94 protein-coding genes, 1 tRNA gene, 1 pseudogene, 2 CRISPR repeat arrays and 3 riboswitches (1 of these 101 only partly in view) are annotated in these 115343 nt (G+C 57.5%); of the genes and pseudogenes, 52 read left to right on the forward strand and 44 right to left on the reverse strand.

All coding sequences use genetic code 11. From position 1 onward, the window contains the following. Positions 1-107 precede the first annotated feature (107 nt). Both buk and CLOEV_RS13030 read right to left on the reverse strand, forming a co-directional pair. Positions 108-1181, reverse strand: a complete 1074-nt coding sequence (buk, locus tag CLOEV_RS13025; protein WP_034444238.1) for a butyrate kinase — start codon at positions 1179-1181, stop codon at positions 108-110. A gap of 10 nt (positions 1182-1191) precedes the next feature. After that, positions 1192-2103, reverse strand: a complete 912-nt coding sequence (locus CLOEV_RS13030; RefSeq protein WP_008710115.1) for a phosphate acyltransferase — start codon at positions 2101-2103, stop codon at positions 1192-1194. Positions 2104-2258: 155 nt separating this feature from the next. Between CLOEV_RS13030 and CLOEV_RS13035 the strand changes: the two genes are divergently transcribed. After that, positions 2259-3617, forward strand: coding sequence for an MATE family efflux transporter (locus CLOEV_RS13035; protein WP_084482408.1), 1359 nt, complete (start codon positions 2259-2261; stop codon positions 3615-3617). A 55-nt stretch (positions 3618-3672) separates the two neighbouring features. Further along, on the forward strand, positions 3673-5091 hold the full coding sequence (locus CLOEV_RS13040) for an MATE family efflux transporter (protein WP_034444241.1): 1419 nt from the start codon (positions 3673-3675) through the stop codon (positions 5089-5091). A gap of 51 nt (positions 5092-5142) precedes the next feature. Here the strand turns inward: CLOEV_RS13040 and CLOEV_RS17410 are convergent, their stop codons facing one another. Beyond that, a complete protein-coding gene (locus tag CLOEV_RS17410) occupies positions 5143-5310 on the reverse strand; it encodes a Txe/YoeB family addiction module toxin (RefSeq protein WP_008710110.1) in 168 nt (55 codons plus the stop codon). An 84-nt stretch (positions 5311-5394) separates the two neighbouring features. Further along, positions 5395-5655, reverse strand: coding sequence for a type II toxin-antitoxin system RelB/DinJ family antitoxin (locus tag CLOEV_RS13050; RefSeq protein WP_034444245.1), 261 nt, complete (start codon positions 5653-5655; stop codon positions 5395-5397). 462 nt (positions 5656-6117) lie between these two features. Between CLOEV_RS13050 and iorA the strand changes: the two genes are divergently transcribed. The 13 genes from iorA to CLOEV_RS16180 all read left to right on the forward strand — a co-directional run bounded on the left by iorA (position 6118) and on the right by CLOEV_RS16180 (position 21217). Continuing rightward, on the forward strand, positions 6118-7914 hold the full coding sequence (gene iorA, locus CLOEV_RS13055; RefSeq protein WP_034444247.1) for an indolepyruvate ferredoxin oxidoreductase subunit alpha: 1797 nt from the start codon (positions 6118-6120) through the stop codon (positions 7912-7914). Beyond that, positions 7907-8500 carry an indolepyruvate oxidoreductase subunit beta gene (locus CLOEV_RS13060; RefSeq protein ID WP_034444250.1) on the forward strand — a complete coding sequence of 198 codons (594 nt, stop codon included), beginning with the start codon at positions 7907-7909 and terminating at the stop codon, positions 8498-8500. Before iorA ends, CLOEV_RS13060 begins: the two co-directional genes overlap by 8 nt. Positions 8501-8603: 103 nt before the next feature. Continuing rightward, entirely contained in the window at positions 8604-9833 is a 1230-nt protein-coding gene (locus CLOEV_RS13065; RefSeq protein ID WP_034444253.1) for a phenylacetate--CoA ligase family protein, read from the forward strand. Positions 9834-10075: 242 nt separating this feature from the next. Beyond that, positions 10076-13156, forward strand: a complete 3081-nt coding sequence (locus CLOEV_RS13070; protein WP_034444255.1) for an efflux RND transporter permease subunit — start codon at positions 10076-10078, stop codon at positions 13154-13156. After that, entirely contained in the window at positions 13153-14448 is a 1296-nt protein-coding gene (locus CLOEV_RS13075; protein WP_084482410.1) for a TolC family protein, read from the forward strand. The genes CLOEV_RS13070 and CLOEV_RS13075 overlap by 4 nt, the downstream gene beginning before the upstream one ends. Before the next feature lies 1 nt (position 14449). Then, positions 14450-15619 carry an efflux RND transporter periplasmic adaptor subunit gene (locus CLOEV_RS13080; RefSeq protein ID WP_034444259.1) on the forward strand — a complete coding sequence of 390 codons (1170 nt, stop codon included), beginning with the start codon at positions 14450-14452 and terminating at the stop codon, positions 15617-15619. A 188-nt stretch (positions 15620-15807) separates the two neighbouring features. After that, positions 15808-15917, forward strand: a riboswitch (cobalamin riboswitch). Between the two features lie 90 nt (positions 15918-16007). Further along, positions 16008-16916 carry an ABC transporter substrate-binding protein gene (locus tag CLOEV_RS13085; RefSeq protein ID WP_051485093.1) on the forward strand — a complete coding sequence of 303 codons (909 nt, stop codon included), beginning with the start codon at positions 16008-16010 and terminating at the stop codon, positions 16914-16916. Then, entirely contained in the window at positions 16910-17698 is a 789-nt protein-coding gene (locus CLOEV_RS13090; protein ID WP_051485094.1) for an ABC transporter ATP-binding protein, read from the forward strand. The genes CLOEV_RS13085 and CLOEV_RS13090 overlap by 7 nt, the downstream gene beginning before the upstream one ends. Then, positions 17698-18675: a FecCD family ABC transporter permease gene (locus tag CLOEV_RS13095; RefSeq protein ID WP_034444261.1), complete on the forward strand. Its 978-nt coding sequence runs from the start codon at positions 17698-17700 to the stop codon at positions 18673-18675. The genes CLOEV_RS13090 and CLOEV_RS13095 overlap by 1 nt, the downstream gene beginning before the upstream one ends. Before the next feature lies 1 nt (position 18676). Further along, entirely contained in the window at positions 18677-19462 is a 786-nt protein-coding gene (cbiR, locus tag CLOEV_RS13100; protein WP_034444262.1) for a cobamide remodeling phosphodiesterase CbiR, read from the forward strand. Positions 19463-19468: 6 nt separating this feature from the next. After that, positions 19469-20101, forward strand: coding sequence for a MotA/TolQ/ExbB proton channel family protein (locus CLOEV_RS13105; protein WP_008710086.1), 633 nt, complete (start codon positions 19469-19471; stop codon positions 20099-20101). Further along, positions 20082-20471 carry an ExbD/TolR family protein gene (locus CLOEV_RS13110; protein WP_034444264.1) on the forward strand — a complete coding sequence of 130 codons (390 nt, stop codon included), beginning with the start codon at positions 20082-20084 and terminating at the stop codon, positions 20469-20471. Before CLOEV_RS13105 ends, CLOEV_RS13110 begins: the two co-directional genes overlap by 20 nt. After that, positions 20468-21217: an energy transducer TonB gene (locus CLOEV_RS16180; protein WP_051485095.1), complete on the forward strand. Its 750-nt coding sequence runs from the start codon at positions 20468-20470 to the stop codon at positions 21215-21217. The genes CLOEV_RS13110 and CLOEV_RS16180 overlap by 4 nt, the downstream gene beginning before the upstream one ends. Before the next feature lie 132 nt (positions 21218-21349). On the opposite strand, the gene CLOEV_RS16585 is transcribed toward CLOEV_RS16180, so the two are convergent. The 3 genes from CLOEV_RS16585 to CLOEV_RS13130 form a co-directional block, all read right to left on the reverse strand. Beyond that, positions 21350-22378 carry an energy-coupling factor ABC transporter ATP-binding protein gene (locus CLOEV_RS16585; RefSeq protein WP_034444266.1) on the reverse strand — a complete coding sequence of 343 codons (1029 nt, stop codon included), beginning with the start codon at positions 22376-22378 and terminating at the stop codon, positions 21350-21352. Between the two features lie 49 nt (positions 22379-22427). After that, the gene (locus CLOEV_RS13125; protein WP_034444268.1) at positions 22428-23123 is read right to left on the reverse strand and encodes an ABC transporter permease; all 696 of its coding nucleotides are present in this window, start codon (positions 23121-23123) and stop codon (positions 22428-22430) included. Positions 23124-23217: 94 nt separating this feature from the next. Further along, positions 23218-24069, reverse strand: a complete 852-nt coding sequence (locus CLOEV_RS13130; RefSeq protein ID WP_008710078.1) for an ABC transporter substrate-binding protein — start codon at positions 24067-24069, stop codon at positions 23218-23220. An 83-nt stretch (positions 24070-24152) separates the two neighbouring features. Continuing rightward, a riboswitch (molybdenum cofactor riboswitch) is annotated at positions 24153-24273 on the reverse strand. Positions 24274-24477: 204 nt separating this feature from the next. Next, a riboswitch (molybdenum cofactor riboswitch) is annotated at positions 24478-24595 on the reverse strand. Between the two features lie 95 nt (positions 24596-24690). Between CLOEV_RS13130 and CLOEV_RS13135 the strand changes: the two genes are divergently transcribed. The 7 genes from CLOEV_RS13135 (at position 24691) to CLOEV_RS13165 (ending at position 35265) form a co-directional block, all read left to right on the forward strand. After that, the gene (locus CLOEV_RS13135; protein ID WP_156938432.1) at positions 24691-25374 is read left to right on the forward strand and encodes a metallophosphoesterase; all 684 of its coding nucleotides are present in this window, start codon (positions 24691-24693) and stop codon (positions 25372-25374) included. A gap of 25 nt (positions 25375-25399) precedes the next feature. Then, on the forward strand, positions 25400-26434 hold the full coding sequence (locus tag CLOEV_RS13140) for a hypothetical protein (RefSeq protein WP_008710074.1): 1035 nt from the start codon (positions 25400-25402) through the stop codon (positions 26432-26434). Positions 26435-26874: 440 nt separating this feature from the next. Next, complete coding sequence (locus tag CLOEV_RS13145; protein WP_034444272.1) at positions 26875-28368, forward strand: sodium-dependent transporter; 1494 nt, start codon at positions 26875-26877, stop codon at positions 28366-28368. A gap of 304 nt (positions 28369-28672) precedes the next feature. Then, positions 28673-30037, forward strand: a complete 1365-nt coding sequence (gene trkA / locus CLOEV_RS13150; protein WP_232196865.1) for a Trk system potassium transporter TrkA — start codon at positions 28673-28675, stop codon at positions 30035-30037. Then, positions 30034-31485: a TrkH family potassium uptake protein gene (locus CLOEV_RS13155; protein ID WP_008710067.1), complete on the forward strand. Its 1452-nt coding sequence runs from the start codon at positions 30034-30036 to the stop codon at positions 31483-31485. Before trkA ends, CLOEV_RS13155 begins: the two co-directional genes overlap by 4 nt. 222 nt (positions 31486-31707) lie before the next feature. Further along, positions 31708-33411: an adenosylcobalamin-dependent ribonucleoside-diphosphate reductase gene (locus CLOEV_RS13160; RefSeq protein WP_051485096.1), complete on the forward strand. Its 1704-nt coding sequence runs from the start codon at positions 31708-31710 to the stop codon at positions 33409-33411. 177 nt (positions 33412-33588) lie between these two features. Continuing rightward, complete coding sequence (locus tag CLOEV_RS13165) at positions 33589-35265, forward strand: DNA polymerase (protein WP_051485097.1); 1677 nt, start codon at positions 33589-33591, stop codon at positions 35263-35265. Positions 35266-35301: 36 nt separating this feature from the next. On the opposite strand, the gene CLOEV_RS13170 is transcribed toward CLOEV_RS13165, so the two are convergent. Together CLOEV_RS13170 and CLOEV_RS16190 are read right to left on the reverse strand one after the other, a co-directional pair. Continuing rightward, on the reverse strand, positions 35302-35913 hold the full coding sequence (locus CLOEV_RS13170; protein WP_008710062.1) for a class I SAM-dependent methyltransferase: 612 nt from the start codon (positions 35911-35913) through the stop codon (positions 35302-35304). Between the two features lie 90 nt (positions 35914-36003). Further along, a complete protein-coding gene (locus CLOEV_RS16190; RefSeq protein ID WP_050805870.1) occupies positions 36004-36465 on the reverse strand; it encodes a helix-turn-helix domain-containing protein in 462 nt (153 codons plus the stop codon). Between the two features lie 170 nt (positions 36466-36635). Between CLOEV_RS16190 and CLOEV_RS16195 the strand changes: the two genes are divergently transcribed. Next, positions 36636-37700, forward strand: a complete 1065-nt coding sequence (locus tag CLOEV_RS16195) for a GGDEF domain-containing protein (protein WP_051485098.1) — start codon at positions 36636-36638, stop codon at positions 37698-37700. Between the two features lie 100 nt (positions 37701-37800). Here the strand turns inward: CLOEV_RS16195 and CLOEV_RS13185 are convergent, their stop codons facing one another. Continuing rightward, entirely contained in the window at positions 37801-38049 is a 249-nt protein-coding gene (locus CLOEV_RS13185) for a hypothetical protein (protein WP_008710054.1), read from the reverse strand. A 237-nt stretch (positions 38050-38286) separates the two neighbouring features. On the opposite strand from CLOEV_RS13185, the gene CLOEV_RS16200 reads away from it, so the two are divergent. Continuing rightward, positions 38287-38682, forward strand: a complete 396-nt coding sequence (locus CLOEV_RS16200) for a helix-turn-helix domain-containing protein (protein WP_008710053.1) — start codon at positions 38287-38289, stop codon at positions 38680-38682. 63 nt (positions 38683-38745) lie between these two features. Here the strand turns inward: CLOEV_RS16200 and CLOEV_RS13195 are convergent, their stop codons facing one another. The 3 genes from CLOEV_RS13195 to CLOEV_RS13205 form a co-directional block, all read right to left on the reverse strand. Further along, positions 38746-39117, reverse strand: coding sequence for a hypothetical protein (locus tag CLOEV_RS13195; RefSeq protein WP_034444277.1), 372 nt, complete (start codon positions 39115-39117; stop codon positions 38746-38748). Positions 39118-39133: 16 nt separating this feature from the next. Next, positions 39134-40759 carry a dual-specificity RNA methyltransferase RlmN gene (gene rlmN / locus CLOEV_RS16590; protein WP_084482420.1) on the reverse strand — a complete coding sequence of 542 codons (1626 nt, stop codon included), beginning with the start codon at positions 40757-40759 and terminating at the stop codon, positions 39134-39136. Positions 40760-40846: 87 nt separating this feature from the next. Further along, positions 40847-42076 (reverse strand): phosphodiester glycosidase family protein, encoded by a 1230-nt coding sequence (locus tag CLOEV_RS13205; RefSeq protein ID WP_034444286.1) that lies wholly within the window; start codon positions 42074-42076, stop codon positions 40847-40849. Between the two features lie 294 nt (positions 42077-42370). Here CLOEV_RS13205 and CLOEV_RS13210 point away from each other — a divergent pair, with 294 nt between their 5' ends. The 7 genes from CLOEV_RS13210 (at position 42371) to CLOEV_RS13240 (ending at position 46204) form a co-directional block, all read left to right on the forward strand. Continuing rightward, complete coding sequence (locus tag CLOEV_RS13210) at positions 42371-42793, forward strand: Fur family transcriptional regulator (RefSeq protein WP_008710049.1); 423 nt, start codon at positions 42371-42373, stop codon at positions 42791-42793. Continuing rightward, entirely contained in the window at positions 42790-43089 is a 300-nt protein-coding gene (locus CLOEV_RS13215; RefSeq protein WP_008710048.1) for a hypothetical protein, read from the forward strand. Before CLOEV_RS13210 ends, CLOEV_RS13215 begins: the two co-directional genes overlap by 4 nt. Positions 43090-43143: 54 nt before the next feature. Beyond that, positions 43144-44136: a metal ABC transporter substrate-binding protein gene (locus CLOEV_RS13220; RefSeq protein WP_034444295.1), complete on the forward strand. Its 993-nt coding sequence runs from the start codon at positions 43144-43146 to the stop codon at positions 44134-44136. A 1-nt stretch (position 44137) separates the two neighbouring features. After that, on the forward strand, positions 44138-44824 hold the full coding sequence (locus CLOEV_RS13225) for a metal ABC transporter ATP-binding protein (RefSeq protein WP_034444297.1): 687 nt from the start codon (positions 44138-44140) through the stop codon (positions 44822-44824). After that, positions 44821-45636 (forward strand): metal ABC transporter permease, encoded by an 816-nt coding sequence (locus tag CLOEV_RS13230; protein ID WP_218915525.1) that lies wholly within the window; start codon positions 44821-44823, stop codon positions 45634-45636. Before CLOEV_RS13225 ends, CLOEV_RS13230 begins: the two co-directional genes overlap by 4 nt. Further along, positions 45633-46052 (forward strand): TIGR03943 family putative permease subunit, encoded by a 420-nt coding sequence (locus tag CLOEV_RS13235; protein WP_051485099.1) that lies wholly within the window; start codon positions 45633-45635, stop codon positions 46050-46052. Before CLOEV_RS13230 ends, CLOEV_RS13235 begins: the two co-directional genes overlap by 4 nt. Before the next feature lie 76 nt (positions 46053-46128). Continuing rightward, a tRNA-Ala gene (locus CLOEV_RS13240) sits at positions 46129-46204 on the forward strand. Between the two features lie 335 nt (positions 46205-46539). Here the strand turns inward: CLOEV_RS13240 and CLOEV_RS17075 are convergent. The 6 genes from CLOEV_RS17075 to CLOEV_RS13270 all read right to left on the reverse strand — a co-directional run bounded on the left by CLOEV_RS17075 (position 46540) and on the right by CLOEV_RS13270 (position 54500). Next, positions 46540-46695, reverse strand: coding sequence for a hypothetical protein (locus CLOEV_RS17075; protein ID WP_169732170.1), 156 nt, complete (start codon positions 46693-46695; stop codon positions 46540-46542). A gap of 7 nt (positions 46696-46702) precedes the next feature. Further along, positions 46703-49471 (reverse strand): magnesium-translocating P-type ATPase, encoded by a 2769-nt coding sequence (mgtA, locus tag CLOEV_RS13250; protein WP_008709601.1) that lies wholly within the window; start codon positions 49469-49471, stop codon positions 46703-46705. Between the two features lie 192 nt (positions 49472-49663). After that, positions 49664-49909 (reverse strand): hypothetical protein, encoded by a 246-nt coding sequence (locus CLOEV_RS13255; RefSeq protein WP_034444299.1) that lies wholly within the window; start codon positions 49907-49909, stop codon positions 49664-49666. 295 nt (positions 49910-50204) lie between these two features. After that, the gene (locus CLOEV_RS13260) at positions 50205-50708 is read right to left on the reverse strand and encodes a winged helix-turn-helix domain-containing protein (protein ID WP_008709599.1); all 504 of its coding nucleotides are present in this window, start codon (positions 50706-50708) and stop codon (positions 50205-50207) included. An 18-nt stretch (positions 50709-50726) separates the two neighbouring features. Continuing rightward, the gene (gene mgtA, locus CLOEV_RS13265; RefSeq protein ID WP_034444300.1) at positions 50727-53390 is read right to left on the reverse strand and encodes a magnesium-translocating P-type ATPase; all 2664 of its coding nucleotides are present in this window, start codon (positions 53388-53390) and stop codon (positions 50727-50729) included. A gap of 459 nt (positions 53391-53849) precedes the next feature. Then, a complete protein-coding gene (locus tag CLOEV_RS13270; RefSeq protein WP_008709595.1) occupies positions 53850-54500 on the reverse strand; it encodes a YczE/YyaS/YitT family protein in 651 nt (216 codons plus the stop codon). 177 nt (positions 54501-54677) lie between these two features. On the opposite strand from CLOEV_RS13270, the gene CLOEV_RS13275 reads away from it, so the two are divergent. After that, entirely contained in the window at positions 54678-55826 is a 1149-nt protein-coding gene (locus CLOEV_RS13275) for an aldo/keto reductase (protein ID WP_034444303.1), read from the forward strand. Between the two features lie 93 nt (positions 55827-55919). On the opposite strand, the gene CLOEV_RS13280 is transcribed toward CLOEV_RS13275, so the two are convergent. After that, positions 55920-56387 carry a macro domain-containing protein gene (locus tag CLOEV_RS13280; protein ID WP_034444306.1) on the reverse strand — a complete coding sequence of 156 codons (468 nt, stop codon included), beginning with the start codon at positions 56385-56387 and terminating at the stop codon, positions 55920-55922. A 145-nt stretch (positions 56388-56532) separates the two neighbouring features. Between CLOEV_RS13280 and CLOEV_RS13285 the strand changes: the two genes are divergently transcribed. Further along, complete coding sequence (locus tag CLOEV_RS13285; RefSeq protein WP_245591133.1) at positions 56533-57207, forward strand: DNA-3-methyladenine glycosylase family protein; 675 nt, start codon at positions 56533-56535, stop codon at positions 57205-57207. A 53-nt stretch (positions 57208-57260) separates the two neighbouring features. On the opposite strand, the gene CLOEV_RS13290 is transcribed toward CLOEV_RS13285, so the two are convergent. The 3 genes from CLOEV_RS13290 to CLOEV_RS13300 are packed head-to-tail and all read right to left on the reverse strand — an operon-like array spanning position 57261 to position 60024. Next, positions 57261-58025: an ABC transporter ATP-binding protein gene (locus CLOEV_RS13290; RefSeq protein WP_034444309.1), complete on the reverse strand. Its 765-nt coding sequence runs from the start codon at positions 58023-58025 to the stop codon at positions 57261-57263. Continuing rightward, positions 58022-58861: an ABC transporter permease gene (locus CLOEV_RS13295; protein WP_232196848.1), complete on the reverse strand. Its 840-nt coding sequence runs from the start codon at positions 58859-58861 to the stop codon at positions 58022-58024. Before CLOEV_RS13295 ends, CLOEV_RS13290 begins: the two co-directional genes overlap by 4 nt. Before the next feature lie 59 nt (positions 58862-58920). Beyond that, entirely contained in the window at positions 58921-60024 is a 1104-nt protein-coding gene (locus tag CLOEV_RS13300) for an ABC transporter substrate-binding protein (RefSeq protein WP_034444311.1), read from the reverse strand. A gap of 457 nt (positions 60025-60481) precedes the next feature. Here CLOEV_RS13300 and CLOEV_RS13305 point away from each other — a divergent pair, with 457 nt between their 5' ends. The 7 genes from CLOEV_RS13305 (at position 60482) to CLOEV_RS13335 (ending at position 70512) form a co-directional block, all read left to right on the forward strand. Beyond that, the gene (locus CLOEV_RS13305) at positions 60482-64210 is read left to right on the forward strand and encodes a translocation/assembly module TamB domain-containing protein (RefSeq protein WP_156938434.1); all 3729 of its coding nucleotides are present in this window, start codon (positions 60482-60484) and stop codon (positions 64208-64210) included. Then, complete coding sequence (gene cobU / locus CLOEV_RS13310; protein WP_034444324.1) at positions 64207-64776, forward strand: bifunctional adenosylcobinamide kinase/adenosylcobinamide-phosphate guanylyltransferase; 570 nt, start codon at positions 64207-64209, stop codon at positions 64774-64776. The genes CLOEV_RS13305 and cobU overlap by 4 nt, the downstream gene beginning before the upstream one ends. A gap of 116 nt (positions 64777-64892) precedes the next feature. After that, complete coding sequence (locus tag CLOEV_RS13315; protein WP_034444326.1) at positions 64893-65711, forward strand: adenosylcobinamide-GDP ribazoletransferase; 819 nt, start codon at positions 64893-64895, stop codon at positions 65709-65711. Then, positions 65708-66529 (forward strand): Cof-type HAD-IIB family hydrolase, encoded by an 822-nt coding sequence (locus CLOEV_RS13320; RefSeq protein WP_034444328.1) that lies wholly within the window; start codon positions 65708-65710, stop codon positions 66527-66529. The genes CLOEV_RS13315 and CLOEV_RS13320 overlap by 4 nt, the downstream gene beginning before the upstream one ends. A 78-nt stretch (positions 66530-66607) precedes the next feature. Next, positions 66608-67477: a methylenetetrahydrofolate reductase [NAD(P)H] gene (metF, locus tag CLOEV_RS13325; RefSeq protein WP_034444330.1), complete on the forward strand. Its 870-nt coding sequence runs from the start codon at positions 66608-66610 to the stop codon at positions 67475-67477. Beyond that, positions 67470-68171 (forward strand): vitamin B12 dependent-methionine synthase activation domain-containing protein, encoded by a 702-nt coding sequence (locus CLOEV_RS13330; protein ID WP_051485100.1) that lies wholly within the window; start codon positions 67470-67472, stop codon positions 68169-68171. Before metF ends, CLOEV_RS13330 begins: the two co-directional genes overlap by 8 nt. After that, positions 68158-70512 carry a homocysteine S-methyltransferase family protein gene (locus CLOEV_RS13335; protein ID WP_034444332.1) on the forward strand — a complete coding sequence of 785 codons (2355 nt, stop codon included), beginning with the start codon at positions 68158-68160 and terminating at the stop codon, positions 70510-70512. Before CLOEV_RS13330 ends, CLOEV_RS13335 begins: the two co-directional genes overlap by 14 nt. 83 nt (positions 70513-70595) lie before the next feature. Here the strand turns inward: CLOEV_RS13335 and CLOEV_RS13340 are convergent, their stop codons facing one another. Then, positions 70596-70883, reverse strand: a complete 288-nt coding sequence (locus tag CLOEV_RS13340; RefSeq protein WP_084482422.1) for a DUF6485 family protein — start codon at positions 70881-70883, stop codon at positions 70596-70598. Positions 70884-71035: 152 nt separating this feature from the next. Here CLOEV_RS13340 and CLOEV_RS13345 point away from each other — a divergent pair, with 152 nt between their 5' ends. Further along, positions 71036-71509, forward strand: coding sequence for an Lrp/AsnC family transcriptional regulator (locus tag CLOEV_RS13345; protein WP_034444333.1), 474 nt, complete (start codon positions 71036-71038; stop codon positions 71507-71509). A 117-nt stretch (positions 71510-71626) separates the two neighbouring features. Here the strand turns inward: CLOEV_RS13345 and citF are convergent, their stop codons facing one another. The 10 genes and pseudogenes from citF to CLOEV_RS13395 form a co-directional block, all read right to left on the reverse strand. Then, entirely contained in the window at positions 71627-73174 is a 1548-nt protein-coding gene (gene citF / locus CLOEV_RS13350) for a citrate lyase subunit alpha (protein WP_034444335.1), read from the reverse strand. Between the two features lie 25 nt (positions 73175-73199). Beyond that, a pseudogene (locus CLOEV_RS17610) lies at positions 73200-73951 on the reverse strand (HpcH/HpaI aldolase/citrate lyase family protein). A gap of 110 nt (positions 73952-74061) precedes the next feature. Further along, positions 74062-74340: a citrate lyase acyl carrier protein gene (gene citD / locus CLOEV_RS13360; RefSeq protein ID WP_008709252.1), complete on the reverse strand. Its 279-nt coding sequence runs from the start codon at positions 74338-74340 to the stop codon at positions 74062-74064. A 107-nt stretch (positions 74341-74447) separates the two neighbouring features. Then, positions 74448-75719, reverse strand: coding sequence for an isocitrate/isopropylmalate dehydrogenase family protein (locus CLOEV_RS13365; RefSeq protein WP_008709565.1), 1272 nt, complete (start codon positions 75717-75719; stop codon positions 74448-74450). A gap of 181 nt (positions 75720-75900) precedes the next feature. Next, positions 75901-76392 carry a 3-isopropylmalate dehydratase small subunit gene (locus tag CLOEV_RS13370; protein ID WP_008709564.1) on the reverse strand — a complete coding sequence of 164 codons (492 nt, stop codon included), beginning with the start codon at positions 76390-76392 and terminating at the stop codon, positions 75901-75903. A 2-nt stretch (positions 76393-76394) separates the two neighbouring features. Next, entirely contained in the window at positions 76395-77651 is a 1257-nt protein-coding gene (locus tag CLOEV_RS13375; protein ID WP_008709563.1) for a 3-isopropylmalate dehydratase large subunit, read from the reverse strand. Positions 77652-77677: 26 nt separating this feature from the next. Further along, positions 77678-78202 (reverse strand): LeuD/DmdB family oxidoreductase small subunit, encoded by a 525-nt coding sequence (locus tag CLOEV_RS13380; protein WP_008709561.1) that lies wholly within the window; start codon positions 78200-78202, stop codon positions 77678-77680. 19 nt (positions 78203-78221) lie between these two features. Then, positions 78222-79502 (reverse strand): 3-isopropylmalate dehydratase large subunit, encoded by a 1281-nt coding sequence (locus CLOEV_RS13385; RefSeq protein ID WP_008709558.1) that lies wholly within the window; start codon positions 79500-79502, stop codon positions 78222-78224. 36 nt (positions 79503-79538) lie between these two features. Further along, entirely contained in the window at positions 79539-80099 is a 561-nt protein-coding gene (locus tag CLOEV_RS13390; protein ID WP_008709556.1) for an HD domain-containing protein, read from the reverse strand. Between the two features lie 59 nt (positions 80100-80158). After that, a complete protein-coding gene (locus CLOEV_RS13395; protein ID WP_008709554.1) occupies positions 80159-80857 on the reverse strand; it encodes a FadR/GntR family transcriptional regulator in 699 nt (232 codons plus the stop codon). 493 nt (positions 80858-81350) lie between these two features. On the opposite strand from CLOEV_RS13395, the gene amaB reads away from it, so the two are divergent. Further along, complete coding sequence (gene amaB / locus CLOEV_RS13400) at positions 81351-82883, forward strand: L-piperidine-6-carboxylate dehydrogenase (protein ID WP_034444338.1); 1533 nt, start codon at positions 81351-81353, stop codon at positions 82881-82883. Positions 82884-83057: 174 nt separating this feature from the next. Beyond that, positions 83058-84389, forward strand: a complete 1332-nt coding sequence (locus tag CLOEV_RS13405) for a B12-binding domain-containing radical SAM protein (RefSeq protein WP_084482424.1) — start codon at positions 83058-83060, stop codon at positions 84387-84389. 111 nt (positions 84390-84500) lie between these two features. On the opposite strand, the gene CLOEV_RS13410 is transcribed toward CLOEV_RS13405, so the two are convergent. Then, positions 84501-84854 carry a winged helix-turn-helix transcriptional regulator gene (locus tag CLOEV_RS13410; protein WP_008709551.1) on the reverse strand — a complete coding sequence of 118 codons (354 nt, stop codon included), beginning with the start codon at positions 84852-84854 and terminating at the stop codon, positions 84501-84503. A gap of 139 nt (positions 84855-84993) precedes the next feature. Beyond that, the gene (locus tag CLOEV_RS13415; RefSeq protein WP_051485187.1) at positions 84994-86010 is read right to left on the reverse strand and encodes a proline racemase family protein; all 1017 of its coding nucleotides are present in this window, start codon (positions 86008-86010) and stop codon (positions 84994-84996) included. 226 nt (positions 86011-86236) lie between these two features. On the opposite strand from CLOEV_RS13415, the gene CLOEV_RS13420 reads away from it, so the two are divergent. The 4 genes from CLOEV_RS13420 to CLOEV_RS13435 all read left to right on the forward strand — a co-directional run bounded on the left by CLOEV_RS13420 (position 86237) and on the right by CLOEV_RS13435 (position 91629). Continuing rightward, positions 86237-87034, forward strand: a complete 798-nt coding sequence (locus tag CLOEV_RS13420) for a 4-hydroxy-tetrahydrodipicolinate reductase (protein WP_034444341.1) — start codon at positions 86237-86239, stop codon at positions 87032-87034. Between the two features lie 109 nt (positions 87035-87143). Beyond that, positions 87144-89549, forward strand: coding sequence for a glycyl radical protein (locus tag CLOEV_RS13425; RefSeq protein ID WP_051485101.1), 2406 nt, complete (start codon positions 87144-87146; stop codon positions 89547-89549). Positions 89550-89572: 23 nt separating this feature from the next. Then, positions 89573-90727 (forward strand): YkvI family membrane protein, encoded by a 1155-nt coding sequence (locus CLOEV_RS13430; RefSeq protein WP_034444343.1) that lies wholly within the window; start codon positions 89573-89575, stop codon positions 90725-90727. Further along, a complete protein-coding gene (locus CLOEV_RS13435) occupies positions 90724-91629 on the forward strand; it encodes a glycyl-radical enzyme activating protein (protein ID WP_034444346.1) in 906 nt (301 codons plus the stop codon). Before CLOEV_RS13430 ends, CLOEV_RS13435 begins: the two co-directional genes overlap by 4 nt. Positions 91630-91689: 60 nt before the next feature. Here the strand turns inward: CLOEV_RS13435 and CLOEV_RS16205 are convergent, their stop codons facing one another. Continuing rightward, positions 91690-98193: an EAL domain-containing protein gene (locus tag CLOEV_RS16205; RefSeq protein ID WP_051485102.1), complete on the reverse strand. Its 6504-nt coding sequence runs from the start codon at positions 98191-98193 to the stop codon at positions 91690-91692. A 221-nt stretch (positions 98194-98414) separates the two neighbouring features. Further along, a complete protein-coding gene (locus CLOEV_RS13445) occupies positions 98415-99593 on the reverse strand; it encodes an MFS transporter (RefSeq protein WP_034444348.1) in 1179 nt (392 codons plus the stop codon). A gap of 593 nt (positions 99594-100186) precedes the next feature. Here CLOEV_RS13445 and cas9 point away from each other — a divergent pair. From cas9 to cas2, 3 genes are read left to right on the forward strand one after another with little or no spacing between them, the layout of a single operon-like run. Continuing rightward, a complete protein-coding gene (cas9, locus tag CLOEV_RS13450; protein WP_034444351.1) occupies positions 100187-103369 on the forward strand; it encodes a type II CRISPR RNA-guided endonuclease Cas9 in 3183 nt (1060 codons plus the stop codon). Further along, a complete protein-coding gene (gene cas1 / locus CLOEV_RS13455; RefSeq protein WP_034444354.1) occupies positions 103356-104234 on the forward strand; it encodes a type II CRISPR-associated endonuclease Cas1 in 879 nt (292 codons plus the stop codon). Before cas9 ends, cas1 begins: the two co-directional genes overlap by 14 nt. Before the next feature lie 31 nt (positions 104235-104265). Beyond that, positions 104266-104574, forward strand: a complete 309-nt coding sequence (gene cas2, locus CLOEV_RS13460) for a CRISPR-associated endonuclease Cas2 (RefSeq protein ID WP_034444356.1) — start codon at positions 104266-104268, stop codon at positions 104572-104574. Between the two features lie 62 nt (positions 104575-104636). Then, positions 104637-104936: direct repeats of the CRISPR family, unit length 36 nt; unit sequence ATTATAGCATTTCGGAGTGTGGCAGAGAGCTATAAC. Between the two features lie 112 nt (positions 104937-105048). Here cas2 and CLOEV_RS13465 read toward each other — a convergent pair. The 6 genes from CLOEV_RS13465 to CLOEV_RS13490 all read right to left on the reverse strand — a co-directional run bounded on the left by CLOEV_RS13465 (position 105049) and on the right by CLOEV_RS13490 (position 112548). Beyond that, positions 105049-106839 (reverse strand): IS1634 family transposase, encoded by a 1791-nt coding sequence (locus CLOEV_RS13465; RefSeq protein WP_034442065.1) that lies wholly within the window; start codon positions 106837-106839, stop codon positions 105049-105051. A 178-nt stretch (positions 106840-107017) separates the two neighbouring features. Further along, a CRISPR array of direct repeats spans positions 107018-107449; the repeat unit is 36 nt; unit sequence ATTATAGCATTTCGGAGTGTGGCAGAGAGCTATAAC. 159 nt (positions 107450-107608) lie between these two features. Then, positions 107609-108505 (reverse strand): shikimate dehydrogenase, encoded by an 897-nt coding sequence (gene aroE / locus CLOEV_RS13470; RefSeq protein ID WP_008709538.1) that lies wholly within the window; start codon positions 108503-108505, stop codon positions 107609-107611. Between the two features lie 80 nt (positions 108506-108585). Continuing rightward, the gene (locus CLOEV_RS13475; protein WP_008709537.1) at positions 108586-109872 is read right to left on the reverse strand and encodes a TRAP transporter large permease; all 1287 of its coding nucleotides are present in this window, start codon (positions 109870-109872) and stop codon (positions 108586-108588) included. Position 109873: 1 nt separating this feature from the next. Further along, entirely contained in the window at positions 109874-110362 is a 489-nt protein-coding gene (locus CLOEV_RS13480) for a TRAP transporter small permease (RefSeq protein WP_051485103.1), read from the reverse strand. Between the two features lie 128 nt (positions 110363-110490). Then, positions 110491-111483 carry a TRAP transporter substrate-binding protein gene (locus tag CLOEV_RS13485; RefSeq protein WP_008709535.1) on the reverse strand — a complete coding sequence of 331 codons (993 nt, stop codon included), beginning with the start codon at positions 111481-111483 and terminating at the stop codon, positions 110491-110493. 354 nt (positions 111484-111837) lie between these two features. Continuing rightward, entirely contained in the window at positions 111838-112548 is a 711-nt protein-coding gene (locus tag CLOEV_RS13490) for a GntR family transcriptional regulator (protein ID WP_008709534.1), read from the reverse strand. 146 nt (positions 112549-112694) lie between these two features. Between CLOEV_RS13490 and CLOEV_RS13495 the strand changes: the two genes are divergently transcribed. Together CLOEV_RS13495 and CLOEV_RS13500 are read left to right on the forward strand one after the other, a co-directional pair. Next, positions 112695-114275: an HAL/PAL/TAL family ammonia-lyase gene (locus CLOEV_RS13495; protein ID WP_051485104.1), complete on the forward strand. Its 1581-nt coding sequence runs from the start codon at positions 112695-112697 to the stop codon at positions 114273-114275. 27 nt (positions 114276-114302) lie between these two features. Continuing rightward, positions 114303-115343, forward strand: the 5' portion of a protein-coding gene (locus CLOEV_RS13500; RefSeq protein ID WP_034444358.1) for a sodium-dependent transporter. 258 nt of this gene lie beyond the right edge of the window; only the first 1041 of its 1299 coding nucleotides appear in the window; its start codon is at positions 114303-114305; the stop codon falls past the right edge of the window.

Raw genomic sequence — 115343 nt, forward strand, 5'->3', positions numbered from 1 at the left:
CGAATAAAAATAATTTCGCGGAGGCGTTTTATCAATATTAACGGTAATCTTTTAAGAGAGCGCGGGCCCGATCCGAGGCGTGGGATTTGCCGATAGGCCGGCGGCGCTCAGGCGTATTCTCCCGTGGGATATATCTTCGCGCGCTCCTCCCCGCGCAGGACGCGCAAAGCGCCCGCGGCGAGCGATTCAAGCTCGTTTTCGCCGGGAAGGACGACGGTCTTGCCGAGGAATTTTATCTTCCTGCCGACCAGTTCCACCAGCTCGCGCGAGTGAGCCATGCCGCCGGTGAGGATCACCGCGTCGAGTTCGCCGTCAAGCACGGCCGCGAGCTCGCCTATCCCCTTCGCTATCTGGTAGACATAGGCGTCGAGCACCAATTTCGCGCGGGCGTCGCCCTCCGCCGCCTTCAATACTTCGCGCAGGTCGCGCGTGCCGAGATAGGAGACGATGCCCCAGCCCGAGAGCAGCTTACGGCGAAGTTCCGCCAGCGTATACTTCCCGCTGTAACAGAGTTCGACCACCGCGTCGACCGGCAGGCCGCCGGCGCGCTCCGCGGAAAATGGGCCGTCCGCCTTCGCTCCGATGACGTCGACGATCCTGCCGCGGTCGTGCGCGCCGATCGTCACTCCCGTGCCGAGGTGGGCGACGACGAAGCGGCAGTCTTCATAGCGTTTCCCGAACGCCGCCGCCGCTTTTCGTCCCATCGCCTTTTGGTTGAGCGCATGTACGAGGCTGCCGCGCTCGATCTCGGGCGCGCCGGATATGCGGGCCACGTCGGAGAGCTCGTCGACTGAAACCGGGTCGACGATATAGGCCCGGCAGCCCGAACATCCGGCGAAGCGCTCCGCGATGAAGGCTCCGAGGTTGGAGGCGTGTTCGCCGCGCGGGGCCTCCGTTAAATAATCTTTCATCGCGTCGTTGACGAGATATGTGCCGGAGGGCATCGGCGCAAGCAGGCCGCCGCGCCCCACCACGGCGTCAAAAACATCTTCCGCAAAACCCGCTTCGGAGAGCGCCCGCGATATCAGCGCGCATCTCATCTCAAGCTGGTCGAGCACGGCGGCAAAGGCGGATCTCCGGACGTCCGTAAGTTCTACGCCCGCCTCGAAGAGCGGCCGCAGGTCCTCAAAGACCGCGATCTTCGTCGAAGTGGAGCCGGGATTTACCGCCAGTATTTTCATAATATAACGATCATCTTCCGCCCGCGACCAGGCAGGAGAGCGCGATCCCGTAGAATTTCGTCTCCGGGTCGTCGGTGCGCGAGACGAGCACGATGGGCACCATCGCGCCGAGCACGACGCCGGCGAACTTCGCCTTACAGTAATGCACGAGGGTCTTGCAGTGGACGTTGCCGCATTCAAGGTTCGGGGCCAGCGTGAGGTCCACCTTGCCGGCGATGACGCTGTTTATCCCCTTATGCTCCGCGGCCTCCCTTGAAGCCACGACGTCTATCGCCATCGGCCCCTCGACGGTGCAGGTGCAGGGCAGTTCGTCAAACTCCCCGTCGCGCCAGGCGGCGACGAGGGCGGCGGCATCCACCGTCGACGGGATGTGCGGGTCCACGCGCTCGTTGGCCGCGATGCAGGCGACGTTGACATGTTCGTAGCCGAGGGCGTGGATCGCCTTCAGGGCGTTTCTCAGGATGTGTTTTTTCTGGTCGAGCGTCGGCGTCACGATGAAGGCGGTGTCGGTACAGAACGAGAGATGGTGCTCTCCCGGGATCTCCATCACCGCGAGGTGGCTCAAAAGGTGCCCGGAGCGCAGCCCCTGCTCCCGGTCAAGCACGGCGCGCATAAAATCGGAGGTGTTGACGAGCCCCTTCATCAGGGCGTCGCCGCTGCCCTCGCGAACGAGCGCAACGGCCCTTTTCGCCGCCTCCTCCGGACTGCCGGCGTGGACGATCTCAGCCTTGCCCGCGATGCCCAGCTCATCAACCACGGGAGCGATTATCTTCTCGTCGCCGGTGAAGACCGCGTGTCCGAGCCCCTTGTCAAAGGCCATCTTCACCGCCTCTATGGTCTCCCTGTCCGCCGCCGCCGCGACGAGGCTGCTGCCGCTGAGACAGCCGCAGTTGTTTATCATTTCGTCAAAGGTCTTATACATCGACATTCCTCCCCGTTCATTTAAAGGATTCCCTCTTAAATATGAGACATTATAAAAATACGGGAACGACAAATCCGCCGAATATTTGGCACACTCAACTAAGTAAATTATACTATAATGAGAGCGTAAGATTTGCATATGGGAGAAATTTTTAAGTGAAAACAAATAATACCGCGGCCCTCGGCACAGCTCCGGTGGGGCCGCTGCTGCTGAAGTTATCTGTTCCGGCGATGGCGGGAATGTTTATGATGTCTCTTTATAATGTCGTTGACGCTTTCTTCGTCGGGCGCGGCGTGGGCGCGCTGGGCATCGCCTCCGTATTCGTTTCGTTTCCCGCGACGCTCGTCATCATGGCCGTATCGCAGACCTTCGGCGTGGGCGGAGCCTCCGTCATCGCCCGCGCGCTGGGGGCGGAAAGACATGACGAGGCCTCCGCGGCGCTCGGCACGATAATGACCTCCGGTCTCTTCTGCGCGCTCGCCATGACCGCCGCGCTGATGATATTCACGCGGCCATTGCTGACGATGCTCGGGGCAACCCATGAGATCATCGAATCGTCGCTCGTCTACGCCGGCATCATCTTTCTCGGCACGCCGGCCTTCTTCATGATGATGGTCTTCAACAACCTCGTGCGCGGCGAGGGCAACACCCGCCTCTCCATGCTGAGCATGGCGATCTCCTCGGGCGTCAACATCGCGCTGGACCCGCTCTTCATCTTCGTCTTCAAATGGGGGCTGGCGGGCGCGGCCTGGGCCACCGTCATCGCTCAGGTGTGCGCACTTGCCTGGCTGCTGCACTATTATTTCGGCGGCAAAAGCGCCGTCGCGGTAAAGCCGCAATGCCTGCGCCGGATATCCCCGCCGCTGCTCGCGCGGGTCCTCTCCGTCGGGGCCTCCGCCTTCGTGCGGCAGGTGGGCATCGCCGTATCGTGGACCGTGCTCAACCGGATATTCGCCGACACCGGCGGCGCGATCGGCGTCGCCGCCTCCGGACTCGTACAGCGCCTGCTCTCGCTCATTATTATGCCGGTGCTCGGCATGGGACACGGTCTGCTGCCGCTCGTCGGTTACAACTACGGCGCCAAAAACTACCGCCGCGTACTGCGCGGCATGTCGCTCGCGAACATCGCCTCGACCGCCGTCTGCTTCGCCTGCGCCGTCCTCCTGCTCATCTTCCCGCGCGAGATGCTGGGAATCTTCTCGGACGACCGGGCGCTGCTCGCGAGCGGCGTGACCGGCATGGTCTGTGTCGCGGCGGGGATATCCTTCGCCGGCACCCAGACGATGATCTCGACATACTACCAGGGCATCGGCAGCGCGCGGCTCGCCTTTTTCCTCTCGATGCTCCGGCCGCTGCTGCTCCACCCGCCGCTCGCGCTGACACTCTCGGCGTTTTTCGGCATGAACGGCGCCTGGGCCTCTTTCACCGCCGCGGACATCCTCGCCTTCGCCATCTCCTGGGCCATCTATACCAGAGGCAAACGGGAACTTGCCCAAAGAGAGCTCGCGGCATGACGGCGGCGCTTACGGCCTTATCCGCCGCCCGACACGAAAGGAATCATGACGGACAATGAAATTGCTCAAAAAGGCAAAGCGCATCCTGATACGGCGCGGAGCCGTGGACCTCGGCAGCGGCCCCGTGCTCAGCTCGCTTGTGCGCCTCTCTGTGCCATCCATCGCGATGGTGCTCTTCCACACGCTCTTCAACCTTGTGGATACTATCTTTATCTCATGGCTCGGCGAGAGCCACATGGTCGCGATATCCTACACCTTTCCGGTCCAGATCGGCGTTTTCGCGGTGCTTGAGGGCGTCGGCAACGGCGTCACGGCGCTTGTGGGGCGCAGGCTAGGCGAGGGAGACCGTGAACTGGCGCAGAAAACGGCGACCTCGGGGCTGGCCTTCTCCTACATCCTCTGTCTTCTCTGGGTTCCCTTCCTGTTTCCCGGCCCCTCGAACGCCTTCTTCCGTATGCTCGGGGCCACCGACCCAGTCACGCTGCGTCAGGCGTGGCTCTACAATATGTGGATACCTCCGATGCTGGTGCTCATCAGCTTTTCATATGTGGTGAATTCCATATTCAGATGCCAGGGCAATACGATGGTCCCGCTATACTTCTTTCTTATCGCCAACGGGCTGAACTTTATCCTGGACCCGATCTTCATCTTCGCGTTCGGCTGGGGCATGACGGGCGCGGCGGCGGCCACCTTCGCCGGGCGCTTCGCCGGCACCTTCTACCTGATAAAGAAACTGCGCGAGTCGAGCGAAATAAAACTCCCCTTCTTCACACGGCCGCGCCGCGGCATGATGAGGATATGGGGCGGGATAACGGCGATCGGACTTCCCGTCACCCTCACCACCGGCAGCGTCGCCTTCGGCATGGGCACCGTCAACAAGATTTTGTCGACGACCTACGGCAACATCGCCGTCGCCGGCTGGATGGTGGGGCTGCGCGTCGAGGACCTCGCCTTCAACACCCTGATGGGGATCAACGACGCGCTCGTCCCCTTCCTCTCCTTCAACTACGGACGGCGCAGCCTCGATCGCATGAGACGCGGCATCCGCTCGGCGTTCATCATCAGCGGCGTGATAACGGTGGCGATCGGCCTCGCGCTCGCCTTCGCCCCGCACCCGATCATAAATCTCTTCCGCCCGACGGAGGAGGTCGCCGCCGTCGCCATCCAGTCGATACGCATCACGATCGCCGGCTACCCGATGGTGATATACAGCGTGCTCTACAACGCGCTCTTCATCGCCACTGGATATTCCGGTTACGGCTTTGTGATCCAAGTCTGCCGCAGCATGGTGCTGCGCGTGCCCGCCGTCTGGCTGCTCGCGGGCATGGTCTCGATACATTGGATCTGGCTCTTCCAGCCGATCTCATTCGCGGGCGCGGCGGCGCTGACCTGGCTCTTCTCGTGGATACTGCTGAAAAAGCTGCGTAAAGATATGGCGGGAAACAGCACGGAGATGGGGCCTTACATCCGATGACCAAGAGCTCCGGCGACCCGGGCTCTCGGTTTATTCATTATGGATCATGCTCTATTCATAATGGCTGCGGCACTGGACGATGATAATCTCCGTATCCGTCAGTCTGTAGACGAGCCGGTGCTCTTCGTTGATGCGGCGGCTCCAGTAACCTGATAAATCGTGCTTCAGCGGCTCAGGTTTGCCGAGGCCCTCATTGCCGTTACGGTCAATATCTTCCACAAGCTGGTTTATCCGCCTGAAAATATTTTTTTATCCGTGGCGTTCCAATCAAGATAATCGCTCCAGGCGCCGTCTGTCCACGATTTAATCATTAGAGGCGATCAATTCGTGGCGCGTGCGGCGCCCATCCTCTGCCTGGGCGATATTTTCTCTCAGGTTTTTCATGTTGGACGCCGAATAGAAGGGGTCGCGCGATATCTCAAATGGCAGCCTGTTTTCTCTCAGCACCGCCCTGAAGAAAAGGTTCACCGCCGTCGAAGGGTTCATCCCCACATCGGCGCAGAAAGCTTCTATCTCGCGTTTTGTCTCCTCTTCCACCCTTATCGACATCGTTGCAAGGGGCATGACAGTCACTCCTTTCATTACCTGTTTTAAAGAGGTTATAACATATTTCTGCCAAATACGAATACACAGCAATACTATAGATGACAATGTAATAATTTTATCAAACTTTGTTCTATATTTAATCGCCGGCAACGGAAGCTGCGCGATACCCTTCATGGGGGCGTTATGCGGTAAAAGTACGCGGCGCTGCCCCGCGTGACAGCCGTCCGTGCATTTTCCCCTGGGCAGGCAAGCAAAACCTTGACATATCACGGCACAGGGGCTATAAATATTCGCGGAAGAAGAGGGGCAGCCCCCTTCGGGATCAGTTTGAGCGAAGAACGGCACAGCTAAAGAGAAGCGAAGACAAGTTGATTGACTGTATGATTACATTCAAGGCTTTGTCGTTTGCGCGGCGGAGTCTTTTTTTATAGTTTTATATTGGCCGGTATCTTTTGAATAAAATGTGTGGGGGAAATATCAATGGCTGTAAAGGTCTGCATGGGAAACGAAGCTATCGCGCTCGGAGCGCTGGCCGCCGGGATAAAGGTGGCAGCCGGATATCCGGGGACGCCGTCGACGGAGATAATCGAGACTCTCGTCGCCGTCCGTCATCCCGGCGTGAAGGTGCAGTGGTCGACTAATGAGAAGGTGGCCCTCGAGGTCGCGGCGGGCGCGGCCTACTCCGGCGCGCGCACCCTCTGCACGATGAAGCAGGTGGGGCTCAACGTCGCCTCCGACCCGCTGATGAGCCTCGCCTATATCGGGATCAGGGGCGGCATGGTGATCGCCGTCGCCGACGACCCCGGCCCCTGGTCCTCGCAGACGGAGCAGGACACCCGCAGCTTCGCGAAGCACGCCAACCTTCCCGTATTCGATCCGTCGTCGCCCGAAGAGGCCTACGAGATGGTGCAGGCGGCCTATGAGCTCTCCGAAACCTACGCGCTGCCCGTATTCCTGCGCCCGACGACACGCGTCTGCCATGCGAGCGCCGACGTCGAGCTTCGCGATCCCGCGCCGGCGCGCGAAGCGCCTGGCTTTGAGAAGCGTCCCGAGTGGTGCATCTTCCCCGCGCTCTCCTACCGGCGTCACGGCGAGCTCGAGGTGAAACAGAACGAACTCGCGCGCACCTTCGACGAACTTCCCTTCAACCGCATCGAAGGCGGCAAGGCGGGAGCTGCGGTCGCCGTCTCCGGGGTCTCCTATCTCTACGCGAAAGAGGTCATCAGGGAGCTCGGCCTTGACGTTAAGTTATATAAAATAGGCACCCCCTATCCCTTGCCCGAAAAACTGACCCGCGAGTTCCTCGACTCTGTCGATTCCGTTCTCGTGATCGAAGAGCTGGACCCCGTCGTCGAGGAGCAGCTTCTCATCGCGGCGGCGGGAAAAACGCCCATCCTCGGCAAACGCAGCGGGGATATGCCGTGGAACGGCGAATATTCCTACGAACTTATAAAGAAGGCGCTGCTGAAGTATCTCGGCATGGCGGCGGAGAAAGCGGATGCCGCAGAGCTGCCGCCGCTACCAGTCCGCCCGCCGGTACTCTGCGCCGGATGCCCTCACCGCGCCTCGTTCTATGAGGCGAAGGTGGCGACGAAGGACTGCGAAAAAGCCGTCTACTGCGGCGATATAGGCTGTTACACCCTTGGCAACGCCGCCCCGCTCAATATGGTAGACACCTGCCTCTGCATGGGGGCCGGCATCACCATCGCGCAGGGGCTCGCGCTCGCTGAGCCCGGCACGAAATGCCTCGCCTTCATCGGCGACTCGACATTTTTCCACACCGGTATCCCGGGGGTGATCAACGCCGTCTATCAGGGAACGGATATCACGATGATCATCCTCGACAACCGCACCACGGCGATGACGGGACACCAGCCGCACCCCGGCACCGGCAAGCGCGCGCTCGGCGACGACGCGCCGGCCCTCGATATCGAGACGATCCTGCGCGGCTGCGGCGTCCGGCATATATCGAAGGTCGATCCCTTCGACTACGAGAACGCCGTCGCGGCGATGCGCGAGGCCGTAAGCTTTCCGGGCCCCTCGGCGGTGATCGCCGAAGCTCCCTGCATTGCGCATATAAAAAAGCCGGCGACTGTGCATTTTGTAGATGACAAGTGCATCAAATGCGGCAGATGCATCCGTGAGATCGGATGCCCCGCGATCACCCCGGACGAGGCCGGACGCGCCGTCATCAACGGTTCGCTCTGTACGGACTGCGCCCTCTGCGCCAATCTCTGCCCCGTCCGCGCGATAAAAAGAGGTGAGATAGATGGTTAAGAGCATCGTAATCGCCGGCGTCGGCGGACAGGGAACGCTGCTGACTTCAAAGATACTCGCCACAGCCGCGGGAGCCAGAGGGCTCTTCGTCCGCACCTCCGAGACGATCGGCATGGCGCAGCGCGGAGGCTCGGTCTCCAGCCACCTTCGCATAGACGCGCGGGAAGTTTCGCCGATCATTCCCTGCGCTCACGGAGACATCCTGCTCGGCTTCGAGCTCGCCGAGGCGGTCCGCATGATCCCGAAGCTGAAGGCGGAAGCCAAGTGCGTCGTCAACACTGACCGCATCATCCCGACGAACGTCGCGCTGGGCAGGGGCCTTTACCTCGGAGACGAATACCTCGCCCTGCTCAAGAAAAAGTTTCCCGAAGCTGTTTTTATTGAAGGCGCGCCGCTAGCTCTCGCGGCGGGAGACATCCGCACGCTGAATATCGTGATCCTCGGCGCCGCGGTGGGAGCCTCGATGCTGCCCTTCCCGGAAGATGAGATACGCGCGGCGATAAAAGCCTGCGTCAAGCCGAAGCTGCTCGCGATGAACGAGAAGGCCTTCGCCCTAGGGTTTGAGGCCGCCGGGGTTCGATGGTGAGCCCGCGCGGCAGCCAAAACTTTTTTAGATACTATTTCCGAGAAAAGTAAATCAGCCAAGAAAGTTTTTCAGAACAGAGAAGACAGTTAGGAGAGAATAAATTATGAACGAACTTACGATAATGAGCCAGTGTTTCGCCCAGGTACGCCGCGCCGCTAAGGCCAGCCCGATGTACAGAGAAAAGTTCGCGGGGCTGCCCGTGGATACGATGATGACCCGCGAGCAGTTCGAAACGCTGCCCTTCACGACGAAACAGGACCTCCGCGACGCCTACCCGATGGGCATGCAGTGCGTGCCGAACGAAGAGATCGTCCGCGTACATTCCTCGTCGGGGACGACCGGCACACCGGTCATCATGCCATACAGCGCGCAGGACCTCGAAGACTGGGCGGTGATGATGGAACGCTGCTATCAGTTCGCGGGAGTGACGACCGCCGACCGCATCCAGATAACCCCCGGCTTCGGCCTCTGGACGGCGGGGCTCGGTTTTCAGGCCGGCGCCGAGCGCCTCGGCGCGATGGTCATCCCGACCGGCGCGGGCAACACCGACCGCCAGCTCCAGCTGATGCGCGACCTTGAGGCGAGCGTCCTCATCGGCACCTCGTCCTACGGCCTCGTCATCGCCGAGGAGGTCGACAAGCGCGGCATGCGCGACGACATCCACCTCAAGCGCGGCATCTTCGGCTCCGAACGCTGGGGCGACAAGATCCGCGAGAGGATCTACGAGACGCTCGGCATCGAGTTTTTCGACATCTACGGACTGACGGAAATATACGGCCCCGGCATCGCGATCGACTGCTGCGAACACACGGGCATGCACTACTTCAACGATTATATCTACTGCGAGATCATCGACCCGGCGACCGGCAAAGTGCTGCCAGACGGCGAGCAGGGCGAGATCGTGATCACCACCTTCCGCAAGGAGGCGGCGCCGCTGATCCGCTACCGCACGCGCGACATCTCGCGCATCATCCCCGGCGAATGCCCATGCGGCTCGCCCTTCCCGCGCCTCGACCGCATCGTCGGCCGCAGCGACGACATGATCAAGGTCAAAGGGACGAACATCTATCCGGCGCAGGTGGAGGAGATACTGAAGCGGATCGACGGCTTCTCCAGCGAATACCGCATCGTCCTCGAGAACGAAGACCTGCGCGACCGCATGATCGTTCAGGCAGAGATGAAGGATGGCTGCAACCCGGAAGCCCTCGCGGAGTCGCTCGTCCGCGAATGCAAATCCGGCATCGGCATCCGCATAGTCCCGCAGGTGATGAAGCTCGGCGAACTGCCGCGAAGCGAAAAGAAGACGCAGCGCGTCATCGACAACAGGTATTAAGCAGCGGGAAACTCCGCACAACAGCGGCTCCGAAAGCCTGACGGCTTTCGGAGCGTTTTGTTTACGCGCCTCTCTCCCGCGCGCTTGACTTAGAGTCCTCTCTAATCGTTATAATCGTGGCAGTTGCCTCCGCAAGATAATATTTTTACACGCGGAGACACAAAAACTCCACATTTGGGATGTATAATGTGATACCGTAGCAGTTATCTATTTATATTGACCGTTAAGGATGATACGACTTTATGAAAATCACCGAAATTTCCCTGCGCCGCCCGGTAACAGTCCTTATACTCACGATCGCCACGGTGATATTCGGCACCTATTCCTACCTTAACATGGGAGTGGAACGGATGCCGAACGTCGAATTCCCCATCGTCGTCGTGCGTACGACGATGGACGGCGCCAGCCCCGCGATCATCGACAACGACGTCACGGACGTACTCGAAGCGCGCATCAACACTATCGAAGGCATCAAGAATATGAGCTCAAGCAGCTATGAGGGGCGTTCGGTGATCGTCGTCGAGTTTGAACTCGACCGCAACATCGACTTCGCGGCGGCCGACGTGCGCGGCAAGGTCAGCATGGCGACGGGGCAGCTCCCCGACGACTGCGACGACCCGCAGGTCGACAAGTACGACCCTTCGGACCGCCCGATAATGAACATCGCCGTCAAAAACGACGGACGCACCGACATGAAGACGCTCTCCCGCTATGTGGACAAGATAGTGACCGAGCGTCTTCAAACCGTAAAGGGGGTCGGCGGCATCCAGCTCGCGGGCTTCCGCGACAGGGAGATGCGCGTCTGGCTGCGTCCGGAGGCGCTTGAAAGCTACCGTCTAACGACGAAGGATATCAAAAACGCGATCTACAACAAGCATGTCGAGCTTCCCGCGGGGCGCGTCGAGACCGGCTCCAAAGAGTACGGCATCCGCATCGAGGGAGAATACGCCTCCGCCGCCGAGCTTGAATATCTGCCGGTGGCGGTGAGAAACGGCGCCGTCATCCGCCTGCGCGACGTCGCGCGCGTCGAGGACGGTTTTGAAGACCAGCGCAGCAGCTCCCTCTACGAGGGCAAACCCACGATCATGGTGATGGTGCGCAAGCAGAAGGGAGCCAACGAGGTGCTCCTCTCACGCCTGGTCAAGACGCGCATCGAGGAGCTCAACAAGACGGCCCCCGCCGGTACCAGCCTCGTCGTCGTCTCCGACAACGCCAAGTTTATCCTCAGCTCGATGAACGGCGTCTTCTGGGACATCATCGCCTCTATCTGCCTCACCTCGATCATCATGTTCGTCTTCCTGCGGACGCTGCGCGCCACCTTCATCGCCGTCATTACGATACCGGTCTGCCTTCTCGGCAGCATGTCCGTCCTCTACTGGATGGGGATCACGATCAACAATATGTCGATGATGGGGCTTTCGCTCGCCGTCGGCATGGTCGTCGACGCGACGACCGTCGTTATGGAAAACATCACGCGCCACAAAGAATCGGGCAAAAGCGCCTTCCGCGCCGCCGAGGACGGAACCAATGAGGTCGCCTTCGCGGTGCTCGCGGGGGCGGCGACGACGCTCGCCGTATTCGTCCCCGTCGCCTTCATGGGCGGCATGATGGGACGTTTCTTCAACTCCTTCGGCGTCACGGTGGCGATGACGATCTCGATATCGCTCATCATCTCCATCACGCTGACGCCCTTTCTCTGCTCGCGCCTCATGGGGCGCAATCAGAAGATGACTCCCATGCAGCGCAAGATGGAAGCGCCATTCCTCTGGCTCGAGGATGAATACCGCGCCTCGCTCGCCTTCGCCGTCGGCCACCGCAAGGTGATATTGCTGTCGGCGCTCGTGCTCTTCGCGCTCGGCATCTTCTTCGCGGCCTCGCTCGGCACCGAGTTTTTCCCCAGCGAGGACCAGGGCCGCCTGCGCGTGCAGGTGGAGCTGCCCGCCGACACCGCGCTTGAGGTCACCGACAGCGTGACCAAGGCGATGGTCGACATGATCCAGCAGGACAAGGCCGTCGCCTATACCTACGGGGTAGTCGGCAGCGGCTCTGGGCAGGAGGTCTACAAATCTACGATCAACATCGAACTTATCGACAGGAAGCTCCGGCCCAAGGCGTCGGCGATAATGAGGCGTCTCCGCGAAAAGCTCGCCCGTTTCCGTGACGCGGACATAAAGATGGGCACCTGGGGCGGCTCGGACATCACCCTCGTCATTCAGGGACCGACCAGCGAATCGCTCGCCGACATCGGCGACCTGATCAAGAAGGATCTCGCGGAGCACGCGCGCGGCCTCGTCGACATCACGACGGACCTCCAGATGAACAAGCCGCGCATCAATCTCGCGCTGAACCGCGCGCTGGCCGACGACCTCAACGTCAGTATCCGCGACCTGTCGGACGAGATGCTCACCTGGTTCGCCGGAGACAAGGGCGGCTCGTTCAACGAGGGCGGCTACCGCTACGACATCACCATCAGGTCGGAGAGGGAGGGGCGCGACGATCCGGGGAAAGTCCTGAAGACGCTCATCACCACGAAAACCGGCGAGACGATCCCCGCCGAGGGACTGGTAAAAAGCTCGATCGGCATGGCGCCGAACGTCATCAAAAGATATAACCGCCAGCGCTCTCTGCAGATAGGCGCCAACGTCGAGGGCATCTCCCCCGGCGAGGGCATCCTCATAATGGAAGAGGTCTTCAGGAAATACGCGCCGCAGGACGGTACCTACAGCATGGTGCCGACCGGCGATTCCGAGAATATGAAGGAGAGCTTCGGCTACATGGCGGTGGCGCTCGTCTTCGCGATCATCCTCGTCTACATGGTGATGGCGATCCAGTTTGAATCGTTCATTCACCCCTTCACCGTCATGTTTTCGCTGCCGCTGATGACGGCGGGCTCCTTCGGCCTGCTGGCGCTGGCGGGGCTGCGCCTCTCCGTCATGAGCTTCATGGGAATAATCCTCTTGGTCGGCGTCGTCGTCAACAACGCGATACTGCTCGTCGACTTCATCAACCAGCTGCGCGCCGCCGGCGACGACAAGCTGACGGCTGTACTCAAAGCCGGACCGCTGCGGCTGCGCGCGATCCTGATGACGACCGTCTCCACGATGATCGGCTCGCTGCCGGTGGCGCTCGCCCTCTCCGAGGGCGGCGAAGTCCGCCAGCCGATGTCCGTCGCCGTCATTGGCGGGCTCTTCACCTCGACGCTGCTGACACTGCTCGTCATTCCGGTCGTCTATCTTATGCTCGACGACCTTATGGATAAAGCGCGCGCGAAGATACGGCGCTACAACGCATACAGAAGACTCAGGCAGGGAGGACGCGCATGATGATAAGACCAGCCGCAAAATTACTAGCCGCCGCGCTCTGCGCGCTGGCCGCTGCCGCGGCCGGCGCCGCGGAACCGGTCGATATAAACGAGGCCGTAAAGCTGACGCTGAAGGACAACTCCGCCTTGCGTTCGCTGCGTCAGGAGCTCATAAAGGCCCAAGCCTTCAAACTGCGGGCGGACGGCACGCTGCTGCCCTCGGTTTCCGCCGGCGGCGTTATGGACGCCCAGCGCGAACCGCAGACCACCGACGGTTCCGACCGCGGAGGCAGCCGCTCGGCAAACGCGACGCTCGAACAGGTCATCTATTCGGGCGGTAAAAACAGCGCGCAGCGCGCCCAAGCGCCGCAGGTGCGGACCATCGCAGAGATGGCAGTCGCGGACGGAGAAAACAGCGCCGTGGGAGAGCTTTACGCGCGCTTCTACAACGTGCTGCTCAAGAAAAAACAGATAGAGGCGGAGCTTGACGCCGTCGCGACCTCGGAGCTGCACCTGAAGCAGGTGACGCAGATGGCGGAGCTGGGCCTTGCGAACAAGCTCGAGGTGATACGCGCCGGACAGCAGCTCGCCACCAACACTGCGAACCTCGCGACGGCGCGCGGCCTCCACGAGACCGCGGTGATATCGCTGATGAACTACATGGCGATCGAGCCGAGCGATCGCCGGGAGGTGCTCGGGGAGCTCTATGAGCCTACGGTCTCCGGCGACAGGGGGCAGTCTCTCGCACTCGCGGAAAAATTCCGCGCCGACCGGCGTCAACTGGCGGAACAGCTACGCTACCAGGAAAACCAGATCAAGATCGAACGCAGCGGCATGCTGCCTAAGGTGACGGCCGGACTTTCGAGCGGCTGGTCCAACCCATACCGCCAGCAGGACAAGAGCGGCGATTCATGGCGCGCGGAGCTATCCCTTTCCGTACCCATCTTCGACCGCGGCGTGACACGCAGCTCCGTAATGAGCGCGAGCGCGGTGCGCGAACAGGACAGGATCGCGCTCGAACAGAAAGAGCTTGACATAAAGTCGGAGGTGGAGACCGCCTGGTCCGATATAGATACCAGCCGCCGCAGCCTGCGCGCCTCCGAAAAGGCGCTCGAGCTCGCGAAAGAGACTTTGCGCCTCGCCGAAGTTGGTTACCGCGAAGGGGTCACGCCCCAGCTGGACCTGCTTGACGCGCAATCCTCACTGACGCTGGCGCAGCTTGAATACAACCGGGCACAGTATAACCACCTGATAGCGGTCGTCGCTCTCAAAGTGACCGAGGGTACGATCATACAATGGACAGGAGCAAGATAAAATGAGCAGGGTAAAACTTCCGCAGAGAAGCACGGTAATCGTATTGGCGGCAGCCGTAGCCGTCGTCGTCGGGATCGGAATCTACAGCCGGCGTGAAGCTCTATTCGCCTCAAAAAAGATAGATACGGGACCGACGAGCGTCATCGTGAAAACCGAGACCATGCGCCCCGACAAGACGATCGCCGACAAGATCATCCAGAACATGTCGATAGACGCTGAAAAACGCGTCGAGCTGCTGCCGCGTGTCACCGGACGGCTGCTCTCGCTCTCCGTAAAGCAGGGAGACTTCGTGCGGAAGGGCGAACAGGTCGCGACGCTCGAACACGACCAGCAGAACGCGCTGATACTCTCCACCGAGGCTCAGGCCGCCTCCGCGCGCGCCGATACCGAAAAGGCGAGAGCGCAGATGCTGAACGCGAAGACAAACCTTGAACGTTACCGCCGCCTGGAAAAAGAGGGCTTCAGCACCAAGCAGCAGCTTGAGACGATGGAGACGGAATACACGAGCGCCGCCGCCTCTCTCCGCGCCGCGCAGGCAAAGGAGCGGCAGTACGAGGCCGAAGCGTCGCGGGTCCGCTCGGCCAAGGACGACTATATCATCCGCGCGCCGATGGACGGCGTCGTGCTCAACGACTACAGCCTCACGCCGGGGGCGATGATCTCCCCAAGCTCGCCGATACTCGATATAGCCGATCTGCGCAAGCTGAAAGCGACGCTCAAAGTCCCCGAATCGAAAATATTTATCGTCACGCAGGGAATGCCGGTGCGGCTGCAGTTCGACGCGCTGCCGGGCGAGACCTTTGAGGGCGGCGTGACGCGCATCGACCAGTATGTGGACCCCGCGACGCGCACCAGCAACGTCGAGATCGCGCTTGACAACGAAAAACAGGCAGGCGGCAGACTGCGCCCCGGAATGTTCGGACAGGCCTCGATCGTCGAGAAAGAATACCGCAACGTGATAACGGTGCCGGAGGGCGCGCTGCACAGCAGCGAAAAGGGCTACTATGTTTTCGTCGTCAGGGACGGCAGGGCGGAGATGCGCGAGGTCGAGACTGGCGTCAGGGAAAATTCCCGCGTGCAGGTCACAAAAGGGCTGATCTCCGGCGACGAGGTGATAACCTTCGGCGGCAACAACCTCAACAGCGGCGAAGAGGTCACGGCACAGAACTGATCCGCCTCCCGGCAGCTCCGCATGATGCTCCTACGCGACGCGGTGCGCTCCTTTTTGATGAAATTTGAGAGAATGGGGCTGCTCCGCGCGCGCAAATACGTCAACCGCACAAAGTACCGACTGCCCGAATAGACAACCGCCGCGCGTGTGTGCCGCATTGGCGGATATGTGTTATTATTATCAACAGTTTTTAATATCAAGCCTCCGGCGCGGGGGAATGCGGTGCGATCCCGCAGCGGCCCCGCCACTGTGACCGGCAACGGAAGTCAGGATACCTGCGCGGGGGGAAGCGGATGTTATGCGCGGGCGTTTTTCATCCTGATAACTGAAAAGTTTAAGGGAGCCTCGGGCTCCCTTTTATTTTTTCCCAAAAAGGGGTTTTGTTCTCTTGAAGGCAGCAGCTTTTTTTCGTCTCTCTCTGATTATTTCTCTCATCCTGACGATCGCCCCCGGCGCGGAGGCGTTTCCCAAAAGGATAGTCTCGCTGACACCGGTCGGCACCGAGATACTCTTCGCGCTCGGACAGGGGGACAACGTCATCGGCGTGACAAACTTCTGCGACTACCCGCCGGAGGCGCTCAAGAAACCCAAGATCGGCGGCTACGCCGAGGTAAACTTTGAAACGCTGCTCTCAAAAAAAGCCGACCTTCTCGTGCTTCAGGATATGCACCTGCAGTTCCGCGACGATTTGAAAAAACTGAAGATACCATACGTGGTCGTGCGGCAGGAGAGCATCGCCGACATCTACGGCTCGATCGCCGAGCTCGGAAGGATCTGCGGCGCGCAGAAAAAAGCCTCCGAGCTGACGGCGAAGATGAAAACAGAAATAGAGGCGATCGTCTCAAGGGTAAAGGGACTGCAGGCCCCCTCCGTGCTGCTCTGCGTCTCGCGCGAGCTTTCGGAGAAGCGGATCTCCGTTTTCTACGCGGCTGGAACAAAGACATTTTACAACGAGCTTATTACGCTTGCGGGAGGGAAAAACGTCCTGTCCGGCGAAAAAAGCGGTTCACCCTATCCTAAAATATCACAGGAGGGACTTGCCGCCATCAACCCAGAGGTACTCATCGACCTCGTCGGCGAGCGGACCTTCTACCACTCAATGGAACACATCGACCTCGACAAGGTCTTTGACGAAAAAAATCTGCGGGGACAATGGCTCGCGGGCGCCAAGGTCAAAGCCGTGCGCGGCGGTCGCGTGACGGTCCTTGACGGCACCGTCTACCTGCGCCCCGGGCCGCGCCTGCCGGTTATCCTCAAGGCTTTTGCGAAGGCCGTCCACCCGGAGGTGAAATGGTGACCCCGCTCCTGGAGGCACGCGGCCTTTCATACACCGTCGGCGGGCGCGCCGTGCTCTCCGACATCTCTTTCTCCGTCGGCCGCGGCTGTTTTCTCGCCGTCATCGGCCCCAACGGCGCGGGAAAGAGCACGATGCTCAAATGTCTCGGCGGCCTGAACCGCGGCGCGTCGGGCGAGGCGGCGATCGAGGGGCGCGCCATAAGCCGGATGACGGAGCGCGAGAGGGCGCGCCGCATCGCCTGGCTCCATCAGAGCGGCGGCGACTCCCTGCCCTTCACCGTCCGCCAGTTCGCAATGATGTCGCGTTATCCGTGGCGGCCAGTGCTCAGCGGCGAATCGGCGGAAGACCGCCGGATCGTGGACGATGCGCTGGCCCGCGCGGGAGTCAGGGAGCTGGCAGAACGCAGCCTCTCCACGCTCTCGGGCGGCGAGCGTCAGCGCGCGCTGCTTGCCGCGGCGCTCGCGCAGGGTACCGACATACTCTTCCTCGACGAACCGACGAGCTTTCTCGACTATCGTCAGCAGGTGGAGATGATGGCGCTCGTCGAGAGCATCAACAGGGACGGCATGACGGTGCTGATGGTGACGCATGACATAAACCTCGCGCTGCATGGAAGCGGCGAGGTGCTCGCGATAAAGGATGGACGCGCCTGCTGGCACGGCGCAACGGACGAACTGCTGGGCGGCTCTGTGCTCGCGGATATTTTTGACACCGGCTTTGAGTTTTTATGCCGCGAGGGACAGCGGCGTCCCTACGCGGTACCCAGGGGGTTCGTCTTCTGATGAATAAAAAAACATTCCTGCTGCTGATATTATCCGCCGCCGTCCTCTGCGGCGCGCCCTTCGTCGGCGCGCACTCGCTCTCGTTCTCCGACATCTTCGGCGGCGCGGACAACCCCTCGGCGCAGATATTGTGGGAGCTTCGCATCCCGCGCGTGCTGCTCGGCTGGCTGATCGGCGCGACGCTCGCCGTCTGCGGCCTCATCTTCCAGGCGCTCTTCCGCAACCCGCTCGCCTCACCAGACATGCTCGGCGTTTCGATGGGGGCGGCCTTCGGCGCGGTGCTCTACATAAGGCTCGGCCTCGCCCTCTCCATCTTCGGGCTGATACAGGGGATCTCTGTCGCCGCCTTTCTGGGGGCGTTCCTCGCGATATTGGCGCTTTACATCGCGGGCAGCCTGCGGCGCGGCGGCATGTCGCTCGCCTCTCTGCTGCTGGCGGGCGTCGCCTTGAACTTCCTCTTCGGGAGCCTCAATATGATAATTCAATACAGCGGCGGCTACACCGACACCTTCCGCATGATGCGCTGGACGATGGGCGGCCTCCAGACCGTCGGCTTCGCAGCCTCATGGGCCTCGCTGCCGGGGCTCGCCATGATCCTGCTCATCGGCTGGCTCACGGGACCGCAGCTCGACCTCTTCGTCTGCGGCGAGGAGATGGCCGCAAGCCGCGGCGTCTCTGTCAACGGACTGCGCAAGCTGCTCTTCCTCTCCGTATCGCTCGTCGTCGGCATCAGCGTCGCCCTAAGCGGCCCCATCGGCTTCGTCGGCCTCATGTGCCCGCACATCTGCCGCCGGATCGCCGGCAGCGGCCACCGTGAGCTGTCGGTCACCTGCGCCCTCTTCGGGGGCGCCTTCCTCGTGATCTGCGACACCGCCGCCCGGCTCCTCTGGTCTCCGGCGGAGATACCGGTGGGGATAATCACCTCCTGCCTCGGTTCGATATTCTTTCTCTGGCTGCTCATAAAAGGAGGACGTTAGGATGAAAAAGCTAAACTTTCCCGGCGTAAGGCTCGGCGGCACCTCGTGGGTCGTAGAGGGTAGCTTCGCCGACAACCTGCGCGAATTATCGCGCGAGGCGCGGGACATGCAGTTCGTGCTCTTCGATAATAAATACGGCGTCAACATTCCCTCAAAGGAGGAAGTGAGCTGGCTCGCGGCGCTGAAGAACGAACTGGGGATGAGCTGCACCGTCCATTTCCCGCATGACATCTGCCTCTCGACAGAACCGGCGGAGCGCGTCCGCTGTGAAGACTCCTGTCTGCGTATAATGGAGCTCTTCGCGCCGCTCGATCCCTTCGCCTGGATACTCCACCTCGACGGGGAGCAGTACGGCGCATACCCCAGCGCCGACATGGAGGGGTGGCTCGAAAAGACGCGGCGTTCCGTCGCGCGGCTTGCCGCGGCCGCGGCGGACAAAGAGAAAATCTGCGCGGAGACGCTGGATTACAACTTCCGCCTCGTATACCCAGCGGTCGCCGAAAACGGCATCTCTGTCTGCCTCGACGTCGGACACCTAGTGCGCTACGGACACCCCGTGCTCGAACAGATGGAGGCATATCTGCCCGTGACGCGCGTCATCCACATCCACGGAGTGAAGCCGGACGGCACAGACCACGTGGACATGAGCTGGTTCGACGCGGAGCTCTTCCGCGAAATTCTGAAAAAACTTGGCGGGGACAGCAGAGAGCGTGTAATGACGCTCGAAGTCTTTGAAGACGGCTATAAAAAATCTCTAAAAGCGATAAAAAAGATGATGGGGGAGTAATAACTCATGTTGGAGTACATGAATCAGGGCGGAAGCATCATGTGGATAATCGGCGCGCTGTCGCTTATCGCGGCCGCCATCGCGGTAGAGCGGGTGATCTTTTTCCATAAGGCCTCCGTCAACCCGGAGAAACTCGAGACCGCTTTCGGCAAGGCGATGTCGGAGGGGGACTTGAAAGAGGCATGGCGTGTGGCGGAATCCTCCGACAGCTCCATGAACCGCCTCTTCAAAGTGACGCTGGCCCATTGGGACATCAGCACAGAGGACATGAAACTCCTCACGGAACAGCAGGTGCGCCGCGAAATATATCGCTGGGAAAAACACATCTACGTGCTTGAGATGATCGGCAAGATCGCGCCGCTGCTCGGCCTGCTCGGGACGGTCCTCGGCATGGTCGAGATGTTCCAGTCGCTTCATGTGGGCGGCCAGATAAACGCGGCCACAGTTACGGGCGGCATCTGGAAGGCGCTCTTCACGACCGTCGCGGGCCTGACGGTGGCCATCCCCACGATATTCGTCTACGGACTGCTCAACTCGCGCATCGACAACGAGGACGAGACCCTCAGAAGGGGCGCCGACTTTCTCCTGCGCGAACATATAGCCGCCGGCGGCGATAAAAATGTCGGGACGCAGAAATAGACGCCACGCGGAGATAGACATCACTCCGCTCATCGACGTCCTCTTCATGCTGATAATATTCTTCGTCCTCACGGCCTCCTTCGTGCAGGGCAAACTTGACGTTCAGCTCCCCTCAGGCGAGGGAAGCTCCGCCGACACACAGGGGGCGGTGATCGTCACCGTCGCCGCCGACAGAAAAATATTCTGGGACGGGCGCGAGGTGACGCGGGTAGAGCTTAAAAAACTTGCCGCCGAATCGAAAGGCCGTGAAATGCTGGTCGCGGGAGACGAAAAGGTCCCCTACGGCGACATCGCGGGGCTGCTCTCGCTGCTGCGTAAAGAGGGAGTCACCTCCGCCGGCCTCATGCTTTCGGGAGAGGGAGCGCGATGACCCTTCTCTCCGGCGAACGGGGTCGATGGACGGCGGCGCTGCTCATCTCGCTGCTCATACATTGTGCTCTGTTCTTCGTCTTTGGCGGCGCAAAGACAGAAAAAGAGCCGGAACCGATAATGAACGTGAAACTCGTATTCGCCCCCGCCTCCCACGGAAACAGCGGCGGTGGCGACGGCGGGAACCAGGGAAAGGAAAAGGTCAGGCCGCAGCCTCAAAAAGAAAAGCCGGCGGCACCCGTATCACAAAAAGTCCCGGTGAAAAAAAAGAAAGAGACACCGATAAAAGAGATCTCCGCGACCCCGGCAAAGAACAAAGAGATCGCCGCACCGGCGGAGTCTCTTACAGGCGTCCCGGATGAAACGGCGGCGGAGGCAGGCGGCGGAAGCGGAGGAGGGAGTGGCGCCGGAACGGGAACTGGCTCAGGCAGCGGAACCGGTTCTGGCTCAGGCTCAGGTCCGGGCATGGGCCCCGGCAGCGGCGGCGGGATCGCCGACGTCAACACGCTCGAAGTGACGCACAAGGTACTGCCCGACTACCCCGCCTTCTCGCGCAAGCGCAGAGAAGAGGGGACCTCCGTGATCGTCGCCGCGGTGGAAAATGGCCGCGTGCAGAGCGCCGAAATAGAAAAGAGCAGCGGCTACGACCGCCTCGACAACGCCGCGCTGCGCGCGGTGAAGGAGTGGCGTTTCCGCCACGACGGATATATTCGAGTAAGGGTTCCTTTTATCTTCAAAATAAGGTAAATCGGCGTTTATAAGCGCGATTTGCGTCATAACTTAGGGCTCTGGCGTCCTCGCCGTATTAATATACGGCTCCGGTTCCAGAGCCCAAAGTTATTTAGCAACTCGCACTTCTAAACGCCGATTTACGCCGATTTACAAGATCCAGCGTACAGCGGAATAAGGAAACGTCAGATAGACCTCCTGCGAGGGGAATAGCCCCAGGCGGTCCAGCTCCGCCGCTTCCACGCGCGTTTTTATCACGTTCCCGCCGACCTCCGTCGAAACCAGCACCGAGCCTGTGGCGCGCTCCAGCGTCATCTGCACGATACGGCCGCCGATGACGTTCACTTCATGCGCTGTCCGCGGCCTGCCGGCGGCGATGCGCACGTCGGCTGGGTTGATCATCGCCGCGTTCGCTCTTACCGTCTGCGGCGGATAGGCAAACACCGCCTGCCCGTCGGTAAATTCCCGCACCATGCAGCCTCCTGAATTGTTCCACTTGCCCTGCAGGAGGTTTTCCGCGCCGCTGCCTACGACTTGGCCGCGATAGAGGCTCACGATGTCGGTGGACATCTCGTAGAGCCACGCGAGGTCATGTGTCGCCACGATAACGGCGGCGCCGTATTCTTTCGCCGCGCTGACGGCCGCCTCCATCACCAGCTGGGCGCTCGCCTCGTCGACATTGGCGGTCGGCTCGTCGAGCAGCAGGACGCGCGGGCGGAGGGCCAGCCGGGCGGCGAGGGCCACGCGCTGCGCCTCTCCGCCGGAGAGCTGATACCAGGCCCGCTTGGCGAATTTTTCCGGATCGAGCCCCACCTGTATCAGGCTTTCGTTTACCCGGACCTTTATATCGGGAATATTCCCGCGCAGTTTCAGCCCATAGGCGATGTTTTCATAGACGGAACGGTTCAGCAGATAGGAATCCTGGAGCATATATGTCACTTCGCGGCGGATCGCCTCTTCACGCCCCTCCGCCGGACGGCCGTCAAATATGATGCGGCCGCTTTTGTATGGGATAAGGAAAGAGAGCACTTTGAGCAGCGTTGATTTGCCGCTGCCGTTGGGGCCGACGAGGCCGGTTATGCCCGAGCTCCTTATTGAAAGTTCCGCGATGTCGAGGGCCGGCTGCCCCTTCCCATAGCTTTGTTTCAGATCATGTATTTCGTAAAGCGGCGAGCTCATCCCGGACGCTCCTCCTTCGCACCGTCTATCTCCGGTATTTTTGTCTGTTTCAGTTTTGCGTCCTGCGGCGCAGGAAAGTCAGCGAAATGTTGAGAATGAGCGATATCAGTATGAGGATCACGCCGAGGGCGATGCCGAGGGCAAAGTCTCCCTTGCCGGTCTCAAGCGTGATCGCCGTGGTTATCGTTCGCGTATGCCATTTGATGTTGCCCCCGAGCATCATCGCGGAGCCGACCTCGCCGACGATGCGGCCAAAGGCCGTCAGCGCGGCGACAAGGACAAGAAAGCGCGCCTCCCACAGGCTCGTCATCGCGAGCCTGGTCCCCGAGGCCCCGAGCGTCATCAGCGTCTGGCGAAGCCGGTCGTCAAGCCCCTCGATCGCCGTCGCCGTGTAGGCCGCCACTATCGGCGTCCCCAGGATGATCTGTCCGATCGCCATGCCTTTGACCGTAAAGAGCAGATCCCAGCCGCCGAAGGGGCCCCGCCGCGATATGAAGGCGTAAACGAGCAGGCCGATGACCACCGTCGGCAGGGCGAGCAGGGTGTCGACTGCAGTGCGGACGCAGCGCTTGCCCGGAAAATCGAAGTACCCGAGAATGAAACCCAGCGGCAGCCCCATGAGCAGTATTCCGCCCATCGAGAGCGCCGTCAGCCGCAGCGTGGTGAAAAGGATGTTCATAGTCTCCTCGTCCATTGAAAAGAGGAGCCTGAAAGCCTGTATAAATCCTTCAACTATGAAATCCATCAGATCAGTCCTTATCTCGTGTTTTACATAATTCGGGCGGACGCTTCAACGTTTTCGTCCGGCGTCCGCCCGTTATGCCGATTATATCGATTTATTAATGTCCGGAACGGATCTCGGCCTCGGGGAAGAAGAGCTGCTTGCCCTCGACCTTGAAGTTCGCGATATCTTTCTGCACCTTTGAGGAGGTGATCCAGTCGATGTACTTGAGCGCGAGATCGTACTTGGCGTTCGGATGCTTCAGGGGGCTGACCGCCATGACGCTGTACTTATTGAGCAGCTCGGGGTCGCCCTCGCAGACTATCACGAGTCCCGGCTTGCCTTTGAGTCCGGCCTCGTATTTAATGAAGGTTCCGCGGTCCGTAAGCGCGTAGCCGTTCTGCTCGTCGGCGATGTTGATCGTCTTCAGCATTCCCTGGCCGGTCTGAACATACCATTTCGCCTTGTCGAAATCCTTCACTCCCGCCGCCTTGAGGAGGCTCAGCTCCGCCGTGTGCGTGCCTGATTTGTCGGCGCGGCTGACAAGCGGCTGTCCCTTCTTCGCGATCGTGGCCAGAGCTTCCGTGACGGGCTTGCCCTTTACGCCCGCGGGATCATTCGCGGGGCCGATGAGGACGAAGTCGTTGAACATGACCTTGCGGCGGTTGGCTCCGGCGCCTTCGGCCATGAACTTGTCCTCCTGGGACGGCGCGTGGGTCAGCACGACGTCGACGTCGCCGTTGCGGCCATACTCAAGAGCTTTGCCGGTTCCGACCGAGACCCACTGGATCTCGATGCCGGTATCCTTAAGAAGAATGGGAGCGAGATAATCAAGCAATCCGGTGTTGTCCGTGCTGGTGGTGGTCGCCATCCTAAGCACGGGGGCCTTTGCCGTCGCGAGCGAGCCGAAGGCAAGCAGGCAGACGACGAGAAGCAGCGCGATAATGGAGCCTTTCCTGTTGATACGCATGGGTAAAAACCCTCCTCGTGAGATTTGTGTTGCATTACAACCTATGCTCAAAACCCGCGGGACGGAGAATAAAAGACGAAAGCGGCAAACTTCCGCGATCCCCTTTCCGCAACGGGAGACGGCCCCGTTTCCAGGACCGCCCTAACGACCGCCCTCCATAGCCGCCAGGCCGCAGGAGAGGCAGTTTCAGGGACGTATGCAGGCAACATACGCAGAACATTCGCGCGATAAAATCCGCGCCGCGGTTATTGTACACTATTTCATGCGTTTATTTCAACAAATAAAAACAAGGGAAGACAAGGGGCGTTGGGGTCGCCCCTTGCTTAAGTGGAGATTTTGTGTGTCTTTAAGCCTCTTTACGATAAAAATAAAAGGGCCGTCCCCTTTGTATAGAGTACGGCCCATAACAGATTCATCAGCCGTTCTCCTTTCCAAAGGGAGGCTGCCTCGTTTCCCAGGCAACCCTGTCGGCCTGAAAGCCATAGATCTTTTCCGTAGGCGTACAGGCTCGGAGAACCATAATTTATTTTATCATCGGGCTTATGGTACAATAAAGGAGATAAAAAGGCAAGGTCTTCCGTTCGGAATTACTAAAAATTCTTTTGAAACAAAAAAGAGGCGATGAAGATGGCGACACTGCGCATACCACCGAATATCCCCAAGCCGACGCTCCAGGAGATGCGGGAGTGCCCGATCATCAAGCAGTTTGACGACCTCGGCATCTGGTTCGGCATCAATCCGCCCTGTATCGACGCCAAGGAGATGGTGCTGCATCTATCCGACACCCCCTACACCATATATCCTTACCTGCGGCGGGCGCTGCACCGGCTGAGGCCGGCCTGGATCGTCCACACGGGTGATTTTGTGGACAACGTAAAGCTCGAGCAGCGTCCCGGGATGCTCGACCTGTATCAGAAAAGGGTGAAGGATTTTCTCTCCATCTTTGAAGAGGAGGATTACGGGGCGATCCTCGTCACAGGCAACCATGACCACGTCCCTACCCTGCTCGAGGAGCCGCACAGCGCCTCGGTTCAGGTCTGGACCGGCCCGGGACGCTTCTCGCTCGGACAGTTCAGCTTCAGCGCGGGGCACACCTACGAGGATGTGAGCGGCGAACCGGCACAGTACAATTTATACGGGCATAATCTCGAACATACCTCCGGCTGTACCGGGGAGGGGCGGATGTATCTCAACGGCCTGCAGTCGATGTACCTGATCCACATACACACCGGAGAGGTGACCTCCATCCCCTATCCGCCGGGAACGGACAGCGCGCGGCTCCAGCGCAAGCGCGTCTCATTATAAATTCATTACGGAGGAGGCAGTATAAATGATATCGCTGGCAAGGACAGGACCCGAAAGTATCGCGATGAAACTTTCCTCGGAGGTCTCCGAGATACGCCACAAGCTCGGAGCGTGGGGAACGCCGATCTCGCTCGACGCCGAAGGCGCGCTTCGGAGATACGGGCCGACGCGGAGGCTCGTGTTTCTCACCGCCCCCGCCGAAGACGGCGGGGAACTCCGCGAGACCTATGTCTCCGAAAATCCGCTGGAGCTGTTCCTCGCGACGCTGATAAACAGCCGGATGACCGGCGGCGTGGAAAGCGTTACGATGATGCCGGGCTATATCATGACGCGTCTGATGGGAGACATCGAGCGCGGCATCCGCGCGATACAGCGTGACATCGGCGGCGAGATAATAGACCGCGACCCCATATTCCGCCCGGATATACCGGGAACCTCCTCTATCATATACTTTACGCCGAGGTCGCTTGCGAAGACCATACCCATCGACGACATCTACGAAAAGGCGCTGGTAATCAATACGCGTTCAAAGGGGGCGATCGTTCAGTTCCTTTCCGTACACGGCATAGAATATCTGGGAGACGCGCTCGGCACCCCCGACTGGAACGACGTTGAAATAAAGATATGCGACTCCGACGGCCTGTTCGATCTTCATCGCCAGAGGCTCCTCACCGTGACCCAGGGGATGCAGATAGGGATCGTGCTCGAGGAGAAGTGGGAGCGCGAACAGGCTCTGACGCGGCGGACTATCCCCGTCTACATGATGAAGCTCTATACGCCGCTGGAGATCCAGGCGATCAAAAAGCTCGCGATGGGGCTGGAATATAACGACAGGGGCCAGCGCTTCGTAGACTTTGACGTCTATCACGGCGACCGTAAGATCTCGGCCTTCACGGAGCTCGAAAAAAATCCCGGCAAGACACGCAACGATATAGGCGTCATGAACCGTAATGAGATACTGAAAAGCATCGACATCGATTCGATAAACGAATTGATACGGCTGGAGGCCGAGATCGACAGACAACGCAAGCGCCCTGTGGGAGCGACAGCGGACGCGTAATTATCGATAAATTAGATATTTAATAGCTATATTTTAATGATTTCCGCCATGTATTGAAAAAACTCCGCTGGCGGAATTTTTTGTTCTCTATATCTTTATTAAAATCTTTAAATTATTTGCTACCAAAAGACAAAAATACGAATTTTTATTGAAAATTCAAGATAATAACAGCCCTTAATTTCATTTATGCTCCATTATTATCAATAATAATTCTAATTTGATTAAAAATTTGACGGCTGATATTTTAATTTTTTTATTATTGTAATGTATTTTAAAGTATGGTAAACTAAAACAGCATTATAAATGCAGCTTCTAATTATTCAATATTTAATTATAAAAAGAAAGGAGAGGGCGTCTTCATATCAAGACCATCGTAGGTATGGGCGCGGAGGGAAATATCATAATTTTTATTATCACATTATAGAAAGCGAGGTATATGTATGGCTGAAATCAAAAAAGGCGGAGAGCAATTCTCAAGCCGCTGGGGACTTTTGTGTACTATACTCGGTATGGCGGTGGGCACCGGAAATATCTGGCGATTCCCGCGCGAAGTTGCCTCCAACAACGGCGGAGCTTTTATCCTTATCTGCTTCCTGGCACTCTTTATCTGGGCCGTCCCGCTCATCTGCGCCGAGTCCGTCTTCGGAAAGAAGACCCGCATGGCGAACGCCGGGGCTTTTAAAGCGCTTTTGGGAGAGAAATATGCCTGGGTCGGCGCGTTTTGCGCGATGGTATGCATCATGCTCGGATGCTACTACGTCGTCGTCCTCGGCTGGGTATCAAAGTATTTGGTCCTGATTTTCACGGGATTTCTTGACGCGGTACGGGCGGGCGGAACAGATTTCGCCACGGAGTTCTTCAAGGGCTTCGCGACGACGGCTCCCGCCTATGAGGCCTGGGCCTGGTTCGCCTTCGCCATCGCGCTTTCCGCGGTAATCATCTTCCGCGGCATTCAGGGCGGTATCGAGACGGCGAACAAGATCATGATCCCCGCCGTATTCATCCTTCTCGCCGCGCTCCTCGTACGCGTCGTGATGCTCCCCGGAGCCTGGAAGGGCTTCGAGTATATGTTCCATGTGGACCCCAAGGACTTCCTCAATCCAAGGATCTGGCTGGCGGCCTTTACCCAGGCGGCCTGGTCGTCCGGCGCGGGCTGGGGCATGTTCCACGTCTACTACGTCTATGCCGCGAAGGATGAGGACATCGAGCTCAACTCCTTCACGGTGACATTCGGAGACATGGTCGCGGCCATGCTCGCCGGTATGGTCGTCCTGCCCGCCGTCTTCGCCCTCTCGCCTGACCCTCAGGCGGTCATGAAGGCCGGAGCGAACGGGCTTACCTTCGTCCACCTGACGAACCTTTTCGCCCACACTTCGGGCGGATTCATCATGGCGGTGCTCTTCTTCCTCGCCCTCTTCTCGGCGGCCCTCTCGTCGGTCATCGCGATGCTTGAGACCGGCACGCGCAACCTCATCGACATGGGCTTCTCCCGCGTCAAAGCGACGATGTGCGTCGCGATCTTCTTCCTGTTTGTCGGCTCCTTCTCGGCGCTCGACAACAGGGTATTTGAAAATCAGGACATGGTCTGGGGCGTAGGACTGCTCGTCGTCGGGCTCATTTACTCGCTGGCTTCGCTCAAGTACGGCGTGGACAAGCTCTGGGAAGAGGACATCAAACCCTGCTCGGATATCAACGTCAAGTGGATGTGGAGCTGCATCAAGTTCTTCCCGTTTGAATTCGCCTTCGTCTGGGGATGGTGGATGTGGGACGCCGCGTCGTGGTATCCGGGAGAGTGGTTCAAGTTTTGGCCGATCACGAAGTATCAGTACACCCCCGGCTCGATGGTCGTCGAATGGGGCATCATCGCGCTGATCTGCCTGATGCTGAACGGTTTCATCTCCAAACGTCTCGTCCATTCCAATAAGATCGATTAACGGCACCGCGGCAAAGGAGGATTTTTAAATGTGGCAGGCTAATATGATTCTTTGTATCGCCATCGGTTTTGGCTGTTTCATCTGGGCCATAAAAAAGACAATGAGCGCTGAGAGCAAGAAAAAATAGGTAAAAGGCATCCCACTCAAGGGAGGGCGGAGGAGCTGCATCTCCGCCCTCCCTGTTTCAGCGCCCTCAAACGGCGAAAATTGCCGGCAAAGACTTGTAAAATCTCCAAACTATCGTAATATACTTATCAGTTTTAAGAATCAGCTCCTGAAAGGACGGAGATCCATTTTGCGCATCGTGCTTGTCGGGGCGGGCGAGGTCGGATACAGCGTAGCGAAAAACCTTTCGTCCGACGGACATAACATAATCATCATCGAGGACAGCGAAGAGAGGGCCGATAGAGCCGAAAGCTCGCTTGACGTAATGGTGATTCGGGGAAACGGCGCCCGCCCGAGCGTACTCGCAAAGGCGGGGATAAAAGAGGGAAACTCCGACGTCTCTATGCTCATTGCCTGTACAAATAAAGATGAAGTGAATCTCATGGCCTGCTGGATCGCGAAAAGGATGGGCGTGCCGCATGTCATCGCGCGCGCCGTCGGCCTGGAATTCACCGACAACGAGGGCTGGGCGAAAGACCTCGGCATCGATATGCTGATCTCCCCCGAGCGATCCGTCGCGAAGGAGATAGAGGAGCTGCTGGAGGTACGCGCCGCCATACACGCGAATGAGATCGCCGGCGGGCGCGCGGGCATATATGTCTTCCGTATCGCGCAGGATTCCCCCATCAAGGGGCTCCCTCTTTATGATATACGCAAAAACAATCCCAAAATGATCATGCTCGTCGTCTGTATCAGGCGGGGAGAGCATTCGTTCGTCCCCAAAGCCTCGGATGAGCTTCAGGCGGGAGACCTTTGCTACACCATGTGTTACCGTTCGATGGTCTTCGATATCGAAGGGCTTTTTCAGCCTTCCAAGTCAAAGAAACTCAAGCGCGTCTTCATCGTCGGAGCCGGCAAGGTCGGTTATCAGACCGCGGCCAGGCTCATTTCACATATCCGCGGCATAGACGTGCGCCTTGTCGACGAGGACCGCGCCAAATGCGAAAAGCTGGCCCGCGAGCTGCCGGGGGCGATGGTGCTGTGCGCAAACGGCTCGGACACGGAGTTCCTGCTCTCCGAGGGCATCGCCGAGGCCGACGGATATGTCGCGGCGACCGAACACGACGAGACGAACCTCATGCTCTCGGTGCTCGCGAAGACTCTCGGCGTCTCCAAGAGCATCGCGGTCGTACGCCGGCCAAACTATCTCGGCATGACAAATCATATACCGGTCGACGCCATCGTCAACCGCAACCAGACGCTCGCGGACGTCATTACGCGCAGCGTCCGCTATCCGGGCTCGTCAAGGGTGCTGACGGTGCTTGAGGAGATCAGCGCGGAGGCTGTCGAGATAATGATCTCTCCCGACTCCCCCGCCGCCGGCAAAAGCCTCATCGATCTCAAGATGCCGCCGGGCTCCCTGATCGGGCTGCTTGAGCGTGGAAACGAGATGCTGATACCCACCGGCGGCACGATACTCAAAGCCGGCGACAAGGTCGTCCTGTTCGGAACGGCGGCCGTCATGGATACGGCGATGCTCCCGTTCGGAGAGGATAAATCTTGAATTACAGGATCGTAGCGCGTTTTCTCTCGATACTTGTATTGACGATAACCGCCTCGATGGCCTTTCCGCTCGCCTGGGCGCTGAAGGACGGCACGGACGACGTCCGGGCCTTTCTGCTCTCGGCGCTGACCGGGCTGGCAATGGCGGCGGCGCTGCACGTCGTGGGACGCAGCGCCTCAAAAGACGAACTGGGGACGCGTGAGGCGATCGCGGGCGTCGCTTTCGCCTGGGTGGCGGCCTCATTGCAGGGGTGTATGCCCTATATGCTGGGCGGCTATATCCCCGCCTTCACCGACGCCTACTTTGAGGCGATGTCCGGTTTTACGACCACCGGGGCCACGATCCTGCGGGACGTCGAGGCGGTCCCGCGCGGCATACTTATGTGGCGCGCGCAGACGCAGTGGCTTGGCGGCATGGGTATCGTCGTCCTCGTCATCGCGATGCTGCCGCTCTTCGGAGTCAACATGACGCAGCTCTTCAAGGCGGAGAGCCCCGGCCCCAACCTTGAAAAAACAAGCCCGAGGATCACCGACATGGCGATGATGCTCTGGAAGGTCTACATGGGGCTGACCGTTATCGGCATCGTCCTGCTCTCCCTGGGAGGGATGTCGGTCTATAACGCCATCGCCCATATTTTCGCCGCCGTATCGACGGGGGGGTTTTCCACCCATAACGCCAGCGTGGCCTTTTATGATTCCGCGTATATAGATTACGTGCTCACATTTATAATGTTTTTTTCAGGCGCAAATTTCAACCTCCACCTCGCCGCCATCCGCGGAAGGACGCTTCGGCCCTACCGTGACGCCGAGTTCGGCTTCTACGCCGTGATCGTGGTCTCTTCCGTCCTGATGATCTGCGCCGTCCTGATCTGGCACGGGGCATACGACGACTTTATCGCGGCGCTGCGTTACGCCTCTTTTCAGGTCGTCAGCATAATAACCACGACCGGCTTCGTCACCGCGAATTACGCGCTGTGGCCGATGTTCACCCAGCTCCTTCTGCTTGCCCTCATGCTTGTCGGCGGCTGCGCGGGTTCTACCGCGGGAGCGATCAAGTGCGTGCGTTTCCAGGTCGTCATCAAGGAATCGATCGCGGAGCTGAAAAGAATGATCCATCCGAACGCCGTCGTCGCGATATTCCAGGGCAGGAATACGGCAAGCCCCTCAATGGTGACTTCAGCGGCCAGTTTCATCGCCATATACTTCATAATATGGGGAGCCTCGGCGCTCGCCGTGAGCCTGAGCGGACACGACATCGTTACGTCCATCAGCGCGGTGGCGGCCACGCTGAGCAACGTCGGCCCCGGACTGGCGGACGTCGGCCCCGTCAGCAACTTCGCAGATCAGAGCACGTTCGCGAAATGGGTATACACCTTCGACATGCTCTGCGGACGCCTTGAGCTTTACACGGTACTGGTCCTCTTCACCAGAGACCTCTGGAAGAAATAGGACAAGGCGCCGCTTCTCATAAGCGGCAAGCCGTGCCTGAATTGGGTAAAAATTTATCCACAAAGTTAATCACACTATCGCTAGTGTTTTGTGGATAAGATGTCAATATATATAGTGTATTTTACCTTCCCAATCGGCGGATTTATGTTATTATAGACAAAGGTTGCGGGAAAACCGCACCGCCAACTTTTAACTATGCCTTTATCTTGGAGGTTTGTCATAATGATCATAAAACCGGCTTTCAGCCCATCAGCTAAGGATATTTTGCGTGACCGCTACCTGTGGCGCGACGAAGAGAGAAACCCCGTGGAAAAACCGGAGGAGATGCTCGAAAGAGTGGCTAAACACGTCGCCGGGGCGGAATCCAGCCTTGCCATGCAGTACAAATGGGCGGATGAGTTCTATGATGTGATGGCGAGGCTTCTTTTTCTGCCAAACAGCCCCACGCTCATGAACGCCGGACGTCCCGAGCCCCACGGCCAGCTTGCAGCCTGCTTCGTCATCGGAGTGGAAGACTCGATGGAGAGCATCTGCGAGGCGCTGCGCAAGCAGATGCTGATACACAAAAGCGGCGGCGGCACCGGCTTCAACTTCTCAAAGCTCCGCAGCGAGGGCGCTAAGGTCAACAGCACCAACGGCCGCGCCTCCGGCCCGGTCTCGTTCATGGGACTCTTCGACAAGGCGACGGAGACGGTACAGCAGGGCGGCATGCGCCGCGGCGCCAATATGGGCATTCTCAACATCGACCACCCGGACATCAGGAAGTTCATCCATTGTAAGGACAAGGACGGCACGATAACGAACTTCAATATCTCCGTTGGCGTCTTTGACGGCTTCATGGAGAAGGTCCAGAGCGACCCGCACGGCGAAGAGGCGGCCCTGCTCGCGGAGATCGCCGACTCGGCCTGGCGCACCGGCGACCCCGGGATAGTGTTCCTTGACGCGATAAACCGCGGCAACACCACGCCCAACCTCGGGGAGCTGTCAAGCACCAACCCCTGCGGCGAATCCCCGCTTTACCCCAACGAAGCCTGCAACCTCGGCTCGATAAACATCGCTAAGATGGTAAAGGACGGAGCTTTCGACTATGAGCTGCTGGGAGAGATCTCGGCGGTAGCGACGCGCTTCCTCGACGACGTCATCGACGTCAACCACTATCCGCTGCCGGAGATCGCCGAAGCTGTGAAGCTGACGCGTAAGATAGGACTCGGAGTCATGGGATGGGCGGATCTGCTCTTCCAGCTCCGCATTCCGTATGACAGCGGGGAGGCCCTCGAACTGGCGGGAAACATCATGCGGACGATCCAGCAGCGGGCGCACGAAACATCGGTGGCTCTCGGCGAAGAGAAGGGCGTTCCTGAGACGCTCGCGCATCTTGGACGCCGAAACGCGACGCTCACATGCATCGCGCCTACAGGCACGATAGCGCTGCTCGCCAACTGCTCTTCCGGCATCGAACCGCTTTTCGCTCTCGAACATACGCGCGTGCGCACGCAGATAGACGGCACAAAGGTGATCATGAAGCAGGTGAACCGCTACTATGAACAGGCCCGGAAAGAGGGGCTCCCTGACGAGGTCATGAAGAGAGTCTTCGTAACCTCTCACGACGTGCCGCCCTCGGCGCACGTCCGCATGCAGGGCGTCTTCCAGAGATATACGGACCTCGCCGTCTCAAAGACGGTCAACCTGTGCCACGAATGCGGCGTCCGGGACGTGCTCGACGCCTACACGCTGGCCTGGAAAGAGGGCTGCAAAGGCATTACGGTATACCGCGACGGATCGAAGTCAAGCCAGGTGCTCTACAGAAAAGAGGACGAGGAGAAGGCGCGGAATGAGGGCACGAACAGTGACGCGCCAAAAGGCGCGCCGGTGCCGGTCATGACGGCGGCGGCAAGACGGCGTTTCGTGCTTAAAAGACCTCAATAGGCGGCGTTTTAGCGCGCAGCCGATCGATAACGTTTGATCCCCGCGCCGCGGCCGCTGCGCGGGGATTTTTTGCGGCGGGCCCCATGTGAGGACCGCCGCCGCGTTCCTCTTTTTTCAAATGTTGTATTCTCTGAGGCCTTACGTTATAACTATGTTATGAAAACCGGGGGGATGGCAATGCGCGGAACGGACGAAATGATCTCCGCTCAAGAGGAATTTCTCTCACGTATGGACGAAGCATGCCGCCAGAAGGTGATCGGCGTCAGGCTTGAGCCGACCGGTCCCGACCCGCGCCGGGACATGATCGGCACCATACGTCTGGCGTGGGGGGATATCACGCTGTCCCTCGACTGCCTCTCCATGCTCCCCGCCGGGCTGACGCCGCTGCGTAAGGCTCTGGAATCGCCGGCGGTCAAAGTCTTCCACAATGCCGGGACCGAGCTGCAGTTTCTCATGGCGGCCGGCATCAACCCCACGAAAATATTCGACACGGCGCTCGCCGGACAACTGCTGTCGGAAAGCGGCCATCTATACTCCGAGCTTGACGAACTGGCAGGGCGTTATCTGCCCGGAGAATCCGTGACCGGCAAAGCGGATATTTTGCTGCGCCTGCGCGAGGCGATGATCAGCCTTTTAAAACGGTACCGCCTGGTGGAGGTGGCTAAAATAGAATTTGACTGCGCGATAAGCGTAGCCCAGATGGAGTTTCACGGCATCATGCTGGATGTCGCGGCATGGCGGGACCTGACCGCGGCGGCAGAAATAGAAAAGCGGCAAGCTCTGGAGGCGCTTCGAAATTTTACCGGACAGCGGCCGACGCAGACGACACTGTGGGGAGAGGCCGGCTTCATGGAAGAGAACTTCGACAGCAACGCCCATATACTGTCGCTGCTGCGCGGCCACGGCATAAAGGTCGAAAACACCGCGAAACCGGCGCTGGCCGCCCACCGTTCGCATCCGCTGGTCGCCGCGCTCTCCCGCTACCGCGCCGTCGCCAAACAGCTATCGACCTACCTGCGCCCCCTCCCCAAGATGCTCCATCCAAAGACCGGCAGGCTGCACCCTCAATATAGCCAGATCGCCGCCTGGACCGGCCGTATGAGCTGTTACGCGCCGAATATCCAACAGATACCGCGAGGCGGGGATTTCAGAGAATGCTTCGTCGCGCCCGAAGGACGCCGCCTGCTCATCGCCGATTATCCCCAGATCGAACTGCGTGTCGTCGCGCAGATCACGCATGAGCGGCGGATGATAGATGCCTATGCGCGGGGACTGGACCTGCACGGCCTGACGGCGTCGCTCATACTGGGCAAAACGATGGAATCTATAAGCGGGCAGGAGCGGCAGTACGCGAAGGCCGTCAACTTCGGCCTGATATACGCGATGGGGGCCGAAGGGCTGCGCCTCTCCGCGCAGCAGTCTTACGGCGTGGCGATGACGCATGAACAGGCGGCGGATTTTCGCAGGCTGTTTTTTGAGGCGTACCCGGCCATCAGGGATTGGCATACCGCACTCGCCCGGCGGCGGTCGCCGGAGGGAAGGACTCTGACCGGCAGGAGATATTCTTTTCCTAAATGGTACGGCCTCCCGGCCCACAGCAACGCGCCGGTACAGGGGACCGCCGCCGACATCCTCAAAAGAGCGCTGGGCGGACTGGCGGTCAAATTGGCGGGGACCGACGCTTTCATCGCGGCCGCGATCCATGACGAAATCATTATGGAATGCCCGCAGGAAGAGGCCGAATATTACGGCGCGGTCCTAAAAAGGGAGATGGAAGAGGCCGCGGACTCCATCCTGCCGGACGTGCCCACCAAAGTTGAGGTACGCATCGCCGGGAACTGGTCGGAAAAGTAACGAAAAGAACGCCGCAGGAAAACGAGCTCCCGAAACCTATTTCGACCTTCCAATGACGCAAAGACGCCCGTCATCTTCCGAAATCACTTCCGTCCCGATAAAGCCGGCCTCCTCGAACAGGGCCCGCAGTTCGTCGCCGCCGCGAACTGTCATTCCTTCGACAATGCCGGTCCAGCAATTATTTTGCGCGTCGCTCTGATCGTTTACCACCATAAAGAGCCCGTCTTCCCTTAACACCCGCCGGACCTCACGCAGTGCCGCCGCCATATCCTTCCAGAAATATACAGTCTCAAATGCCGTGGCCACGTCGAAAAAACCGTCTGAAAAAGGTATCTCCTCGGCGCTGCCATACTTTACCTGGCACCGCCCCTCGGCGATATATTCACGAACTTTTTTGCGGCTGCATTCGAGGCTGCATTCTGAGATATCTATTCCGCAGACGGTACCGCGAGCGGCCAGCTTCGCCAGCCTCAACAGGTTGGCTCCGCCGCCGCAGCCTATATCAAGCACATTGGCTCCGGCCGGTATCCTTATCTGCGACAGCCCCCACTCGGAAAGCGTGCCGTGGCCGGCATTCATGCCGTGAAGCATCAATTTCCCCAGGACGCCCTGCGGTTTGCCGCAATTTTTGAACAAAGCTTTGAGCATAGGCCCCATCTCCTTCACAAATACTAGTTAGCAAACGCTAACCAATATTATAGCACAAAAAACATATTGCGCGCCCGGCACGGGACAATATCAGGAGAGCGCCCGGCGGCACTGTTTTTCGAGCATATTACGGCAGGAGTCCAACAGAAGCAGCAGCATCTTTCTCTCCTGCGGCGGGATGTCACAACCTGGGAGCGATAGATAATGTTGCAAAGTGACAAGCAGCATGACGGGGGAAGGCATGGCGTCCGCGCAGTCCGGCTCTTTTTCATCTCCGCCCGCAGGCCGCGCGGAAGGCGCAACTTCGGAGCGATGCCGCTCGTCATTCTCTCCGAGCATAAAGGCAACGCTCGTATCAAATATCTTCGCAAAATAAAGGAGCATCTCTAAGGAGGGACTTTTACGCCCCTGCTCTATCTCCGAAAGGTACGACTGGGCAACGCCTACTCTGCGGGCAATTTCTCCCTGCGAAATATCGCCTCTCAGCAAACGCACGCGTTCTCCGATTATTTTCTTTATATTGTTGTTGACGTCGCTTTTTGATCTTCCCATAGCTCTTGTATAGACCATTAAAGCGTTTTTAACAAATCGCAAATAACGATTTTTCTCTTATAGCGATTGACATTTAATCGCAATTATATAAAATCATATTATCGGAGTCATTACCGGAAAGCAAACTCCATATAATATCGTCGCAAAAAACTACGGCAGGTGGCGCATCCATGAAGAAAAAGTTACAAAAGGCCGTTAAAGCAGACGAATTCACCGTCTTTGCAGAAGATATAAATGAGAAAAACCGCCAAACGCTGGTAAACATCAGCACAGCCGGCGCGCTGCTGGGGCCGCCGGCTCTCTTCGCGGGATTGCTTTTTCACGGATCGTGGGGCCCGGCGGAGACCGCCTGCGCCGCGTGGCTGCTGGCGTCGTTTTTCACCATGTTTGCCTTGAAGCGCCGCAAGGACCTGGCCGCGCGCGGCGTGCTCCCCGCACTCTATTTCTTTATTTCAGTGACTTTTTTCATTTTCGCGGCCGCCGAAGTCCGCTTTCGGGCAGGCGGTTCAGGCAGGATGGCCGGAGCCGCCGCGGTGTTGCCGTTTCTTCTTCTAGACAGGCCGCTGCGCGTATGCCTCTTTACAACGGCGGCCTGTGCGCTCTCCTGCCTTCCGCACGCGGCCTTAATGGGCCCGGCGGCGGCAAGCGACGCCGCCGGCGTTCTGATGGCCGTGGCCTTTTCCTGCCTCGTAAGAACAAGGAATATTCGGGAAAAACTGGCTGACATCAGGTCGAAATACGACATCATCGCACAGCGCGACACCGATCCATTGACAGGTCTCATGACCCGTTCGGCGGCGGAGAATCTGATAGAGTCCCACCGGCGGCACGGCAGCGGGAAAGGCGTGCTCTTCATCGTCGACATAGACCGTTTCAAAGAGGTGAACGATACCTTTGGACATATAAAGGGAGACAGGATATTGTCCGAGACCGCGGCTTCGATCAAAAGATGCTTCCGTGAAACTGACTTGGCCGCCAGATTCGGCGGAGACGAATTTATCGTCTTTGCGAAGGAAACCACCGATATCGCATGGATACACCGTCAGGCAAGGAGGCTCAACGAGGCGGTCTCGCGCGAGATCGATATTGACGGGAGGTCGTTTCGCGTTTCGGCAAGCATAGGGATAGCAAGTCTTGACGGCGGGCAAAGTTTGGAGACGCTGTACGCGCGGGCTGACAAGATGCTCTATCAGGCAAAAAAAGGAGGAAGAGGCGGATATCGGATGTATGAATAAAATACGGGAACAGAAAGGCTTCATCAGCACAGTAAAGAGCGGAAATAACGGCGGCGCTCCGCGCCGTTTTCTGATCGGCCCTTTTATTGCCGGCCGGCTCTTATTTTAGGCAGTTGCCCCATTTTTTCATGATGATATCGCGGAAATCGCCCTCGCCCAACATTAAATCACGTTCCAGCACTTTGGCGTGATGACAGATATAGTCGTCAAGCTCGCGGGCGGTAAAGCCGTAACCGAGACCCCTGATCGCTTCGCAGCGCGTCTCTTCAGGCATCCGTGAAATTTTGACCAGCCTCTCGGGGCCTTTTTTCAGTTCGTTGATAAAATCCTCAACATCCAGTGAGCTCATGCCAATTCCTCTTCTTGTGAATCTCCGATCGATACCATTATGGTATGAGACAAAATATATACCGCGATCCCGGCTTTCCGTATTTTGCAGCAATGCCGCTGTGTTATATTTTATAGGATACTATCGATTTAATCACGGAAATTCAATGAGCTTTGAGGCTCAATATTCCATTTGGGAACAAATTATAATTCCGAACAGTTCTTTGCCTTATAAGTACCGTTCTGGAATAATCAAACCATGGAAATATTTAACGAGCGGCTGAAAACCGCACGAAAACGTAAAAATATGTCCCGTGCCAAGCTGGCTGATATGCTCTGCGTCACGCCCGCTACGGTGACCCGCTGGGAAAACGGCGACCGCGAGCCTGATTTTGCCACGACCAAAAGGATCGCCGGCACATTGGAGACTACGATCTCTTTCCTGCTCGGCGAGATAGATAAACCGGAACCATTTATCATCGTCCCCACTTATATTCTTCCCGAAGACCAGTTCCATACGAAGTTGGCGGTCCCCTCGCAGGACGAGGCGCTGCTCGACCACTTTCACACTCTGGGGCAGCAGGAGCGCGAAGAGGTCATGCAATTCATCAGATTTAAAAAATATATCGCCGCGAAAAAAGAAGGAAGACAATGAACGGCGCCCGCAGAGATGATATCGGCTCCGCGGGCGCTTCGTTATTCCATATTTTGAGCGAAACTAATCGGTTTCCTTGTTCGGGCTGTCGTCCCTTCTGAGAGCGGTCGCTGGAAGCTCCACGATCTCGCTGGCCTCCTCGATCTCCTCCTCGTCCGCAGCTACGTTGACGGCGTCGGGATCGCGCGGCCTGCCGTGGCTTACGACCTCGGGGTCGTCCTCGGTGTAGACCATTCTCCGACCGGACGGTTCCCCGCGCTCCGGAGGCGAGAAGTCGCGCGAAGTGTAGACACGGAACGAGGATGCGCCCGTGAGGAATTTATACAGGATAAGGGCGCAGAGCAACAGGCCGATAAACCCGATGAAGAAGATCATCGCCGGGAAGGCAAAGCCGAAGATCAGCGTTCCGATCAGCAGAAATAAGAGAAATCTCATCTAAATCCTCCGTAGTCTATGATTTTTTGCTCCGTTTAGTCTTGCGAGAGACGCCGTAAAATTTGCTGAAGGCTCCCTGCGGCGTGTCTGCCGCTTTCCTGGCTGACCTCTTTTTGCCGGTTCCGCCTTTGCCGGAGGGGCTTTGAAGCCCCTTTTTATCATCACGGCGTTTCCCGTCGGAGGTTTTCTTCGGGAAAGCGTCCTTTTTCTGGAAAGACTCCCTCTCCTGAGGCGTATCGCGCCGTTCAAAGCGCGGCGTTTCGCCGCCCTCGCCCTGACCTCTGTAGCTAGGGCGGGCTTCCTTCATTTTGCCGCTGCGGTAACGCTCCGCGGAGGGCCGTTCACCGCGCTCCGCCGCGCCGCGTCCCGCGCCGGCGTTCGGGAGTTCTTTGGTGGAGGGCAGGCCGTCGTCCGCCGCCCGTCTGCGTCTGCCGCGCTCCGCGACGAAGCCGCCGGATGGTTTGGACGGGCTCTTTTTCATAGCATCTCTTCGCGGAGCCGTCTCTCTCCTGCGTGACGGAGCGGGGCCGCCCGCCTTTTCCTGCCTCTTTTCGGAGGTCATTTCCTTCTTTGTGAGCGAATAGGCGGGCGCCTCGAGCGGCACGGAACCGCCGTCAAGCGTCTTGCGGCGCAGCTGTCCGCAGGCCGCGTCTATATCGGCTCCCTGTTCGGAACGGATCTCCGTCTCGAAACCGGCCGTCTGCAGGATGCTGCGGAAGCGCAGCACATCTTCGGCCTTCGGCTTTTCGTAACGCTCTCCGACGGCGTTGAAGGGAATGAGGTTTACAAAGACATGTATCCCTTTGAGAAAACGCACCAGTTCGCGCGCCCTCTCCACGCTGTCGTTGACACCCCCGAAGAGGGCGTATTCTATCGTGATCCGGTCGCCGGTCGCGGCCTGATATTCCTGCATCGCGCGGCGCAGTTCGGCTATGGGATAGGTCTCGTTGACCGGCATCAGGAAGCTGCGCAACTCATCCTCGGCGGCGTGGAGCGATACCGCGAGGCGCACCCCGAGGCCGGAATCTGCCAACTCCTTGATCCCCTGGATGATGCCCGAAGTCGATATTGTTATGTGGCGGATGCCGAGGCCGCGCAGTTTCGGATCGTTAAGCATGCCGGCAGATTTAATGACGGACTCCGTATTGAGGAACGGCTCTCCCATGCCCATATAGACGACATTGTTCACCTCGCGCCCGATATGTTTTTCTATCGCCGTCACCTGTCCGGCGATCTCTCCCGCACTCAGGTTGCGCACAAAACCGGAGAGTCCCGTGGCGCAGAAGGTGCATTGCAGCGGACAGCCGACCTGCGTCGAGATGCATGCCGTCAGGCGGTCGCCGTATTTCATCAGCACCGATTCGACAGACTCGCCGTCCCGCAGCTGCCAAAGAAATTTCCGCGTCCCATCCTGTGAACGCTGCTCGCGCGCAAGCGTCGGATAGGCGAAGTCCATCTTTTCCGCGAGCTTGTCGCGCAGCGGCTTCGACAGGTTCGTCATCTCTTCCACGTTGTCCGTATGTTTCTGCCAAAGCCACTGGCATATCTGGTCGGCGCGGAACTTAGGCTCATCCAGCCCCTTCTCGATATATTCCTTCCATTCGCTGTTATCCAGATCTAACGCATATCTCTTCTCTGCCATCTCTTTACCCTCGTTTTTTATCGATTTACACTTCTTATTCTACCACTAACGTTCATTCCGCTGATTCAGATGTGTCGGGTGCTGCCGCTATTGACGAACGCCGGAACCGGGTTCGAACATAAGTATAGCATAGGGAATGGGGCGCTCCCTGTCGCTCGCGTTGCTCGGCAGGGAAAAGGTCATTCCGCGCCACCAGAGGGAGCTCGACCCGCCGCCGTCAAGGTTGAGCGCCGTCTTCAGCGAGAGCCAGCCGCATAGGCGGCGCAGCTCCTCTATCGTCATCCCGACGCTGTGCATATTGTCGCGTCCGTCAACGACTCCCCAGAGGACGCGCTTGCCGTCTGTGCCCACAAAGGTGCGCGGGTGGCGGAAATCCAGCACATTCGGATGGACCTTTTCCGTATTCGCAGACGGCGTCCCATTCTTCACCAGCAGCGGTCCCGCCTGCAGCACCTCCGTGAATTTGTCAAAGTTATGGTCGGAGGAGATACTCGCCGTCTCCTTGCCGTCGATAAAGACATACTCACCACTTTCGTTCCAGCCGAAGGCCGAACGGTTCGGCCAGAACTTCGCGTTGTCGGTATAGCCCTGGCGGCGCAGCACTCCGATCGGCTTCGCGCCCGCAAAGTATCCTCCGTTGATGCCGCCGATGACGCCGTAGTTCTCGCCCGCGATCGTCGCGAGCGGCGCTTTGTTGGCGCCGACCATCACCGCGGTGGCGATCTGGCAGGGGATGCTCTTCATATCGACGGCGAGCACCGCGGCGAAGAGCGGCTCGTTGACGCCGTTTTTCATATCGCCGGCCGCAGGCCCCGAGGGGTCGCCCACGCCGTGTTTTATCATGATCAGCTCCGTGCCCTCCCAGGCGAAGGAGGCTTTCCAGCGCGCCTCTTTCTTACATTCTTTGAGCCAAGCCGCGATCTGCGCGACGTCGTCGGAGGTCGCCGGCGCGGCAAGGTCGGCGCGCACCGGAGCTGGCGGCAGCGGACTCATAGTCGAGGCGAGATACGAAACTCCCTCCACCTCGGGCCACTCCGGAAGGATGCCTATCTGATCCAGCGCCTTGATGACGAAGCCCCAGCCCATCGCCTCCAGCGAGAGGCGCAGCGCGTCGGCGCGCGTAAGCTCTCCTGTGAAGGCTGAAAGCTGTTTCTGCGGGACCTCGCGCCCCAGCGCTTTGAATATCGCCGGCTTCACCTCGGCCGCCGTCAGCGCGGACGCCGGCGCCGGCGCGAACAGAATGAGCTGGAACGTAAAAAATACCGCCAGGCCGCAAGCGGCCGTCCTTTTTATTTTCTCAAATGTCTCTTTAAGCATAGTTTTATATATTGCCTCTCCGTCTCCAGGTTTATCATGCCGCGGCGCGATCTCCCGCGGGCATCTGAATATTTTATACCACTTGTCCGCGGATGTCTCCGCAGTATTTTACGACGCCTCGCGCTATATCTTTGTAACAGAAACATGTGGTGATTTTATGTCGGCGATAATATTTCGCGCGACCGGCTCTCCGCATATCGGCCGCGGACTGCCCCGCCTCAGGAAACGCCTCCTTGCGCGATCGCCTCCATTGTGATATAAAATGAAAACAGATTGCAGTTTAAGGAGCGAGGTATGATGTCCGGGCGCGGAAGATACAAGACAAAGCATCACGATTCGGTGTTGGCGATTCTCTTGGAGAACCCTCTGCGCTGCTTTACGGTCGACGGCCTCTGCGAATCCCTTGATGAAGAGGGACGGAAGATGGGCAGGACGACCGTCTACCGGCAACTGGAAAAGATGACGGCGGACGGCTTGGCTCTGAAATATATTTCGGAGAAGGGGGAGGCCGCCTCATACCGCCTATGCGGCGAAAACTGCCGCCTGCATCTGCACCTGAAGTGTCTCGACTGCGGCGCCCTGACCCATTTGGACTGTGCCGCGGCGGAGAGCTTTTCACAGCATCTGCTGGAAAACCACTCCTTTCGGCTCGACCCCGCAAAGACGGTGATCTACGGCCATTGCGGCTGCGACGCCGGGAACCAGGAAGACAGATGACGGCCGGACGCATATCGAAACGCGCCGCGCGCCTCACGGCGCTGGCGCTCTTTCTGACGATATCGTTCCTGCTTGCGGCGCTGCCGCTGCACCATGCGGGCCATCTCTGCAGCGGCGCGGGCTGCCCCGTCTGTCTTTCGATAAGCAAATGGCAGAGGGACGGCTCGGCGCCCCTGCCGCCGCTCCAAACCGAAGCGGCGGCGCTTGCCGCGGCCTTTCTTTTCACAATCCTTCCGCCGCGGCGTCTATTTTCACCGCGAACGCTTAATTCGCTGAAGGTGGAGATGAACAACTAAAGGCTCCTCCGGCCTTACATAAAAAATAAACGATCACGGAGGTAACCCTTTACTATGAAAAAATATCTAATCGCATGCGCGGCCGCCCTGCTTCTGGCAGCCGCCCTGATATACGCCGTCAACGGAGAGCGGACGGCGACGACGGCCGAAGACGGCCGCCCCAAGGTAATAGCGACAATATTCCCCCCATACGATTTCGCGCGCGCGGTCGGCGGCGGCAAAACGGACCTCTCGATGCTGCTCAAACCGGGCATGGAGAGCCACTCCTACTCCCCCTCGCCGCAGGACATCATCAACATCCAGAACTGTGACCTCTTTATCTATATCGGAGGAGAAAACGACCAATGGGTCGACCGGATAATAAATTCCCTTGAGAAAGATAAACGCCCGCAGGTATTGAAGCTTATCGACTGCGTTTCCCCCGTCAGGGAAGAGTTAGCGGAGGGCATGCAGGAAGAAGAGGGCCACGACGGACACGATCATGGCGCGGCAGAGGGCGAAGCCCACGAGCACGAAGGCGAGTATGACGAACATATCTGGACCTCGCCGCGAAACGCCGAGAAGATGACGGCCGCGATCATGGACAAGCTCATCCTCATCGACTCGAAAAACCGTTCATTTTACAAAGAGAACGCCAAAGCCTATATCGCGGAGCTGGACAGGCTCGACAAGGATTACCGCAGGGCAGTCGCCGACGGCCGGCGCCGTAGCCTCGTCTTCGGCGATCGCTTCCCCTTCCGTTATCTGGCGGACGAATACGACCTCGACTACGCGGCCGCTTTCCCAGGATGCGCGGCGGAGAGCGAGGCCAGCGCCGCGACTATCGCCTATCTTATAGACAAGGTGAAGAAGGAACAGATCCCCGTCGTCTTCCACATCGAAATGTCCAACGAAAAGACGGCGGAGGCGATATGCAATGAGACGGGGGCGAAAAAGACGCTCCTGCATTCATGCCACAACCTCTCGCGCTCCGAGTACGAGCAGGGGGCCACCTATATCAGCCTGATGAGGAACAATCTGAACAGCCTCAGGGAGGCGCTCCGCTGAGATGCCGGCCTTTGTATGCAGCGGCCTGAGCGTCGCCTACGGCGGCCGGGAGGCTCTCTCGGACATCGACTTTGAACTGCCGCGCGGCGCTTTCCTCGCGATAGTAGGTGAAAACGGTTCGGGGAAGAGCACCCTGATAAAGGCGCTCCTGGGCCTGATAAAGCCCTCGGCGGGGACGGTGCGCCTGGGAGAGGGCCTCAAGACGAGCGATATCGGCTATCTGCCCCAGCAGCGGGAGGCGAGGAGCGATTTTCCCGCCACCGTTTACGAGATCGCACTCTCCGGACGGCTCAACAAGCTCGGACTGCGCCCATTTTACGGCAGGCGCGACCGGCGCTGCGCCGAAGAAAGCCTCCGGCTGATGGGCCTATGGGAGCTGCGTACAAAGGCCTTCCGCGAACTTTCAGGCGGCCAGCAGCAGAGAACGCTACTGGCCCGCGCCCTCTGCGCCTCGGGCGGGCTGCTGCTGCTGGACGAACCGGTGACGGGACTTGACGCGGAGGCGGCGGAGCGGATGTACTCCCTGCTGCGCGCCGTCAATGAAAACGACAAGACCACCGTGATCATGGTGACGCACGACCTTACGCGCGCCGCGGCAACAGCCAGCCATATACTGGAACTTGGAGGCAAGCAGAAGTATTTTGGCGAAAGCTGCCGCTGGCCCGGCGGAACAGGAAGGACAGAATGATCGAACTCATCGCGGAGATGCTCTCCTATAAATTCCTCGTGCGCGCCGCCTCGGTAGGGCTGATGGTCTCGCTCTGTTCCGCGCTGCTGGGGGTCAGCCTCGTCCTTAAACGTTACTCGATGGTCGGCGACGGACTTTCGCATGTGGGTTTCGGCGCGCTCGCGGCGGCGGTGGCGATGGGAGCCTCGCCGCTCGGACTTACGATCCCGGTGGTCGTCGCGGCGGCCGTGCTGCTCCTGCGGCTGACGGACGGCAGCGGCATCAAAGGAGACGCCGCGATAGGGCTGATCTCCGTAAGCTCGCTTGCGGCGGGGGTGACGGCGATATCGATGTCAAGCGGTTTCAACACCGACGTCTGCAATTATATGTTCGGCAGCATCCTCGCCATGAGCAAAAACGACGTCCGGCTCAGCATGGCGACTTCGGCGGCGGTACTGCTGCTCTTCCTGCTTTGCTACAACAGGATCTTCGCCGTTACCTTCGACGAAAACTTTGCGAGAGCCACAGGGCTGGACGCGGGATTCTACAACATGATAATTGCCGTGCTCACGGGAGTGACGATCGCCGTCGGCATGCGGCTGATGGGGGCGCTGCTCATCTCGGGGCTGATAATCTTCCCCGCCGTGACTTCGATGCGGATATTCAGAAGCTTCCGCGGCGTGGTCCTCTCCGCGGCGGCCGTCTCCCTATCCTCCTTCCTCGCCGGACTCGTGCTCTCCTATGCCGCGGGAGTACCTGCCGGCGCCAGCATCGTGCTCGTGAACCTCGCCTTCTTTCTCCTCTTCGCCGCGGCCGGCAGGATAAGGCGATGAGAAACAGGACGGCCGCGGCGTTCTGCCTGCTGATCCTCCTCGCCTCGCCGCTTTGCGCCGCGGAAAAGGTGCTTGAGATAAAAGAGAGAGTATTCGTCTCGCTGATCAACGAGATATATATCAACGCCGACGATTACATAGGCAAAAAGATACGCCTGCAGGGTGTCTTTGAAAAATTCACCGACGAAGAGACGGGAGCGGCCTTCTACTCCGTGACCCGGCAGGGGCCGGGCTGCTGCGGCTCGGACCTGAATCCCGGCTTTGAAGTCATCTGGAACGGGAAATATCCCGCCTCCGGCGTCTGGGTCGACGCGACGGGAGTCCTTGAGGTATATGAAAAAGAATACCTACGCCTCCGCCTGACGGAGCTGAAGCTCCTCCCGGCGAACAAAAAAATGAAACTCTACGTACAGTAAATACCTTCCCGCGGCTGCGGCAAAAGATTTTTCTTGACATAGCCGCCGGAAGTCAGTATAATTTCTTTTGTTTTTCGGGGGTATAGCTCAGTTGGGAGAGCGCTTGAATGGCATTCAAGAGGTCAGCGGTTCGAACCCGCTTATCTCCACCAGAAAATTAGAGCCTTGCAGACAATTAAATCTGCGAGGCCTTTTTATTTTGATCCCATTGATTATGCGGGCTGCGCGTATGACGCAGTCTTCACATGCAAATTTAGTGCGGAAGTATGATGGCGGCGGCCACCGGCATTCGCTTGGCGGCCTTACAAAACAGTTGGCTGTTTATAGCCGCAAAGACAAGGATGTCCCGAGGAGATCTCCGGTGCGGAGGTCACCTCGGGACGTTTTAAGACTTACTTTCAAACCGGCGCGACAGACACCCGGCAGGCCGCGAGAGAAAATTCATCGCATTTTTTGCCGGAAACAGATACCCGCTCATTGCTTATTGTCAAACTTTCTCGGCCTCACCTTCCAAAACACAACGTTCATCAGAACGACGATCAGCGCCACGACTACCATCGAGACCCAAAAGCCGACGTTCAAACCAAGATACTCCGCAGTCCCAAAAAGCTTTATCCAAATATTCATCCAGTTCATCATTCATACCTCCATCAGAGCAGATCACCGTAATGGCGCACATAAGCTTTTTTCAGACTGGTCGCAAGAACCATATACAGCAGGATGCAAGGGATCAGGTAGGCGAAGTAGCTTGCCGGCAGCGCTACGAATCCAAGCATCCGGCCAAATTCGGTAAACGGGATCACCGTCAGCAGCGCAATGCCGGAGCAGGTCAGCAGCGTAAGCGGAGCGGACGCATGGCTCTGAATAAAGGGCAGCTTGGGCGTGCGGATCATGTGAATGACCAGCGTCTGGCTCCACATGGATTCCACGAACCAGCCGGCCTGGAACATGGCGGCATAGTTCGCCTGCATCTGTACAAGCTCCGCTCCGCTGAAATGATTTGCGAGGTCGTTAAACAGCACGCCGTTGGAGACGAAGATCGGGCAGAACACAAAATACATGAAGATGTACGTCGTCCAGTCGAAAATGGAGCTGGTCGGCCCGATCCAGATCATGAAGCTGCCCACCGAGGAGGCGTCCCATTTTCTAGGCACGAGCAGGAACTCCTCATCCACGTTATCCCAGGGGATTGCCGTGCAGGACAAATCGTAAATCAGGTTCAGGAAAATCAGATGCACGCTCATCATAGGCAGGAACGGCAGCAGAGCCGCGGCTGCGACGACAGAGAACATGTTGCCAAAGTTGGACGAGGCGGTCATCTTGATGTACTTGATCATGTTGGCGTAAGTCTTGCGGCCCTCGAGGATGCCCTCTTCCAGCACCATCAAGTCTTTTTCCAGCAGGATGATGTCCGCGGATTCCTTTGCCACATCCACCGCCGTGTCGACTGAGATGCCTATATCGGCGGCTTTCATGGCGGCGGCGTCGTTGATGCCGTCCCCCATATAGCCTACCGTGTGGCCGGCATTGCGCAAAACGGCTACTACGCGGGATTTCTGTTCCGGCGTCAGTTTGGCGAACACGTCGGCGGTTTCCGCCGCTTTTGCCAGCTCTTCATCCGTCATGCGGTCGAGGTCTGCGCCCAGAAGCATGTTTTTCACTTCCAGCCCCACCTGTTTGCAGATGGTGCGGGTGACTTTATGGTTGTCGCCGGTCAGTATTTTTGTATTGACGCCATGGTCTTTCAATGCCCTGATGGCGTTCGCGGTCGACTCCTTAGGCGGATCAAGAAAAGCCAGGTAGCCGATCAGCACCATGTCGCACTCATCTTTTACTCCAAAGGCGCCTGCCGGCGACGGATTGCTCTTTTGGGCCAGGGCGATGACGCGCAGCCCCTTCTCGTTCAGGTCGTCCACTGTTTCCAGGATATTGCCGCGCAGCTCGTCCGTCAGCGGCTGCGCTGCGCCCCCTACTTCCGCGTAGGCGCAGATGGAGAGCATTTCTTCCACAGCACCCTTGGTAACGATCTGAGTTTTACCCGTTTTATCCTGTACCACCGTCGACAGGCGGCGACGGGTAAAATCAAAGGGGATCTCATCCACCTTGACATAATTTTCGGAAAGGTCGAGGAGCTGCGGGTTTTCTGACTCTTCCTCCTCCGTCTTATGAATGATAGCCATATCCATCAGGTTCTTGTAACCCGTCTGGAAGTAGCTGTTCAAGTAAGCGTGGCGGAGCACCCGCACATTCTCGTTTCCGCTCACATCCAGGTGGTACTCCAAAACGACCTTATCCTGTGTCAGCGTTCCGGTCTTGTCCGTACATAGGATATTAATGGCGCCAAAGTTCTGGATGGAATTCAGGTTTTTTACGATGGTCTTCTTTTTGCTCATGGCAACCGCGCCTTTGGCAAGGCAAGTGGTCACGATCATCGGCAGCATTTCCGGGGTCAGACCTACAGCAATGGAGATGGCGAAGAGGAACGCCTGCAGCCAGTCGCCTTTGGTAACGCCATTGATAAAGAATACCAGCGGCACCATCACCAACATAAAGCGGATCAGTACCCAGGATACCGAGTTCACGCCCTTGGTGAAGCTCGTTTCCACCGCCTCGCCGGCAACGGCGGAGGCCATGGAACCAAACAATGTATTATCCCCGGTACAGACGATGACAGCGGTCGCGCTGCCTGAAATCACATTGCTCCCCATGAAAGCGATGTTGCGGTAATCCGTGATGGAATCCTGCGTCCCGCTGACATTCTGGAGCTTTTCAACCGGCTCGCTTTCGCCGGTCAGAGACGACTGGCTGATGAACAAGTCCTTCGCTTCCATAATGCGTACGTCTGCGGGGATCATATCGCCCGCGGACAGGTGGACGATATCACCCGCGACAGCGTCGTCCAGCGGGATTTCCTTCTTTGCCTGTCCCTCCCGGTCAACGGTGCAGGTGGTGGTGATCATGGCCAACAGTTTTTCTGCCGCGTTGCCGCTCCGTGATTCCTGCACGAAGCGCAGTGTGCCGGAAATTATAACCATCGTAAGGATGATCACAACGGTCAGGCAGTCAAAGTCCTCCGGAGCACTCCCAAACAGGCTCATCATCGGAAGCAGCATATCCGTGATAAAGGACACCAGCGCCAGGCAGAACAGGATGCCGGTAAAGGGATTGACAAAGGCATCCGTCAGGCGTTTGGCAACTGATTTCCTTTTTTCATGCGTGACCTTGTTGGGGCCGTATTTTGCGCGGTTGGAAACAACGCCCGCTTCATCCAGACCGTTCAAACCGGAATTCAAATTCTTCAGCGTCGCTTTGATCGGGTGAGTTGCGGCAAAATGGACGCGGCGCTCCTGCTCTTCACGCTGGACGGCCTTCTCTGACATCCTGAGAGCCTGCATCCTGTTATTCATTTTTTCAGTCATGCGTCTTACCTCCGTTTTCTTTTCGTTCGGCAAGACACAATTAAATCAAAACACATGGAATCCATCTGTTCGTTGTTATGTGCCTTGCCCTGATAATCGAGTACCGCCGTCAGGGTCCATCTGTTTCACCTCACTTTGTAACAAGCGAATGCAAAGGCTAAGATCGCGCCCCGATCGCCAAATGTTTTAAGTTCATTTCTCCGACTCCAATCTTTTTTTAAACAGCCCGAGCTCTTCGTTCGCCTTCAATATCCGCCTTTTTTTCTGAAAGAGAATCGCGATATTGAGAACCAATAGCAAAATGGCGAGGATATTGGATATTTGCCATATGCAGAATACAATGCGCCGGTGACCCGCCATTACAAGGAATATGACAAACAATGCCGCCGACCAGATTTCATATATTCTCACGGCTGCTCCAAACCATTTGTTTTTCATAGGTCCCTCCTTATAAAATTTCCCACCCGGCCGAAACGTCCGCCGGGTTTTCGAAAAATCCTCCTTACGATCGCTTCCAGGGCGGCGGCCTTTGATTTACCGAAGGAAATGTACTCCGCAAGGATCTCGACTTTTTCGCCCCTCTCATAAATTCTTTGGGCATTATAAAAAAATCGCAGGAGAACTCACATGGTCAAAGCCTTGCGATTTCCTTGCGATTTTGCAAGAAATTTATGGGCGCAGCGCAATAAAAGAGGGCCGCTTTTGTTAAAATGCGGTCCTCTTTCGCGATCCCCTATAGGTTGTCGTTGAATTTATAGCCGATACCCCAAATGGTCAGGATATATTCCGGCGCGTCCGGATTTGGCTCGATCTTTTTTCGCAGCTTTCGTATAAAAGCCATAATGTTGCTGTCCGCCAACAAGAAATCCTCGCCCCAAACAGAACGGTAGATCTGCTCCTTTGTAAAGACCTCGCCTCTATTTTGAATCAGAAAGTATAAAATATCAAATTCCTTCGGGGTCAGGTTTACTTCAACTCCCCGAAACATCACCTTTCGGTTTTTAGGCCGTACGGAAAGCTCTCCAACGCAAATTCCGTCATCTGCGGTACCGGGAAAAGAACCCATTCCATCCTGTGCGCCCAGCATCAAGGTCGAAACTTCTCCGGTCATAAGCTCATGAAGACCTGTCATCAGCTCATCGACACAGGCGGTTTCAGGCGGCTCACGCTTCAGCTTGTCATAGAGCCACTTTGAAAGGATGGAATCCATAGGGATAAAGCTTATATTTTTTTTCAATGCGGATTCCTCCTTTTCTCAAATCAATTCATGGTATCGTTTTTGGTATAAGCGCTTGGCAATGGTCGTTGAAAGCATATAGAGCGATACCGTCAGCAGCAAAAAGCCAAAATACCGCAGCGGCAGCCGGGTCAGTCCCAGCACCGCTGCAAACGGCGTCACTGTCAGGAGGGTAAAGACAACGATTCCCGCCAACGTGATAAACGAGACCGGGCAGGACGCCCTGCTTTGCAGAAAGGCGACCTTTTTTGTGCGTAATAAATGTAAAATCAACACCTGCGTCCACATGGACTCTAAAAACCAGCCCGTCTGAAATATCGCAACATATTTTAAGCGCAGCATCGGGTCGGTCAACTGTGTATAGGTCAATCCGCCGCACAGGGCGGGACAGAGGACAAAATACAAGAATAAAAATGTCAGAATATCAAACACGGAACTGATCGGGCCAAAGACACACATGAAGCGCGCCAGCGTTTTTCCGGACCACGCACGGGGCGTGACAGTGTCCTCTTCATCCACGCTATCCCACGGTAAAACAATACACAGGGCGTCATAGAGCAGATTCAAAAGTAAAAGCTGGACAGCCGTCATCGGCAGGAACGGCAGCACCGCGCTGGCGCAGACGATAGACAGAATGTTGCCGAAATTGGAGCTTGCCGTGATCTTGATATATTTAAGCATATTGGCAAAGGTCCTGCGCCCTTCCAATATCCCCTGCTCCAGCACGGTCAGGTCTTTTTGGAGCAAAACGACGTCGGCGATATCTTTTGCCGCATCCACGGCGGTATCCACCGAGATGCCGACATCCGCCTCGCTTAGTGCGGGGATGTCGTTCATGCCGTCCCCCAAAAAGCCTACGGTATGCCTGTTTTCCCGCAACGCGCCCAATATACGGACCTTTTGCCCCGGGGTCAGCTCCGCGAATACATCCGCCTGTTCCACGGCCGAGCGAAGTTGTTCGTCCGGGAGTTGATTTATTTCCGCCCCCGTCAGGACCAGATCCACAGAAATTCCGACCCGGCGACAGACCGACACCGCGATTTCCGACCGGTCGCCGGTCAAAATTTTAGGCCGCACCTGCAACTTTTTGAGTGCCTGGATAGATCCCGCGGCAGATTTTTTAGGCGCGTCAAAAAAGGCCAGATAGCCTGTCAGGATCAAGTCCCTCTCGTCCGCCAAAGCAATAGTATCCTGCGCCCCCAAGCTTTTGTGCGCGACGGCAATGACCTTCATGCCGTCTTCCAGCATCTCATCCACAACGGAGGCCACGTTATCGAATCCCCCGTTCCCGACAGGCAGCAGCTCTCCATCGTACTCAACAAAACCGCAGCGGGAGAATACCTGCCGGATGTCGCCTTTGACAATCAGTTCGTGCCCGCCGTCCGCATCAGCAACTAATGTACTGACAAATTTGCGGTTATAGTCAAACGGTATCTCATCCGCTTTTTGATAACGCTTCACCAACGCCGCATAGAAAGACTCTTGTTTCGGCATAGTGCGGCATACCAAGATCGCATTGTCGATAGGGTTGCGGACGCCTGAGTGATAAAAGCTGTTTAAATAGGCAAGATGCAAAGCTTCTGAATTTTCATTCCCAAGAACGTCCATATAGTATTCCAACAAAATATTTTCGTTGGTCAGTGTGCCGGTCTTGTCCATACAAAGCACATCCATGCTGCCAAAGACCTGCATAGCGTCTATGTTTTTCACGATCGTCCGCTTTTTCGACAGCGAGAGGCTGCCTTTTGCAAGGCAGGCCGTAACGACCATAGGGAGCATTTCCGGGGTCAGTCCGACCGCCACGGAGAGAGCAAAGACGAAGGACGCCACCCAACTGCCCTTGGTGATGCCGGACACCAGAAACACCACCGGCACAAGGACCGCCATAAAACGAAGCATGACCCACGCGATCGAGTTGGCGCCGTTTTGAAATGCCGAAACGCCGTCGGAATCAGGGCGGATAAAATTCCCATACAGCGTATCTTTTCCGACGGCCAGAACCACACCTTCGCCCTTTCCGCTGATAACCGAGGTCGCCATAAAAGCAAGGTTATCAAGCTGCGTCAGCGGGGTCAGCTCCGAATAGCGGTTGGCGCGGCTGCTTTTTTCGAGAATCGCGCTTTCTCCTGTGACGGCGGCCTGTGATACGAATAAATCTTGTGTCCTGATCAGCCTCAAATCAGCAGGAATCCGGTCGCCCGCTGAAAGAAACACCAAATCGCCTACCACGAGCTTTTCAGCCGGCACGTCCGCCAACACTCCGCCCCGCTTGACGGTAACATTAGCGTGAATCAGGCGTTCCAGCCGGTCGGAAGCGTTTTTAGCCCGCAGTTCCTGCATCAGCCGGATCGCGCCGCTGATCAGGATCATGACGCAGATAATCACGACGGTCGTGATATTTCTGCTGAAATTGGAAACAAGCAAGACGTCGGTAATAAAAGAGATGACCGCCAGCACAAACAGAATCATGGTAAACGGATTTATAAACGCGCGGCGAAGACGGTACCACAGCGTATCGTTCCTTCTGCCGGTCAGTCGATTTTCTCCATATTTATCGCGCATGGCTTCTATCTGCCCTAACGGCAGTCCATTTGGCGTGGTGGGAATGTCCTGATAAATTTCCTGTGCGTCACGATAGGCGTACTTTTTCATACGGCTGTTCAGCAACGTTGATTTTGGCAAGACAATTCCTCCTTCCCAAATCTCACATAGTGACTATTCTATCATAAAGAGAGCAAGGATGCTTCGAGATGCAGGCCTGCCGACGCGGGGTGCGAAAACAGGACCATAGGGTGCGGCTCATCCCCGCGCACTGTTCGTACCAGTATCCGTTTTCGTTTTTTCCGTTGCTTTGAGGTCAAAGAGGGCGGGCCGGTATGGGGCAAACGCTGTACCCACTGTATGGCCTGCATCTGCGGCTGCCCCGCGGAAGCGATCGAATACGGCAAAAGGACCGTCGGCAAGAGGCGTTATTATAACGAGGGCTATAACGCCGGAAACATGTCCGCGGGCAAGTGAACGGCGACGATGCCGCTGGATTCGCGGCAGTACCCTGCGATGAGCTGAAGATGTTTTACGCGATTCCCAGGCGTCACAGTCCAAATATCGGTGCGTACCCTATAAATATATGCGCACAAGCCGTCACGACCTCTGCGGGTCCAGATAGCTGCCGATGAAGCCGAGCCGTCTGTTATAGAGCCTGACGATCATGCCGACGACAAGGGCGGAGATCACCGTGCCCTCGCCGATCCCGTTCAGGCCACGGAAGAAGATCAGCGAAAGCGTCACCGCCGTCAGCATCAGCGTGACGTCAAAACAGGCTTTGACGACGCCGAATTCTTTATTGAGCACCTTCGATATCGCGTAGACTATCCCCTCGCCTGGGACCATGAGGACGTTAGCGTAAACTTCGAGGCTGATGCCGAAGGCAAGTATCGCGCAGCCGGCCATCAGCGAGGCGAGCTTCGCCGCGTAGCTCACAGGCGCGAAAGAGGCCAGGAGCAGCATGCTCACGTCAATGAACCAGCTAAAGACAAAATTGACCGCGACCTGCAGCAGTTGGACCTTCTGAAAATCCCGGCGCAGCAGCAGAAGCTGCAAGAGGATAAAGGCGCTGTTGAGAACGAAAGAAAACTCCCCCAGCGTCGGCGCGAACCGCAGGCTGAACACATAGGGCACGCTCGATATCGGCGAGGTGCCGAGGCTGGCCTTTGTGATGAAGCTTATCCCGAAGGAATTGATGAGGACCCCGATGATAAATACAAGATAGCGTTTCAGAAGCAGGATGTTCAATTTAATGCAACCTCTTTTCAAATATAACCGTTATATGATATTACCGTCATTTTTCATTGTCAAATAAAAATTGTCCGGAGCTTGACTTAGAGCCGGCTCCAGGTGTTATAGTTACCGTGAACAAAGAGGCGGTAATCCCCGCGAAAATATACGCGGCGACTTCAGGAGGAATAATCAATGAGATACAGAAAACTCGGCTTGACCGGAATAACGGTAAGCGAGATAGGCTTGGGCTGCGAGGGATTTGTCGACCACGACGGCCGCTATACGAGAGAACTGGTGGATATCGCCGCCGCGGGCGGCGTAAACTACATCGACCTCTATTCGTCCGACCCCAGGGTGCGCGAGGGGCTTGGGCGCGCGCTCGCCGGCAGGCGGGAGAAATTCGCCCTTCAGGGCCACCTCTGCACGACGTGGGAGGACGGACAATACCGGCGCACACGCGACGAGAAGGAGGTGCGCGAGAGCTTCGCCGATCTGCTGCGGCTGCTGGGGACGGATTATATCGACGTCGGCATGATACACTACTGCGACTCCGCGGAGGACTGGCGCGAGATCGCGGATGGCCCCGTGATGCGTTACGCGCGGGAGCTCAAGGCGGCGGGAAAGATTAGACATATCGGCGTCAGCAGCCACAACCCGGCCGCCGCGCTGGCGGCTGTGAAGAGCGGCCTGATCGAGGTGCTGATGTTCAGCGTCAACCCCTGTTACGATCTGCAGCCGGGAGGCGAGGACTGCGAGGCCCTCTGGGACGACCGGAGCTACGAACAGCCGCTGCTGAATATGGACTCGGAGCGCGAGGCGCTCTACGAAGCCTGCAGCCGCCTCGGCGTCGCGATCACCGTGATGAAGGCCTTCGGCGGCGGCGACCTCCTCAGCGAGGAGCTTTCGCCGGCCGGACGCGCGCTTACCCTATATCAGTGTATCAGCTACGCGCTGACGCGCCCCGCCGTCGCCGTCGTACTTGCCGGGGCGCATACTCCCGACGAGCTCCGCGCGAGCGTCGCCTATTCCGACGCGCCCCCGGCCGAAAAGGATTACGCGGCGGCCCTGGCTTCGCTGCCAAAGATAAGCTGGCACGGTCACTGTATGTACTGCGGACACTGCGCGCCCTGCCCCGCCGGGATCGACGTCGCGGCGGTGACGAAGTTTTTCAGCCTCGCAAAGGCGCAGGGCTCTGTCCCCGAGACGGTGCGGGAACACTACGCGGCGCTGCCCCGGAAAGCCGGCGATTGCATGGAATGCCGCGCCTGCGAGAGCCGCTGCCCCTTCGAGGTGCCGGTCGTCGAAAACATGCGGCGCGCAAAGGAAATATTCGGCGCGTAAGAGCCCGTCCGTCACAAAGGCCGGCAGCGTCCCGCGGGCGAATCTTGCCGCGGGACGCTGCCGGCCAAGCATATATCAAGTAAAAAAATCCCCTCAGCCGTCAAAGAGGACCAAAGAGACCTCCATCCCGCCGTTTTCCCTCAAAAAGTCCATAATGGATTCTTCGGCGACGCGCAGCGCCTCGTCCTTCGGGTAACCGAAGATGCCGGCGGAGATGAGCGGAAAGGCCACGGAGCGGCAGCCGTTTTCCTTCGCGAGCTTCAGCGAGCTTTTATAGCAGGAGGCGAGCAGTTTCGCCTCTCCCGCGCCGCCGCCGTACCATACAGGCCCGGCGGTGTGGATTATATATTTCGCCGGCAGCGCGAAGGCCTGGGTGATGACGGCGCTGCCGGTGGCGACGCCGCCGATGGCTTCGCAGGCGCGCGCGAGCTTATCCGCTCCGGCAGCCGCGAATATCGCGCCGCAGACGCCGCCGCCGGCGAGCAGCCGCGTGTTGGCCGCGTTGACGATCGCGTCGGCCTCCGCCTTCGTAATATCTCCGTGGATTATCTTAAATGGCATAAAAAGCACTCCTTTCGCGGGATGTCCACATAATTTTAACAGAAAAAAGGCGGCCGCGCCTTTTTATATACCGAACTATTTCAAGAAACGGAGAGCCGCTGCCGCCGGCTTTTGCATTATAATTGGCCTATAAAACCATAAAGGCGTGAACATATTGCATTTTTCGTATACGGAAGCGGAGCTCGACCATCTGAAAAAAAAGGATAAAAAATTAGCGGCGGCGATCGGAGAGATAGGGGCGCTCACAGGATGGCATGTGGAGCCGGATATCTTTTCCGCGCTCGTCCATCATATCGCGGGACAGCAAATTTCGACACAGGCGCAAAGAACGGTATGGGGCCGGATCAGCGCGGGGATAAAAGAGGTGACGCCGGAGAATGTCCGCAGCGCCGGCGTGGAAAAGATGCAGAGCTTCGGCATCTCGTTCAGAAAGGCCGAGTATATTACGGAGCTCGCGCAAAAGACCGCGTCCGGCGAGTTTGACCCCACCGCGCTGTGGGAAATGGATGACGAGGATGTGATAAAAGAGCTCTGCGCCCTCCGCGGCATCGGGAGGTGGACCGCGGAGATGCTGCTTATCTTCTCCATGCAGCGGCGCGACGTGCTGAGCTTCGGGGACTTCGGCATCCGCCGCGGGTTGAGGATGCTATACCGCCACAAGGAGATAACGCCGGAGCTGTTTGAACGATATCGCAAACGCTATTCGCCATGCGGCAGCCTCGCGAGCCTCTATCTCTGGGAGATCGCCGGCGGCGCGATCCCCGGGATGACCGACCGCGCGCCTAAAACGGCCGGGAAAAAGGGAGCCGCCGCGCGGTAGAGGCCGCCTCCCGGCATCAGCATTGATCCCACGCCCGCGCCGCAAAACGGCGGCTAGTCTTCTTCGCCTCCGCCCTCCAGGAGTTCGAATATCCGTTCGGTCATCTCTCCGTATCCCGGCGCGGAACGGTGACGGGGGCGTTCAAATCCTACCTCGATATTTTCCAGCACGCGACCGGGATGCGACGTCATGACGACGATCCTGTCGGCCAGATAGATTGCCTCGTCGACACTGTGCGTGACAAAGACGACCGTCTTCCTGTCCATCTCCCATATACGCAGCAGCTCCTTCTGGAGCAGCACCCTCGTGTGCGCGTCAAGCGCCCCGAAGGGCTCGTCCATGAGCAGCACGTCTGGATCGTTCGCAAGGGCCCGCGCGATCGCCGCGCGCTGGCGCATACCGCCTGAAAGTTCGTGCGGCTTTGCGTCGGCAAACCTCTCGAGACCGACGCGGGACAGATAGTCCATCGCCAATTCCCGCCGCTCCTTTTTGCCCATCCCGGAGAATTCCGGACCCAGCGCCACGTTTTCTGCAACGGTACGCCAGGGCAGCAGCGAATATTCCTGAAAAACCATGCCGCGCTCTTTTCCCGGACCCGTAATGGCGGCTCCTTTATACAGCACCTCGCCCTCCGACGCCCTCTCAAGCCCGGCGACGATGCGCAGCCAGGTAGATTTTCCGCAGCCGGACGGGCCGAGCAGGCAGACAAATTCTTTGCCGGCCACAGCGATATCGGCCCCGTCGAGCGCCAAGACGCGCTTTCCCCTGTCGAGGACGAACTCCTTGCGTACCCCTCTGGTCTCTATGAGCGGATTCATCGCGACAGCCTCTGCCAGGAGAAGAACCTGCCCTCAAAATAACGAAACGCCGCGTCGATGGCGAGCCCCATCGCCCCGATGCTTATCATGCCCGCCATGACGATGTCGGTGCGGGCCACCGTGTAGGCGTGCGTTATCACATAGCCGATCCCGGATATGCTTCCTGGCATCATTTCGGCGGCAACGAGGCACATCCAGGCAACGCCGAGGCCGAGGCGCATCCCCGTGACGATCGACGGGGCGGCGGCCGGCAGCAGTATCTTAACGAAAATATCGCGTTCGGACGCTCCCAGCACGCGGGCGGAGTCGACGAGTGTCGTCCTTACGCTTTCGACGCCGTGAATCGTATTGAGCAGTATCGGGAAGAATGCGCCGATAAAGATGATGATGAGCATGGAAAATTTTATATTGTTGAAAAAGACATACCATTCCCCCTCTTCAATCCCAAGCATGGTGGCAAAGCTCGCGACGCCGAACCAGGCCAGGATCAGCGGTATCCAGGCGAGCGGCGGCATCGGGCGCAGCATTTCGACGAGCGCGCCCATGAACCTGTTGACTGTTTTGTAGTGTCCCATAAGTATTCCGAGCGGCAGCGCGAGCGCCAGCCCCGCGAAGTAGCCGCAGAGGACGCGCATCGTGCTCATCCCCAGATTCTGCATCATGGAGCCGAGACGCAGGATGTCCTCGTTGGGACGCAGGAACAGCCCCCACACCTGCGGCACCGTCGGCAGCACGACGTCGTTTTCAAGCTTGACCGCCGCATACTGCCAAAGAATGAGGACGAGCAGCGGCGCCGCCGCGGGAAGCAGTATCCTGTATGAAAATGATTTCATCATTACCTCTGGTCTTTTTCAAGGGGACGCGCCGCCAAGCCGGCGCGCGTCCCCCTCCTGTCTTATTTCTCCACCTGCGTGAAGCGGAAGTCAAAAACTTCGTTCTTTACCTCGCTGAGCTTTTTGTCTTTGAGTTTGCCGGTGAGCTGGCCGAGACGATTCAGCATTTCAGGATACAGCGCGGCGTTCTTCAGCCACGTCTTTGTCACTTTAGTCGAGAACTCCATCTCCGCCCGCGCGATCACCTCCGGCTCAAGGCCGAGCCAGTTGGCGGCCTCGGCGGCGGCCTCCTTTTTATTTTTCTGGCACCATTCGCTGGAGACGGTGAGAAGGCGCACGTAGGCCTTCACAGCCTCGGGATACTTCTCCACGACCTCTTCGCGCCCCGCGATGCAGCAGCAGGGAAAGCTCTCCCAGGCGCCCGCCGGCGGCAGCTCTTTCATCTGGAGGACGATATGTCCCTGTTTCTTCGCCTCGACGACTTCGGGCGTCGGCGCCGGGGCCACGGCGAATTCGACCTGCTTCGCGACCATCGCGGGAATGACGTTCGCCACGCCCTTAAGGTCGATCATGAGGATGTCCGCGTCGGCTTTCGCAGCGTTGGCGTCGCCGGTGATCTTCAGGCCGGCCTTGTCCATCGCGCCCTCAAAGACGATCTTCGGCGCGCTCGTCGGCGAGTGATAGCCCACGGTGACTGGTTTTTTCGACTTTTTCACATATTCCTGGAAGGCCTTCCAGCTCCTGACGTCGATATCGTTCCTCGCCACCATCGCGACCGCGTCGGCCTGAAGAGGGGCGAGTACCTTGATCTTCGTGCCGCGGTCGATGCCGGAGAGCATCGCGGGGAAGGAGTTGGTGGTAAGGTCAAGATGATCCTGCGCGAAGAGCGAGGTCGCTTCGGAGCCGCTCTTGGTCACGATGACGTTGAGGCGGGCGACTTTTTTGCCGTCGGCGTAAAGGTCGAATTTTTCTCTCTCGACAACGGGTTTGAGCCAGACGCCGGATTCTTTGAATTTCTCGCCGCGCGCCATCGCGACCATAAAGGCCTCCTGGTGCGTCGTTATCCCGTAACTGGCGCGCAGCGCGGGAACATCTGCGGCAAATGACGGCAGGCCGTAGAAAGAGAACAGGACGGTGATCAGTAAAACGGCAAAAATTTTTTTCATAAGATATTACACTCCCTGAAATCAGAATATTATCCAACTATACGCAACACGGCCCTGCGGGCCGCCGATGCGGAACTGTGGGAAAACATAATGGGAATATTACAGGATAAAGCAGGGCCTATATCTGAAAGAGAGAAGGCTTTGTGATATCCATGCAATAATGCACCACGTGCACCGCGCATAACGCGCCGCCTCAAAGCACAGTCATCAACATGGACTCACCCGCCTCTCATAAAAGTCGCAAACCGACAGAAATAATAACTTTATTTTAACGCGTTGTCCATCGCCGTACTTTATGCCGCTGCATAATTTTGTTTTATCCGGCAATATGCCGGATATACGTTTTAAAATCCGCTTAACGTGATAGAATTATTTTGTCTCTCGCGGAATCGGAGAGAACGGATGGATAGTGCGTACAGGCAGATATTTGAACGAGCGTCATAAGGTGGTATTTGATTTGGATAGAGATACAGAGAACAAAAGATCGGCGGCAAGGAAGTGGATGATCGGCGTGGCAATCTTCCTCGCCATGATCGCGGCGGGGGGTTTGGCCCTGTCGCAGATGAATTTCCTTGGCGAATTCGTGCAGGCTAAGGTCAAGGAGGCCGCGGAGAAGCAGCTGAACCTTGACGTTTCGATGTCTCCGCTCCAGGGAAACCCCGTTACCGGTTTCACCGCCTCCAACGTCGAGATTTCCCGCTCCGGCGACAGGCTGCTTTACATCAGGAATATCGGCGTGGACATCTCGCTGCCGAGCGTGCTCTCCGGCAGCCCGCGCGTCTCGCTTATCGGCCTGGACGGCGTGGACACCTCGCTCAAGGCGCTGCGGGATCTGATGCCCAAATCTGAAAAAAAATCCGACGAACCGGTCGATATCCCCATCGACGCCGTCATGATCAGCGACAGCACGCTGAGGACGGAGTGGGGCACGGTCAGTTTCAAGCCAAGCCACATCTATATCAAAAATTCAATGAACTATGACTTCGACGTCACCGGCGCCGTCGAAAGCAAAGACTTTTCCGTCAAGGGCTCGATCGGAAAATCCGCCGGCGTGTGGCGCGCGGATAAGTTCTCCGTCGGCCTGGAAGAGGGCAGCCTATCCCTCTCCGGCGCGCTCTACCCCTCTATGGATATGCAGATATCCCTGCGGACGCTGAACCTCACAACGGTGGCGGACCTTGTCCCGGCGTTTGAAAAATACGGCGTGCGCGGGGTGCTCTCCGGCAGCGCGAAGATTTCCGGCAGCGGCAGGGATATCGTCACCGAGGGCAGCGGCAGCCTCCATAACGCCGTCTTCCGCGGCATCCCGTTCGAGGAGGTGCAGACGAAGTGGAACTGCCGCCCCGGCGAGATCAGCGTCCAGGTAGGACAGGGAAAGGTATTCGGCTCGACCCTCTCCGGCAATTTCAGCCTGAACACGGCCTCGGCGGACAGCTATCTTACACTCAGCCTCGACGTTAAAAACCTGAAATTCGCCGACTGGACGGAGCAGTTTGAAAAAGAGACAAACGGCAGGGCGCTCTTCCTCAAGGGAGGCATCTCCTCTCTGAACGCGGACGTCAAAGGACCGCTCAACGCCCTCGCCGGGCGCATCGATATGGCGCCGTCAAACCTGAGCTACAAGGAGATATCCCTCGAAGGGCTTCAGGGCGGCGTCGTCTTCAACGGACAGCCAGCCGGAGAGCTGAATATGACCGCGGCCTCCGGAGGCAGGAAACTCGCTCTCAAGGGCAGGCTCAGCTTCGGGGAAAAGGTGCCGACTGACCTCACCTTCTCGACAGAGGGGCTGCCGGTCGAAAATATATTGAAGAGCCTGCCTCAGACGGAAAAGATAAAGGCTGCCGGCAGCGTGTCGCTGAAGGGAAGCTGCAAGGGCCCCGCCGGCCGCTGGGTGATCGGCGTGGAGGCGTCTTCGCCGCAGATCGCCGCCGAAAAGATAGGGAATGTCTCCGATATAAGCCTCTCGGCCGTATACGGCATGGGAGACAAAAAGGTCTCACTGCTCAAATCATCGGCGGAGTGGAACGGCGCGCGGCTCACGGCAAAAGGCGCGGCCTCCTTCGCCGCCTCGGCCGACAAACAGCTCGACTTCAGCGGTACCTTCCGCAGCGTGGACGCCAAACGCCTTTATACGCTGCTGCCGGTCCTGAAGACGCTGGAGGTCGAGGGCGTCGCGTCGGGAGGCTGGAACCTTGCCGGTCCCGCGAAGTCACCCGTCGTCAGGGCCGACGTCAATACCGGGGCCGCGCGTTTCCGCGACCTGCCCCTGGCTAAGCTCAATATGGGTATCGAATACTCGGGGAATATGCTGCGCATGGACCCGATCAACGTACAGGCCGGCGGCGGAAGCGGCGCGCTGGCCTGCAATGTGGCCCTTCCCGCAAAACAGGCCGACGGCACGCGGAACGCCGCTTCGTGGAAGTTGAGCGGAAAGGTCTCCCGCGTCGACTTTTCGATAATCAACGGGCTGCTTAAAGCAGGCGAAGATATCGGCGGCGAGGTCTCAGGATCGGTTACCGCCGGTTCGGCGGCGGGAGGCGGCCTCGATTGGGGCTTCAGCTTCACGGGAGACAACGTACACTGGCGCAGCTTCAAGGTTCAAAAATTAAACGGGGCGATCGAAGGGACTCCGCGGGAGATCCTGATCAAAAAGGCGGACGGCATATTCCTCAACGGACAGACGACCGGCAAAGGCAGGATAGAGATGCCCAAAGCGGGAGAACCCTTCGCGAGTGCGAAACTGGAGATCGACGCCTCGGTCAAAAAGCTGAACATCTATGAACTGCTGCGCAGACACCTGCCGGCGGTACGCTCCGTACAGGGGCTGATAGAAACGGAGGTAAAGGTATCCGGTACGGTGGGCGACCCGAAATTTGACGGCTCCGGGCGCATCGCCCCGCTCCGTTACCGCGGCTTCATGCTGCCGATGATGGATGTCAAATACCACGGCTCGCTGAAAGACGTCGTCATCAGCGAGGCTTACGCGTTGCTGCGCGACGGGACATTCAAGGCCTACGGCCATTTCTACGAAAACGGGGACGACTGGCACGGCAAGTTCAACATCAAAGGGGAAAAGATAGACATGCGCCAGTTCGGCGCTTATCTGCCCGAGACTTTCCGCTCGCGTTTCGGCGGCACGGCCGATTTCTCGATGAACGGCGAAGGCAAACTCTCCGAGCTTACCGGCACCGGTATCTTCTCCGCGCCCAATATGAGGATCATGGGAATACGCTTCGAAAATGTTAAAGCGCCTTTCTTCGTCTCAAAGAACTTCATGATGATAGAAGATCTCAACGCCGCAACGAACGGGGGAACGCTGACGGGAGGCGTCGGCTTCGACCTCAAGAAAAGCGAATGGGGCGGCAACCTCACGGTAATGAGCGCGGACGTGCAGACGCTTGTCAAACAGGCCGCTCCCAAAATAAAAGGGACGATATCGGGCCGCGGCGACCTCAAGATACGCGGCGGCGGAGAGACGGGGCGCGCCTCGACGATCAAGGCCGGCGGCGCGATCTATCTCCATAACGGAGAGCTGACAAGTTTCGACGTCATCGAAACGGCGAAAAAATTCACCGGCGGCAAGCCGCTGCGCTTCAGTTCGGTACAGGCGACCTTCACCTACGACGGCGGAGATCTCAACATCCTCCCCGGGAGCCAGGCGACCGCGCCCAAGAACGACCCGCTCTACCGCTACGTGATGCTGGACGGCTATATCAGCCGCAAAGAGGACGTCCGCCTCTTCGCGATGGGAAAGGTCAATATCCGCGCGCTGAACTCGCTGATCGGAGCCTTCCAGGGACTGGTATCGGCCGGCGTCGACCTGGCCTCGGGACAGCTTGACAAGGGCGAGGTGATCCAGAACGTGCTCGGCGGCGTTCTCTCGGGATTCGCGAAGAATGAGTTCCGTTTTGTGACGATGAATATCGGCGGGACGATAAAGGACCCCAATTTTTATAACGTAAAGGTGCAGCAGGCCGTGCGCCAGAAATCCGCGAAGGATTCGATACCGACGAGCAACAGCGATCCGGACGAAAAAAGCCTCACGCAGGAGGGCAATACGACCTTCCGGTTCAAGTTTGAGATACCGGTCGGCCCCGGCAACGGCGGCTCTCAGGGCGACGCCAAGGGACAGGTCTTCGAGCAGACGCTTGAAAACCTTCTCAAAAACGTCGACTTCGGTATATGACGATGGGAGAGATAACGCTCGTCCTCGGCGGCGCGAGAAGCGGCAAGAGCACATTCGCCGAAGAACTCGCGCTGAGCCGGAAAGAGCATGTAACATACCTCGCGACCGCGGACTGCCGGGACGGGGAGATGAAAAAACGCATAGAGATACACAAGAGCCGCAGGCCCTCCTCATGGAGCACCTGGGAGGGCGGTCCGCGCGAACTGCCGCGCGCCGTCGCCGCGGCCTCCGGCCTGTTGCTGCTGGATTGCCTGACGATGTGGCTGACACGCCTCTTTCTGGCCTATCCCGAATCCGAGGGCGACGACGAATCGGCCTGGTTTAAATGCGAGGGTGAAATAGCCGCTCTCGCGAGAGGGCTTTGCGAAAGCGTCAGAGAGGATTCGTCGCTTATAATAGTGAGCAACGAGGTCGGCTTCGGGCTTGTGCCCCCATACCTGATGGGGCGCCGTTTCCGCGATATGCAGGGACGCATGAACCAGCTCTGCGCCGGGTACGCGAGCAATGTCGCGCTCGTGGTCGCGGGCTGCCCGCTCTGGATAAAGGGAGGCCATGACCGGCCTTAGAGCTTTATTGCGCCGGCACGCCCAACGCCGGTTATAATCATATTGTAACAAACCGCTTCTCCGGTCCATGCGCCGGGCGCGGCGTAAAAACGGAATTATTATGGATGGTGAACCCAATGGATGACTATCGCGAAAAACTACGGGAATATTCGGAGAGGCTTGACGCGGAGCTTCACGACAGGGGCTTCAAGAGGGATCTCGCGGCGCGCTTTGTCGTCGTCTGGACGCTGCTTTCGCGCATCCCGCTGCCTAAAGAGTGGTGGCCGGAGACGGTCCCCGCGGGGAACCGCGCGCTCGCTCTCGCGCCGCTTGCCGGCGGCCTGCTCGGACTGCTGACGGGGCTCGCGGTATCCGCCGCCTCGTCGCTGGGGCTCAACGCGGCGGCAAGCGCCTGGATCGGCGCGGCCTTTTATTTCCTCATCGGCTGGGCGCTCCACCTGGACGGCTGGGGGGATCTGTGGGACGGCGTCGGCTCCGGCCGCACCGGCGACGGGCTGCGCGAGGTGATGAAGGACAGCCGCCTCGGCTCCTTCGGCGGCGCTTCGCTGATAATCGCCTTCGGCCTCTGGACCTCGCTGCTCGCCACGGTCGCTCCCGATATGCGGCTTGCCGCCTGCGTCACTTCGGCGGCGGCGGCGCGATTTGCGGAAAACGTGGCCGCCTTTTTTGGAAAATATCCCTGGGAGTACGGAATGGGCAAAGGCTGGGTGGACACCTTCACCTCCTATGACCTGTTCATCTCGGCGCTCTGCCTCGTCGTGTTCCTGCCCGTCTCGATATTCCATTTCGCCGTCTGCATCGCGGTATCGGCGGCCATCGGCTTCGGGCTCGCCCTGCACATGAACCGCCGCCTCGGCGGCGTGAACGGCGACGTGATGGGCGCGGCGGCGGTAGCGGCGGAGCTCGCTTCGCTGGCGGTGTGGGCGGCGCTATGACGACTCCCAAGCTCATCGCGCTCGATATGGACGGTACGATGCTCAACGGCGACAGCAGCTTGACCCGGCGCACCAAAGAGGCGCTGCGCGCGGCGCAGGGGAGCGGCATCAGGGTCGTCGCGGCGACGGGCCGCATGTACCCCTCCGCGATGATACATATTCGCGACATCGGCATCGAAAGCACCTCCATCTTCTACAACGGCGCGCTGATACGCGACCCGGTATCAGGCGAGACCATTTATGAGAAAAACCTGGGCAGAGAGCTCACGAAAGAGATACTGGACTTCTTCAGAAAACGCGGATGGTATGTGCAGATATACTCCGGCGACAGGCTCCTCGTCAAAGACCGCTCGGACGAACGCTGCAAATACTATGAAAACATCTGCGGACTTAAGGCTGTCGGGCTCGGAGACGGCTTCTGGGAGTGCGGCCTTGACTCCGCAAAGCTGCTCGGCATCTCCTTCGACGTTCCTGAGTTCGAGCGAATGTGCGCCAAGGTCCGGCAGGGGTTCGGGGAAAGGATATACCAGGCCACCTCGTGGGGGGCCTTCATCGAGATGGTCCACCCCACCGTCAACAAAGCCAAAGCGCTGAAACGCGTCAGCGAGTATTATGGGATCGACCGCGAGGATGTCATGGCGATCGGCGACGGCGTGAACGACATCGAGATGATAAGCTGGGCCGGAACCGGCGTCGCGATGGGCAACGCCAGAGACAACGTGAAAGCGGCGGCGGATATCGTCGCGCCGCCGAACACCGAAGACGGAGCCGCCCAAATAGTCGAACAGATCGTGGCGGAGCTGTGGAAGCGGGGCTAATCGAAAAAGACCGGGCCGGACGGTTCGGACTTTGTTTTTTCATATATTTTATCATTGTAAGACAGGCAGGAGACGACGATGAAAAATTTCTTCAAACTTGACAAACCGACCTTCTCCTTTGAGATATTCCCTCCCAAAGGCGCGGGCGACCTCTCGCAGATATTCGGCACCGTGGACGCCCTCGCGAGCCTTGACCCTGACCTTATCAGCGTCACCTACGGCGCGGGCGGCACGAGCCGCGAGAACACCGCGGAGATCGCCTCGCGCATCCAGCGCGATTACGCGATCCCGGCGCTCGCCCACCTTACCTGCGTCGGCAGCACGCGCGAAGAGATGCGCGCCACGCTCGACAAGCTGAAAGAAAAGGGTATCCAGAACATCCTCGCGATGCGCGGCGACCTCGGCAGCGAGGAGACGAAGGACTTCAAATACGCAAGCGAGCTCATTAAATTCATCAACGAGAACTACAGCTTCCGCATCTTCGCCGCCTGCTATCCGGAGAAACATCTGGAGGCTTACTCGATGGAGGAGGATCTCGAACACCTCAGAGCAAAGTGCGAATGCGGCGTCAGCGTGCTTATCAGCCAGCTTTTCTTTGACAACGCCTCCTTTTACAGCTTCAGAGAGCGGGCGAGGAAATTGGGCGTTGCCGCACCGATCGAAGCCGGCATCATGCCGATAACCTCCCCGACGCAGATAGGCCGCATGGTCTCGATGTGCGGCGCCTCCGTGCCGGACGGGGTGCAGAAGATCATCCGCGCCTACGGCCACAACAGCATGGCGATGCGCGAGGCCGGCATCGCCTACGCGACAAACCAGATAATCGACCTGCTGGCGGAGGGCGTTGACGGCATACATCTGTACACGATGAACCAGCCCGACATCGCCAAGCGCATCTGCGAAAATATCCGCGGCGTGCTCTATTCGTTGAGGGTAAAGCGTGGCTGACGGCGCGCTGCCGCCCTCCGTCCGCGCGGAAGCGCTGCGGCTGCTCGGCGTTTCCGGCGAGCCAGAAGCGGCGCTCTCCGATGAACTGGAGCTCTGCTACGCGGAGATGCGCCGGCATTCGTCGCCGCGCGCCGTTTACAAAATATTCGGGATCAGGGCGGCGGACGAGGCCGTAGAGATAACGCCGGAGCTGCGCCTCTGCGGGGCTGAACTAGCCAAACTCTGTAAGGACTGCCGCAGGGCGGCGCTCCTTGCGGCGACGCTGGGAGCCGGCGTGGACCGGCTTATCGCGCGCGCGCAGGCGGAATCGATCTCCAGAGCGATGATCCTCGACGCCTGCGCCTCCGCCGAGATAGAAAGGCTGTGCGACGAGAGCGAGCCCGCGATAATGGCGGAGGCCGCGCGCGGCGGTGCGGAGCCGCGCGCGGAAATTTGGCTGACGATGCGCTTCAGCCCCGGCTACGGCGGCGTGGCACCCGACGAATCCGCAAAGATAATAGAGGCGCTCAACGCGCGGAGGGCCATCGGCCTCTCGCTCACCCATTCCGGGATGCTCGTGCCGATAAAATCAGTGACGGCCGTGATCGGCATCGCCGACAGGCCGCAGAAAAGATACAGGAGCTGCGCGGCCTGCGCCGCCGCCGACGACTGCCCGTACAGACAGAGAGGAGCTTACTGCGGTGATAGAGCTTGATAAAATTTTATTGTTCGACGGCGCGATGGGGACGATGCTCCAGCGGCGCGGACTTGAACTGGGAACTGTGCCGGAGGCGCTAAACGTCACCGCGCCGGAGGCTATAGAGTCGATACACAGGGAATACCTTGCGGCGGGGGCGGACGTCATTCTCGCAAACACCTTCGGCGCCAACCGTTTCAAAGCCGAAAAGGCGGGAATGGAGCTCGCAAAGATGGTGGCGGCGGGGGTAAAGACCGCCAGAAAGGCCATCGGCGGCGCGCCGGGACGGTACGCGGCGCTCGACATCGGCCCCTGCGGCCGCGTGCTCCAGCCGGCGGGAGACCTTCCCTTTGACGAGGCGGTGGAGGTATTCGCGGAGGTCATCCGCGCGGGGACGGAGGCTGGGGCCGACTTCATCCTGCTTGAGACCTTCACGGACCTATACGAGCTGAAGGCGGCGGTGATCGCCGCCAAGGAGAATTCGCCCCTGCCGGTATTCGCGACGATGAGCTTTGAGGCGAACGGCACGACCTTCTTCGGGGCCTCTGTGGAATCGATGGTGATGACGCTCGAGGCGCTCGGCGTCTCCGCCCTCGGCGTAAATTGCTCGCTCGGCCCCAGGCAGCTCGTGCCGATCGTAAGGCGCATACTGGCGGCGACGCGGCTGCCGGTCCTCGTCCAGCCAAACGCGGGGCTGCCGGTGATGGAAGACGGAGTAACGCGCTACGACATAACTCCCGAAGAGTTCGCCTCCAGCATAAGGGAATTCGTCGCGGAAGGAGTTCGTTTCGTCGGCGGCTGCTGCGGCACGACGCCGGAATACATCAGACTTACAAAATCGACGATAGCGGGCATGGCTCCCGCCGCGATAGAGACGGCGCCGCGCTGCGGCATCTGCTCGCCCTCGAAAGTGGTCGGTTTTGACCGCGTCACCGTCATCGGCGAGCGGCTCAACCCCACCGGCAAAAAGGCTCTCCAGGCGGCGCTGCGCGCGCACGACATGGACTTCGTGCTGCGGGAGGCGATCCGCGAGGAGGAGCAGGGAGCCGAGGTGCTGGACGTAAACATGGGGCTGCCCGACATCGACGAACCGGCGATGCTCTCCGAGGCGGTGCGCGAGATACAGGCCGTCACCGACCTGCCTTTGCAGCTTGACTCGGCCTCACCCGCGGCGCTCGAGCGCGCGGCGCGCATCTATAACGGCAAACCGCTGCTGAACTCCGTCAACGGGAAAAAGGAGTCGCTCGACACGGTGCTGCCGATCGCGAAGAAATACGGCTGCGCCGTGCTCGGCCTCACGCTGGATGAAAAGGGCATCCCCAAGGACGCCGAGGCGCGGCTTGCGATAGCGCGCCGCATCGTAAAGGCGGCCGAAGCCGCGGGCCTGCGCCGCGAGGACATCTTCATCGACTGCCTCATGATGACCGTCAGCGCGCAGCCCGACCAGGCGCACGAGACGATGAAGGCGATCTCCCTCGTTAAAAAAGAGCTCGGCGTAAAGACGGTGCTCGGCGTCAGCAACGTCTCCTTCGGCCTCCCCGCGCGGCCGATAATCAACCGGACGATGCTCGCAATGGCGCTGGCCTCGGGGCTTGACGCGCCGATAATGAACCCCGGCGACGCCGGCATGACGGAGACCGTCGCCGCGGCACGCGTACTGCTCGAGCAGGACGCGGACTCCAAAGAGTACGTTGAAAAATACGGCGGCGCGGCGCCGGCACAGGCAGCGCCGGTCAAAGACGAAGCGCCGCAGATCGGCTACGCGATCTCGCGGGGCCTCAAAGACGAGGCGGCCAAAGCGGCGGCGGCGCTGCTCGCCGAACAACCGCCGCTCGCGGTCGTTGAAAAAGAGATAATACCCGCGCTCGACACGGTGGGCAAAGACTACGAAAGCGGCAGGATATTCCTGCCCCAGCTAATCAAATCGGCGGAGGCGGCGAAAGCTGCCTTCGAGGTGCTGCGCGCCGAGCTGATAAAGGCCAGCGGCGACACGCAAAAGGGCAAAAAGATCGTTATCGCCACCGTCCACGGCGACATCCACGACATCGGCAAAAACATCGTGAAGGTGATCCTCGAAAACTACAACTTCGACGTCACCGACCTCGGCAAGGACGTCCCCCCGCGGCAAGTCATCGCGGCCGTAAAAGAGACGGGCGCTAAGCTCGTGGGGCTATCAGCGCTGATGACGACGACAGTCGCGAGCATGAGGGAGACCATAGAACTTTTGAGAAGAGAATGCCCCGGCGTCAAGGTGATCGTCGGCGGCGCGGTGCTTACCGAGGGCCTCGCCGCATACGCCGGCGCCGACCGCTACGCAAAAGACGCAATGGAGACGGTACGGCACGCCGATTCCCTTTAAAGAGGGGCGGTATCAGGATCATACCATGGGAAAACGAAAGCGGGCGTCCTCAACGGACGCCCGCTTTTATATGGAGATATCAACTATTTGTTCAGCGTGAACCTTGCGAACCCCTCAAAAGAATAATCCTGTTTTCGGTCCATGTCCGGCCGCTGCTTTCTGAAAAAACAGGCCGGTATCTCGTTCTGCCGAAGGCATTCCTCCACGCAGGGGGTGCAGCCCAGCGTGCAGTTCGCCGGATTATTGGGGCATTCGCGGTCGACGCAGCTGCAAAAATTGATATTGTCCCAAGCGGATGTTATCGCCGTCTTCTCTTCGCCCATCACGACCACCTCTTCCGATCTGCCGTCATTACCGTTCTCATCGGCCATATTTTCCCTCAAAAACACCGGCAAATAAATACCGCGGCGGAGGGATAAACGCCCCGCGGCTTTCGTTTGTAAGGCAAAAAAGCTGTTTTTAAATCAGGAATTGAATAAAGGCCGCGATTCAGGTAACATACGAACGGAGGCGGATGACTGTGATGACGGCAAACAAAAACAACAATCTGGACGCGACCGACTGGAAAATACTTGCGGAACTTCAGCGCGACGCGCGAAGCTCATACAAAGAGATCGGCGAAGCGGTCGGCATGACGCGCCCGGCGGTGCGCGAGCGAATGCTCCGCATGGAGGAGAGCGGCGTCGTCACCGGATACAGGGCGGAAATAGACACCGACGCGCTGGGGCGCGCGCTTCATGTGATGATAAGCTTCAAATTCAACAGCGACCAGAAATATGACAAAAAACCCAACGACATCCTCATCCCCATTTTGCGCTCCTCCTCCGACGTCATCCACTTCTGGGAGATCTACGGCGAGCTTGACTTCCTCATCGAGGCGGCCTTCGCCTCAAAAGAACGCATGCACAGCTTTCTGGACGACCTGCGCGGCTACGGCTTCGTCAGGTCGCATCTGATCGCGATGTCGACAAAGGGAGCGGTGCAGGCGCCGGATTAGGATTATCGTCGATCTTCTGCCTCTTCCCCATATCACGCGCCGATCCATATACGATGAAAAAGGCATCACCTCTTACGGTGATGCCTTTGTTTTATTTTTTATCCGCTTATATGTCGTTTACTTTTTCAGCTGTCTTACGACGTCGATAACGGTGCCGTCCCTCCACTCGACTACTCCGATTATTCTGTCTGTGGTCGCCACCGGGTCGGTCGGGCCGGACATTTTTTTCGCTCGCGCTTCGAGTTCTTCCATGCTGATGACGGGAAGTCCTTTGAGACCGGAGACTGCCTCTAAGAGGTCTTTTCTCTTGGGGTTGATCGTCACTCCGTATTCGGTGACTATGGCGTCTATCACTTCTCCCGGCGTGGTGACGTTGTAGACTTTGTCTGTCACGCAGGGGATTCTGCCTCTTAGCAACGGCTGCGCTATGATCGTCAGTTTGGCTCCCGCCGCGGTGTCCTGATGCCCTCCGGTGCCGTGGAGCAGCGCTCCGTCGGCTTCGGTGTTGACGTTGGCGTTGAAGTCGGTGTCTACTTCGGTCGCCCCCAGTATCACGACGTCAAGCATGTTTACCGCCGCCCCGCAGTTCCACGGGTTGGCGTACCAGTCGGCCGAGATTTCTATGTGGTTGGGGTTTTCTCTGATGGATCTGACGGCGTCGAGGTCGAATGACTGGACGTCCATGAGTTTGTCCACTAACCCCTCTTTGAGGAGTTCGACGAAGTAGCCGGTGATTCCTCCAAGGCCGAAGCTGCCTTTGATGCCTTTTTTGATCATGGCTTCTTTCATGAAGGCGGTCACTGCCAGGGGGATTCCTCCGGCTCCGGTCTGGAATGATATGCCTTCTTTGAAGTAGGGGCTGGCTTCTATGAGTTTGGAGGCGTAGCTGGAGATGAGGAGCCGCAAGGGGTCTCTGGTGACTTTGGTGGTGCCGGAGACGATTCCCGCCGGGTCTCCTATGGAGGGGACTTCTACTACGAGGTCGGCTTTGGTCTGGGGGATGGAGACGGGGGCGGCCGGGTATTGGACGAGGTTGTCGGTTATTACTACGACTTTGTCGGCGTAGTCGGCGTCTGTGTAGGCGTAGCCGAGGGAGCCGCAGGCGGATTTGCCCAAGGTGCCGCAGATGTTGCCGTATTTGTCGACCGTGGGGGCGCCGATGAAGGCGACGTCTATGTGGACGTCTCTCGCCATTACCGCGCGGGGACGGCCTCCGTGGCTTCTGAGTACGACGGGGACGCTCATGCCGCCTTCCGATACGAGCTGGCCGATGGGGCCGTTGACGGAGCCCATGATTTTTGTCACTACTCCGCTTTTTATGTGGTCGATGACTTTTTTGTGGACTCCGAAGAGGGCGGTCGGGAATAGGGTCAGCTCTTTGATGCCCATTTCGGCGCAGGCGTCGAGGACCATGTTGACGACGTAGTCTCCGTTTCTAAGGTGGTGGTGGAAGGAGATGGTCATGCCGCTTTTGAGGCCGCTGGCTCTGATGGCTTCTTTGATCGAGCTGACTGTTTTGTCGGTGTTGTCGCTGTTGAAGCACCTGAGTTTGGCTCCCGCGATGTTTCCTTCGGGCTTTTTCGCGAAGGCTCCCTGGTAGTGTTTTACTTTGCCGTAGCCTTCTATGTAGTCGGGGATTTCCCGTTTTACTGCGTTGATTGTCATTTCAGTTCACCTCTTGTTGGGCCGTTTATGCCAGGCCGGCGCGGACGAGTGTGTATTCCGCTCTTTTGACTACGGGGATGTCTACCATTTTACCGTCTACGGTGACGGCTCCCTGCCCGCGTTCTGCCGCTTCTTTGGCGGCGGCGATTATTTTCTGCGCTTTGGCTATTTCGGCTTCGGTGGGGGTGAAGATGTCGTGGATGATTTTTATCTGGTTGGGGTGGATGATGGATTTGCCCGAGAAGCCAAGCTGTTTGATGAATTCTGTCTCTTTGCGCAGTCCTTCGTCGTCTGTGATGCGCGGGAATACGGTGTCCAGAGGTTCTACTCCCGCCGCGCGCGCCGCGAAGACGAGCATTCTTCTGGCCCATTCGAGTTCGGTGCTGTCGTCTGAACGGTTGGTTTTGAGGTCGGCTCTGAGGTCTTCTCCTCCGGGGATGATGGCCTCTATGCGCGGCGAGGCTTTGGCTATTTCATAGGCGTTCCAGATGCCGTGCGCGGTTTCGAGGAGGCAGTGGAGGGTGAGTTTACCGACGGGAAGTCCGTTTTTTCTTCGAGACGGGAGAGTTCTTCGTCTATTATTTTGACGGTGCCGGCGTCTTCGACTTTGGGGACGCGGATGCCGTCGAGGCGTTTGTTGGGGACGATGGCCGCGAGGTCGTCTTTCCAGTATTCGGTGTCTACTCCGTTGATGCGGACGGAGACGTAGCAGCTGCCGAATTCGCCCTGTTTGAGGTATTTGCTGACCAGTATCCTCGCGGTGTCTTTTTCGACCATCGCGACGGCGTCTTTCGAGGTCGAGGACTACTCCGTCCGAGCCGAAGAGGTAGCCGCGCGTGAGCATGTTGGGGTTGTTGCCGGGGAGGTAGAGCATCGTGCGTCTCACCTTATTTGTCTTCCCCCTTCTGTTTCAGCAGTCTTTTGTAAGCGGCTTCGACCCGCGCGCCGAGGACGATGTCGAGCGCTCCGTTGTCCTGCACGGCGGCTTCGATGTCTTTTACGCCGAGTTCTTCCAGGGTCTCGGTTATTTTCTTTTCCATCGCGCTTTTGAAGCGGGCCGCGCTCGCTCCCGTTATTGTTATCTTGATCCCGGCTCCCGACTCCGCCTCGGTGAGCGTCACGAGGCAGTCCATTGACTCGAGCGTGCCGGCCTGGGATGTCTTCATCTTTTCGTTCCCCCTGTTCTTATCCGAAACACGGCCCGCCTGTCGATTTTTCAACGGTAGGCAGGCCGCGCTATTATGCTTTGTCCGTTATTGATTTGCCGGAGATATTAGTCGGCGAATCCGATGAGCGACTTCTCGTCCCAAGCGCACATCTTGTGGACCTTTTCTTTGGCGGCTTCGAGTTTCGCGCCCTTGAATTCGGGATTGATCTTCTGCGCGATCGCCGTGGCCATCTCTATCGTAGAGGCCGCGTTCTTCTCCCAGTCGGGGTCGCCGCGGAAGTCGCGCAGGACGTCGTATGTAAGCGTTCCGGGCTTGCTCTCTACGAGGACTTCGCCGAGCGCCTTTTCGATCTTCTTCGCGTCTTCGTCGAGGCCGAGATATTCGAGCATCATCTTCGCGGTTAGGATCATCGCGCTCGGGTTGACGCGGTACTTATGGGCGTACTTCGGCACGGAACCGCTTGACGGCTCAAAGATCGCCGCGTCGACGCCGATGTTTCCCGACGGGGCGAAGCCCAGGCCGCCGGTGAGCTGCGAGGCTTCGTCGGAGAGGATGTCTCCGAATACGTTGGAGGCCACGACCACGCTGTAGTCCTGCGGGTTCTTGATGAGCCACATCGCCGTCGCGTCGGCGTTCTCTTCATAGGCCTTGATGCCGTACTGCTCGTATTCCTTCGCGATCTCAAGGAACTTTCTCTTCATCATGCCGTCTGTCTGGCGGATGACGTTGGCCTTGTTGCCGCAGTGTACCGTCTTGCGGCCGGTCGCCTTCGCATATTCAAACGCGGCGCGGATTATGCGCTCGCAGCCCTGCTCGGAGAATACGCGCCATGAAACGGCGACGTCGCCCTTGCCTTCCTTGAAGCGCTCCATGCCGGGATGGAGGTCGAACATCTCTTTCGGGAGCGGGAAGAATTCCACCGCCGCGTAGAGGTCTTCGGTGTTCTCACGGAACATGACGATGTCGATGTTGGGGTCCTTCGCGAGCGGGGTGCCGATTCCGGGGAGCTTCTTCGCGGGGCGGATATTGATGTAGAGGTCAAAGAGCTGACGCATCTGAAGGATGGCGGACTTGAAGCCCTTCACGCCGGCCTTGGAGGTGATGGCCGCCATAAGCGTGGCGTCCGTGTCGCGGATCGATTTGATCGTTTCGGGCGGAACGGTGTTGCAGCGCGGGTCGCCCTCGCCGAATTTCTTGTTTGACTTCTCCCACATGCACCAGCCGAGGTCGGCGCGGTGCCAGTTGATGGGCAGGTTCATCGCGTCGAGGACGAGGAGCGCGCCCTCCATCATATCAAAGCCGGAATCGTCTCCCGCCATGTAGGTTACGTCGTAGCGATCCTTCGTCTCTTTTACCTTCATTATGTTGCGTGCCATTTTTATATTTCCTCCTCTTAAAGTTTGTTTTTTATGGTCAAAACCAACGCATACTCCGCTGATTTGATGTGCCGGTCGCTAAGCGGGCAGGTCCCGCCGGACGCGGAGGCGTATATCAATACGTTGGAGCGTCTGGCGAGGCCTGTCCGCGACGCGAGTGGCGCGTATAATCAGCGGCGCGCTACAGCCCCAGTTCTTTCTTGACGTGCGGTATAAGCCCGCCGTCTTTGATCAGCCCCTGGACGAATTCGGGATAGGGGGGGAAGGGATATTCTTTGCCTCCGGCGATGATGACGCCGCGGTCAAAATCTATCTCCACCACGTCTCCGGCGTTGATCGCCTCCACCGCGTCGGCGCAGATGATGATCGGCAGGCCTTCGTTGAAGCAGTTGCGGTAGTAGATACGGGCGAAGCTCTTCGCGATGATCGCCGCGATGCCGCGCTCTTTGAGGCAGGATACCGCCTGCTCGCGGCTGGAGCCGCAGCCCCAGTTTTTACCGCCGACGATGATGTCGCCGGGCTGGGCGTTCTTCGTAAACTCGGGATCAAGGTCTTCGCAGGCGACTTTCGCCATATCCGCGCGTTCCTTGATGGTATAGGTATATTTTCCCGGGAAGATGACGTCGGTGTTGACGTCGTCGCCGTATTTCCAGACTTTACCTTTAACTGACATAATTATAGCGCCTCCCTCGGGTCTGATATTTCGCCCTTGATTGCAGATGCTGCCACTGTCATCGGGCTTGCGAGATAGATGAAGCTCTCTTTATCGCCCATACGTCCCTTGAAGTTTCTGTTGGCCGTGCTGATCGCCGCTTCGCCGGGCGCGAGTATGCCCTCATGGTTGCCCATGCAGGGGCCGCAGCCTGGGTTGCAGATGACGCATCCAGCGTCGAGGAAGATGTCGAAGAGTCCCTCTTTCATCGCCTGGCGATAGACGATCCAGGAGGCGGGGATGACGACCGTGCGGACGGCGACCTTCTTGCCCTTGAGTATCCCGGCGGCAAGCCGGAGGTCCTCGATGCGTCCGTTGGTGCAGGAGCCGAGGAACGCCTCGTGGATCGGCGTGCCCTTTACCTCTTCGATCGGCGCGTAGTTGTCGACCTTATGCGGCTTCGCGACGCCTGGCGTGATGTCGCCGAGGTCATAGTGGAGCTCCTTCGCGTAGACAGCGTCGTCGTCGGCCCAGATGGCCTCCCACTTGTCGCTCTTCGCGTTGTCCTTTATCGCGTCGAGGACCTTCCCGTCGGGGCGGCAGACGGCGTTCTTCGCGCCGAACTCGATGCCCATGTTGCAGAGGGTCATGCGCTCGGCGATGCTCATATTCTCGATCCCCTCGCCGTGGAATTCAACGCTCATGTAGTCCGCTCCGTCGGCGCGCACGTCGCCGATGAACTTGAGGATGAAGTCCTTCGCCGAGACGCCGGGCTTGAATTTGCCGGTGACGACGACCTTCATGCTCTCGGGGACCTTGAACCAGAGCTTGCCGGTGGCCCAGACCGCCGCCATCTCGGAACGGCCGATGCCGGTCGAGAAGGCGCCGTAGGCGCCGTAGGTGCAGGTGTGGCTGTCGCTGCCCACCATGACGAGCCCGGGAAGGGCATAGCCCTCTTCGCACATCTTCTGATGGCAGACGCCGCCTTCGCTCTTCACGTCGTAGAAGTTGGGGATGCCCTGCTCCTTCACGAATTCGCGGACCTCTTTATGGTTCACGGCGTGGTCGCTTGAGGGCGCGGGGACTGCGTGGTCAAGGATGAAACAGATGCGCTCGGGATATTTTACGTTTTTGACGCCGATCTTTTTAAAGGTCCTGGCTATCGGAGCGCCGTTGTCGTGGCTCATGCACCAGTCCGGCTCTACCGTCACGACCTGGTTGGCGACGACTTCGTATCCGGCCGCCCTGCCCAGGGCCTTTTCTGCAAATGTCTTGCCCATAAGATTTATCCTCCCTCTGCTGCTCTCTACTTCGCGGCCGCTTTGGCCTTCATGTAGTTCATGAGGCCGCCGGCTTTCATTATGTCGTTTTCAAGATCGCTGACGGCGTCTCCGTGGAAGGTGTTGCCGTTGGTGACGTCTTTGATCGTCCCCGTGGCCAGCTCGACTTCGAGCTGGTCGCCGTCCTTGATCTTTCCCTCTTTGATCGCTTCGGAGATGCCCTTCACAAAGAGGACGGGATAGCCGTTGTTGATCGCGTTTCTATAATAGATGCGGCTGCAGGTCTCCGCGAGGACGCAGGGGACTCCGGCGTACTCGAGGCAGTAGACGGCGTGCTCACGGCTTGAGCCGCAGCCGAAGTTCTTGCCGGCCACCACGAAATCGCCGGGTTTCACTTCCTTGGCGAAGTTTTCTTTGCCGGGATAGTATTCGAAGGCATACTGCGGCATATTCTTGGGATCGGTCTCCGCGAGATATTTGTTGTGATAGATGAGGTCGGTGTCGACGTCATCGCTGAATACCCACGCTCTGCCCTTGAGAATTTCGCTCATAACATTCTTCCTCCTCTGTCTATTTCAGTATGTCTCTCGGATCTGTGATGCATCCTTTGACGGCCGTCGCCATCGCGGTCATCGGGCTCATCAGGTAGGTGTGGCTGCCCTTGCCGACCTTGCCGATGAAGTTGCGGTTCGTCGTCGAGCAGCCGACGTCGCCGGAGGGCATCGCGCCATAATGCTCCGCTGTGCAGAGCGCGCAGGTCGGGTTCGTGAAGACGATCCCGGCGTTGAGGAAGTCCTCGGCCATCCCCTCTTTCACGCAGCGGAGCTGTATCTCCGTCGTCGAGGGGGTGATGATCGTGCGTACCTTCGGGCTGACCTTGCCGCCGCCGGCCATCAGCACCTCGTGGGCGGCCTTGATATCTTCGTAGCGGCCGTTCGAGCAGGAGCCGATATGGACCTGGTCGACGACAGTACCCGCGATCTCGCGCACCGGCTTCACGTTGTCGGGAGCGTCGGGGCAGGAGGCGAGCGGCTCAAGGTCCGTCACGTCGTAGCGGATGACCTTGCAGTATTCGGCGTCTGGATCGGCCTTCAGCTCTTCGGCGAGCTTCGCGACTTCGGGGCCGGCGCGCTCGACGAGCCATTTGAGCACGTCGCCGTTCGGCATGATGAGGGGGACCTTCCCGCTCATCTCGGTGACCATCGAGCAGAGCGTGATGCGCTCGTCGAGGGTCGCGTTTTCGATCGTCTCGCCCGTGAACTCAACGGCGAGGAAGTCCATGCCGCCGGCTCCGAGGTCGCCGACGATATGTGTCAGGAGGTCTCTCATGCAGACGCCCTTTTTAAATTTTCCCGTGACCTCGATCTTCATCGTCTCGGGGACGCGGAACCAGTTCGTGCCCGCGATGTATGAGGCGGCGATGTCCGAGTTGCCTACGCCCGTCGCGAAAGAGCCGACGGCGCCGAGAAGGTTCATGTGGCTGTCCGTTCCGAGAACGACGTCGCCCGGTTTTATCATCCCGGCTTCGAGCATTACATGCTGGCCGATGCCGTGGTTGATATCGAAGAGGCGGGTGACGCCCTGCTTCTTGCAGAACTCGCGGATTATCTTCTGGTTCGTGGCGACCTTTTCCGAGTGCGCGGGAGCCTGAAGGTCAAAGGTGAAGGCGAGTTTGTCGGGGTCCCATACCTTCGCGTCCTTGCCCATCTCCTTCTCAAACTGGAGAACGACGTTCGCGCCGCCGAAGTCGCGGCAGGTCGCCCAGTCGATGTTGCACCAGACGCGGTCTCCGACCTTTACAGGATGGCCGGATGCCCTTTCCATGATCTTGACGATAGATGTCTTGCCCATTTTTGATATCCCTCCGTATTGGATTAGGTAGAGAATTTATTTCATTCCGAGGAACGACTTTACCGACTCAAAATTGATAAAGTCGGCCTTGTTAACGAGGACGCCCTCCGGGCTGCGAAGCGTGCCGTCGCCCTCGTGCGCGTGGTTGGCGATTATGTGGCCGATCGCGTCGGAACAGCCGTTGCGCAGCGCGATGACGGTTCCGGAGAAGGGATGGCGGAGGTTCTTGCCGTTGGCTGACTTGACGGTCTCGCCCTTTTCGTTGCGCGCATACTCAACGAGTTTGCCTACGTCGTGCAGCAGCGCGCCCGCCACGAGCAGGTCGTTGTCGATCGTGAACTTCGCGTCCTTCGCGGCATAGATGGCGTTGAACTCGTCCATCGCGCGCTTGGCAACTCGCGTTACGCCGCGGACATGCTCAAGATAAGAGAAGGGGCAGTTCGGAATGAGGAGCGTAAAGGGGATCTTGTCCATATCCTCGGGCTCCCAGCCGCCCGTCTTGAGGGCGTCCACATAGGAAGCCACCACTTTGGCCTGCAGTTCGGGGTCCTTAATCCATTCGATTTCAGGAAAAAGCTCTCTGATCTTTTTCTCCATTGTTGCAATTCCTCCTATAAATTTTGTTTTCTGTCCCACACTTGTTTTCTTTGTTGTATTTATTCGCCCGCCGCGATTCCCTTGTGCAGCGTGCGGTAAATCCTGTCGATGTGATGCGAGGCCGCCTCGCGCGCCTTCTCGACGTTATGGTCGAGGATGGCGTCGTACATGTCCCGGTGCTCGTTCAAAAACGCGTCCTTGTCGTCCAGGAGGTTGTATATCCTCTCGTGCGTGGCAAGTATCAGGTCGAAGTTCATCCTCGTAAGGTTTATGAAGACAAAATTATGCGTCGCCTCGGCGAGGAGAAGGTGGAAGTCAAAGTCGGCCTGAGCGCGCTCCTCCGGACTGGAAAGCGTCTTTTCCGTCGCTGTAATGACACGCAGTATCCTTGTGAGGTCAGAGGGGGTGGCGCGCATGGCGCTCTCCGCGGCGATCGCGGGATCGAGGATGCGGCGCGCCTCCATCAATTCAAGGATGGCGGAATCCTCAAGCTGTATCGTGTTTCTGTCCTCGGAGATGGTGCGCGGATGACGCACAAAGCGCCCCTTGCCGGGGATGGACTCAATGAGGCCGAGAAGCTCCATCACGCGGAACGCCTCGCGCAGAGAACTGCGGCTGACCCCGAAAGCATCCATGAGCTGACGCTCAGAGGGAAGCGGATCACCCGGAAGGATATTGCCCGCGGCGATTTCACCTTTCAGTTTTTCAACCACTTTTTCATAGATTCGAGTTCCTCTTGAAACCGGCGCTTCTATCATTGTGAAAAAACCTCCTTGGTGGACTGCCCAGTACACCTTATACTACTTTTTCCAAATGTTTGCAAGCCTTTTTACATATTCTAAATAGTTAAAAAATTTAGCACATTTCAGCGAAACAATAAGTCGTATGATTTGTGAAAGCAATTTATAACGTTGATACCAGCCGTTTTTTGGCGTTTTATGCACTTTTTTTCATTTTATTGTCAATCTAAACTAATTCGTGAGCAAAATACAAAACACAATATATTGAGAAATTTTTCTTTTATGGTCTGACCAATATCCGTATTGATAAGAAATTTTGAAATCACTCCCTCCGTACATGGCGCGCGGCGGGGGAAGATATGTATATGCTTCTAAATATTAGTAAACTAAATTATGTCTTTAGTTCGTTATTGCAACTTAATTGCATTTTAATAAAAATCGTGCTACACTGCATCGGCAAAAAAAGGTAGATGCTGCAGGCAGCTTCGCTTAAAGAGGAGGAACGTATCGTATGGACAAAAAGACATTGACGGCAAAGTTAGGGGTGGACGGCCTCTGCAAGGGCGCTTCCACAGGAATTAAGTGGTTTGCTTCTGAAAAGACAAAAAAACTCGTCAGCTATTCGCCGGTCGACAACCAGCCGCTGGGAAGTATTCAGTGCGCCGACGCCGGCGATTATGAAAGAGTCATGACGGCCGCGGAGGAGGCCTTCTTAAAATGGCGCGCCGTACCGGCGCCCGTCAGAGGCGAGATCGTGCGTAAGATCGCGCTGCGTATCCGCGAAAACAAAGAAAACCTCGGAAGCCTGGTCTCCATGGAGATGGGCAAAATCCTGCAGGAGGGCATGGGCGAAGTTCAAGAGATGATCGACATCTGCGATTTCGCTGTAGGCCTCTCGCGCCAGCTTTACGGGCTGACGATGCCGTCGGAACGCCCGGAGCACCGCCTCATGGAACAGTGGCATCCTCTCGGGCCGATCACCGTCATTTCAGCCTATAACTTCCCCATCGCCGTCTGGTCGTGGAACGCGATGATCGCCGCCGTCTGCGGAGACGTCGTCATCTGGAAGCCGTCGAGCAAAACGCCGCTCTGCGCGATCGCGGTCCAGAAGATCGTCGCGGAAGTCATGGAAGAGAACGGCATGCCCGAGGGCGTATTCAACCTCATCATCGGCTCCGGCCGCGACGTCGGCGAGATCATGCTGGAGGACAGCCGCGCCCGCCTCGTCTCCTTCACCGGCTCCACCGGGATCGGGCGTCACGTCGGCGAGACCGTCGCCAAACATTTCGGGCGTGCGATACTCGAACTTGGCGGCAACAATGCGGCCATCGTCACGGAACACGCCGACCTTTCGCAGGCGATACCCGGCATCGTCTTCGGAGCGGTGGGCACGACCGGGCAGCGCTGCACCAGCACGCGCCGCGTCATCGTGCACGAGAGCAAATACGAGGAGACGGTCCGCCGGCTGGCCGCCGCGTATGGCAAGCTGATGATCGGAGATCCGCTTAAAGACGGGGTGCACATCGGCCCGCTCGTGGACGCCGGCGTGGCGGAGGATTACGTCAAGGCCTGTGAAGAGGCCGCCGCCCAGGGCGGCGAGCTGCTTTACGGCGGTGGGCTGCTGCCTGAGCTCGGCCCATGCTACGCGCGCCCGGCGATCTTCAAAATGAGCGCTGATATGCCGCTCGTCAAAGAGGAGAGATTTTGTCCCATCCTCTACGTGATCACCTACGGCGGACCGGTCGAGAACGCTCTAAAGATCCACAACAGCGTCATACACGGCCTCTCTTCGTCGATCTTTACCACCGACTTCCGCGAGGCTGAAAAATTCCTCAGCTACGCGGGCTCCGACTGCGGCATCGCCAATGTCAACATCGGCACAAACGGCGCCGAGATCGGCGGAGCCTTCGGCGGCGAAAAGGAGACCGGCGGCGGCCGCGAGAGCGGTTCCGACGCCTGGAAGGGATACATGCGCCGCCAGAGCAACGCCGTCAACTATTCAAGCGAGATGCCGCTCGCGCAGGGCATCAAGTTCGACTTTTAAAAACCGCAGCGCCCCGTAAGCGGGCAAAGGCAAAAATTACAGGATAAGACGGGCCGCGTGAACTTTTCCGCGGCCTTTATATCCCGTCGCGCCGGCGCTGCCCCTTCCATGAGAGCCGTTTTTGAATTAAACTATGAAACCGGCTCAAGTTTATTATTATGGAGAGGCGCGTCGATGACCGGTAAAACCATTTCACAAACCCCTGAGATAAAAAAACGCCCCCTTAGGATAGAAAGCGGGGAGCTGCTCGCGATACGCGGCGCGCGGATACTCGGAGTGAACCCGCCTGTGCGCGACTTCGCCTTCATGGACCTCTGGTCGAAACCGCTCGGACTGCTCTACCTTCTGCAAAGCGTGAGAGAACACAACGAAGTCTCCCTGCTGGACTGCGTCGCGCTGGCCGCGGAGGGCGAAAAGAGCTTCGGCCGCGCGAAAATCAGGAAAACGGAGATCGAAAAACCGGAAGTTTACCGCGCCATACCGCGCCGGTACAACCATTTCGGCCTGGGCAAAAGCGAGATAACTTCATTACTGGCGTCGGTAAAAGCGCCGGATTATATATTCCTCACCTCGGCGATGACCTATTGGTACCCGGGGGTGCGGTGGATGATAGAGGTGCTGAAAGAGATATTTCCGCAAAGCCCCGTGGCGCTGGGGGGCACATACGCAAGCCTGTGCCCGGAACATGCGGCGGCGCTCGGGGCCGACCTCCTTGTGCGGGACCGCCGTGAGCCGGAGGCTCCGTACCCCGCGATGGATCTTTACGGCAGCCCCTCTTACGGAGTGGTGATGACCTCCTTCGGCTGCCCCTTCTCCTGCCGCTATTGCGCCTCAAACATACTGTGGCCGAAATACCGCCGGCGGGAGCTCGGCGATGTGCTGCGCGAGATAGACTTCCAGGCCGGTCTGGGCGCGGGGGATTTTGCCTTCTACGACGACGCGCTGCTGCTGGACAAGGAAAATTTCTTTTACCCCCTCTGTCGTGAAATTATGGCACGTTACGGGGGCGGGCTGCGGCTGCACACCCCCAACGGCCTCCACGTGCGCCAGATCGACGAGACCTGCGCGCGGGTGCTTTATGAAAATAATTTTAAAACGATACGCCTCTCGCTTGAGAGCATCGACCCCAAGGTGGCTCGCGACGGCTCCGGCAAGGTGGCGCGCGGAGAATACGCCGCCGCGGTGAAAAACCTGCTGTCCGCCGGCTACGGTTCAAAGGACTGCGAAACATACATCCTCGCCGGCCTGCCGGGACAGGATCTTGATTCGGTGAAAGAGACGATACGCTTCGTCTGGGAAAACGGCGGCACGCCGAAACTCGCCGAGTTTTCCCCCATCCCCGGCACGCCGCACTTTGAAGAGGCCGCGGCCAAGCTGCCGGAACTCCGGGAAGAACCGCTGCTGCAAAACAACTCCGTCTACTGCTCCTATTTTTCACGCGACATCACACCCGAAACGCTGCAGGAGCTGAAGGATATGGCGAGGCATAAGGAATACTCCGGTTAGATACTGTCTTTTACAGGACAGCCGCGCGCGAGGGCAAGGAGCCGTTTCCAGCTATTTGCCGTTTTCGCCCAACTGAACGGGCGCGCTCCGACACAGGAGAAATGTTCCCGCTTACCGGGCGGGGCGGTGTTTTTTGCCCCAGGCGCAGAGGTCTTCCATCAGCGGGAGCAGCGAGACGCCCTTTTCCGTCAGCGAATATTCCACGCGCGGCGGGATCTGCGGGAATTCCTTGCGTTCGACGAGTCCGCTCGCATCGAGCTCCTTCAGCGCGGTGCTGAGGGCGGTGAAGGAGACGTTGCCGATGAAGCGGTGCAGTTCGTTGAAGCGCATCGTGTTGCCGTGCTGCGCGAGGGAATAGATGATTATCATCTTGTATTTGCCGCCTATCAGGGAGAGCGTGTAACCGAATCCCGTATCCTTCAGTTCGGCCCCCGGTCTGGTGCAGTCTTTCAGTTCGTAATCCATTACGAAATCCTCGTTTCGCCGGAATCATATAGGGGCATTATAGCATCTTATCGCGGGGGCCGCCTTCGCATATCGGGGCCCCCGCGACAAAATTCACTTCAATTTTTAATTTTTATAGATCGGGCAAGCGACGCCCCTCCTAAAGGAAGAATCCTTCCGGGAGCGGGTCGCTCGGGTCAAGGACGAGTTTGTTGAAACCGCTGATGTAGGCGGAGCCTTTGATTTGGGGGATTATCGCCTCTTTACCGCAGACGTCCTCAGACGCCGCGACGGAGCCGACGAATTCCGTGCCGAGAATGCTCGTCGAGTAGAAATCGTCCTTTTTATCCATCTGGCCTCTCGCGATGAGCAGCGCCATTCGCGCGGAGGTGCCGACTCCGCAGGGCGAACGGTCCACGGCCCCTTCGCCGACGACGCAGACGCTCCTGCTCTCATAGCCGCCCTCTCTCTTTTCCACGGGTGAGGTGACGAGCGTTCCGTATATCCCCTTTATCCCCGGGTTTTGCGGATGGCGGATATCGACGTTTTCATTGAGCCAATCTTTTATCTCGACGGCGCGCGCCGCGATCTGCGCCCTGTTTTCGGGCAGGACTTTGAGTCCGAGCTTTTCTTCTTCCACGAAGCACATAAAGGCGCCGCCGTAAGCCACGGCGACCTCGACTTCGCCGATGCCCTTGACTGGGACCCTGATGCCGTCCTCATAGACGAAGGAGGGGACGTTCGTAAACGCGACGCTCACCGCCCTGCCGCCGTGAACGTCGGCGGCGGCTGTGACGCGGCCGGCGGGCGTGTCCACCTTTATCACGGATACGCCGTCGTCAGGCACGGCGACGATGCCGGTATCTACGGCCATTTTTACGGCCCCGATCGTTGCGTGTCCGCACATGGTGCTCACGCCGCCGTTATAAATAAAAAAGAGCCCCATGTCGCCGTCGTCCGTCACCGGCGGCTGCAGGACGGCCCCGTACATGTCGTTGTGCCCGCGCGGCTCGCGCAGGATCATCTTGCGCAGGCCGTCATAGTTTTCCCTGAAATAATTCATCCTATCCAGCATACTCCGGCCCCTTATCTGGGGCAGCCCGGCCGTGACAAGCCTGACCGGCTCGCCGGCGGTGTGTCCGTCAATGATGTCGATCATGTATTTAAATTTCAGCATTCTCGGCGCTTCCTCCATACTTTAAATTTTCTCCGCGGCGCGGCGGGCGCTGTCGCCCGGCAAACGTTTTCAAGGCGATTTTATGATTGTTACACTATTGTTGTCAATACTCAACTTTGCTTTAGTATCTAATATTTTTTTGCGTTCTTGTGCAGGTAAATCCCTTCGTGATATCATGCGGCTGTAAAAGAAAAATATCAGCCGCAGGGCGATGGGAGGAAGAGCGATGATCAGAGTTTTTGTTACCGGGATTTCAGGAAATGTAGGACGTGCGATCGTGAAGACTATCGAGGCGAAAGAGGGATTTGAGCTTGTCGGAGGATGGGCGAAGGAGACCGGCCTCGACATAGGCGTCGCGGCGGGGACGAAGGAGCTGGGAATGACGATCCTGCCGTCGCTCGCGGAGGCGCTGAAGGCGAGCCGCCCGGACGTGGCGATAGATTTTTCCGCGACGCCGGTCCTTGAGAACAATATGCGCGCCTATCTCGACGCGGGGCTCAACGCCGTCATCGGCACGACCGGCCTCACGGAGGAACAGCTCGCGCCGTACAGGGACGAGGTCGCGGCGCGCGGCCTGCGCTGGGCCGTGATCCCCAATTACGGGCTCGGCATCAGCCTCGCCGCCGATTTCATCAAGCATGCGCGCAAATATTATCCGTACGTCACGATCACCGACCAGCACACGAACGAAATGGCGAACGCCCCCAGCGGCACGGCGGCGGCTCTCGCGGCCGCGGCGGCCTCCGAGGGCGCTTTAGGCGCGGTCGCGAGCAGGGAAAGCTACGCCGGCGTCCTCGGCGCCGCTATCGAAGGCGTGCCGGTCTTCTCGCAGCGCCTCCCCTGGCCCGGGCCTTTCTCGGGACATGAGATCACGCTCGCGCGCAAGGATGAAGTGATAAAGATATCGGTGCAGGATTTTACGAGCGACATCTATATGGACGGGATCTTCCTCACCGCGGAGAAGATCGCGGCCTTCCCCGCCGGCTCCTTCCTGCGCTCTCTTTCCGCCGTATTGGAAGACTGACGGCAGCCGATCACCGGGCGGCGCGCGGCATTCCCGCGCCGCACCGGCGACAATCTATTTCCCCGCCAAGACGATAACCAAAACTGACAACTGAACAGGAGGTTTTTTTATGACGTCACAGCCATTGGGCGCTGCGCCGGCAGATGGCCCGCGCCTCGCGCTCACGCAGAGGGTGAAGCGCCTCAGAGAACTCAGTCGGGAGGCCGAGGTCTGGATCGATCCCGAAAGGGCGCGCGTGATCACGGCCTTTTACAGGGAAAATGACGGCAAGTACAGCATCCCCGTGCTGCGCGCGCTGGCCCTCAAGGACCTTTTTCAAAAGAAGGAGCTCTATCTCGGCGACGACGAACTGATCGTCGGCGAGCGCGGGAGCGCCCCCAAACGCATCCCCACCTTCCCCGAGATCGCCTGCCACTCGCTCGAAGATTTGGAGATGCTCGCCTCACAGAGGATGATCCCCTACAACGTCTCCGACGAGACGAAGGATCTTTACAAAAACGAAATCATTCCCTACTGGCGCGGCCGTTCGCTGCGGGATCGCGTATTCGGCCGGCTGGAGCGCGAGTGGATGGATATTTACGAAAGCGGCCTCATCACGGAGACGCTGGAGCAGCGCGCGCCCGGCTCGATGGCGCTGGACGGAAAGATCTACGGGACGGGGCTGCTGGGGATAAAGGAGGAGATCAAGTCCGCTGCGGCGGCGCTTGATTTCATGAACGACCCCGAGGCCTCCGACAAGCGGGAGGAGCTGACGGCGATGGATATCGCCTGCGACGCGCTCATCCTCTACGCCAAGAAATACGCGGAGCTGCTGGCTGAGAAAGCGGCTCTCTGCGCGGACGGCGCGAGACGGGCGGAGCTGGAAAAGATGGCCGACGTCTGCCGCCGCGTCCCCGCGCACGCGCCGCGCGACCTCTGGGAGGCGCTGCAGACCTACTGGTTCCTCCATGTCGGCGTGGTCACAGAGGCCAACGGCTGGGACGGCTGCAATCCCGGGCATATCGACCGCCATTTTTACCCCTTCTATAAAAAAGACGTCGAGAGCGGCGCGCTGACGAAGGGTTTCGCGAAGGAGCTTCTATGCGCCTGGTGGATAAAGTTCAACAATCACCCCGCGCCGGCCAAGTACGGCGTGAGCGCGCTCGAAAGCGGGACTTACAACGACTTCGTCAACATCAGCCTCGGCGGGATGACGCCGGAGGGGACGGACGCGGTCAACGAGCTCTCTTACGTCTTCCTCGACATACTCGACGAGATCGAATTCATCCAGCCGCAGGCACACATCCTGCTCAGCCGCGTCAACAGCGACGAATTTCTCAAATACGCCTGCCGCGTGATCCGCAAAGGGCGCGGCTTCCCGGCGGTCTTCAACGCCGACGCGGCGATCGAACAGCAGCTGCGCACCGGCAAGACGCTGGCCGACGCGCGCGGCGGCGGCGTCTGCGGCTGCGTGGAGACGACCTGCTACGGCAAGGAGGCCGCGCCGCTCATCGGCTATATCAACTTCCCGAAGATACTCGAACTCGCGCTCCACGACGGCGTCGATCCGCGGACAAAGCGCCGGATCGGCCCGGCAAGCGGCGCGGCGGCGGACTTCGCTGACTATGACGAGCTGATCGCGGCCTTCAAGCTCCAGGCGAAGCACGTCATCGAGACCAAGCTGCGCGGGACGCAGTATCTCGAGCGCATGTTCGCCGAATACCTGCCGCAGTCCTTCCTCTCCTCGCTCATCGAGGGCTGTGTCGCCAAGGGCAGGAACTACAACGACGGCGGCCCGAAGTACAGCATCTCGATGCTGCCCGGCGTCGGCATCGGCACGGTGACGGACAGCCTCGCCGCGATCAAAAAGCACGTATTCGACGAGGGAAGGTACACTCTCGCCGAGACGGTGGAGGCGCTCGACGGCAACTTCGAGGGCCGCGGGGAGATGCGCGCCGTCTTCGCGAACCGCACCCCGCGCTACGGCAACGACGACGATTACGCCGACGCCATCATGAAGGAAATTTCCGATTATTTCATCGACGCCGTGGACGGCAGGCCCGACAGCCGTGGCGGCACCTACCGCATGGATATGCTCCCCACCACCTGCCACATGTATTTCGGCGAGATGACGCTGGCGACGGCTGACGGGCGCGCGGCCTTCACGCCGCTCTCCGAAGGGATATCGCCGGCGCAGGGGGCGGACCGCGGCGGACCGACCGCCGTGCTGAAGTCGGCGGCGAAGATGGACCACGCCCGCACCTGCGGCACGCTGCTGAATATGAAGTTCCTGCCCGACGCGCTGAAGGACGAGAACGGCATCCAAAAGCTCGCGGGGCTGATACGGACCTATTTCCGCTTCGGCGGCTATCACCTCCAGTTCAACGTCTGCGACGCGGAGACGCTGCGCGGGGCGCAGAGGGAGCCGGAGAAGTACCGCAATCTCATCGTGCGCGTGGCGGGATACAGCGATTATTTCAACGCCGTCGGCAGGTCGCTGCAGGACGAGATCATCCGCAGGACGGCCCACAGTTAGGCTAAAGAGACGGAGGCTTTGTGATGACAAATATCAACGGGAAAACCGGCGGTTGGAAATCGATCCTCATTTTCGCCGGCAGCTACATCAGCTATTATTTCGGCTCGGGCTACGCCACTGGACAGGACCTCATGCAGTATTATCTTCGTTTCGCCTACGGCTGGCATTTTTTACTGGGGCCGATGCTGGCGCTGGTGATCTTCTGGTATTACAACTGGAGCTTCACGCGGGCGGGGGCGCGGGAAAAATTCAAACAGCACGGCGATATCTTCACCTATTACTGCGGCAAGATCATCGGCCTCGCCTTCGACATCTTCATCATCATCTCCTGCGGCCTCTGCTATATGGTGATGTGCAGCGGCGCGGCCGCCGCCCTCGCGCAGCAGTTCGCGATGCCGGAATGGCTCGGCGCGGTCATCTTCTGTTTCTTCGTCGTGACGACGAACATCTTCGGACTGCGCGGTATCGTGAGAGTGCTGGGGCAGCTTGGGCCTATCCTCATCGTCAGCGTCTTTCTTATCTCGCTCTTCACACTGGCGCGCAGCTATGAAAACATTCCCGAGGGCTTCCGCCTGATCCGGGAGGGCAATCTGGGACAGATATCGATCGGCCCCAACCTCTGGATCGGCTCTATCTTCCATTCCGTCACTGTGATCGGCTGGTTCGCGGCCTTCTCGGCGGAGCTCGGGGCCAGGAGCGATCTCAAAGAGCTGTCGACCGGCATCGTGCTCGCCTGCTTCGCGGTCCTCGTCACCACCACGGTGGGCTCGTTCGCGCTCATCGGCAACATCAAAGAGGTCGCGACCGCCGCCATCCCCAACCTGATCTTGGCGAACAGGCTCTCGCCCCTGCTCGGCAACTTCTTTGCCTTCATCGTGCTCGGCAGCGTCTACACCACCGCCGTGCCCCTGCTCTGGACGACCTCCAGCCGCTTCGCGGGCGGCGACCTTTCGCGCCGCTTCCGCCTCATCACCGTCGGCGTCGGCGTGCTCGGCCTGCTGATGGCCCTTTATGTGCCATACCGCAGCTTCATCAATATCATCTACACGCTTTGCAGCTACATCGGCATCGTGATGCTGCTCTTCATGCTGCTCAGGGACGCGCGCTTTTTCCTCGCGGGGCGCAAATTCGCCAAGGCCGCCGAAGCCGCGGGAGGCGAAGGGGAGGGCGGCAGATGAACGGCACGATTTTCAACATCGAGCATTACGCTATCCATGACGGCCCCGGCATCAGGGCGACGGTATTTTTCAAGGGCTGCCCGCTCGCGTGCCTCTGGTGCCACAACCCCGAGGGGCTATCCGTCAAGCCGCAGATCGTCTATTACCGGCAGCGCTGCGTCGGCTGTAAAAAATGCGTCTCACTCTGCGCCGCCAGCGCGCTCTCGCCGAGGGACGGCGGGATCTCTCTCGACGCCGGGAAGTGCCGCCTCTGCGGCAGATGCGCCGAAAACTGTCCGGCCGAGGCGCTGGAAAAGGTCGGCAGAAGCGTCACGGCGGCGGAGGTTGTCGCCGAGGCGGAAAAGGACCGGATCTTCTACGAGGAATCGGGCGGCGGCGTGACATTCTCCGGCGGCGAGCCCTTCCTTCAGGCCGATTTCCTCCGCGAATGCCTGACGCTCGCGAAGACGCGGGGACTGCACACGGCGGTCGAGACGAGCGGCTTCGCCCCGCGCGAGGCGGTGGAAAAGGCCGCGCCTTACGTCGACCTTTTCCTCTTCGACGTCAAGCATATCCGCGCCGCCGAACACCGGAAATACACGGGGGCTGACAACGCGCCGATCAAGGCCAACCTGCGCCGCCTCTCGGAGCTGGGGAAGGAGATCGTCCTGCGCATGGTGGTGATCCCGAACGTGAACGACGATAAAGAGGCGCTGGAGGAGCTCTGCCGTTTTCTGCGCGATGAGACGTCCGTGCGGACGGTGAACCTGCTGCCGCTCCACAAATCGGCCTCGGAGAAATACCGGCGGCTCGGCAGGGAATTCGCGATAGAGGACTTTGAGACGCCCGACGACGAGAGGATGGCCGCGGCGGCGCGCGTCTTTGCGGGGTACGGATTCAGGGTGCTGATCGGCGGACAATAAACAACAGAGACAGTCCACGACGACCGCGCGTCCCCGCGCGAAACGCGGGGACGCGCGGCATTAGTCTTTTTTGCCGCCCTTTATCAGCGCGGTGACGTCCTGGCCGATCGCGATCGCCATCGACGGCTTGCCGGAGGGGTCGAATACGGCGGTGTACGTGACGGTCATCCACTCGGCCGGCCAGAGCTTTTTGTTGTAGTGGATCGTTGCCGAGGCGGTCCTTTCGCCGTTTTTGATCTTTTCATGGAGCGCCGTATATTCGACGGCGCTGTCCGGCATTACGATGCCGTCCGCCAGCGCCGCGCGGTAGGCTCCGGCCAACACTTCTTTGACGCCGTAGCGGTAAGCGCTGTTTGCCGATATCGTGAAGCAGTCTTCCTTTATATCATAGGTCCAGAGCGCGATGTTGGCAGACGAGAGCGCAAGCTCCACCTTTTTGCTCTCCGTTATGTCGACGCACGAGACCATCACCATATCGCGCCCGTTCCAGCGAAGCGGGGAGACGTAAGAGAGCACGAGCATTCCGTCCGCGCGCTGCACCTCCACGACGCGCGGCGCTTTCGGGTCGTGCAGGCGCAGGACGGGACACTCTTCACATGGCTCATCGCGCCCGATAAATTCCCGGTAACAGTTTTTGCCGACAAAATCATTTTTGTAAAAATCCTGGATCGCCTTGTTGCTGTAAATGACCTCGAAGGTATCGGACGTGATGATATAGACAAAGGCGGAGTTGTCGTCGAGCGCGGCGCGGAAATCGGCGGAGAAGGCCGCGTTGTCGGATTTGCGCAGTTTGAGCAGGAATGAAGAGACGATGCGCGATACGAACATCAGCGTTCCCACCTGTTCCTCCGTCCACCGGCGATCCGCGCGGCACTCGTCAAAGCCAACCATGCCGGAATAGACGCCGTCGTCTTTGATGGCGCACTGGAGCACCGCGAAGATGCCCTGCCGTTCAAGAATCGCGCGAATCTCCGGCGGCAGCGCGCTCATGTCCGGACAATAGAATACTCCACTCTCGTCAAAGCAGGAGACGTATTGCCGCCATCCCCCGATCTCGTCGTAAGAAACGTGCTTCAGAAATTCCTTCTGCGGTTCCACGCCGGGAGCGCACCATTCGAAGGTGTTCTCGCTGGCGCTGTGCCCGTCCACATCTTCTATGATATAGACGCGGCTGAGGTCGTAATATTCGCCGAGCAGGGCGAGGGTCGTCTCAACCGCACCGCTGATATCGGAGGAGCTGTAAAACAGGTCGAATATCTGGCTCACGACGTCGTCGTTGAACTTATATGCCGTAGGGGCCGCGTTGAGCCGATGCCGTATGGACTCCGCCAGCTCCGCGCGCTCTTTGAATTCCTGGATGTCGTCGGCCTGACCAACGATGCGGTAGACACGCCCGTTCGCGTCTTCCACGCTCGAGTACCGCATCCTGAACCAGCGCATTCCCTTCCCCCACAGGTTGGCGCGGAATTCGATCTCCCCGTCCAGATGAGAAAGCCGCCCCTGCCCGATCACACGACGCAGGTCCGCGGCGCTCGCGGGATGCAGCAGCGGACTTTCAAGACAGCCATCGCAGCAATTAGGCACGGAGCGCCTTTCAACGCCCGCTCCGGGCAAATATACCTGATAATATAAAACGTCGGAGGCATAATCGTAATCAAAGAGGCCGGAGCCTGTGGCCTGCATAAGCAGGCGGCGGCGTTCGTTCTCGACCTCCTGCTCCAGCTCCATCCGTTTGCGGCCGCTGATGTCCTCGATCGAAAGATAAAGAATGGAGCTGTCCTTGTTTTTCGCCAGCAGACGTATCCTGTTGTGCGTCCACGGACGGGTTATGCCGCCGGCCCCGGGGATGCTGCGCAATTCGCAGCCGCGTTCCTCTCCGGTGGCGATCGCGTTCGTCAGCTCTTCTATGAGCTTCGCCCTGTTTTCATCGTCAAAACAGCGAAGCATGTCTCTCTGTACCGGAAGACAGGCATCCCGCGTCGTGCCCAGCGCTTTATAGAAGTTTTCGTTGACGCGCAGCGCTTCCAGCGTTCCGCCGCTGTATTCCAGGATCGCGGCTCCGCCGACGAAGCTGTTGAATAAAAGCGCGGTCTGGGCGGAGGCGTCCCAGAATGCCGCCATGCCCTCGACATTCGTGTCTTGATATCTGTCTATCCGCGAGGACGCGCTCCGGGCCAGCAGTTCTTCAAAATCATCGTCCGGCATCGGGTGCGCGAAGTAATAGCCCTGCATATAGACGCAGCCAAGGCTTTTCAGATAGTCGGCCTGAGCCTTAGTCTCCACGCCTTCCGCTATTATGGGCAGCCTGAGCCAGTGGGCCATACGGATCACCGAGCACAGGATATTGCCGCCGCGCGCGCTGTCGGCGCAGTTGCTGAGGAATTTCATGTCGAGCTTGAGGATGTCCACAGCGACGTCCTTCAGCGTGTTGAGCGAGGAATATCCGCTGCCGAAATCGTCCATTTCCACGGTGAAGCCGGCTTTTCGCAGCGCCTCGACCGTGTCTATGAGCTGCTGCTGGCTCTCCATATAAGCGGATTCCGTAATTTCCAGCCGCAGCGCGGAGACCGGCAGTTCGTATTTTCGTATGATCTTTTTGAGAGTATCACATAATTGCGGATCGCAGATGTCGAGGCGCGAAACATTAACCGATACCGAAAAGTCCCTTGCCCACGGGAAAAGGTCTATCCATCTGCGTATGTATTTGCAGCAGCGTTCCCAAACGTATTTGTCGAGCCGCGTTATCAGCCCGTTTTGTTCAAACAGCGTGATGAAATCCGCCGGCGGGAGCAGCCCCCTTTGCGGATGCCGCCAGCGGACCAGCGCCTCCGCGCCGGTCAGGGTGCCGTTCCCGTAGTTTATCTGGGGCTGGAAATAGAGTACAAATTGTTCGCTTTCCAGCGCCGCCTCCATATCGCTCACAAGCTGCTGTTCGTCCAGCAGGCTGGCGCGCAGTACGTCGTCGTAATAGGCCAGCCTCGTGTCGAAACCGCTCTTTATGGAACGCAGCGCCAAAAGCGCCCTGTCGCACATGAGCGAAACATCCACCGACGGGTCGGTGACGCGGTAGACGCCGATTGAGAATGAGATGTAGAAATTCGGCGAATATCCGGCGAGCCATTTTATCAGCTTATCCACGGAACGGCGTTTGGCGCCCGAGTCGTCCGGCACGAAGAGGGCAAAGTGGTCGGACTCCAGCCTCGCGCTGAGGATTATCTGCCGGTGGTAGCGCCTTATACGGTCGGCGACGTCGCGCAGGAGGCGGTCTCCGGCCGCGGTTCCGCGCACGTCGTTATATACTTTGAAACGGTTGACGTCGAAACGGATGATCTCATATCTCATGTCGCGGCCGGCGTCCAGTATCTCCCTCACGCGGCGGTAAAAGGCCTGCTTGCCAAGCAGTCCCGTCAGTTCGTCGTTCTCGCTGACCCGAAGCATATTCATCTGCTGCTGGCAGCGAAGCTCCAGCGCGCGATAACGTTCTGCGAGGCCGCCTTCGTCATCCGCGCCGAAAGGCTCGTCCTCCGCGTCGACGTAGGCCACGGCGGATTCGCCGTACATTTGCGAAGCGCCGCGGCAGGCGAGAGAGGCCTTTTTCAGAAGCAGGTCGTAAGACACGCCGCCCGCCCTTCCGGTCGAGAAGCCCCCGATAAGATTCACGTTGGTTCCAGGGTGAGCCTGCGCCAACAGTTCTTTGAGCAAAGCCATCGTGTTACGGACGCGCTCCCGCTGCTCCTCGCCGCCGCCGGCGTCAGTGCGCAGCATCACGACCCTGTTCTCGTCGAGCTGCCCGATGACCACGTCTCCGCCGATCGTTATCCTGCACATCCGGCCAAAGGTGAAAAGCACCTCCCGCGCCTCGAAGCCGCCGCTTTCCTCCCTCAGCCGCTCAATGCCGAGCATTTCGACCACGGAGACGGCGACGACTTTATCGTCCGGGCAGACGGAGATGATATATCTGGAAAAGGCCGCCATGGATTCACGCGAATAGAGCAGCAGCGTCGTGTCGCGCTGCAGCGGAGTTCCGAACGCAAGTTCCCAGCGGCGGCGCGTTTCATTGTCGCGGAGGTACCCGAAAGCCACCACGTCGCCGCTGATCGGGTGCCGCATAAGTTTTATGAAGAGGCTGGCCCAGCGGCGGGAACCGTCCGCGCCGATATGCCGGTAATCGACAAACATCCAGCTCTCGCCGCCGCGGAACCTATCCATCAGGTATTCACGGCCGGTCAGCCGCCTGAATTGTGTCAAATCTGCCGCGTCTACAAATTTGGCGCTGTAATCGGCGCGGTATTCGTCATACGTTACGCCCCGCGTGTCATCGTAACGGTTGTCGCCGTTCATGTTGGCATATTCCACCAGGTTTTGCGTAAAATTCGCCCGCACGTGTCCGACCAGCGAGTTTTCGATTATGGAGGCGTAGCGCAGCTCGTGTTCAAAGCGGCGCATGTCGGCGTTTATATTCGGCACCATCTGCGTGATCCCCAGGGCCCTGCGGGGCGTTCCGTTTTCGTCGCGCAGAAAGCGGAATTTGTCCTCCACCCAGAATTCCCCGCCGTTTTCGTCACATATCTTGACGTAATAGGTACCGCTGTCGCAGCCGGCATAGAGGTCCTCATAAAGTTTGCGCAGCCTGGCGACCGAATCGGGGTGGACCGTGCTCGCGCGGAGGTAGCTCTCCGGCGCGTCGGGAAATACCAGCGTCTCATAATTGAACTTCTTCCACACGGAGCCCGTGAGAGTGAGCGTTTTCGAGGCGATGTCCACCTCCCAGAGCATCGCGTCGGAAAGCTGCGCCGCGGTACGGTAACGTTCCTCCGCTTCGCGCAGCTGTTCGTTGACATGTTTAAGGCCTGTTATATCCGTGATCACCGAGACGATGCGCTCGATGCCGTCCGCCGACTCGGGGATACGCTTGGCTCTGATACGCCGCCACTCTGTCGTGCCGCCATAAGAGACGCGGTACGAGTGATCTATGAGATCGTTGCTGCGCACCGCGTCAAAGACCGCCGCTCTGAGCCCCGGCAGGTCTTCGGGGACCACGAACGAAAATATTTTTTGTACGCCGCCCGCGGCCTCGTCAGGGGTGTGTGCGAAGGATCTGTAAAAACTGGGACTCACATAGGTGACGCGGATGTCGTCGGTGACCTCGGCCAGCACCACGCCGCCGTCCATATAATCCAGAAGCGTGCGCAGCTGTACGGTACCCACGTTTTCCAGAACAGGCCGGGGCTCGCCGCCATTGATGTTATTTTGCTCCTCACGGTCAAAGAAGCTGCAGCGATTCTTTCCTCTTCTCTTCGATTGATAAAGAGCGCAGTCAGCTTCGCCGTAAAGCGTTTTAAAATCACGCTCTCCCGCCGTAAAGACCACGACGCCGACGCTGGCCGTGACCTCCAGCGTCCGTTCTCCGCAGCTGGCGGCAAACTGCAGCGCGGAAACGAGCTCGTCCGCTTTTTTTCGCACGGCCGCTTCCGAGGGCGCGCCCTTCATCAGAGCCATAAATTCGTCTCCGCCCATACGTCCGACGATATCCGAATCACGGAAAATGCCTTTTACGGCATCGGCCACATCCGTCAACATCCGGTCTCCGTACTGATGTCCGAAATTGTCGTTGACATCCTTAAAATTATCGAGGTCGATCATAAAGAGGGCCTGCATGCCCTCGGCGCCGTCGAGATAACGCTCGATGCGCCCGGCCGTGGATTCGTGATTCAGAAGGCCGGTCATCGAATCGCGTTCGGCGGCTAAGATCAGCAGGGAGTATTCGCGTCTGGCCTTATCGATATCGTGCAGAACGATGATCAGCGACAGATTGCCGTTTACAGGGTCAAGCAGTAAGTAAAGGTCGTCGCGCACCCAGCGCTCGCCGCCGTCCGGCATCCGCCGCAGATATTCCAGAGAGCGGCCCCTCTTGCCTTTGTTGTATTCCCTCTCAAGGAATCCGGGAGAAAGCTTTTTGAAAAATTCGCGTACCTCGTCGTCGTCGACCACCGAGGCGGAGATATTCTCAAAATACTGGTCTATCTGCCCATAGCGCGAGGTCACCTGATCGCTTTCATCGCGGCAGCGCACGTCGACGACGCGCCATGATGTGATATCGAACAAAACCGATAAAAGCGCCCCCTCCGGCAGCTCGAAAAGATTGCGCAGCTCGTTTTCATAGCTCTGCCTCGCTTCATATTCGACCGTGATGTCGCGTGAAATGCCGAAGATGCCGGCCGGGTCGCCGGCCTCGTCGCGCAGGATATATTTTGAAGTCAGGCAGTAGCGCGGCCTGCCGTTTTCCGACGTTATCGGTTCGACATAATTTTCCAGAGAGCGGCCGCCCTCCACCAGACGCGCGTCATCATCCACGTAGCGCTTCGCCAGCTCTTTGTCCGCGAATATCTCAAAATCGGTTTTGCCGATAATTTCGTCCGCGCCGGCGCGGCCGGCCATCTTCGCAAAGGGCTGTGAATAGCCCATATAAACGCCGCGGATATCCTTTACAAAGGCGATATCCCGCGTATGACGCCAATATTTATCGTAAGCGCTCCACAAAAGCTCTTTCCCGTCGTTCGCCATAAACGTTTTCCCTCCGGGAACGGCCTGCCGGAGGCGGCGCGTCGTTCCCTTTCAATTATTCCTGCAGCTCAGATCCAAATTTGTATTTATATATCTATACGATGGTAACAAGAATTTTGCGTAAAGAACAGATTTATTTTATCGTGTTTTTCGTCCGATGAATAGACGTTTTAAACGCAATACAAAACAATTTTACGACAGAGCGCGTCAGCCGCTCGTAATTACGCCAGCCTGCGCCACTTGTATTCCTCATATACCGCCCCCAGCAGCACGAAAATGACGACGGCGCGGAAACCGGTCACGGGCGTCGTGAGGCCGCTGATATACGAGGTAATGAGGGGCACGAGGGCGAAGTCGAGCGCCACCAGGAACCACGTCAGGGCGATCGCTTGAGGCTGCAGCCTCTGCGGCGCGTTGTCCGATACGATCGCCAGATGCAGCGGGAAGCCGAAGCCCATGCCGACGCCGAAGACGAGCCCCAATATCATCAAAGAGCAGCGGCTGGGGCTGACCGAGGCTAAGAGCAGCATCAGCGCCATACCGGCGATGATCGACGCCGAGAGCCTTCTGCGCGGATATCTGTCAAGCACCTTGCCAAATAAAAGACGCACCAAGACCCCCACGACGGCGTTCGAGGAGAGAAAATAAGAGGCCATCAGGCCATAGCTTGCCGTCATGGGGGCCATAAAGGCCGACGCCGCGTCGGCCAGCGAAAAGAGGAACATGGAAAAGAGCGCCAGCAAGATCCTGGGGTCCTTCAGGCAGTCGCCCATACCCTTGAAGGGATTCGCCGCCGCCTGCGAGGCGTCAAGAGAGACGTCGTCCGTATCGAGCATAAAGACAGTCACGACCGCCGCCGCGACTGTCAGCGCGAGGGGGATAAAGATATAGGCGGTAAGATAACCGCGGGATAATATCCAGTCCGCCAGCGGAACGGCTGTCATCATCGGAGCCAGCCCGCCCGCCATGATCAGGGAAAAGGCGAAACCGCGCTCCTTTTCCGCAAAGGCCAGCGACTGGTAGGTGGCGACGGCGATCTGCGTAAAAGCCGTTCCCGCGCCGAGCAGGAAGCGCGCGGCAAAGGCGCTGAAAAAAGAATCCCCCGCGAAGACGATCCAGACGGAACCGGCGACGGAGGCGACGCCGCCGATCGCCAGGAACCTCTTAAAGCCGCTTTTGACAAGCAAATTTCCCAGCAAAAGGCGGAAAATCAGCGTGGCGAAATAAAAGGATGAGACAAGCAGTCCTGACTGCGCGGCGGTAAATCCCACACCGGCGTAATAGACCGGCAGCAGATAAGAGACGTTGGAATAGCCGAACATGAAGAAAAAGCCCAGCGCCAGGAGCGTTATTTTTTTATTTTTACTCTGTATCCCCGTCCTTAGCCCGGATGAGATCATAAGCCCAGCCTCCAACGTCAATGTTTATTAAGATGTACATGCGGCCTTTATTCTACAGCAAATACACGAGACAAACCATAAGGCAAAAATGGCGGCGCCGGCGGCACACCCTAACCGGCTGAGCTCCGCACTTTAGCAGATATGCCGCGCGCTAGGCTGTATCCGGTACGGGATAAGGATATTGAATGTCAAAACAGAAGAACAAATAATATTTTCAATCGAAAATCCATGAAGGCCAACGCAGAAATCGTCAATGATATTGTCCAGTGTGTCGTCTAAACGTATATAAAAATTATTAATTGCAACTCTAAGCACGTGTTTGATTGTTTCTGACTCGCGCTTAGAGTTGCAATTAACACAATTAACGCATTACATCTTATAATAGTAAAATTATTGCAAAAAGTATAAAAATAACATATACTAAGGTTACGGTTCGCATGTGTAGCATTTCGGAGTGTGGCACATTGCTATAATAAGTGCATCCCAACTGGGATGTTACCGTGAGGTTTGCCCCGGTTTTGGTTTTAGTACCTTAACCGGGGTATCCTCTTTCAAATGAACAAACAGCGACAAATAAAAAGGGAGGTTTCCTCATGAATGCTTCCATACTTGAACATTACTCACTCGGCCTAGATATTGGAATTACCTCCGTCGGTTGGGCTGTTCTCAATCTAACCGTGGGGAAAATAGCTGATCTTGGCGTCCGCCTATTTGACAAAGCGGAAGAACCAAAGACAGGAGCCTCCCTTGCCGCGCCGCGCAGAGAGGCAAGAAATATGCGCCGCAGGCTCAGACGAAAAAGGCAGCGCATGTCAAATATTCGTTCACTCATCATCTCCTGCGGCATCCTTTCACAGACGGATATGGACAATCTTTTCAATTCTCCGCATCAATGTACTCCCTGGGAGCTTAGAACCGAAGGGCTTGACCGCCTGCTCACATGTGAGGAATGGAGCCGCATCCTCATACACATGGCAAAACATAGAGGCTTTAAATCAAATAGGACTGTAGCTGAAAGCGACATAAAAAACAGCGAGGACGGCAGGGTCCTATCTGGAATAAAAGAAAACAGCGAACTGCTTCAAGCCGGCAATAATGGCGCCGGTTACAGGACAGTCGGAGAACTCATCCAAAGCGACCCCAAATTTTCCGGCCACAAGCGCAACAAAGGCGGAGAATACTCGCATACGATTCTCCGTAAGGATATAGAGAAAGAAATAGAGGCTCTCTTTGAAGAACAACGTAAATTTGGAAGTACCTACGCCTCTATGGAATTGGAGAAAGAATATAAGGATATTTTTGGAAGACAGCTCCCATTCGCGTCCGACGGCGCGATAGAAAAACTTATTGGATACTGCTTTCTTGAGCCTGCCGAAAAAAGAGCGCCAAAAGCATCGTGGACGGCGGAACGTTTCATCCTCCTAAGCAAAATTATGAATCTAAGAGTACGCTTAGACGGCAAAAAAGTTTCTCTGAGCGGAGATGAACGGATAACCATTGATAACCTTGCCTACAAGAATACAAAGGTCACATATAAACAGATACGAAAAGCTCTCAACTGGCAGGATAACTTAATTTTTGACAGCCTTCCGTTCACAAAAAAGGACAAGGACCCCGAAGATAGCGTTTTTATTGAGCTGAAGGGCTGGCACACATTCAGAAAATGCCTCTCGGAAAAATTAGGAACGGACTATTGGGAGACAATAAGCGTAAATCCGGATCTTCTTGATGATTTAGCCTACACTTTGACATTCAAAAAGACGGATGAGGATATTGCGAGGTATCTTGAGGAACGGAACATCGACAAAAAGATTATCGACGCGGTTCTTCCCCTCAATTTTTCCGGCGTCGTAAATCTGTCAGCCGCAGCGATGGGCAAGCTTATCCCGCTTATGGAAAAGGATGGCTGCCGCTATGACGAAGCCTGCGTCAAAGCCGGTTATCTCCACTATAAACCAGCGGAAAAAGAGCGCTCCCTAAAACTTCCCGTGCCGGATTGGAAGGAAATAAGGAATCCCGTCGTCATCCGCGCCATCGCAGAGACACGCAAAGTAGTAAACGCCGTCGTGCGAAAATACGGACCGCCAGAGTCAGTTCAGGTTGAGCTTGCACGAGACCTCTCTCGTTCGAAAGAAGAAAGAGATAAAATTATAAAAGAACAGGAAGAAAATAGATCTCAAAAGGAAAAGCTGGCAAAAGAGTTTCAGGACAAGTTTGATTACGCGCCCAACGGACGGCAACTTGAGAAATTTCGTCTTTGGAAGGAACAAAACGGTTTTTGTCTATATACCGGACAATATCTTGCACCTGAAGACGTTTTTAACGGCAGTGATGACAGCTTCGCGGAGATAGACCATATCATTCCGTACAGCATCTCTTTTGACGATAGCCGGATAAATAAAGTATTGGCAACTTCCGGCGCCAACAGAGATAAGGGAAACCGCCTTCCATATTATTACTTCGGTGGAGACGGTGAAAAATGGAACGAATTCACCGCTCGCGTTAATGCCAATATCCAAAACAGGAAAAAGGCCGCGCGCCTGAAGATAAAAAGCCTTGATGAGAGTGACATCTCTGAAATGAAAGAACGAAATTTGAGCGATACGAGATACATAACAGAATACGTCGCAAAATGGCTAGAGGAAAACCTGTTATTTGCCGAAAAAAAGACCGAAAATCATGTCACGAGAATCAACGGTCGGGCCACAGCAACGCTGCGCTGGCAGTGGGGAATCAATGCTCTGAAAGACCGCGAAAGCAGCGACCTTCACCATGCGCTTGACGCCTGCGTCGTCGCGGCGGCAACGCCAGGTATAATAAAAAAGATCTCCGATTATTCGCGTAACAGAGAGCTGCAAAAATTAAAGATCAACGCAGAGGGCAATAAAAAAAGACGCTGTCCCGAACCGTGGGAGCACTTCAGGAAAGAGGTCGAAGCACGCCTCTCCGAAAATCCGGCAGAAAAGATACTGGAATTCGGCCTTGCCAGCTACAGCGAGAGCGAACTGAACGATCTGAAACCTATCTTCGTTTCCCGCCGCCCTGACCGCGGGGCGACAGGGGCGGCCCACAAGGACACTATATACTCAGCGAAATACCTTAATGACGATCCACCCAAAATAGTCGTAAAAAAAGCGCTGACATCTCTAAAAAAAAGCGACCTCGAGAACATAGTAGGCAAAGAAAGAGACCGTGCTCTCTACGAGGCGCTTGCCAAAAAGCTCGAAGAATATGAAGATAATCCGGAAAAAGCGTTCAAAGACGTTTTTAGAAAACCGACCAGCAATGGAAAACCAGGCCCCATCGTACATTCTGTTAAAATTTTTGACTCGCGCGTTACCGGTCTGCCGGTAAACGGCGGTATCGCCTTCAACGACGGCATGGTCAGGATAGACCTCTATCAAAAAAACGGCAAATATTTTTTAATACCATATTATATCAGTGATATAGCAAAAAAAATTGTAAAGGACAAGGCAATAGCGCAGGGCAAAAGAGAAGACGACTGGATCGCTATAGACGAAACCTATAACTTCGTCTTCTCCCTATTTAAAAACGATCTCGTAAGAATAATCGACAGTAAAGGCAGGGAAATATTCGGATATTACAACAGTTGCGACAGAGCAACTGGAGCTATTGAAATAAAAAAGCATGACGGAAGCGCGTCGTGGCGTGGGATAGGAATCAGAACTGCGAAGCTGATTGAAAAATATCAGGCGGACGTCCTAGGAAGCTACTACAAGATAAAGAAAGAAAAGCCGCCGCATGGGTTGGCGTAATGTGATAATCGGCAGCCCCGCTAAGCTTTCGCTTCGGCTGAACCACCTTGTCATCAGACAAAAAGAAGAGGTGGAAATCCCGCTGGAAGACATCTCGGTTATAATCGTCGAGAATGAACAGGCGGTCATCACCTCCAGTCTCCTCAATATGCTCGCGGAAAAGGATATACCGCTTTTTACGTGCGGCAAAAACCACATTCCCTCAGGCCTTTTAGTCTCATACCAGGGACACAGCCGTTTTCTGAAGGTATTGAAAGGACAGTTGGGACAAACCCTGCCATTCAGAAAGAATTGCTGGCGGCTTGTGGTTCGGCAAAAAATCAATAATCAGGCCGCCTGTCTTGAAATTCTCGGCAAAAAAGGTGTTAGTGAGCTTCGCGCCATCGCGGAAGATGTACGCAGCGGGGATAAGGAAAACAGAGAGAGCACTGCGGCAAGAATATACTTCGACAGCTATATGCCGCAGACCACCCGACAAGAGGACAATGGTGTAAATGCCGCGCTGAATTACGGATATTCAATCATGCGCGGCGCTGTGGCCAGATCCATGACATCATACGGGTTTTTGTGTGCTATCGGCATACATCATAAAAATGAACTGAACTCTTTTAATCTGGCAGACGATTTCATGGAAACGCTGCGTCCCGTGGTTGATCTCTGGACTGCACGAAATATTGAAGAAGGGCAAATTTTCACAATAAAAGACAGAACGGCGTTGGTATCTCTGCTGAATTCCCCGATAACGATCGACTATGCACGGCAAAGTATCATCAGGGCGATTGACATAATGTCCGGAAGCTTCAGTACAGCCACGTCGTCATGCGATCCAGATCGACTGAAACTGCCTGTACTGGATCTGCGTTAGCACTGTGCCCGCCGCAAAAAGGTTAAGATTTTTGAGAATTCTAGTATTCTTCGATCTTCCCGTCGTCTCCAAAGATGAACGGAGAATATATACGAGATTCAGAAAGTTCCTCATCTCCGACGGTTATGACATGCTTCAGTTTTCCGTCTATTGTAGGATAGTAAACGGGGAAGACGCGGTGGACAAGCATTTAGAACGACTGAAAAAAGAATTGCCCGAAAAGGGCTCCGTGCGATTTTTGCAGATAACGGACAGGCAATACGCTGCGATGAAACTACTCATCGGAGTGAGAACGAAAAAAGAAAAATTCGTAGATTCCCGCCAAACATTGCTCTTTTAACAAAAAAAATAAACGCCAAAGTTCTTGCCAAACAAGTGCTGGCAAGGATTTTGGTGTGTCCAATTATAGCATTTCGGAGTGTGGCAGAGAGCTATAACTAGCATCGTCGTACATTAACGGACCTATTAATTATAGCATTTCGGAGTGTGGCAGAGAGCTATAACTAGCATCGTCGTACATTAACGGACCTATTAATTATAGCATTTCGGAGTGTGGCAGAGAGCTATAACCAAAAAGATTGCGGGAGCTATGCGCCGCCGATTATAGCATTTCGGAGTGTGGCAGAGAGCTATAACGAACGATGATAATACCAATATCGAGATTATATTATAGCATTTCGGAGTGTGGCAGAGAGCTATAACTGTACGGGATATAAGAACAAGCCCGACTTTTACATCACACCAGAGTCAAAACCATCCGAGCCGTTGCTACAACCGATATTTTTCTCTTATCTGAGCAAAAGGCTCTGTTATGCTATTTTATCCCCTTAAGAAATCTGTTAAAGACTTCCTGCTTTGGATAAGCATCGTAGAAATCAACGCAAAATGCCTTTTGTATCTTGGCATAATCAAGCGCAATCTCGTCTTCGCAGGAAAAAGCAAGTGTGTCGACCTGTTTACCATTGCGCCCTATACGCTTTTTAAACGCCATGCTGCCGCCTACATCCAGAAGATGCACAATGCCTCCGCGCAGGACCTGGCAATTCGCCGCTCCAAGTGCCGCCGCTATTCGTTCGGCGGAGATGGCGTCTTCCCCCATTTTTAGCTGCAGCAGCCTCACTATCAGCAGAGCTGTAAAACAGATAGTGAAATGAGCCAGGATATGCTTCTGCGTGCTTACAAAGACTGGCCTTGCTTCGAGACCTGACTTCATTACCCTAAAAGACTGCTCGATGCGCCAAAGACCGCCGTAGACCTCGCGTATCTTTGAGGCATCATATTCCATCTCGCTTGTGATGATGCAGAAATAACCGTCGAAACGGGAATCTGCCTCGGCCTTTTCTTCGTCCAGTTTGAGTCTCTTTCTGACGTTTTTTACTATATGCCCGTCGTGACCGTCGCGAATCTCTTCTTTTGTATATTCGAGGCATCCGTGCTGAATAGAATAAGCGTTATTTTTTGTTGCGTTCTCAGCACGCAGCAATTTTTCCACACGCTTGCGGCGAGCCATTTCTGCATCTGCCCGACTCCAGTAAATAAGAACCTTGCGGCATCTTTCAACTGAGTGTCCGTCGTTGTCCTTGCCTGTGTACTCCTCTGTAAAGAGTTTGTAACGGTAACTGCCGTCTGCATTCTGTATATATCCGCCGTCATCGAACATCGCTTCATGGTAGCGGCTGCCCTTCTTGCCGCGCAGCACCTGAGACACGACATAACCGTCGCCGTTATTGCAGATCATGTCGATATTCTTTGAAGTGTTCAATCCCTTATCTGCGACAACGACAAGCCTCTTCAGACCATAGTTCCCGCGCACCTCTGCCATCACAGGCTTAAGCGTCATACAGTCGCTCCTATTCCCCGGAAACAAAGACATACATGCAGGCAGACCCTTCTCATCAAGAAATAGCCCCATCTGGATTATAGGATCCACCCTATGTTCCTTAGAAACCCCGCGCCTGCGGTATCCTCCTTCATCGTCAGGGAAATCTATATCGAAAAAGAAATTGGTAACATCATAAAAGGCATAAGACATATCGCGCCCTATGCTGCGCTTCACCTCATTATTCAGCCAAAGTTGGAGATCCTGCGACATATCTCCGAACACGTCGAGAGCTCGGTATGCGTCCTGCAAAGAAAAATCGCATGACAGGCCGTAGAATTCCTCCTTCATCTGACAGCTTCCCCTTTTGGAATCAGGAGCCAAAATGCGAGTCAACACAAAAAACTTAAATATCTCAGCCAAAGGAATATTGCCCTTATATCCAGAGTATGCAGCATACCGTTCAATAAAGCCGTCAATCTCAAGACTGTTATATAGTGCCTCGAGGAACCTGCAGCCATAATTCCTTACGCGGTTGGACAGTGAATACATCTTAAGCGTAGAAGGAACCTCAAGCCGTGTCACCGGCTCATTCTTGCAGTTTTCGTCATACTCGCGAACCATAGCCATAAAAGCCACAGGATCCTCCTGATCCTCCAAATAGCCAAAATTCTTTAGAGTACGCTGCTTTGGAGGACATCCTGGCCCAGGTCTGTAGCCCTCGACCACGCGAACCTGAGTTTTGACTGCGCCGCTCTTATATACTCTGCTGTCCTTGCGGATCATGACAAATCGCCTCTTCTCCAGAAAAAGAATGAAGAACAATACAAATATAGTATAGCACAACAATAGCATAACGTAAATAGAATAAAGAAAACCCGAAACAGAATTGTAATTTTCCGCTCCGGGACTGGGTTTATTGATGGGTCGATTTGTGGACTTCTAGATTTTCTGTAAAAGTCGGGTTATAGCATTTCGGAGTGTGGCAGAGAGCTATAACTGTACGGGATATAAGAACAAGCTCTCTGTAATTATAGCATTTCGGAGTGTGGCAGAGAGCTATAACCGTTGGTGGCGGCTCTACCACGAGATAGAGATTATAGCATTTCGGAGTGTGGCAGAGAGCTATAACAGCAAGCAAATTGAGGGGTTGCGCTCGCCTATTATAGCATTTCAGAGTGTGGCAGAGAGCTATAACTTTCTGTCGTTCATTGCCGTACCTCCTTCAATTATAGCATTTCGGAGTGTGGCAGAGAGCTATAACGGCCGGCACAATCGAACGCACGGGACAGCAATTATAGCATTTCGGAGTGTGGCAGAGAGCTATAACCCGCTTGTGATATGCGCGTCGGCGCGTTTTATTATAGCATTTCGGAGTGTGGCAGAGAGCTATAACAATTACGTACTAACGCTACACTATCGTCTAATTATAGCATTTCGGAGTGACCTTATAAACCAAGGAGCTGAGCAGACCGTTTAGTAGTTCCATCAGAGGAGGGCCTCTCAAATAATGGGAGGCCTCCTACTCTATTATGGGAAATATTTTTACCCGCCGTTACGCCTTGCCCTGCGCCCGCAGGTATTCGAGGCTGTGGTTGTACATATACTCAAGCGGCGGTTCGATGCCGAGCCAGAGGCGCATCTGTTCCGCGGCCTGGTAGGTGTTCATCCAGAGGCCGGAGAGCGTCCGGCAGCCGCGCGCGGCGGCTTCGCGCAGAAGTTTCGTCTCCACCGGCACGTAGACGACGTCGGCCACGATGTGCCGCGGCTGAAGCAGCTCGGGGTCGAAGAGTATTTCGTCGACGTTTGGATACATGCCGACTTTGGTCGCGTGGATTATCACATCGTACTTCTCCAGCGCCGCCGCGATGCTCTTCTCAGTCATCTCGCCGATGGTGCAGACAAAGGGGAAATGGCGGTCTACGCGCTCAAAGAGGGTCTCCGCGCAGAAGTAGTCTTTCGCGATGCAAAGCGACTTTATGTCCTTTGCCCCCTCCATCGCGAGGGCGCAGGCGATCGCCGTCCCCGCGCCGCCCGCACCGAGGATGAGGTAGTTATGGTCGGGTATGACCAGTCCAAGCTGCTTTTGCAGCGAGAGGACGAAACCCGTGCCGTCGGTATTGTGCCCGATCTTTTTGCCGTCCTCGAATACTATCGTGTTGACGACCTCCGTGAAACGCGCCGAATCGGCGAGGCCGTCAAGATATTTATGGACCTGCGTCTTGAAGGGCATCGTTACGCCGGAACCGGCGTAGTGGAAATTTTCCAGGTTCGCGACGACCGGCTCGAGCTGGTCCATAGTAAGCTCCAACGGTACGTAGAGCGCGTCCACCCCCAGTTTCTGGTACACGCTGTTGTGCATGAAGGGGGCCGCGCTCTGCCCCAGCGGGCTGCCGAGCAGCCCGAAGAACTTTGTCTTTACCGTGGTATTGAACATCTTGACATCTTCCATCTTTTACATCTCCTGTCTGAAGAAACTCCGATCAAATCAACATCGCGCCTTCTTCAATAACGCGTATAACCAGCGCTCCGCTAAAGCAGCGCGAGGCTGATGGCCGGTATAAAGGTTATCAGCATCAGCGAGAACAGAAAGGCGATGATGAAGGGCACGGCCTTTCTGGCTATCGTCACGACTGAGATCCCGGTCAGCGAGCTGGCGACGAAAAGGTTGACGCCCATCGGCGGCGTGACGAAGCCGATCGCGAGGTTGACGACCATGATGATACCGAAATGCACTGGGTCGACGCCTATCTGCTTCACGAGCGGTAGCAGGATAGGCGTGAGAATGAGTATTGCCGGCGAGGTGTCTATCACCATGCCGACGCCGAGCAGGAAGAGGTTGATGACGAGGAGCACGCCGATCTTGGAGCTGACGAGGCCGGTGATGGCCATGGCTATCGCCTGGGGGGCCTGCATGATCGTCAGCACGCGCCCGAAGGCCATCGCGCCGGCGAGGATAAAGGTGATCGGCGCGTAGGTGACGACGGCCTCCCGAAAGGCGTCGACGACGTCTTTGAGGGTCATGGTCTTATAGACGAAGCAGCAGACGATGAGCGCGTATACGACAGAGACACAGGCCGCTTCCGTGGGCGTGGTCACGCCGCCGTAGATGCCTCCGAGGATGATGACCGGCGTCATCAGGGCCCAAAAGCTGTTTGAGAAGATGTGCCAAAGGCCGTTCTTACGGAGTTCGGCGCAGTAGGCGTCCAGCTTTTCCTTGTCCTCTCCGTGCTTTTTGCAGTAATACCAGGCATAGGCCATAAGGCAGAAACCGATCAGCAGCCCCGGAAGGATGCCGGCGATGAACATCGCGCCCACCGAGACGCCGGACGAAAGGCCGTAGAGGATGAAGGGGATACTCGGAGGTATGATGACGCCCAGCCCGCCGGCGGTGGCGACGAGCGCGGTGACGAAGGTCTTGTCATAGCCGAGGCCGACGAGAAGCGGTATCGACATCGCGCCGATGGCGGCGACCGTCGCGGGGCCGGAACCGGAGATGGCTCCGTAGAAGAGGCAGGTCACTACCACCGCGCAGGGCAGCCCGCCGGTCTTGTCTCCCGCGAAATAAGAGAACATATTGAAAAGTTTATCGGAGACTCCGCCGCGGGCCATAATGATGCCTGAAAGTACGAAGAGCGGAACGGCTATAAAGGGCGTGGAGTCGACGCCGCCGACCATCTGGCGGACGATAAATTCTATTTTGGCGGGAAACATCGGGTTGAGGAAATGGGGCACCATTGCCGAAATACCCATCGTGATGCCGACGGGGACCGTTACGGCGAGGCAGATCGCAAATACGATAAACACGTAACCCAGCATTCTATTTACCTCCCATGCGGCAGGCTTTAAGTCCGGCGATATTTATGAGGACCTGCTGCGCGCTCCTGATGATGGCCAGCGAAAAGCCGGCGGTCGAAGAGCCGTAGATGAGCCACATCGGGACCAGCAGCGCCGGGCTGGTCTGGCCGTTGTCCACGAGGGTCTTTGTTACGTTGACCGCTCCCTTGAGCCAGTAAAGCATCACGGCGATAATAAAAATATTTACGAAGACCAGCAGCAGACAGCGCCCCTTTTCCGAAAGGGCCGTCTGCAGGATGTCGATACGGATGGAGCTCTGGCGCCTGATACAGAGGCCGATGCTTAAAAACGCCGACCAAATGAAGAAAAACCTGGTGATCTCTTCGGCCCATGACGGCGAATCATTGAATATGTAACGCATTATGACCGAGTAAGAGATGATCGAGGTTATGAGAAAGAGCAGCAGGGTCATCAGCATCTCTTCCAAATGATCATTTATCCACTTGAGCATTATCTTTTCCTCCTTTTGCCTATTTGCGGCACTTAAAAAACGGGGCGGGAACCTCCGCCATAAACCTGGCCGACCTCCGCCCCGTTTTCAGGCTTCACGGGTAAAAGCTTTGAACGCGCCCGCGCCTTTTACTTAGCCGATTCTTTGACGGCGTCCTGAAGCTTTTTGACGAGGTCTCCGCCGACGGCCTTAGTGATGTTGTCGTAGACGGGCTTTGACTTCGCCTGCATTTCTCCGAGCATCTTTTCGTTGAGTTCGATGATCTTGACGTTGTGCTTCTTGAGGATGGATACACGGTCCGCGTGGCGCTTGTCAGCCTGCTCGCGTCCCCAGACGATGACCTCGCGCGCCGCGTCGCGGATAAGCTTCTGATCGGCGGCGGGGAGTTTGTCATAGATGGATTTGCTCATGATGATCGTTATGTAGTGGAAGAGGTGGTTCGTATCGACGACGTACTTCTGAACTTCATAAAGCTTCGTCGCCACGATAACTTCATAGGGGTTCTCCTGTCCCGTGACCGTCCCCTGCTGGAGCGCGAGGTAAAGTTCGCTGAAGGGCAGAGGGGTCGGGTTCGCGCCAAGCGCCTGCCAGTACTGTACGTGATATTTGTTCTCCATCGTGCGGAGCTTGAGTCCTTTGAAGTCGTCTATCTTGGTGATCGGCTTGTTTGACGAAAGGACGCGGAAGCCCTGATCTCCCAAACCGAGCATGATGATGCCGGCCTTGGCGTACTCGGGTTCGATATCCTTCTGGAATTTATCCAGCGCCTTGCGCGCTACCTTTTTGTTCGGGAAAAGGTTGGGAAGATCAAAGACCGCGGCCTTCGGCACGAAATTGGTTTGAGGGGCGGTCGTCTGTACGACGAACGCGAGCTCGCCGTTCTGGAGGCTCTGTGTGATCTCACGGTCTGAGCCGAGCTGTGAGTTGGTAAAGGCGTTGACCTTCATCGCGCCCTTGGACTTGGCCTCAAGGACCTCTTTAAGTTTCAGCGTCATCAGTCCCGTAACAGTGTCGTCCGTCGAGTCGTTGGCGACCGCAAACTCCTGTTTCGGGGCGGCGAGAGCCGCGGTGGCAAAGAGCATGATACATAATACCGCCGTCAGTGTTGTGAGCTTTTTCATCTATTACACACTCCTTTTTTAATATGCCCCGTTCTGCGGGACAGTTTTTACTTTTTCTTCTGTATAGTGAAAAAAAACTCTGTTTATCGGAAACGATTATACAATACAGTGTATTTGATGATATGTCAATATACCAAATTTATAAAAATATATTTTTGTTAGAACAAGAAAATACGAATATTAATAAAATCCTCTGCTTTTATTTTTTCTGAAAAAAGAACAAAAAAAATCCCTTTTTAAAAAAGGGGTTTTCTTCATGAAGCGGTGATAAAAAAGATAAGAAAATTTCTATTGGCGCGGGCCGGCAAAGACACTAGCGGCCCGCGCGCGGACGGCGCAGCCTCGCTCCTGATTCTAATGGGCCGCCGGCCGGGAAGCCAAATATTTCTTCATCGTCCCAAACGCGACAAGGTACAGCTCGTCAAAATATTCCTCTTTATCCTCCCATCCCCAGTGCACATACTTGGAGAAATCAAAAAGCGATTTCGGATCGCCGTTTTTGACGATGTCGATCATCTGTCTGTGCTCGTTCCAAAAGATTTTTTCCCACTTCAAGTGGATGTTGATATCCTTCGCCGGAAAGTCAAGGATCAGGTCCCTGTATCTCAGGACGGCGGCCCGGAGCGCCTCGTTGGGGCATTCGTCGATCATCAGCATGTGAAAATCGAGGTTTTTCTCATAACAGAGGGAGGTATCCTCCCTGCCGAGTCGCAGCAATACCTCGTCCACTATCGAGGTCATACCCTCCAGCGCGTTGTCCCTGATGTTGTAAAAGGCGGCCTCCAGCGCCGACGATTCCAGCGAACCGGCGATCTCGTTCAATTCGATCAGCTCTTCGAAGGGCCGGTCGCGCACGACGACCCCCTTACAGGGGATGATGCTGACGATGCCCTCGGCCTCCAACTGGATCATGCAGTCGCGGAACGGCGTCTTGCTGATCCCCAGCGTCTCCAGTATCTCCTTCTGGTTTATCGCCTCGCCCCGCCTGATCTCGCCGGAGTTCAATTTCTCTTTTATGTAAGCGTACAACTGTTTGCGCATACTTTCATTGCGAACGATTTCCAAAAAAAACACCTCTTTGCCTATTGCTAAAATTTCCACAATAGTATAACATGTTTTCATGATACGCGACGTGCGGAATGCCGCATATCATTCATTGTACTACATAACATTGCTCAGATCCACAAAAGAAGAAAAGGGAGGCAGTTGGGATGGAGGTTTCTTTGGATATCTCTAAAATTACGGAGGCAAAGAGGATCCGGCAGGTCCGCTTGGGCGCGGCGCCTGTGACGATCGAGGAATTTGTCGCCGTCGCACGCTTCGGCGCGGCGGTAAGCTTTTCGGAAGAGTATATGGAGCAGGTGACGCGGTCGCGGCAGCTCGCGGAAAGATTCCTCGCGGAAAATCGCAAGGTCTACGGCCTTACGACCGGATTCGGCGACAACGTGCGCAAGATCATCCCCCAGGAACAGGCGGTGGAGCTGCAGGTCAATATTCTGCGTTCGCACTCTGTTTCCGTCGGGGAGCCGCTGAAAAAAGAATGCGTGAGGGCCATCTGGCTGATGCAGCTTCTGAGCCTGGGCAAGGGCTACTCCGGCATCAGGCCGCAGACGCTTTCGCTCATCGCCGAATGCCTGAACAACGACGTGACGCCATATGTGCCGCAGGACGGCTCCGTGCAGTATCTGGCGATCGAGGGACAGATAAACCTCATCCTCATGGGCGAGGGCAGAGCGTGGCATGGCGGACGCCTGATGAGCGGCGCCGAGGCGCTCGCTGAGATCGGGCAAAAGCCCTGGACGCCGGCCCCCAAGGAGGGGCTCTGCCTGACGAACGGCGCGAACGCCGCCACCGGCGTCAGCGTGCTGGCTTTATATGACGACCTGATCGCGGCGCAGACGGCGGACGTCGCGGCGGCGATGGCCTACGAGGCCTTCCGCGGCACGATCATGGCCTGCGACCCGCGCCTGCATTCGCTGAAAAAGCATCCCGAACAGGCGAACTGCGCGGCCAATATCCGCGCGCTGCTCTCAGACAGCGCGATCATGGAAAAGTATATGCACGCCAAGGTCCAGGACGCCTATATCCTGCGCTGCATCCCGCAGATGCACGGCGCCTCCAAGCGCTTCATAAAGGACTGCGCGGCCAATATCCTCGATGAGATGGCCTCTTGCAGCGACAACCCCGTGCTCTTTCCCGAGAACGGCGACGGCACCGCTCTGATGGGGGCGAATTTTGATTCCACCTTCGCGAGCGGCAGCGCGGACATCCTCTGCATGGCGGCGGCAAACCTCGCGAAGTTCTCCGAGCGCAGGACGGACCGCCTCACGAACAGGTATTTGAATCAGACATATCCCGCTTTCCTCGCCGGCAGGCCGGGCGTGGACAACTGCTACATGATAGTCCAGTATACGGCGGCGGCGCTGGTTGGCGAGATACGTTCGCTCTGCGCCCCCGCGACGGCGGACAGCGTCCCCACCTGCGCCAATTGGGAGGACCCAGTGAGCATGGGCTGGTGGGCGGCGAGAAAATCGCTGATGGTCGCGAAAAAGCTCCATTACGTGCTCGGTATAGAGCTGATGGCGATGACGCGCGCCTTCGACCTGCTCCGGGAGGAGGAGGGCGGCTTCGCGAGCGCGACGGCGGCGGTGCACGATAAGATCAGGGAGGTCGTCCCGCCGGTGGATAAAGACCGTTACTTCGGCCCCGACATCGAAAGCACGGCCGCGCTGGTATCTGACGGCACGATCATCGAAACGGCGGAAAAGATCGCGGGAACATTGGAGCTCTAACAAAACCCCCGAAGGGAGAGGCTCGACATGTCAACGAAAGAAACTTTCAGCAACAGATTGTCATTCATTTTTTCAGCTCTCGGCTGTGCCGTGGGCTGCGGCAATATCTGGAGATTTCCTTATCTGGTCGGGAAATACGGCGGCGGCATATTCCTGCTGATGTACCTGATCATAATATTCGTCATCGCATGTCCGTTACTGACAATGGAATTTTCGCTCGGGAGGCTCACGCGCAAAGAGCCGATCGCGGCCTATCAGGAGGTCTCCAAGACAAAAGCCTGGGGCGTCACCGGTCTGCTGGGGATACTCGTATCGTTCTGCTGGCTGGCCTACCTGACGCCGATATTCGGCATTCTGGTCGGATATCTCTTCAAGTTCATGACGGGCTTCTTCGACGGCATGTCGCCGTCGGAGATAGCCGCCAGCTATGAGACCTACAGGGTCCAGGGAAACCTGATAGCGGTGCAGTCTCTGAGCCTGCTCGCGATCATCGCCGCGGCGCTGCTCAAAGGGGTCAGAAACGGCCTTGAGAAGCTCAACAACATCTGTATGCCCGCGCTGATCGTGATCCTGTTCCTGCTCTGCATAAGATCGCTGACATTGCCCGGCGTCTGGGCGGGGCTTGATTTCTATTTAAGGCCCGATTTTTCAAAGTTCACGGCGGAGGCGCTGATCGCCGCTTTGGGACAGGCGCTCTTCTCCGTCGGCGTCGGCGTCGGCTGCGGCATCGTCTTTGGCAGCTACCTGCCGGAGGATAAGACTCCCATGACTAAAAACAGCGTCGTCGTCTGTCTGGGCGACACCGCCGTAGCTTTCTGCGCCGGGCTGATGATTTTTCCGAGCATATTTTCTTACGGGCTTGAGCCAAGCGCCGGGTCGGGGCTGCTCTTTATCACACTTCCCAATGTATTCGTGCAGCTTCCGTGGGGAAATCTGATCGCCGTCCTGACGGTGCTGCTCTTTATGCTCGCGATGCTGACCTCGCAGATCGCCTGCCTTGAGACGCTGGTCTGCTTCGCCACCGAGCGGTTCAAGTTTTCGCGCAAACGTGCCATCGCGGCCATCGTG

Origin of the sequence: Cloacibacillus evryensis DSM 19522, assembly GCF_000585335.1 — a bacterium.
GTDB lineage: Bacteria > Synergistota > Synergistia > Synergistales > Synergistaceae > Cloacibacillus > Cloacibacillus evryensis.

Bases quoted from the DNA above. Each gene is read 5' to 3' on its own strand.
- CLOEV_RS13130 (WP_008710078.1), bottom strand. From the start codon at position 24,069: ATGCGTATCAACAGGAAAGGCTCCATTATCGCGCTGCTTCTCGTCGTC.
- CLOEV_RS13220 (WP_034444295.1), top strand. From the start codon at position 43,144: ATGAAAAAATATCTAATCGCATGCGCGGCCGCCCTGCTTCTGGCAGCC.
- CLOEV_RS13105 (WP_008710086.1), top strand. From the start codon at position 19,469: ATGTTGGAGTACATGAATCAGGGCGGAAGCATCATGTGGATAATCGGC.
- CLOEV_RS13275 (WP_034444303.1), top strand. From the start codon at position 54,678: ATGAGATACAGAAAACTCGGCTTGACCGGAATAACGGTAAGCGAGATA.
- CLOEV_RS13065 (WP_034444253.1), top strand. From the start codon at position 8,604: ATGAACGAACTTACGATAATGAGCCAGTGTTTCGCCCAGGTACGCCGC.
- CLOEV_RS13205 (WP_034444286.1), bottom strand. From the start codon at position 42,076: ATGCTTAAAGAGACATTTGAGAAAATAAAAAGGACGGCCGCTTGCGGC.
- CLOEV_RS13415 (WP_051485187.1), bottom strand. From the start codon at position 86,010: ATGCTGAAATTTAAATACATGATCGACATCATTGACGGACACACCGCC.
- CLOEV_RS13060 (WP_034444250.1), top strand. From the start codon at position 7,907: ATGGTTAAGAGCATCGTAATCGCCGGCGTCGGCGGACAGGGAACGCTG.
- CLOEV_RS13340 (WP_084482422.1), bottom strand. From the start codon at position 70,883: ATGGCCGATGAGAACGGTAATGACGGCAGATCGGAAGAGGTGGTCGTG.
- CLOEV_RS13410 (WP_008709551.1), bottom strand. From the start codon at position 84,854: ATGGATTACGAACTGAAAGACTGCACCAGACCGGGGGCCGAACTGAAG.
- CLOEV_RS13235 (WP_051485099.1), top strand. From the start codon at position 45,633: ATGAGAAACAGGACGGCCGCGGCGTTCTGCCTGCTGATCCTCCTCGCC.
- CLOEV_RS16190 (WP_050805870.1), bottom strand. From the start codon at position 36,465: ATGGGAAGATCAAAAAGCGACGTCAACAACAATATAAAGAAAATAATC.
- CLOEV_RS13030 (WP_008710115.1), bottom strand. From the start codon at position 2,103: ATGTATAAGACCTTTGACGAAATGATAAACAACTGCGGCTGTCTCAGC.
- CLOEV_RS13485 (WP_008709535.1), bottom strand. From the start codon at position 111,483: ATGAAAAAGCTCACAACACTGACGGCGGTATTATGTATCATGCTCTTT.
- CLOEV_RS17075 (WP_169732170.1), bottom strand. From the start codon at position 46,695: ATGAATGATGAACTGGATGAATATTTGGATAAAGCTTTTTGGGACTGC.
- CLOEV_RS13165 (WP_051485097.1), top strand. From the start codon at position 33,589: ATGCGCGGAACGGACGAAATGATCTCCGCTCAAGAGGAATTTCTCTCA.
- CLOEV_RS13390 (WP_008709556.1), bottom strand. From the start codon at position 80,099: ATGGAGAAAAAGATCAGAGAGCTTTTTCCTGAAATCGAATGGATTAAG.
- CLOEV_RS13315 (WP_034444326.1), top strand. From the start codon at position 64,893: ATGGATGACTATCGCGAAAAACTACGGGAATATTCGGAGAGGCTTGAC.
- CLOEV_RS13050 (WP_034444245.1), bottom strand. From the start codon at position 5,655: ATGCCCCTTGCAACGATGTCGATAAGGGTGGAAGAGGAGACAAAACGC.
- CLOEV_RS13230 (WP_218915525.1), top strand. From the start codon at position 44,821: ATGATCGAACTCATCGCGGAGATGCTCTCCTATAAATTCCTCGTGCGC.
- CLOEV_RS13110 (WP_034444264.1), top strand. From the start codon at position 20,082: ATGTCGGGACGCAGAAATAGACGCCACGCGGAGATAGACATCACTCCG.
- CLOEV_RS13380 (WP_008709561.1), bottom strand. From the start codon at position 78,202: ATGAGCGAAATTCTCAAGGGCAGAGCGTGGGTATTCAGCGATGACGTC.
- citF (WP_034444335.1), bottom strand. From the start codon at position 73,174: ATGACAATCAACGCAGTAAAACGGGAAATCCCCGACTACATAGAAGGC.
- CLOEV_RS13090 (WP_051485094.1), top strand. From the start codon at position 16,910: ATGGTGACCCCGCTCCTGGAGGCACGCGGCCTTTCATACACCGTCGGC.
- CLOEV_RS13070 (WP_034444255.1), top strand. From the start codon at position 10,076: ATGAAAATCACCGAAATTTCCCTGCGCCGCCCGGTAACAGTCCTTATA.
- CLOEV_RS13475 (WP_008709537.1), bottom strand. From the start codon at position 109,872: ATGCTGGGTTACGTGTTTATCGTATTTGCGATCTGCCTCGCCGTAACG.
- CLOEV_RS13365 (WP_008709565.1), bottom strand. From the start codon at position 75,719: ATGGCACGCAACATAATGAAGGTAAAAGAGACGAAGGATCGCTACGAC.
- cbiR (WP_034444262.1), top strand. From the start codon at position 18,677: ATGAAAAAGCTAAACTTTCCCGGCGTAAGGCTCGGCGGCACCTCGTGG.
- CLOEV_RS13370 (WP_008709564.1), bottom strand. From the start codon at position 76,392: ATGTCAGTTAAAGGTAAAGTCTGGAAATACGGCGACGACGTCAACACC.
- CLOEV_RS16585 (WP_034444266.1), bottom strand. From the start codon at position 22,378: ATGAGCTCGCCGCTTTACGAAATACATGATCTGAAACAAAGCTATGGG.
- CLOEV_RS16205 (WP_051485102.1), bottom strand. From the start codon at position 98,193: ATGGCGAACGACGGGAAAGAGCTTTTGTGGAGCGCTTACGATAAATAT.
- CLOEV_RS13145 (WP_034444272.1), top strand. From the start codon at position 26,875: ATGGCTGAAATCAAAAAAGGCGGAGAGCAATTCTCAAGCCGCTGGGGA.
- CLOEV_RS13435 (WP_034444346.1), top strand. From the start codon at position 90,724: ATGAACGGCACGATTTTCAACATCGAGCATTACGCTATCCATGACGGC.
- CLOEV_RS13125 (WP_034444268.1), bottom strand. From the start codon at position 23,123: ATGGATTTCATAGTTGAAGGATTTATACAGGCTTTCAGGCTCCTCTTT.
- CLOEV_RS13195 (WP_034444277.1), bottom strand. From the start codon at position 39,117: ATGAGATTTCTCTTATTTCTGCTGATCGGAACGCTGATCTTCGGCTTT.
- buk (WP_034444238.1), bottom strand. From the start codon at position 1,181: ATGAAAATACTGGCGGTAAATCCCGGCTCCACTTCGACGAAGATCGCG.
- CLOEV_RS13135 (WP_156938432.1), top strand. From the start codon at position 24,691: ATGAAGATGGCGACACTGCGCATACCACCGAATATCCCCAAGCCGACG.
- rlmN (WP_084482420.1), bottom strand. From the start codon at position 40,759: ATGGCAGAGAAGAGATATGCGTTAGATCTGGATAACAGCGAATGGAAG.
- CLOEV_RS13420 (WP_034444341.1), top strand. From the start codon at position 86,237: ATGATCAGAGTTTTTGTTACCGGGATTTCAGGAAATGTAGGACGTGCG.
- cas9 (WP_034444351.1), top strand. From the start codon at position 100,187: ATGAATGCTTCCATACTTGAACATTACTCACTCGGCCTAGATATTGGA.
- CLOEV_RS13300 (WP_034444311.1), bottom strand. From the start codon at position 60,024: ATGAAAAAAATTTTTGCCGTTTTACTGATCACCGTCCTGTTCTCTTTC.
- CLOEV_RS13480 (WP_051485103.1), bottom strand. From the start codon at position 110,362: ATGCTCAAGTGGATAAATGATCATTTGGAAGAGATGCTGATGACCCTG.
- CLOEV_RS13290 (WP_034444309.1), bottom strand. From the start codon at position 58,025: ATGAATCCGCTCATAGAGACCAGAGGGGTACGCAAGGAGTTCGTCCTC.
- CLOEV_RS13320 (WP_034444328.1), top strand. From the start codon at position 65,708: ATGACGACTCCCAAGCTCATCGCGCTCGATATGGACGGTACGATGCTC.
- CLOEV_RS13280 (WP_034444306.1), bottom strand. From the start codon at position 56,387: ATGCCATTTAAGATAATCCACGGAGATATTACGAAGGCGGAGGCCGAC.
- aroE (WP_008709538.1), bottom strand. From the start codon at position 108,505: ATGGAAGATGTCAAGATGTTCAATACCACGGTAAAGACAAAGTTCTTC.
- CLOEV_RS13095 (WP_034444261.1), top strand. From the start codon at position 17,698: ATGAATAAAAAAACATTCCTGCTGCTGATATTATCCGCCGCCGTCCTC.
- CLOEV_RS13395 (WP_008709554.1), bottom strand. From the start codon at position 80,857: ATGATAGAAGCGCCGGTTTCAAGAGGAACTCGAATCTATGAAAAAGTG.
- CLOEV_RS13375 (WP_008709563.1), bottom strand. From the start codon at position 77,651: ATGGGCAAGACATTTGCAGAAAAGGCCCTGGGCAGGGCGGCCGGATAC.
- CLOEV_RS13075 (WP_084482410.1), top strand. From the start codon at position 13,153: ATGATGATAAGACCAGCCGCAAAATTACTAGCCGCCGCGCTCTGCGCG.
- CLOEV_RS13425 (WP_051485101.1), top strand. From the start codon at position 87,144: ATGACGTCACAGCCATTGGGCGCTGCGCCGGCAGATGGCCCGCGCCTC.
- CLOEV_RS13040 (WP_034444241.1), top strand. From the start codon at position 3,673: ATGAAATTGCTCAAAAAGGCAAAGCGCATCCTGATACGGCGCGGAGCC.
- CLOEV_RS13295 (WP_232196848.1), bottom strand. From the start codon at position 58,861: ATGATGAAATCATTTTCATACAGGATACTGCTTCCCGCGGCGGCGCCG.
- CLOEV_RS13385 (WP_008709558.1), bottom strand. From the start codon at position 79,502: ATGGGCAAGACATCTATCGTCAAGATCATGGAAAGGGCATCCGGCCAT.
- CLOEV_RS13445 (WP_034444348.1), bottom strand. From the start codon at position 99,593: ATGATCTCATCCGGGCTAAGGACGGGGATACAGAGTAAAAATAAAAAA.
- CLOEV_RS16195 (WP_051485098.1), top strand. From the start codon at position 36,636: ATGAAGAAAAAGTTACAAAAGGCCGTTAAAGCAGACGAATTCACCGTC.
- CLOEV_RS13430 (WP_034444343.1), top strand. From the start codon at position 89,573: ATGACAAATATCAACGGGAAAACCGGCGGTTGGAAATCGATCCTCATT.
- metF (WP_034444330.1), top strand. From the start codon at position 66,608: ATGAAAAATTTCTTCAAACTTGACAAACCGACCTTCTCCTTTGAGATA.
- CLOEV_RS13210 (WP_008710049.1), top strand. From the start codon at position 42,371: ATGATGTCCGGGCGCGGAAGATACAAGACAAAGCATCACGATTCGGTG.
- CLOEV_RS13140 (WP_008710074.1), top strand. From the start codon at position 25,400: ATGATATCGCTGGCAAGGACAGGACCCGAAAGTATCGCGATGAAACTT.
- CLOEV_RS13495 (WP_051485104.1), top strand. From the start codon at position 112,695: ATGGAGGTTTCTTTGGATATCTCTAAAATTACGGAGGCAAAGAGGATC.
- CLOEV_RS16180 (WP_051485095.1), top strand. From the start codon at position 20,468: ATGACCCTTCTCTCCGGCGAACGGGGTCGATGGACGGCGGCGCTGCTC.
- CLOEV_RS13345 (WP_034444333.1), top strand. From the start codon at position 71,036: ATGACGGCAAACAAAAACAACAATCTGGACGCGACCGACTGGAAAATA.
- CLOEV_RS13080 (WP_034444259.1), top strand. From the start codon at position 14,450: ATGAGCAGGGTAAAACTTCCGCAGAGAAGCACGGTAATCGTATTGGCG.
- iorA (WP_034444247.1), top strand. From the start codon at position 6,118: ATGGCTGTAAAGGTCTGCATGGGAAACGAAGCTATCGCGCTCGGAGCG.
- CLOEV_RS16200 (WP_008710053.1), top strand. From the start codon at position 38,287: ATGGAAATATTTAACGAGCGGCTGAAAACCGCACGAAAACGTAAAAAT.
- cas1 (WP_034444354.1), top strand. From the start codon at position 103,356: ATGGGTTGGCGTAATGTGATAATCGGCAGCCCCGCTAAGCTTTCGCTT.
- amaB (WP_034444338.1), top strand. From the start codon at position 81,351: ATGGACAAAAAGACATTGACGGCAAAGTTAGGGGTGGACGGCCTCTGC.
- citD (WP_008709252.1), bottom strand. From the start codon at position 74,340: ATGAAGACATCCCAGGCCGGCACGCTCGAGTCAATGGACTGCCTCGTG.
- CLOEV_RS13225 (WP_034444297.1), top strand. From the start codon at position 44,138: ATGCCGGCCTTTGTATGCAGCGGCCTGAGCGTCGCCTACGGCGGCCGG.
- CLOEV_RS13170 (WP_008710062.1), bottom strand. From the start codon at position 35,913: ATGCTCAAAGCTTTGTTCAAAAATTGCGGCAAACCGCAGGGCGTCCTG.
- mgtA (WP_008709601.1), bottom strand. From the start codon at position 49,471: ATGACTGAAAAAATGAATAACAGGATGCAGGCTCTCAGGATGTCAGAG.
- CLOEV_RS13160 (WP_051485096.1), top strand. From the start codon at position 31,708: ATGATCATAAAACCGGCTTTCAGCCCATCAGCTAAGGATATTTTGCGT.
- cobU (WP_034444324.1), top strand. From the start codon at position 64,207: ATGACGATGGGAGAGATAACGCTCGTCCTCGGCGGCGCGAGAAGCGGC.
- CLOEV_RS13185 (WP_008710054.1), bottom strand. From the start codon at position 38,049: ATGAGCTCACTGGATGTTGAGGATTTTATCAACGAACTGAAAAAAGGC.
- CLOEV_RS13465 (WP_034442065.1), bottom strand. From the start codon at position 106,839: ATGATCCGCAAGGACAGCAGAGTATATAAGAGCGGCGCAGTCAAAACT.
- CLOEV_RS13215 (WP_008710048.1), top strand. From the start codon at position 42,790: ATGACGGCCGGACGCATATCGAAACGCGCCGCGCGCCTCACGGCGCTG.
- CLOEV_RS13405 (WP_084482424.1), top strand. From the start codon at position 83,058: ATGACCGGTAAAACCATTTCACAAACCCCTGAGATAAAAAAACGCCCC.
- CLOEV_RS13255 (WP_034444299.1), bottom strand. From the start codon at position 49,909: ATGAAAAACAAATGGTTTGGAGCAGCCGTGAGAATATATGAAATCTGG.